Origin of the sequence: Campylobacter sp., from assembly GCF_019423325.1 — a bacterium.
In the GTDB taxonomy this organism is placed as follows: Bacteria; Campylobacterota; Campylobacteria; order Campylobacterales; family Campylobacteraceae; genus Campylobacter_B.
The window spans coordinates 171,766-287,108 of sequence record NZ_JAHZBQ010000001.1 but is presented as its reverse complement, the minus strand read 5'-3'; the positions used below and the strand labels follow the sequence as shown (position 1 = coordinate 287,108).

The window sequence follows — 115,343 nt, the reverse complement described above, 5'->3', positions numbered from 1 at the left end:
GAGCCGGCCCGATCGTAGACGGCATCGGAAGCAATACGGCGCGTAAAGCCTTAAATTTCGGCGCGGAGCCGTTTACCGCCCGTATCCTCCCCTACCTTTTAAATTTTCGTCGTAATCCACCCCGTTCGTCATTCGCCTGCGCGAAGCGTCAAATTCATCGCGCAGCGGGCTTTTGCGCACGTTAAACTGCAGCGGCTCTATGCCTAAAATATCGGCGAGCACGTGAGCCAGATCGTCGCTCATAAAAGGCTCGTCCTTCGCCGCGCCTATGCGCCGCCAAAGCTCCGCATGATCGGCGATAAAGCTTTTTGAAGCGATGAAAAGCAGCGGAATTTCGTAGGTGAATCGGGTATTGATGTTGTACCCGATGAGGCCGTTTTGCTCATAGATATTCTCTCCGTGATCGCTGAGATAGACGATGAGGCTGTCCTCATCCGATGAATTTCATTCACCACGTAGTCGTTATACAGCACGCTGTTATCGCAGCACGCGAGGGCGACCTTTTGCTTTTGCGTAAACGGTAAGGCGATATCGTCGCTTTTAAATTTATCAAATTCCTCGGGATAGCGTTTTTTATAGTCCATATGATTTCCCATGAGATGCACGACGTAGAAATTTCGCTCGCGCTGCGATTTTTTCGCCTCTTTGATGATCGGCAGCAGCGCGCCGTCGTGCGCGACTCGCATGCTATCGAGCTGATCGCTTGTGGAAAGAAAGATGCTTTTTTTCGGCGCGATCGGCGGCACTTTTTGCGCTAAGGGCAAATTTGCCGAAGGCTTCTTGATTGCTGATCCACATCGTGCGAAAGCCGCTCAGCGCGAACATATCGATAATGCTAAGGCTCTCAAACCACGGCCTTTCGCGCTCGCTTTCGTAGTCGCTGAAATTAAGTATCCGCATCAGCGCGGGATTGGTCGCGCCGTAGCACGAAACAGTATCGCTAAATTTAATAAGCAGCCCCCGCCGCTGCAGATCGTTTAGCAAAGGCGTCGTATCTTTGCCGTATCCGTAAAGCGACATATGGCCGCGCTGCAGGCTCTCGCCGATAATCAGCACGACGTTTTTAATCTGCGTTGCGTTAAAATCAAGCGCGGAATTCGCCCGCTTCGCCTCGTCGTAGCCACGCTCGATGCTTTGCAGATCGGCAAGGAAATTTGCATCGCCGAGATAATCTTTTACGACGAACGCGAACTCAAGCGGAGCGTATGTGCCGAGCGTCGCGCGATAACGCTCGCCACCGCTTGCGATTTTGGTCGCCGTAAAAATGCAAAAAATGACCACACAAATCGGATAGATCACGCTAAATGCGGCTCGCAGCCTCGCGCTGCACGAGCTTTTTTTTAAACTTCAGCGCGACAAACGTCGCGGTCGCGAATGCGAGCAAAGAGCAGATCACGCCCGCGCTGAGAAATTGCGCGGCGAATTCCTTACTTTCGTTCGCGTCGGTGTGGATTATCGCATCGAGCGCGACGACGTTAAAAGCGGAGTCGAAAAAAAACGACCAAAAAGAGCGAGATAGCCGCACAAAGCGTATTGATCGCTAGCACAAACAGAGCGGCAAGCCCGAAAAATCTTCTAAAAACGACGAAGCAGAGATGAAAGATGAGCAAATTTATGATCAAAATGCAGCAAAAATCCTCAAAGATCCGCGAAAATATGCGATCTTCCACGCCGTAAAAGTAATACGCCCGCGCCGCGCAAACGATCAAATTAAGCGCGACGACGAGCCAAAATACACCCACCGCGCCGCATAGGCCGAAATAAAATTTCGGCGCGGGCGCAAGCAGAGCCCTCGCTTTATCAAGTAGTAGTTGAACCATTTTTGCTCTTTATTTTTAAATTTACATCTGCCGCATCGCCGGAACCGCTGCGGCGCAGTCTCGCATCCACAAATTGTGCCGCGCTTCAAGTCGGCTCACGCCAACGCAATGAAAACAGGCGGTAAATTTTACGCTTACAAATTGTGTCGCGCCGAAATCTCTACCGCGAAATTGAGCGCGTCTGTTTTTGCGCCGCGATCGGCGAATTTTTGCGCGACACGATGCCGCAAGGCAAATTTTACCTGCCGAAATTTGAATGCGGCGAAATTGATGCGACATTTTCTGTTGCGAAATTTGCCGCACGGCGCGCTTCCTAAACGGCAAAATTCCGTGCCGTGCCGCGTATCAAAAATACGACGCGATTGAGCGCATAAATTTAAATCCGCAAGACGCCGCACCAAAAACAACTGCCGCGCGCAAATCCCACGCACAGACGCACGCTCGCGCAGAATTTACGCGCAAAATGCAAGCCCGCTTTTTGCATCAAATTTATGCAGCGGGTATTTGCGCGAAATTTCGCAGCAGCCCAGAGCGTGCAAATTTCACGCCGAGCAAACGTGCATGTACGAGGCGTTAACGTATCGAAATTTCGCAGCGAATGCGTGAAATTTCTCGGCGCGAGCGCATCACCAAATTTCATCACCAAATTTTCGCCGGCCGAATTACCTTACTCGTAGCCGAAAATTTTAATCCCCGTATCGCTCTGCTCGTAGTGCAGCGCGGGGATCTTTTGCAGTAGATTTTTTAGCTTCGCTAGATCGTTTTTTCGCCCGCCGTCAAAGGCGTGCGGCACCCACACCCACGCAATCTCGTCGTATGCAAACGAACCCACCGTAAAGCTAGCTCGCTTTGAGCCCGTCTCCCATTTGATAGAGTTTTTGATAGCATAGAAGTTTGGATAGAGGATTTTTTTGATGATGAAGCATTTGCAAAATTTAAAATCCGCAAAAAACTCCGCCCACGTCGCATCCTCAGTAAAATAGCCTTTCGCGCGCAGACGCTTTTTCTCTTTGCGCAGCCTGATCGGCTCATAAAATCGCTGCCAAGCCCTTGCGCAGGCATCCATAAACGCAAGCATGCGGGCGAAGTAAATTTTAAAAAGCGCTTTGAAAAGCTCCATCTACTTCTCGATCTGCGATTTTAGCGATTTATCGATTGCGATCTCGCTGGAGCTTATATCGATCGTTTGAAGCGCCTTGTCCTGGAAGATAAATCCAACCTCCTTCGCGCCGAAGCTCTTGGCGATCGCCTCCAGCGTGTCGGTCGCGGATTTGTGAATCTTGCCGCCAAGATCGTTGATGATTTTTAGCGAGAGCTGCTTGACCTCGTCCTTGGCGTCGTCGATAAGGTGGTTTTTATCGCTTTCATCAAAGCTCGCGCCGAATAGCCCATTTAGCGAATCAGGCAGCAAAAACGGCAGCAGCTTGGCGTTTTTCTCGTCATAAATTTTCATATCTTTGATCGAGTATTTGTATTTGCACGGCGGCATCTTGATCTCGTAGCGATCCTCGCCCTGCGGCAGTATCGCAAACTCGGGGCTTAACAGGTCGTAAACGAACTCGATCTCAAACTCGAAGATGATGGCGATCTGCTTTTTCGTCATCAGCGGCGAGACGAGCGAGCCCAGCAGCCCGCTGCCTACGTTTTGCTTGCGTGTGACGATCTCTTTGGAGTAAATTTTAAAAACGCTCAGCTCGCCGATACTTTTAAGCCGCGTGATATCGGTGGCGATCTGCGGCTTGCCAGCCTGCTCGTCGCTTTTGCGCATCTTAAAAAACATAAAAACCAAGATGCAAAATATCACTAAATTTAGAAGAAAAGCAAAATTTTCCAAATTTCATCCTTTAAAATTTTATCGGTATTTTAGCAAAATACAGCGCCGATTTGTAGTGCAATTAAAATTTTACGATTTTTGCGACAAGAAATTTTAAAATCAAAACTTGCGGCGAAGCCGCAAAATAAAAATGCTCGGACGCAGTCCGCACCGCTAGCGTCGCGCGGGTGGGGGTTGGTAAGGGGGCGGGCGTGCCTCGCAACTCTGAGCGCCGCCCCCTTACGAGTATCACGTATAATGCACCCAGACACCAACCTATATCCATAAAATTTTATAGAAACTTACAAAATAACATTTCATCTATAAATTCACAGCTTGCAAAATTTATGCTGTGATTTCTTTCTCTTGGGGCGGGAAGGGAGCCCCGATTGCGAGGTCGCTCCCCTTCCCGCCCCAAGCCCCACCCATCCCCCGACGACGCCTTATAAGGGGCGAGCTACGCTCGCGCTAATTTTACATTGTGGCTTACGCCGCATATTTGGAATTTTAAATTCTACGTAAAATTTAAAATCAAGAGCGCAAAGTGTTTCGGCGCAGCGAGTATAAAGCGGCAAATTAAAATTTAGCGTGGTGAGTCAAAGCCGTAGCGAGCCGCAACCTGTGCGCAAGCGAGTGTAAATTTAGCCGCGCTGTAGCATTGGTGCAAACGCGGAGTAAATTTTACAATCTCGGCTAAATTCAAGAGCAAATTTTGCAAGCGCAGGCAAATTTCACAAGCCCGAGCAAAATTCTACAAAATCTCCCTGAAATCATACCCTGCGTTTTTGAGCGCCCAGGCGATGTCCTCTTGATGAGCCTTGCCCTTGGTCTCAAGCGTGATCGTGATCTGCGCGTCGCCGTATTCGATATTGGTCGAGAAGCGGTCGTAGTCGATCTTGACGATGTTTGCGTTGGCACGGCGCAAAATTTCTGTAAGCCCCGTAAGCGCGCCAGGCTTATCGACGAGCGTGACGTTGATCGTCATCTTGCGATGCGATTTTATGAGACCCTTTTCGATGATGATGTTTAGCATCTGCACGTCGATGTTGCCGCCACTTAGGATAATGCCGATCTTTGCGCCCGCGGGGAATGCAAATTTCGCGTTCATCAGCGCCGCTACGCCTGCCGCGCCCGCGCCCTCGACGATGATTTTTTGCTGCTCGAGCAGATAGAGTATCGCGCTTGCGATCTCCTCGTCATCGACCTGCACGAACTCATCGACGCACTCGATGATCGTGCTAAGCGTGATCTCGCTAGTATCCCGCACGGCGATGCCGTCGGCGATGGTGCGGACCGATTTGGAATTTAGCGGCTTTTTCGCGACGAAGCTATCGTGCATCGCGGGCGCGCCCTTGGCGGCTACGGCGATGATTTTGATGTCGGGATTGATCTGCTTGGCGCAGCTGCAAACCCCCGTCGCAAGCCCGCCGCCACCAACTGGAACGACGATGTATTCAAGATCTGCGACCTCCTCGATCATCTCAAGCGCGATCGTACCCTGACCTGCTTGGACGAACTCGTCGTTGAAGGGATGGACAAACGTCAGATTGTGCTCCTTCGCATATTCCAGCGCAAACGCGTACGCCTCGTCAAAATTATCGCCCTGCAAAATGATCTCCGCGCCCAGAGCCTTCGTGCCGCTTACCTTAAGTAGCGGCGTGGCTTCAGGCATTACGATCACGGCATGCACGCCGAATTTTTGCGCGCTCATCGCTACGCCTTGGGCGTGGTTGCCCGCGCTTGCGGCTATTACTCCATGTGCCCGCTCCTCGTCCGTAAGATGCGCGATTTTATTATAAGCGCCGCGAATCTTATATGCGCCGGTGCGCTGCAAATTCTCGCTTTTGAGATACACTTCCGCGCCGTAAAGCTTGCTGAGCTTCGGTGCCAGAGCAAAGGGCGTTTTATAGACGAAATCGTTTATGGTGCGCTTTGCTTGGATGATTTTGTTTAGATCAACCATCTACTTCCTTTCGTAATTTTAAATTTTGTTATTATACATATTTTAGGCGAAATTTTATCTCTCGACCGGTCGAAATTTTTAAAAATAGCAGCACTTAAAACAGCGCCTTGCCGCGAGTTTGCTCGCCTTTGCCGATGAGCGACGTTTCGGATAAAATCTCAGCCACTAGGCTCCTAACATACGAGGCGCAGCTCAAACTCTCGCCGCAAATCCACGACTTCGGTTTTAAGCTCACCTAACTCCTGCGCCGCAAAAGCACGCCGCATTCGATATGCTCCGTATGCGCGAACTGATCGAAGATCGCAAACCTGCGCACCTCGTGCGTATCGCAAAGCGAGCGTAAATTTTCAAAAAGCGTCTGCGGATTACAGGAGATGTAGATCAAATTTTGAAAATCTTTTATGAAATCAATCACGCTAGGCTCTAGCCCCGCTCGCGGCGGATCGATCAAGACGTGCGAAAAATCGTAGCTGAAAATATCGATCCCCTTTAGCCGCTCAAACTCGCGCCTGCGCGCAAACGCGCTCATCAGCTCATCCGCGCTAAGGCGGACGAATTGCGCGTTACAAACACCGTTAAGCTCGCAGTTTATGCGGGCATTCGCAATCGAGCTTTTTGAAATTTCGCTCGCCAGCACGCGGTTAAATTTAGCCGCAAGCGGGATGGTGAAGTTGCCGTGTCCGCAGTACAGCTCCAGCAGATCGCGCGCAGCGGAGCTTTCTGAGCGCACGGAATGTTTTTCGCAGCTAGAATTTTGCGGGGCAGACTGCTCGTGATTAGAATTTTGCGCAATGAGTTTTTCGCGGGCTGAATTTTGCACGCTTTGCTTTTCGCAATCCAAATTTTGTAAGGCGGAATTTCGCACGTCCAAATCCTTGCGAGCGGAATTTTTATCCGCATAGCTCTCGTCTACGGACGTACAGTTAAATTTCACGGAATTTTCGCCGCTAAATTTTGCAGAAGCGAAATTTGCTTTAACGGAATTTCGGCAAGCGGCGTCAAATTCGGCGGAATTTTCAGAAGCAAAATTTCGATCCGTAGAATTTTGCGCGGCGGACTGCTCGCAGCCGTAATTTTGCGCAGCGGAATTCTCTGCTATGAAATTCTGCGCGGCGCGTACTTCGCTCGTGCCCTCTTTGCCGAAGTCCACGCAACTTCTCGCCCAGGCGATCATCTTTTCGTTCACGCCGCGATTGGGCTGGATGAAGGCGTTTTCGCCGAAACGAAATTTATAAACTCGCCCGTCCACGCAAAGCTCGTCCGTGAGGCTTAGCTCGCCGCTTAAAAGCTTCTGTCCGCGTGCGCGAGCCATAACCCTGATGCCAAGCTTGTCCGCTAGTTCGCAAATCGCCTCCTGTTCGCGCTCGCCCAGGCGCTTGTGATAAAGCAGCGTCGCCAAAATCCCGCTAGCACACGAGATAAACTCGACGCCGAAGAGCTTCTCTTTTAAAGCTTCGCTCCGCCTAAGCATCTCTAGCAGCCGCGGCATTAAATTTGCGATAGGAAGCGCTACCTTGGGGCATTCGTTAATTAAAATTTTCTTGCTACGTGCGCCGCCCATCGTGTAGGCAAGATCAAATGCGCCGTGCCAAATATCGTGCCAGATGCCAAATTCCGCCCTGATGCGGTAATTTTGCGGCTGTGAGGCAAAAAACTCAAACTCGCCATCAAAAAATTCTCTAAGCTTATCGGCGATCAGACGCTTTTTGTATAAAATTTGATCCTCATAGGGCTCGCCGAGCGTGCAGCTACCGCAACTACCGAAGCTTTCGCAATTCATACATCCACTCTTTTACCCACCACGCGCAGTAAAAGAATGATAGCCGCGATACCCAAGATCAGACATCCCCACACGCTAAGCCCAAAGCCCGCAGGCAGATAGCCGCAAACGATACTGATGCCGCAAACGACCAGCGCATAGGTCATCTGCGTGCTTACGTGCTCGATGTGATCGCAGCCTGCGCCCATCGAAGAGAGGATCGTCGTATCCGAAATCGGCGAGCAGTGATCGCCGAAGATCGCCCCCGTAAGCACCGCGCTTACATTTACGCACATAAAAACGTGAAATTCCTCGCCGCTAAGTCCGTATTTTTGCCCCACGGCGTGCGCTAACGGCACGGCTAAAGGCGTGACGATGCCCATAGTACCGAAGCTTGTACCCGTTGAAAAGGAGATAAACGAGCTAAGCACGAAGATCACGATCGCAAGCGCAAAGCGCGGCGTAGCGTCGCTTAGAAGCTCGACTAGGTAGCGCGAAGTGCCAAGCTCTTTGATAACAGAGCTTAGCGACCACGCAAAAAGCAGGATTATGACGGTATTTAGCATACTTTTCCAGCCGCCAACCCAGACCTCGATCGCCTCTTTGACGCCGTAAATTTTTTGCGCGATACCCAAAACGACGGCGATGATCGACGAAAACAGCGCGGATTGAAACAGCACTACCGAGGCGTCCGCCGCGCTAAATGCAGTACGGATCGAAGTAAAGCTAAGAGGAGCTGCCTTGACCGCCTCCAAAGCCTCGCCCTCCAGCGAGCTGTAGCCGTTGAGATAAAATCCGATGACGGAAAGAACGATCATCGCTCCTAGCGGGATTATCGCGTTTAGCTTGCGAAGCGCGACGCCCTCTTTGGGTACAAAAATTTGATCCTCTAAATTTTTAATTTTAAAATCCGCAGCTCCGCTCTTGCCGCCGCGAGATGCGATCTCTGCGCGATACATCGAGCCAAATTCCCTGCTCATCACGGCGGTAGCCACTACGAAAAAGATCATGAAAATGTTATAAAATCTATACGGGATCGTCTCAACGAATACGGTGAAGGCGTTTATGTTTTCTATGCCGATCTGCGAGTAGGCCTCTTTGATCGCCGAAATTTCAACTCCGACCCACGTAGAGATCACCGCGATGCCGGTGATCGGCGCAGCGGTCGCGTCGATGATGAAGGCGAACTTTGCGCGTGAAATTTTAAATTTATCCATAAGCGGCCGCATGATAGGACCCACGATCAGCGCGTTTGCGTAATCGTCGAAAAATATCACGATACCCATGAGCCAGGTGTAAATTTGCCCCAAAACGGGAGTATCTGCGTGCTTGCTAAGCCAGAGCGCAAGCGCCTTCGTGCCGCCGCTTTTGGTCACCAGAGCGATGAGCCCGCCGATACACATAACCTGAAGCAAAATGCCAGCATTCCACGTATCTGCCATCGATTTTACCATGCGTGAGCACAGATCGGTAAAAGCGAAAAGCGCCGAAGCCGTGATGCCGTGATCTACCATACCGACGAGAAAAGTCCCGCTTAGCACGCCCAAAAACAGCGACAAAATCACGTCTTTGGTGATAAAAGCAAGCACGATCGCCGCAACCGGCGGGATAAGCGTCAGCACTCCGTAAAGCTCGCTGTTTCGCACGGCGGGCTCCACGTCCGCAAGCGCCAGCGCGGGCAAAAAAATCGCCGTAAAGATAAGCAAATTTTTTAACATTTTAATCCTTGATGATTGATAAAATTTTAAAATTTAACCTCCGATCGGGGGTTAAATTTTAAAATTCTGCGCGCCTTGCAGCAATTATTCGTATTCGCGCGCTTTCCTTTTACGGCGATTATTGAGCGCCTTAATCGCGCAGCAAACTCTACAATTTTGCTGCGTTTGCAATTTTGCGAACTCATTTTTAAGCAATTTATTGAGTAGCGAAATCTCTACGGTGCAAAATACCGCGCGCGGCGTAATCAAAAGCGTTTTATAAGCGAATTTAAAATTTTACTTAACATAGTAAAAGCCCCAAGTCAAGGTAAAATTCCGCAATACTGCGATGCTTACTTTGTCACAAAAGGATAAATTTTTCGCACAAAATTTGACGAAATCCCACTCTTGATCGCAAGCCAGAATCCCTCGACAAAAATTTTATCGCGCATAAACGCAAAATATCGCCATTTTTAAAGCTCGTATGCGCGTTTACAAAATTTCAGAGCATGCAACCTGCGCAAGCAAAGCGATAAAATTTTAAAGCGTTAAATTCTACCAACTCGCGCTCGAAAAATCCGCTAAATTTATAAAATTTACAAAGCGGCAAAATTCTAAATTTAAAGCTCATAAGGCTTTTGTAACCCAAAAACGCTGCAAACCTAAAACGACGAAGCGGCGAGTGATCCTTTAAATCAAGCCCGCTAATTCTCACGCTCAGGTGCATCTTGCGGATCGCTCGTAAAATCATCGCTTGCTTGCGTAGGACTTAATCCAAGCGAGCGCAAATAGCTCTGCGTAGCTACTTCGCCACCCACAAGCGCGTAGTCTAGCGCATTTAGCCCCGCCTCGTCGACTGCTTTTTCGTTTGCGCCCGATTTTACGAGCAATTCAACGATCTGCTTGGTACTTTTTTGCGCCGCAAACATCAGCAGTGTCTTGCCCGCGCCCGAACGCTCACAGCCGTCGCTACGCTCGCCTAGCGATGCCAAAGCCTGGGCTTCGGCGCTGCCAATCTGACGGACATTTACGCTAGCGTGCGAGTAGATTAGCAACTTTACGAGCTCATAATTTTTTGCTGCGGCGGCGAAAAATATCGGAGTTTGCCCAAGCGAGTTTTTATAGCCAACCAAGGCACCTTTAGAGATCATAAATTTAGCGCTTTGAACATTATTCATCGCGTAAAATAGCGAGTTTTCCTCGCCAGCATTCACCTGCGCGCCTCGCTCGATCAAAGCGCCGCTAAAGCGCTCGTCATATCCTAGCAAAAGTGCCAAATCCAGGGCATTATCAAGCTCGTAAATTGCAAAATCCTTGCTAAAAAGTAGCGCACGAAACTCATCTGCACCTACTCCGCCTTTTAACGCCAGCTCAAGCTCACCGTAATCTCCCGCCTTGCGATCCTTTGCAGCATATGCGATAAATTCCGCTATCACGGCGCTTGTCAGCTCATCGGCGTCGTTTTTGTTAAATTTGGCGGCGAAATAATCTCTTAGCGCCTCCCTGGCTGCCGGGATCTCGCCCATAAAATTGCCATAAGCGATGAAATTTCCAATCTTGCGCTCGGAGTAAAATTCTAAGGCTTCAAGCGATTTTTCACTGATTTGTGCGTAGTTTTTCTCTTTGGCATAGCTCAAAAAGCCCTCGCCATCCATCCCCGCAAATGCCAAGGTTCGCTCAAGCCTTTTTTCGTTCAACAAGGCTTCGTTACCGACACAATCGATATTTTCGTCCCTGATCTCAGAAGCCGCGCTTTTTAAATTTTGCAAAAATTCTGCGCCAGCTAGTGAGCCTTTACAGCCAAAATCGCTTTGCAGCAGCTCTTCGTCCGCAGGCTCCTTACTAAAAAAGCCGCGCGGATCGCTTAGCATCTGCTCACAAGAAGCGCCAAAAAGTGTGCCGCAAAAAACAAACGAACCCATTAGAATTTTTCGCATCGCTACCTCGAATTGCATTTGAAGCGTTATTTTACCTTTAAATTTATTTATTAAAACTTAGTGCGGGTGGTGGAATTTTATGGAATTCCTTTCAGCCTTATAAAATTTTGCGGAATTTTTAAAATTTTACGGCGCGGCGGCGAGCGGCGTTAAATAATGGCAGTTAGAGGCGCAGCAATGAAGGGCACTATATGAGGGCACAGCGATCGGCAGGCTAAAATTTTAAAATTTACGCGCGCCCTAGCGGTAAAATAAAATTTTGCAAGCCGTACAAATCTAGCGTAATTCCGCGCCGGATTAATCGCAAAATAAAATTTTATAAGCGCAACCAGTTCCGCGGAATTCTACACGCATTAGTAGCGAGATAGAATTTGTGAGGTAAATTTCCTTGCATAATGAAAGATTTTACGCGCTCTGCGCGGAGTAAATTAAAATTTCGTCGCGCAAAATTCCGCGCCTAGCGCAAAATCCGTCGCGTTAAAATTTAGCAAATTTCAATCTGATGGAATTTAGCACGACCGTTACGGAGCTAAAGCACATCGCCGCAGCGCCGTACATCGGCTTTAAAAGCACGCCGAGCGCCGGATATAGCGCGCCTGCTGCGATCGGGATGCATACAGCGTTGTAAAACAGCGCCCAGAAGAGGTTTTGCTTGATCGTCCGCATGGCAGCTTTCGATAAGCGGAATAGATACGGCACGCTTGCAAGGTCATTTTTTATAAAAATCACGTCGCCCGCGCCCTTGGCTACGTCGCTGCCGCCGTTCATCGCGACGCCGATACTGGCGGCTTTTAAGCTCGGTGCGTCATTAACGCCGTCGCCCACGAAAAGCACCCGTTTGCCCTCATCGGTCAAGGATTTGATGAACTCATATTTGCCGCTTGGAAGCACTCCGCTTCTTACCTCGTCGATGCCAAGGCTGCGAGCGACAAAATTTGCCGTTTTGGCGTTATCGCCCGTTAGCATGACGGTTTTTACGCCGCTTTTTTGTAGCGTCTGCACGACGCTGCGCGCTTCGGCTCTGATCTCGTCGCTAAATGCGATAAAACCCGCGTACGAGCCGCCTATCGCGCAGTAAACGACGCCGAAGCCCTTGTCTAAAAGCTCCTCCGCTTCTACTTCGATGCCCGCATCTACGCCGCGCTCGCGCAGAAAGCCCGCGCTGCCGCAAAGAATTTCGCCGGTGGGATTTTTAGCGACGATACCTTTTCCCGCGATGCTTTCGAACTCGCCGTTAAGCTTAGAAATTTCGCCGAATTTCAGCTCGGCAAATTTTACGATCGCCTTTGAGATCGGATGTTCGCTAAGCTTTTGGGCACTTGCTAAAGCGTAGAGATCCTGGGCGCTCAGATCGCTGAAGCTTACCGAAATTTCGCCCTTGCTAAGCGTGCCTGTTTTATCAAAAACCGCGACGTCGGCGCCTTTTAAAATTTCTAAAATTTCGGGATTTTTGATTAAAATTCCAGCCTTTGCGGCGTTTGAGATCGCGCAAACGATAGCGATCGGCGTCGCAAGCCCTAGCGCGCACGGGCAGGAGATGATAAGCACGCAGATAGCGGCGGATGCAGCGTATGAAAGCCGCCCGTCAAGCGCCATCCACGCTATAAAGCTAACAAGCGCGATCAAAATCACCGCGGGCACGAAGATATTTGAAATTTTATCGGCAAAGCGCGCGATCGGCATCTTTTTGTTGCCCGCCTCGTTTAGCAGATTTTTAATCTCGGCAAGCAGCGTCTGATGCGAAAATTTCGTCACCTTCACGTAGATGACGCCGTCGGTGCTGACGCAGCCTGCATTTACCTCATCTCCCACGCTTTTATAAACCGCCAAGCTCTCGCCGCTGATGAGCGAAGTGTCGATCTGCGCGCCGCCTTCTACGATAAGCCCGTCGCAAGGGATGCGCGAGCCGTTTTTTACGAGCACTTTATCGCCCGGCTTTAGCGCTTCTGCGCGCACTTCGGCTATCGTGCCGTCGTCTTTGATCAAAAGCGCGGTTTTAGGGCTTAAATCGATTAGACCCTTGATGTAGTCGTTCGCCTTCATCTTGCTGCGCTCTTCAAGGTATTTGCCGAGCGAAATAAAGGCGATTATCATCGAGGCGGACGAGAAATAAAGATTGGTAAATTCGTTCTGCGCGCCGTGCGTATAGACCCACGCCGCGGCCGTTAGCGAATAAGCAAACGCAAAAAAGCTTCCCATCGCCACGAGCACGTTCATATCGAAGCTTCTGTTTTTCAGCGAGCCGTAAGCGTGATAAAAGAAGTTCTTGCCGCAGTAAAATAGGCTCACGCATGCCATCGCCGCGCAAAGTAGCGCCTTTGGAACGAAGCTCAAAAACCCGCTCATCTCCACCGCCATTACCGCCGCGGCTAAAATAAGAGCGAGGATCAGCCTAAATAGCGCCGCTTTGAGGTTGCGCCGCTTTTTGCGCTCCAGATCCTCGTAATCGACGGCGATGTCGTAGCCCAGCTTTTTGATCTTGGCTTTTAGCGTCTCCTCAAGCGCCGGATCAGCAAGTACGAACTCGCCGCTGCCGTTTGCGAAATTTACGTGCGCGTCCTGCACCCCCTCGATCTTGCGAATTACCCGCTCGATCGCATTGGAGCAGTTTACGCAGCTCATCCCGACGATATTTAGAGTGATTTTACTTGACATTGCGTTAGTTTTTAGGCTAGCTTTTCTGCGACGCTAAAGCCCAAATCGTCCATCTCCTCTTTAAATTTAGCCTCGTCGCGCGGATCTAAGCTTAAACTCACCACTCCGCTTGCCACGTCCACCTCGATCTCGCCGAAATCGTCCTTAAGCGCGTTTTTGATCGTCCTCGCGCAATTTTCGCAGTGGATATTTTGCGCCTTAAATTTTACGCTTTGTTTCAAAGCCATGGGTCTCTCCTTCGGATTAAAATTTCAAAACTTATACTACTTTTTAATAAATTTTATTTCAACGCCCGCTCCTGAAATTTAAGGGTTTTTCGTTATAATCACCCGTTTTAAATTTAAGCTTTAAGGAATTTTATGGGACGAGCTTTTGAATACAGACGCGCTTCAAAAGAAGCTAGATGGGGGAAGATGAGCAAACTTTTCCCAAAACTGGGCAAGGCCATAACGATGGCTGCGAAAGAGGGCGGCGAAGATCCGCTGATGAACTCCAAACTGCGCGCCGCGATCGCCACGGCAAAGGCGCAAAATATGCCCAAAGACAACATCGACGCGGCTATCAAGCGCGCTAGCGGCAAGGATAGCGCCGATATCAAAACGATCTTTTACGACGGCAAGGCGCCCCACGGCGCACTTCTCATAATCGAATGCGCCACCGACAACCCGACCCGCACCGTCGCGAACGTAAAGTCGATTTTAAATAAAGCCAAGGGCGAGTTTTTGCCGAGCGGCAGTTTGAAATTTATGTTTTCGCACAAGGCCGTTTTTGAGACCAAGCTACCGAGCCGTGACATCGAGGAGCTGGAGCTTGAGCTCATCGACTTCGGTCTTAGCGAGCTTAAGATCAATGAGTTTGAAAACGACAAGGGAGAGCTCGAAAAGACGCTTCTAATCTACGGCGAATACGAAAGTTTCGGCACTCTAAACGAAAGTATCGAAAAGATAGGGCTTGAGATCATCAGCGCAAGTTTAAAATTCGTCGCCAACGAAAAGCACGAATTTAGCGATGATCAGCTGGGCGACATCGATGCACTGCTCGAGCGGCTAGAGGACGACGACGACGTGCAGGCAGTTTACACCAACATCGCATAGGAGAAAAAAATGGAAAGCTTAAAAATTTACGACATCGACGCGGCGGCTTTGGCGCGCGATAAATACGCAGTTATCAAAACCGAAAAGGGCGATATGAAGCTGGAGCTTTTCGCAGATGAAGCCCCGCAGGCAGTTACGAATTTCGCTAGCCTCGCGCGCAGCGGGTTTTACAAGGGGTTAAATTTTCACCGCGTAATTCCAAATTTCGTAATCCAAGGCGGCTGCCCGCGCGGCACCGGCACGGGAGGTCCGGGCTGGCGCATAAAGTGCGAATGCGACCGCCAAAAGCATAAGCACGTGCGCGGCGCGCTATCGATGGCGCACGCGGGACGCGATACTGGGGGGAGTCAGTTTTTCGTCTGCCACAGCGCGCAGCCGCACCTAGACGGCGTGCACACGGTATTCGGTCGTGTCGTGGATCAGCCTAGCCTAGCGGTTTTGGACGCGATCAGGCAGGGCGATAAGATCATTGACGTCGAGATTAAAGAGAGCCTGCAATCGTGATTAAATTTAAACCGCGGAGCGCCAGACCGTGATAAAGATCGGCACGGACATAACCGCGGTACGCAGGATCGCGGCGCTGCGCGCAAAATACGGCGCGAAATTTCTAAAGCGAATTTTGAAAAAATCCGAGCGCTCCTCGGCACTGCGCGACGAAAGTATCGCGGGCGTCTATGCCGCCAAAGAGGCGCTTAGCAAAGCTCTAGGCACCGGCATCGGCGCAGAGTTCGGCTTCAAAGATGCTAAAATTTACAAAGACGCTCTGGGCGCGCCGCATCTAAAAATACGTAAAAAAATCCGTAAAAAATTTCATATCAAATCCGCAAGCCTTAGCATCACGCATGACGCAAACGTCGCAATCGCCGTAGTCGCACTAAAACTCAATAAGCAGCGCTCAAAGTAACGAAGCGAAGCAGCGCACAGCAGCAAAAATCCTACATAAACTTTATATAAATTTTGCGCGACGGAATTTTTGAGGTTAGGCGCAGGTTTTGTAGAGTAGTATTTCGCGGCGCGGTACGCGATGCGGCAGCAGACTTTGCCTTCTAAATTTTATATTTGCCGACTTAAAATTCTACATTCATGGATGAAATTTTAGAGCACAAAATTTACCGCAACGAAATTTTGGAATTTCACCGCCCCGCAGAATTTTGTTTTAAATTTAAGACTTGAAATTTTATAGCGGCGAGGCGGCATAAACTCAAAAGGTAAAATTTCAGCCAGAATTTAGCGGCAGAAGCATAGACTTTTTATTAAAATTTTACGGCGAAATCACGCTCTGAAATTTTAAACGGATACGAAGTCTGCTCCGCCCAATCTATCGCATCATCAAGGATTAAGCGGAAGTTCATGAGCCAAAAACACGCGCGGCAGTGTCTGTTCGTCGCACCCATCTCAAGCAAGAGCTTTTGCGCTGTACTTATGTCGAATACCGCAGATAGTGCGGCGTTCTCTTTTGCTATGTACGAAAAGACGGAGGCGAGCCCGTGCCGCTGCATTTACCGCTCAGTCTGGCGCTAGCTTGAGCGTACAGATAGGCGGCACACACAGAAGCGAGCGATCAAAATTTACGCGAAGAAATTTAAAGATAAAATTCCGCGGGCCGTAAATTTAGCGCTAAATTTTTAAAATTTCACGGCGGCGCAAATTTTAAAATTCCATACAGGGCGGATTTAAAATTTTAAGCCGCGAACTTCTTGGCGGCTAAATTTAGCCGCCAAGAAGTTCGCAAGTCTCTGCAAAGTGGAATTTTATCACGGCGCGACGCTGCAAAAATTTTCAATTGCTCGTATTTGGGCGGCGGGCTTACGCGGCTTACGTTTTCGCGCGAGGTATAAATTTCAATTCTCTACATTTTGGCTGCTCCGAGACTGCACCCAAAGCCGCCCCATATTTAGAGCCGCGTAAATTTTAATCGCCCGCGCCAAGATACGATTAAATTTAAAACGCAAAGTGCACTCATAGCGCCGGCTTACGTCAAAACGCCTAAAACTACGACTAAAATTCCAAGCCGCGCAACGAAAGGCGGACTAATCCGCCTTTTTCAAATTATCGGCGAGCAAAAACGCAAGCTCTAGCGCCTGATCTGCGTTTAGGCGCGGATCGCACTGTGTTTCGTAGCGCTGTTTTAGCGTCTCTTGCGTCACGTTAAACGAGCCGCCCGTGCACTCGGTGACGTTTTGACCGGTCATCTCAAGATGGATGCCGCCCGCGTGCGTGCCCTCCGCAGCGTGGATCTCAAAAAAGCTCTGAACTTCACTTAAAATTTTAGAAAACTCGCGCGTTTTGTAGCCGTTGGCGGTCTTGACGGTGTTGCCGTGCATCGGATCGATGCTGTATAGGATCGCCCTACCCTCGCGCTTTAGCTCGCGCAAAATTTGCGGCAGCCGCGCGCCGATCTTATCCGCGCCCATGCGGATGATGACGTTTAGCCTGCCTGCTTCGTTTTGCGGATTGAGCTTGTCGCAAAGACGCAAAATTTCATCCGCGGTGCCGCTAGGGCCGATCTTGACGCCGAGAGGGTTTTTGATACCGCTTAAAAAATGCACGTGCGCATCGTCCGCGCCGCGCGTGCGCTCGCCGATCCAAAGCATGTGCGCCGAGCAGTCGTACCAATCGCCGCTGGTGCTGTCGATGCGCGTCAGACACTCCTCGTAGTGCAGCAGCAGCGCTTCGTGCGAGGTGTAAAGCACCGTCTCGGCAAGGCTCGGAGAATTCGCGGCGCTCAGTCCGCACGCCTCCATAAATTTAAGAGTGCGCGAAATTTCATCGCTCAGCTCGTTAAATTTAGCCTCCAGCTCGCCTTTTTTCAAAAAGCCCAAATTCCACTTATGCACCTCGTGCAGGTTCGCAAGACCGCCGCGAGAAAAGGCGCGCAGCAGATTCAGCGTCGAAGCACTTTGATGATACGCCTCGATCATGCGCGCAGGATCCGGCTTGCGCGCCGCTTCGTTAAACTCAAAGCCGTTGATTATGTCGCCGCGGTAGCTAGGCAAGCTCACGCCGCCAACCTCCTCGAAGTCGCTGCTGCGCGGCTTTGCGAACTGCCCTGCGATGCGACCTACCTTGACGACGGGGCAGCCCGCCGCGAAGGTAAGAATAATCGCCATCTGAAGCATTACCTTAAACATATCGCGGATATTATTCGCGCTAAAATCATTAAAGCTCTCAGCGCAATCGCCGCCTTGAAGCAAAAACGACTTGCCCTCGCTAGCGCGCGCAAGCTCGGCTTTTAGGTTGCGAACCTCGCCCGCAAAAATTAACGGCGGCAGCTTGTAAAGGCGCTCTTTAGCGGCCTGCACCGCACTTTCATCCTGATAAATCGGCTGCTGTAAAATTTTATAATCTTTCCACGATGTCCTACTCCAGCTCATAGCCCCTCCTTAAATTTCGTAAATCCCGCGATTATACCCAAATAAGCTTTTATTAACCCAAAAAATCTTAAAATAACGCCTTTAGGCAATTTGGAAGGAATTTTATGGAAGAAAACCGCACGAAAGGGCTAATGCTTGCATTTGCGACATTTTTTATGTGGGGTGTCTTCCCGATATTTTTCAAGCTCATAAAGGACGTGGACGCGGTGCAAATTTTAGCGCATCGCGTCGTTTGGTCCTTCGTGCTGCTGCTCGTTTTTCTCTGCTTTACGCACCGCTTAAAAAACGTCGCGCGGCTTCTTAACACCCCCAAAATCGCTCTCACGCTGCTTTGTACGGGACTACTTATCAGCACGAACTGGGGTATTTATATCTACGCGGTGAATTCCGATCAAATTTTAGCCACGAGTCTCGGATATTTTATAAATCCGCTATTTTCGGTGCTTTTGGGCGCTTTGTTTCTGCACGAACGGCTAAGCGCGGCGGCTAAGCTTTCCCTGCTGCTAGCCTTTGCGGCTATCGGCGTGCAAATTTACGCTCTGGGCAGGCTTCCTATAATCTCGCTCGTGCTACCGCTTAGCTTTGCATTTTACGGGCTCATACGCAAAAAAGTAAGCGTGCCTAGCTTTGAGGGGCTGTTTTGCGAGACGACGCTGATGCTGCTGCCCGCGCTTGCGTTTCTGATCTACTGCGCGCTGAAAGGAAGCGGCGCCTTCGGCTTTAGCACAAGCGGCGCGCTGCTATTTGCAAGCGGGCTAATTACGATTTTACCGCTGCTTACCTTCGCCATAAGCACGCAGTATCTGCCGCTATCTACGATCGGCTTTATGCAATACATCAGCCCCAGCATGAGTATGCTGATCGCGGTGTTTATTTACGGCGAGGAGCTTGAGACTTACAAAATTTTGAGCTTTTCGCTAATTTGGTTCGGGCTCGCGATCGTGGGCCTAGACGGCTTAAGGAGAAAAAATGGCTAATTTCGCTTTGATGTTCGCAGTCGCTCTTGCAGTGGGCGCGCTCGTGTATTTTCAGGTCCAAAAGGCTTCCGCGCGCGCAGACGCCGCAGATCCCGAGCTTAGCTCGCAAAGGTATATGAAATTTTGCGATATTTTAGAGGGCAAACTGCGAGCTCTAAAGCGGCTAGAGCTGCGCGACGAAAGCGCTCGCGAGAGCTATCTAGACGAACTTGAGGCTCTTAGTAAGGAGCTGGTTTACATCAAAACGATGCATCAAAGCAACCTAAACCCCGCCGTGTGGGAAGGCAAGCTATTTGAGTTTCTAAGTAAAACGGACGCGCTTATCGAAAAATACGCTGCAGGCGCAGAGCGCTCGCTGCAAGACTGGCGCAAGCAGCTGGAGATGGAATTTAAAAGCCTATAATTTAAGATATATCGCTACAAATTTAACCTTGTAAAAATTTATCTTCAAGCATATTTATATCAAGAATTTTATTAAATTGTAATATTGTTTTTCATATAATGAAATGGATTTTATCACATGGGGCATACATATGGCTAAAGATATGCATAATAAAGTATGGGATGAAGCAACCTTAACAAAACTTGAAGTATTCAAAGAGTTAGTTTTCGAATGGCTGAATATAGTTTTGAAGGCAATGGAAAAATTTGAAAATAACAAAGAAATATCCATATATGATTTGTGCTGTGGCTGCGGTTATGACCTAGAAAAAAATGAGGGCTCGCCGTTAAAAATAATAAGAACGCTTGTTGCGAGAAAAAAATTTAATAAAAATTTGAAGATAAATATTTATTTTAATGATAAGGATGAAAATAAAATAGATAGGCTTAAAAAAATCATAGAGAATAATAATTTTGATAAAATATTATTGAATAAAAATATTTTTATAAACTATTCATCATGTGATATTTCTAAATATAAAATAAATAAAAAAGCATATTTTAATTTGATATTTTTGGATCAGTACGGTATTGAATATTCGCAAAAAATTGATGAATTTATGAGTAGAGGAACCGACATCCTAATGTTCATATCATCTGCCAATATAAAAAGATTTAAAAATATGGATTCTTTCAAGAAATATTTAGGCAGCAAAATAAGTACAGTTAGTTTTGAAGGAATGACAAACTATGAAACTCATAAAGCGGTGGCTATGTATTTTAAAAAGATGTATCCAAAATACCATATAGGGCATTTTTCATTAGTAAAGGACAATAAAAATACTAATGGACTAATATTTTTTTCCGAACACAGAAAAGGACAGGAGAAATTCCTTGAAGCCGCCTGGAGAGTTGACCCGGAAAATGGCGAAGGTAATAAAAATTTACATAAAGATTTTTATAAACAAAAGGACTCTTTATTTTTTGATGAAAAATTTCCTACTTCAAAAATGGAAAACTATAAACAAGACTTATTAGAATTTTTAAAAGACTATAAAAGCAATACGGAGATTAAAAATTTTAGTTTAGATATGGGTTTTTTAACAAAACATACCAATAAGATACTAAAAGACTTGGAAGCAAATAAAGAAATAGAAAGAATTGGTGGCAAAGAAAAAGCGTTTTACTTAAATGAAAAAGAAGAAAAAATCAAGATAAGGCTTAAGCGATGAAACCGACTAAAATAGAATGGGCCGAAGCCGTGTGGAATCCAACCATTGGATGCAATAAGGTAAGCAGTGGATGCAATAATTGCTATGCGGAAATGATGGCTCGAAGACTTCAGGCTATGGGAAATATGGACTATCAAGACGGTTTTAAATTTAAGATGCTAAAAGAAAGATTGGATGAGCCCAAAAAAAATAAAAAACCAACGCTTTACTTCGTCAATTCTATGAGCGATCTATTTCATGAAAAGATGGAAATTACTTTTTTAGATTCAATAATGGAAACAATAGCTCAAACACCGTATCATCAATATCAAATTTTAACCAAACGACCCCATAGAATGAGAGAATATTTTATAAATAAAAATATTCCTGAAAATGCTTGGCTTGGAACCACGGTAGAATCATATCAAGTTAAAAACAGAATAGATTTCATAAGAGACTTAAATGCTACTATAAAATGGCTATCTTGCGAACCGCTATTAAATGATCTTGGTAAATTAAATTTAGGTGGTATAGATTGGGTAATAGTAGGGGGCGAAAGCGGTATTAACGCTAGAGCAATGAAAGAAGAGTGGGCTATTAATATAAGAAACCAATGCTTTGAACGCGGCGTAGCTTTCTTCTTTAAACAATGGGGTACGTGGGGTAGTGACGGAATTAGAAGAAACAAAAGAACAAACGGCTCTTTATTGGACGGTAAATTTTATAAATATTATCCCGAAACAAAAACAACTCCTTTTTTTTGTTAATTATATAATTAATAATTATTATAAAATGTATTATAGTGAAGACTATAGCATATGGTATAATTATGTAAATGACAAAAATTCACTGTCAAATACAGCTTGCAAACTTCTAGGAACAACGAAGCCGCCTATTGTTAGGCATATAAATTACGCGTATTTACAAAATAAAGTATAATGCATTCCCAAGAAGATAATTGTTTGGCGCTATTTGTAAAGCATTTGACTGCGTAAGAGATAAATTTGAAATTGAAACAAACCTAGGAGGAAATTTATAAGTAAAGAGATCGCAATATTCCGTGCCCTTGCGAAGCAGAGGTAGAAAAATATTTGAGAAAATGGGAGGCGCTCGGTAATTATGTTTTACAAGAAAAAGCCATCGTGGAAATTTTTGCACAGCGTCCTACAAATCAAATGATAGAAGATGTGCTTATAAAGGTCTGTTTATTAAACGATTTTTATAGCACAAACATTTTAGACACATTTAGAGTTGCAAAGCATATCCTAAATTTAGACATTGATAAGCGACTAAAGGCAGGTGATTTAGGTTTAATAAATAATATTGCAATCGTTACGATGAAAAACGGTAAAAGTAGGAATTTTTATTCATTTGCTAGTAAATACTGCTCGCATCATCAAGCAGACGTTTATGCAATCTTTGATTCTTTCGTACAAAAAGATCTTTTATACTTTGCAAAAAAAGATAAATTTTGCGAATTCAAGCGAGATAACCTAAAAAATTATAAGGAATTTAGTCGCATCTTGAGAGAATTCATAAAATTTTATAATCTTAAGCGTTACTCGTTACGCCAAATCGATCAATACTTATGGCTGTTAGGCAAAGAGTATCTATAAATTTAAATGATCTGTAAAATTTTAACCTTAAAGCTCTTAGAACTTCTGGAATTGGAATTTTCTACTATATATTTCTCAGCGCTTGCTATAATAAACGAAGTATTAAAAAAATATTATAAATTTGAGCATCCAACCATAAAGTTAATTTCGAATGACCATAGTCTATAATTTAAAAAAGCTAAATTTAGAAGATAAATTTAAGCGGGAAGAACCCGCTTAAATTTTATTTGCCGCAGCCGCACTTGCCCTGAGCGGCAAGCTTGCGGCGAACATATGCGATTTTGCTTTGAAGCGGAAGGTGCTTAGGGCAGTGGTCTTCGCAGCCTAGCAGCGTCATACAGCCGAATACTCCGTCATCATCGCCGATTAGCTCGTAAAAATCCTCGTCGCTGCGTTTATCCAGCGCATCGATCTGAAAGCGTGCCACGCGGTTGATACCGACGGCGCCGATGTAGTCTTTTCGCATTATTGCTACGCCGCATGCAGCTACGCAGATACCGCACTCGATGCAGCGATCCAGCTCGAAAACCTCCTGCGCGACCTCAGGCTCGACCTTCTCCTCAAGCTTGGAGATATCGGTTTCGTGATCGGTGTGGATCCAACTCTCTACGCGTTTGCTCATCGCGTTCATCCAGTTGCCCGTATCAACGCTGAGGTCTTTTAGCAGCTTGAAAACCGGAAGCGGCATAAGCTCGATCACGCCGTCCGGATAATCCTTAGTAAGCGTACGGCACGCAAGCTGCGGCTTGCCGTTTACGAGCATACCGCAGCTACCGCAGATACCGGCGCGGCAAACGAAGTCGAAGCTTAGCTCGGGATCAAATTTCTCACGAATCACATTAAGCGCGATAAACAGCGTCATTCCGTCGGTCTCTTCGATCTCGTAAGTAGCGAAGTGTGGCTTTGAAATTTTGCTTAACGGATTATACTTAAATGCCTTTATTGTTATTTTTCTACTCATATCCTATACCTGCTCTTTCGTTAGGTGCTTTATATTTTGGCTGCAATTCATAATGCATCAATGCCTCTTGAATTTCATATCTGCCTTTGCCCTCGGCTTGCATTTTCTCGCGAATTTCATCGACCTCTTTTTGGCGCACGGCGCTGTCGGGATGCTCGATAATATTGCCTTTGGCACCGTATCCGCGAAACGCAGGCGGCATCTCCATCTTCATAATATCAAGCGGCTCATAGGTCAAGGTAGGCATCGTATCGCCCTCCTTCCAGCTCGCAAGCGTTCGTTTTAGCCAGTTTAGATCGTCGCGTTTCGGATAATCCTCGCGGAAGTGCGCGCCTCGGCTTTCCGTGCGATCGAGCGCGCCCTTGGCGATACAAAGCGCAAGCTTTAGCATCTTTGGTACGCGATAAGCCTCCTCGAGCTCCGGATTTCCGAAAAGCTCTTTATTGCTTACTTTGACGTCCAAGGACTGCTTATAAAGTTCCTCAAGCTCTTTTACGGCTTTGGCTAATCCCTCGCCGGTGCGGAAGATCGCGCAGTGCTCCCACATCACATCTTTCATCTTGTTTTTGATCTCGAATACGTTAAATTTACCCTCTTTTTCAAGCAGGCTTTTCATGTAGTTTTGCTCTTTATCTACGAATTTTTGTATATCGTGCGTATTGATATCGACGTCGTGTCCTTGGCAATACTCCGCGAAATACTCGCCCACGATCATTCCCGCGACGACGGTTTCGGCGACGGAATTTCCGCCCAAGCGGTTAAAGCCGTGCATATCCCAGCACGCAGCCTCGCCGGCGCTGAAAAGCCCGGCTAGCGTTGGACTCTCGCCCGTAGCTTTTGTTTTGATACCGCCCATCGAGTAGTGCTGCATAGGAAGGATAGGGGCCCAACCTTTACCGCGCTTTCTGCCCTGCTCGTCGGTTATTACCTCGGTATCAGCAGGATCGATGCCGTTGAAAATCTCGCAAATTTCTTGTACGTCGCGTAAATTTTTCTCGATATGCTCGCGTCCAAGGATTGATATGTCGAGCCAAACGTGCTCGCCGTAAGGGCTTTTGACACCCTTGCCTTTTCTTATATGCTCCATTATGCGGCGGCTTACGACGTCGCGGCTAGCAAGCTCCTTTTTCTCGGGCTCATAATCCGGCATAAAGCGATAGCCGTCCACATCGCGCAAAATTCCGCCGTCGCCGCGGCAACCCTCGGTAAGCAAAATTCCGCTCGGAACGATAGGGGTTGGGTGAAACTGCACCGCTTCCATATTTCCAAGCTGCGCGACGCCGGTCTCAAGCGCGATAGCAGCACCTATACCCTCGCAAACGACGGCGTTTGTGGTGTGCTTATATACTCTGCCGTAGCCGCCGGTAGCGATCAGTGTGCCTTTCGAGACGTATGCGATCAGCTCGCCGGTAACCAAATCGCGCACGATTGCGCCATAGCAGCGGTTATTTGCGTGAATTAGCGCGATAGCTTCTTTGCGGTCGTGAATATCGACGTTATGCTTTAGCGCTTCGTTTGCAACGGCAAAAAGCATAGTATGTCCCGTAGCGTCGGCGGTATAGCAGGTTCGCCACTTTTTCGTACCGCCGAAGTCGCGGCTGTGGATAAGTCCGTGAACCTCATCTTTTTCGGTGATCGTGGTTTTTTGAGCGTTGATAATAGCGCTTCGCTCGCCTCTAGTAATCCTGGTCCAAGGAACGCCCCAGCCCGCAAGCTCGCGGATCGCCTTAGGCGCCGTTTGTGCAAACATCCTAGCGACATCTTGATCGCAGCCCCAGTCGCTTCCTTTTACCGTATCGGCAAAGTGCACGTCCTCGTTGTCGCCCTCGCTCATCTTGGAATTTCCAAGCGATGCCTGCATGCCGCCTTGAGCTGCTGCAGAGTGTGAGCGCTTAACAGGGATTAGACTCAAAACGATGGTGCTAAGCCCCTTCTCTCCGGTAGCGATCGCAGCTCTTAAGCCCGCTAAACCGCCGCCAATAACTAAAGAATCGCAATATATTACATTCATCCTAAGCTCCCTATTCTAAACTTAACCATTTGAAATCGGCGATTATCGAAAGCAAGAAAAATGCGCCCCAAACGATAAAAACCGTCTTTTTGATGAGGGCTCTTTTCCTTTGAATTTCCGCCTTCGTGCCGTCTATGCTAATCCATTTCATATAAAGCCTATAAATTCCAATACTAGCGTGAGTTACTACGAAAATCAATAAAACAAAATAAAATAGATGAAGCTGTCCGAAGCGAGCGATAGCAAGATCTGCAGTAATTTTCGGACCAAATACGATCATTAAAATATGAGCCGCCGCAAAGAAAAATAGGAAAAATCCCGTCCAAAACTGAAACCACCAAAGCGTCGTGTCGCAATGCTTCATTCGCATTTTGTGCGCTTTAAACGCCCTGTAAGCGGCGTAGTTAGCCGGAAATTTTCTCATCGCCAAAAACGCGTGAACTACGAAAATCACGAAAATCACGAAAGCGACGATGTTTGTAACGAAATAAATTCCGCCCGGTTCGGCGAAATGTACGACGCCCTCAAACGCGCCCTTACCGATCAGAATCGTGCCGGTAAATATCATATGACACAGCATAAAACAGGCCAAAATCAGCCCGCTGATGCTTTGCGCCACATCTTGCAAAGCCATAATGCGGCTTTTTTTGCCGTCTATGGATCTGCCCGTAAAGCCTTCAATGCGACCTAGCATAGGTTCTCCTTAAAAAAGATGATTATAAATCCCCGCTAAACGAAAATTTACATTTTTGTAAAGAGATTATATTACTTTTTAACTTTAGATTAATTTAATTTCTGCAAATTAGTTTTTTCTTCAAAGACTGCTTTAAGAAAACTGCTATCAAAAACATTACTAAAGATAAAATTTGCCCCATCGATAAATTTAAAAATATAAAACCGAGTCCATCGTCCGGCTGCCTAAAAAATTCTACGAAAAATCTAAACGCCGTGTATAGCATCGCGTACAGACATATCAGCTCGCCGTTAAATTTCTTAAATTTACGGTAGAAAAATAAAATCACGAAAATTACCAGTCCTTCCAAAACCGCTTCGTAAAGCTGACTTGGATGACGCAATGTGCCGCCCACCAAGATACCCCACGGCTCGGTCGTTTCGCGCCCGAAAAGCTCCTGATTTAAAAAATTCCCCACGCGCCCGAAAAAATACCCAAGCGGCACGCTAAGTGCCACGAGATCGAGCAGCGCCCACATATCGGTTTTAAATTTTTTGCAAAACCAAACCGTCGCGATCACGAATCCGACGACTGCGCCGTGATAGCTCATACCACGAATGCCCACGAACTCGCCGTTATGAAAGGGATTAAAAATTTGCCACGGATGGCTGAAATACCACGCCGCCTCGCCCGAATAGATCGCGATATATCCCAGCCGCGCGCCCAAAATGACGCCCACCTCGACCCAGATGAAGTAGCGATCGAGCATCTTATCGCTAAAGTCAAGACCGTCTTTTCGCACGAAATATTTGGCGATAAATAGCGCCGTAAGTAGCGCCAAAACATACATAATGCCGTACCAGTGCACGTTTATGCCAAACGCGCTGAACGCCACGGGATCAAAGTGGGCGTAAATTTCGTTCCAGTAATTCAAATTTATCCTTTGTTTTAAATTTTAAAATTTAACGGCGCGCATCAGACGCTGCGTGACGCACGCTCGGTAAAAGACGCAGGGCGACGCAAGTGCTAGGCGCCAAACCCTAGTTTTCGAACGCTCGATCGCACGCGCGAAACACGTAAGACGCGAATCCTAGCGATAGCGTCAAACGATGCACAGACCACCTCGCATGAAATTTCAAGCGACGACGCCAGATGTGGCGCAAGGCGCCACACGTAAAGCACCGAGCGGCGATACCAGACGACATACGAAACGACACGCAAAGCGGCGCGACGCGGACAAAGCACGCAACACCCTAATGCAGGCGGCGCAAAATGAGAGCGCCGGACGCCTAGCAAAACTCGCAGTGCGCGCAAAACAAACGTCGAACGGCACATGCGCAAAATACCGAATGCTGCGCAGAATTCAAAACGACGCGCGATACGACAAACGCCGACGCACAAAACAGCAAGGCAGCTACTTTGCATCTGCGCAGATAATGCAGATAAAATTCGCCCGTCTCGCTTAGCTTATCGCGCTCGCAGGAGCTGTACCAACTACAGCGCAAGAAATCCCGAAAGCAAGCTTTAAATTCTATCTCTACGCAGCACTCTCCGTGTCGAACACGCAAAAAAATACCGAGCGAGCGAGCATTCTAAATTTTAAATTCCAAGCCCCAGCGTCTCTTTCACCACGCGGCAAAAATCCGCCAAAAACCACCCGAGCGCCTTGTAGTAGCTGCTTTTGGCATTTATCTGCACGTGCGTAGCAAGCGCGGAAAAGCTAGGAATGATAAATTGCGCCAGATATAGCGTCAAAATTTTATGCGATTTCGCGTCCGTGTTTTGCTTAAAGATCATGGCAAGCAGCGCCAGCATATTGGCCGCATGAGCGCTTTTAAGCTCCGCAAAAGGCTTTTTAAAGCGGCATTTTTCATAAAACAGCTCCACTTCGCTTTCGCTAATGAGCTTGAAAAAATCCATCTCAAACGCCCCTTTTAGCGCCTCAAAATCGCGCCCGAGCGCCGCATAGTCCTCGCCTTGCACCTTTTGCCAAAGCTCGTGGCCGTTTTTGTTCTCGATATTTTTATTTACGATGATCCAGTTTTTGCCCAAGCCGCGCAACTTCTGCTCGTCTATCACGCCTTTAAAATTCGTCGCAAAGATTATGCAGATCACCGAGTATAGCTCGCCTAATTTCATCTTTTTCCTTTAAATTTAATCAAATTTCGCTTGCTTTTTTTAGCTTTTCGATGCCGAATTTTTCCCAAATCCTGCTTAAAGATCGATCTAAGTTCTGCTGCTTTTTATCGATCTCGCCAAAGAGCAGCGAGCTGCCCGATTTGCCGCTAAAATTTGAAAGATTTAGCGCTACGTGGATTATCTGCGCGCCTTTTTTCACGTCGCAGAGCCTAAACAGCTCAAGCGCGGTCTCGCTCAGCAAGCTTAGACTAAACGCCCTATCCTGGCTGATCTGGTGCGAAAACTCCTCGCGCGATTTGTAGCGGATCTTTAGATCATACGTCGCGGGCTTTAGGCCTCTGGCGAGCACTTCGCCCGCCAAATGGCGCGCCAAAATTAAAATTTTACGCCGCAGCTCGTCCCGATCGGCGCACGGCGCGAAGCTGCGCCCAAAGCCGATGCTTTTGCGCTCGCGCTTTGAGACGACCTCGCCCTCATCCTCGCCGCTAAGGGCTGCGAAAATTTTCCTGCCGTTTGCGCCCATTTTTTCAAAAATTTCTCTGTGCGCTAGCGCGTCACCGAAGCTTACGATGCCGTATTTGCCGAGCGTTTTTTGCGCCGCTTTGCCGATGCCGGGGAATTTCGCTACCGGCACGACGGATAGCTCGCGCGCGATTTGCGATTTTAAAATTTGGCGCACGCCGAAGGGCTTAGCAAGGCCCGTAGCGAGCTTTGCGATGAGTTTTGCTTCGCTAAGACCGACGCTGCACGGAAGGCTAAAGCGGCGCATAATCTCGCTTTGTAAAAACGCAGCAAAGCCCAGCGCGTCCGCGTCGTAAGCCGTGCCGCGTAAATTTAGAAAAAACTCGTCGATGCTAAATTTTTCGATCTCGGGCGTAAAGTTTAGTAAAAACTCATAAATTTCGCGTGAAGCCTTGCGGTATTCGCCGTGCTGCGCGCGCACCAAAATCAGCTGCGGGCAGAGTCCGAGCGCGATTTTAACGGGCTGAGCCGAGTGCACGCCGTCCGCTCTGGCCTCATAGCTCGCGCTTAAAATCACGCTACCAAGCTCGCTCTTGCCGCCGAAAATCTCCTCGTCGCCGCCTCCGACGACCGCGATCTTTTTGCCCGCAAGCGCGGGATCGGCGAGCCTCGCTACAGAGACGAAGAAGCTGTCCAAATCGATATGAGCTATCAAACTATGTCGATCCCAAAACCGCTAAGCCCCGCGTAGTCTTTAGGCTCGCTCTTGCTTAAAATTTTGATTTTTCTCACGCCCAGATGCGCTAAAATCTGCGCTCCGATGCCAAAGCTCTTAAAATCGGCGCGATTTTGCGCGGATTTTAGCATCAAAAGCACGCCGCCCTCTTTGCGCAAAATGTCCAGATCGCGCATAAAATCGTTAAATTTCGTATCGCTTAGAAATTCCAGATCGCTTGAAATTTTATGAAATTTCACGTTCGTCTGCGCGCTCTTTCCCAGCTCGCCGAAAATATATGCGCGGTGCTCGTTGCCCTCGTGATCGCTCACGTCGTAAAATTTCGCCACTTCGCCGCACAGCAGAGCGCTTTTGGACTCGCTAAATTTAACGAGAGTTTCGTGCTTTAGGCGGTACTGCACGATCTGCGCGACCGAGATCATATTGATGCCGTGCTGCGCGCAGAATTTTTCCAAATCGTCCCTGCGCGCCATATCGCCGTCGTCTTTGACGATCTCGCAGATCACGGCGCTTTGCGAAAGCCCCGCCAAGCGGCACAGATCCGTAGAGCCCTCAGTGTGCCCCGTGCGGGCGAGCACGCCGCCGCTTTTGGCGATGAGCGGGAAGATATGCCCAGGGCGGACGAAATCATCTGCGCGAGCGCCCACGCGCGACATCAGCTCGATCGTCATATTACGCTCATACGCGCTTACGCCCGTCTTGGTGTCCTTCGCGTCGATCGTGACGGTAAATGCGGTCTCGTGACTCGAGGTGTTTTTATCGACCATCAAATTTAAATCTAGCTGCTCCGCTATCTGCGGACTAAGCGCCACGCACAACACTCCGCGAGCGTGCGTGATCGCAAAATTTACTTTTTCCGCGCTGCTAAATGTGCTCGCAAACACTAAATCGCCCTCATTCTCGCGATCGACGTCATCGACCATAACGAGCATTTTGCCGTTTTTCAGATCCTCGATCGCCTGCTCTACGCTAACCATTATCTCTCCTTTAAATTTACGATATTATCTTGCCGTTTTTATCAACGATAGTTTCGCGACCGTCTAGTATGATTTTGACGTAGTCGTCGCTTAAAACTTTCACAAGTTCTACTTCGTCGTAGAACGCTGGCTTTAAAATTTCATTATCCTCATCGTCTAGTAAACCCCATTTGCCGTCTTTTTTGACCTTAACATATCCTTTATAATATATGAATTGATCGTATATATCAGATATGGTATCGCCTAAGACCAATATATCATCATAAATACAAGAAACGATCTCTTTGCCAGTTTTGTCTATTAGACCTAATTTTTCATCTTTTTTGACCCAAGACAAACCTTTGCAAAAGTATGAAGCGCCATCATAAATACAAGGAATGACTTCTTTTCCTGTTTTGTCTATATAGCCCCATCCTTCATCTCTTTTAACTAGAGCTAAGCCTTCTTGAAAATCTGAGATGCCATAACAAGCACAAAAAATAACTTCTTTCCCTGTTTTGTCTATGAAGCCAATTTTATTATCTTTTCCGACAATGGCTAAGCCTTCTTTAAAATCCCCAGCTCCATCATAAATACAAGGAATAACTCCTTTTCCTGTTTTGTCTATGAAGCCAGATTTCTCATCTTTTTTGACCCAAGCTAAGCCTTCTTTAAAATCCCGGAATCCATCATAGATATAAGGAATGACTTCTTTTCCTGTTTTGTCTATTAGACCTAATTTTTCATCTTTTTTGACCCAAGCTAAGCCTTCTTTAAAATCACAAGCTCCATCATAGATATAAGGAATAACTCCTTTTCCTGTTTTGTCTATGAAGCCAGATTTCTCATCTTTTTTGACCCAAGCTAAGCCTTCTTTAAAATCCCAAGCTCCATCATAAATACAAGGAATAGCTTCTTTTCCTGTTTTGTCTATGAAGCCAGATTTCTCATCTTTTTTGACCCAAGCTAAGCCTTCTTTAAAATCCCAAGCTCCATCATAGATATAAGGAATAACTCCTTTGCCGGTTTTGTCTATGAAGCCAAATTTCTTATCTTTTTTGACTGAAGCTAATCCTTCGCTAAAATCCCAAGCTCCATCATAAATACAAGGAATAACTTCTTTGCCAGTTTTATCTATATATCCCCATCTTTCATCTTTTTTGACTAAAGCTAAGCCTTCGAAAAAGTATAAAGCGTTATCATCAATATAAGGAGCAATATATTTGCCAGTTTTATCCTTCAATTGCAATCCACCATATATTTCGACCACCCAATCTAAACCTTCACGAAAGCTCCAAATAATATCATAGATACAAGGGGCAACTTCTTTGCCAGCTTGGTCTATAAAGCCCCATTTTCCATCTTTTTTTACTGCAACTAAAATCATCTCAATCCTCCGTTTTAAATTTTGATTTCTGCGTAAGCCGCTTTTAGTTTTTCAAAAAGCGGGGCGAACGAAACACCGTTTACGCGGACGTTTGCGATCGTCGTGATGAAATTCGTATCGCGCTGCCACCGCGGCACGAGATGATAGTGCACGTGCTCGGCTATGCCCGCACCCGCGGCGGCGCCGAGATTCATACCGATATTTACGCCGTTTGCACCCAGAGTGCGCTTTAAGATCCCCACTCCGGCGCGCACGTAGCGGCTCATCTCCGCCCACGCATCGTCGCTAAGACACTCGATATTATCCGCGTGCTCGTAGGGTATGACCATAAACGCGCCCGGGCTGTAGGGGTAGAGGTTCATCACCCCAAAGCAGTGCTGCGCGCGAAAAAGCACGCCGTTGCGATCATCGAACGCCGCATCCGCCGCCGCGTCGCAAAAGGGACAGCCGCTTCTTTTTTCGGTAAAATACTCGCTTCGCCAAGGGGCGCAAAGATAATCCATCTCTTTTCCTTTCCGAAATTCCAAAATTCTATGAAATTTTAAAATTTGCGTTTCGCAAAATTCTATGAAATTTGGAATTTAAAACTTCTAAATTTCATAGAATTTTAAATTTACGCGGCCCGCGCTTGCTCGAACGACGCGGAGCTATGCACGTGGCAGGGCGCGACATGCTTTGCAATCGCGGAGCACTTCGGCGCAATACGCACTCTGCGGATCGAAGCCCGCGGCGGGCGTTAGTGCGCATTTGGCGGACACTCATCGCGCGGCAAACATAGCGTCTAAAAGTCCGCACCGTAGCCGTTTGCGCGGCGCATTATAATAAAACTTTGACGCAATCACAGGCACGGTACGCGGTGCCAAACCTGCGCCGCAATCACCGTCGCGACACGCGGTAAAATTTAAACGCGGCGCGACCACGGCGTAGCCGTAATACAGCCGAGGCTCAATCGCGTCGTATTGCAGAGTATCGCAGTCCTGCTAAGCCCCTACGCCGTCCGCTTTTGTGATAGCTCGCTTTTTGCGCAGTTATCGTACGCGCAAGCTCCTCTGGATGGCTTGGTCGCGAGCTGTGATTAAATTCACGGCGCCGCACAATCGCCAATACTGGGCTTGGGTAGCACGCTAGGCATGCAAGGCGCTACGGCGGACGCGCAATTCTCGGCGCTTAATGTTACAAGCCCAACCCCACGCGCGAAGCTTCGCAAACTCAAAGCTAAATTTAAGCCCGCGCTTTTGCACCAGCTCGTGATGCGACGGAAAGCTATACAAACGAAAGGCGTAAATTTAAACCTCGCTCCGCAGCCGCTCGCGCAGCGCGTGATAATAAACTCACGACGCCAAAGCACAGCGCGGATACTTACGCAGCGTGCGATATTTGATCGCGTCGCAACCGCTAAATTTAAAGAACTGCTAAATTTTAAAGTCAGCCGAATTTTACGAATTTTAAAAATTTACTGCCTTAAAATTTCGCTCTCTTCGCTAAATTTAACTTCTCGTTCCGATCTGATCTTTCGCGATCAAACAAGCGGGTTTAAATTTAGCCGCCCGCGCCGAGCTTTATCTCGCGCAGTGCCGCGCCGACGTCATTTTGGCGCATAAAATGCTCTCCGATCAAAAACGCATCGACGCCCGCCTCGTGCAAGCTTAAAAGCTGCTCGTGCGAGTGCAGACCGCTTTCGGCGACGATGATCTTGCCGTTTGGAATCAGCGGGATTAGCCGCTCGCTCAGGCTCGTATCGACCTCGAAAGTCTCTAAATTTCGATGGTTGATGCCGATAATATCGGCGCCTGCAAAGACCGCTTTTTTCAGATCGTCCTTATCGTGGATCTCGCACAGCGCCCGAAGCCCCAGCCTGCGGGCAAACTCGAGCAGCTCTTTTAGCTGCTTGCCTTCCAGGGCTTTGGCGATCAGCAGGATAAAATCCGCGCCGTAAACCAGCGCCTCGAGGATCTGATAGCGATCGACGATGAAATCCTTGCGCAAAATGGGCGTATGCGTGTAACGGCGGATCTGCGGGATGAACTCCAAATCGCCTCTGAAATAATGCGGCTCGGTTAGCACCGAAAAGGCGCTGGCGCCCGCATTTTCATACTCCGCAGCAAGGCTTAGCGGCTCAAAATCCTCGCGGATGATCCCCTTGCTCGGGCTTGCCTTTTTGATCTCGGCGATGATGCGAAGCGGGTCCTTCTCATCGCTTCTAAGCGCGCTTATGACGTCACGCGGCTCGTAGGGATTGGCGCTTAGCGAGCGACCGAGCAGATCCTCGGGCAACCTTTCTTTGCGAAGCGCGAGATCCTCGCGAGTGCGTTTTAAAATTTCGCCTAAAATCATCGCTACTGCCTTGGCGTCTGGGTTTTAGAGTCGGTAAGCTCTTTCGACGTAGAATTTTGCTCTGGCATAAAATCCCGCCTCGATACTGAATTTTGTCTTGACGAGGCAGAATTCTGCGCGGCGGAATTTATGGGTGTCGCAAAATTTTCAGACGCCGCGGAATTTGGTGTCTGATTTTGAACTGCGGAATTTGCAGACCCAGCAGAATTTTGCAAAGCGGAGTCTTTTGGCGCCAAATTTTGCGTTGTTGTGGGACTTGGACGCGCGGAATCTAACGCAGAGCTTTCGGGCGCCGTAGATTTTATGGAATCTGGAGCAGGGGTTTTTGTTGCCGGGCTTTGCGGCGCCTGATCTTTCGGCGCGGAGCCTTTTATCGTAGTGGGATTTTGCGATATGGAATTCTGCGGCGCTACGCCTGTGCCTGCGGCGCACGCATCGATCGCCTCTAAATGCTCTTTGCCTTCGGGGGAATTAAAAAATTCTGCGTCTTTGATCTTAGCCATTTCATTTTTAGCCTTGTCGCACTCGCCAAGCTTGTAGTATCCCCAAGCAAGCGAGTCCAAATAATACGGCGAGTCGGGGTCTTTTTGTAGGGCGCGGCGGACGAGCTCGATGCCCTTGCGAACGTCCAAATCGTGATCTATTAGGATGTAGCCGTAGTAGTTTAGATGCACGGGGTCTTTAAGCTGCGGCGCAATATTTTCAAATTTTGCCACTACGCTAGACAGGGTTTTGGCGTCCACATTTTTGCCCGCACTTTCATATTCGTAGATCGCCTCGATCGCCAAAAAGTCGTAATTTTTGGTCTTCATAAACTCATCACGCGCCATTTTAATCGCGGTTTTATAGTCTTTTTTATGCGCGTAGGCATCGATTAAAAGCTCACGCTTGTAGTCGTATTTTTTCAAAAGCTCGATTATTTTATCAAAGTCGTTTGAGTAGTAATAAATCGCTATCATATCGTCTAAGAATTTATTATCCCCTTTGGCTTCATACAGCGCTTCATCGATCTTAGCGACATCTAAATAGCGCTTATTCGCGCGATACACATCAGCTAGCAGCTCGCACGCCATACCCTGGGCGCAGCCGTAGATGCGCCTGTGCGTCTCGATGATGCGGATCGCTCCGTCCGAATCATCGAGTTTATTTAGCAGCACGTCGCATAATCTGATGAGATTTTCGTCAGTTTTGTCTAGCTCATAGGCTTTTTCGAAGTAGGTTTTGGCTAAAGTAAAATTCTCCATCGCATAATATGTCGCCGCTAAGATCGCATAACTTCGTGAAACCGGATCTACGGTGACTAGCTTAAGAGCAGCGGTATTGGCGTTTAGATTATCTTTAATGCCTAAGTAGTAGCCGATCTTTACTCGCAGATACTCAGAGTCTGAGCTTAGGCTCTTTTCGCCGAGCTTTAAATAGCGCGCCGTATTTTTACGATCTTTGATCGCAAAAGCAGTCTTTAGCGCTTCTAGCAGATAAACGGACGAGCCCGTTTTATTGTATGCCTTTTCGTATAAAAACATCGATGCGACGGGATCTTTATGCAGTAGCTCCAAAGCTGTAAGCAAATCAAAATTTAGCTCGGCGTCCTCTTGCGCTCGCATCGCGTGATTTAGCTTTTCTTTGGTTATACTTTTAGCGCTTACGCCACGATTTATCAAGCTCTTTTTAATTGCATCTTTTGCACCGTTTTTTGTGCCAATGCTTGAATTCCGATCAGACGCCTTTTTATCCGTAACGGACTGCTTCGCTGCTGCAGCATTCGTCCCACTCTCCGCACTTAGATACTGCGGCGCTAAAATCATCGCCGCGATTAAAATTCCGCCAAAAACCTTACACCGATACATTCTTCCTCCAATTCTTTAGTATGCGTTTTAAAATATTCCCAAAACGGAAAGCTACGGCACTGCTTCGGACGCAGCTCGTAAATCCCGCAGTTGCGCTGCGCTTCGTCAAAAAACACGCACGCTAAGCCGCCTTCAAAGGGCTTTTCTTTTACGCTAAATTTAGCGCCTATTTTTTGTAAATAAATTTCTTTAAGCCTTGAGGGCGAAATTTTAAATTTTACCGCTAGAGCTACGATCTCGCTCTCATCTATCCAGATATAGCCGCTCTCTCCTGTGCAGCACTTGCCGCCGCAGCGCTCGCACGCGCTCGCATCAAAGCTAAAGCCGAACTCACTCATAATCCACGCTCGTTAGATCTGCGCTTTTATAGATCGCGTGGGCTTGTGCGGTGCGCCTTCCGTGCGCGCTAGCATAGATCGGAAGGACGATCTCACAGGGCGAGCGCGAGTTCTTACGAGCTTGCAAAAGCGCGAGCTTAGCGGGCTTTGAAATGTCAGGATAGACAAAACCAAGCCTCGTTAAATTTAGCCTAAACTCACCCAAAAGCTCGCAAATTTTAGCTAGCTTGCCCGCCTCGTAGCAAAAAATAAGCGTACCGCCAGGCTTGAGATGAGCGTTCGCAGATCGCACAAAATCCCGTAGCCTAAGGCTTGCTGCGCTCTTACTAAGCGCCATGTGAGGCTCTTTGCTAAGCGAAATGCGCTCTCGATAAAAAGGCGGATTTGAGACGATAAAGTCAAAACGCTTCTCGCTTTTAAACCCCGCAAAATCCGCGTGCAAAATCTCGGCAGGCAGATCGTTTTGCAAAGAATTTAGCCTTAAGATTTCTAAATTTCGCTCTTGAATTTCTAGCAAGCTTAAATTAATGCTCTCAAAATCGCGCTTTAGTAAAAGCCCTAAAATTCCACATCCTGCGCCCACATCCAGCACGTCGCCGTATATCGCTCGCGGATTTAGCGCGCCTTTGGGGCTACGCTCATTGCAAGCAGCAAACCCTCCGTCACGCAAGCACTCCGCAGCAAAATCCGCGCGTGCTTTGGCGCCTTCAAATTTGCTCGCGAAATCTTTATCGTGTGTCTTTTGAGATTCTAAAGACTGCGCGATTTGCTCGTCACAAAATTTAAAATTTTCACCGCTTGCAATGTCGGGCTTTAAAGTATGCCAGGCTTCGTCGCTTTGAAAATCAGAATTTTTGCAGCGCTCGCTTTGAAATTTCTCCTGAAATTCCGCTTGAAATTTCATTTTAAATTCCGCCTGGAATTCGGCGCAGCCTTTACCTCCAAAATCGCGATCATCCCCCACGCTATGGTTAGCGGCATACGACTCTTCTTTGCTAAAAGCGCAATCCTCGGTGCAAAATTCCGCCTCACCGCCTGCGTAATCCGCAGCGCAAAACTGCGCATTAAAGTCTCCATCTGTCGCATCTTTAAATTCCACGCCACAGCCCAGCGCCCAAGAGCCATTTTGCGATGCTGCGTCAGCTTTACGCACGCCTGAGTTTCTTATAAAATTCCACAAAAAAATCGTATCGCTCGTGTAGCGATAACCCTTTTTTGGCTGATAAAGCCTCATCTGCGGATATTTTTGATGATGGTATGGGCGTGATTTATCGCCACTACGATCGATCCGCCGCTTCTGCTGATGAGATCTCCGCCCACGTAAAGCCCACTAGTGGCGGTCTGGAGATTTTCATCCACGATCGGCACGCCGTTTTCATCGTAAGCGATGCCGCATTTTTTAAGAAAATCGATCGGGCTCGTGCCGCCGATCGCGTATATCACGCGGTCAAATACGAGCTCGGTGCCATTATCAAATTTTACCAGCACCTTGCCGTTTTCATTCTCAAGAGCCTCTATATCGATACCTAAGCGCAAGATGATGTTGCCGTATTTGGTCTCGCGCATTACGTCGCTTTCGTTCGTCTCGTTTAGGCGGGTAAATTTAGCCTTGCGATAGCAAAGCGTCACGACATTGGTTTTACATAGCGCTATAGCGTATTCCGCAGCTGAGTTACCGCCTCCAACGACTAAAATTTTTTCATTAATCGTGCATTTATCAAGATTGAAATTTACGCGTTGCGTGATCGAAGGCGGAATTTTATAAGCGGGCTTATTGGGCTTGCCCATCCTGCCAATTGCGACGATGACGTTGCGCGCGCGGTATCCAGCCGAGCTAGTCGTGATATAAAACTCATCTGCGTGCTTTTCGATCTTTTCGACTTCACTTTTGAAATTCGTATCGATTTCGTCGCTATCTAAGAGCTCGTCGAAATAATTTAGCACGCTCTCTTTCGTGCCGGTTTCAAACGAAATAGAGCCGCGCGTCTCGCTGTCAAAGCCCTTATATTCTTTATCGACGCGCTTTTTATCTTTGTAAAACTGCCTAATCGTTTGAGAGTGGTTGTCGCCTTTTTCGAGCAGAAGTACATGCGCAAGCCCGTTTCTTTTGGCTTCTACTACGGAAGCGATGCCGCAAGGACCGCCGCCGATCACCGCCAAGTCGTAAACGTCTATCATAAATTTCCTTTAATCTTTTAAATTTCATACGAAATTATAGTAAAAATTCCATTAAAATCAGTGGAATTTCCTAGCAATTTCGCAGCTTAAATTTAAAATTTTAACGCTTTAAGATGCTTGCTTGGCTAAATTTGAAAAGACATAATTTTCTCCGTTTAAATTTTAAATTTCACGGCGCCAATCCGTTTATAAAAGCTCATGCGGCAAAAGCGGCGAATTTAAAATTTTACTTCGCCAAGATGGAATTTTGCGAGCTAAGATAAAGCGGCAAGAGCGGCAAATTTTAAAATTTCACCGCCCAGGCAGGGGTTTTTAGTAGAAGCTTTAAGGCTAGTTAAAATTTAGCGTATATTTTATGCTAAAGTTAAATTCCATATCTTTCTCGACCTTTGGAAAGCTGCCTTTTGTGCGCTCGACTGCGCTTAATGCACCCTCATCAAGCGAATCGACTTTCGAGGAAGACGTAACGCGAAGACCTTTAACATCTCCGCTTGCCGTATAGGTAAAGTGCACGCCTACGACGCCGATTTTACGCATACGTTGCGCATTTTTTGGATAATGCGACTGCGCGTAGCGAGAAATGATGGCAAAAATTTTCTTGCCGACATCGCTATTGCTAGGATCTCCGCGGCTTGTTATAGCGTCGCTACCGCCACCCGCTGCGCTAGAGCCGCCGCCCCCGCCGCTACCCAGCGAAATAGGCTTTGTCGGGTCAAATTTAGCCGTTAAATTCCTATCGCTACTTTGAACTTTATGCTCTTTTTTCGGCTTAGGTTTTTCGACCGGTTTTGGTTTTTCTACCGGCTTTGGCTTAGGCTTTTCGACCGGTTTTGGTTTTTCGACTACAGGCTCTGGTATAGGCTCCGGTTCAGGAATCGGCTCTGGCTCCGGTATTGGCTCTGGCTCAGGCGGAGTTGGTTCCGGTTCGGGCTCGGGCTCGGGCGGAGTGGGCTCGGGCTCAGGATCCGGTTCGGACTGATCGGAAGGAGGCGGGATATTCGGCTCATCCGAGATATCGCCCTGCTTGGCCTCATCCATTATGCTATCGATGGAAAAGGCTATCATATCGGGCATGCTAGGCGGCTTCGGTGCCGACGATAAAAGAACAAAAACACCCACAGCGATGATGCAATGCAGCACCAAAGATACGATGAAACCTACTGCGCTATCTTTATTCATTGCTCTTTTTCGGTCACGATCGCAAATTTTTCATGGCCCGCCTTTTTTAGGACATCCATGATCGAAATGAAAGAGGAAAATTTCGAGTCTTTATCGTTTTTCAATACGACAAGATCGTTTTTATCGAGTGCGGCAATTTTTTTCTCAAGCTCATCCTCGCTTATTGCAATATCGTCTATATAAATTTTAGATTCGCTATCCACTTTGATGGTAACTTTTTTATCCTCTTGCGGATTTTGCGAGCTTGAAGAAGATGGAAGATTTACCTTGATATGCCCCTGCGCAATGAAAGTCGAGACACTAAGCACGATCGCTAACAGCACCAGCATAATGTCGATGAACGGAACGATATTTAGCCCGTCTCGTCTAGGGATGCTCATTTATTTAACCTCATCGTAGCGATTTAGAAGCACATCAACTTTACGGACGAAACCGTTGTAGATGATGAGCGTAGGCACGGCGACGACTAGACCCGTGGCGGTAGCCTTAAGCGCGAGCGATAGACCCTGCATGATAGCCTTGGTATCGATACCGCTTGCGGTACTCATATCAAAAAAGGTAATCATAATGCCGATAACGGTACCCAAAAGACCGATATACGGGGCATTTGAATAAACGATATAAAGCGTCGTTAAATTTCTCGTCAGAGCCTCTTCGTAAAGCGCTTTGCTTTTGTAATTGCTAGCTTTAACCTTCGAATAAAAAAGCATCCTTTCGATAGTAAACCACACGACCAAAAAGCTCATAAATCCGAGGATTGCAAAGATAATGTAATCCACGTAATGCGCCAAAAATTCCATAATGCCCATAAGCTCTCCTTAATAATTTTAAAATTTTATAAATTTAGCAGATCGATTTGCTAAAAAATGAGCGATTTTATCAAAAGTAGATTTAATTTTTACTAAAATTTTGATGAGCGATATTTAAATTATATTTTATCATTTAGCTTTATTTAATGATAACAAAGCATTCGGAGCTAAAATTCTAATGATTTTAAAATCTCTTGATAATTAATATAAAATAAATGATTAATTTTATATTATTCGCCATTTTTTAATCTCATTATCATTTAGGAGTTTCGTATGAAAAAATTTCATCTGGCTTTGTCTTTGTGCGCAGTTCTTTGCTTAAGCGCACAAGCAGACGAGAAATCAAGCGCTACGGACGTATCCAAAAGCAAAGATTCAAATACGCAAAGCCTGGGCGTAATCGAAGTTACTAGCGATTCTAGCACGCCTAGCACCGTGGATGATATCAAAATCAACACCCGCAACGCTACACTCATCAAAGATGTATTTCGCGACATCCCAGGCGTTTATGTGGGCGGCACTAACGGCATGAATCAAAAAATTTATATGCGCGGCGTGAGCGATCGCGGTCTAAATATCACGCGGCGCGAAGCAAAACGGCAATACCTTCCATCACAACGCCGATTTACTAATCGATCCTGATCTTATCAAAGCCGTAGAGGTCGATGTAGGCGCGCGCTCAGTCGTGAACGGCTCGGACGCCTTGGGCGGCTCAGTTGCCTTCAGGACGGTAGACGCTTCTGACATGCTTGAGGACGGTCAGGATATCGGCGCCAAGCTCAAAGTGGACTATACAAGCAATAACGAAGGCTATTCGCAAAGTGCGATGCTCTACGGCAGAGCGTTTGATAGCCTAGATATGCTTGCTGCGTTTAAGCACTACGGATACGGCTTCGGCAAATCGGGCAACGGCAAGCCTACGGGCGGCGACGGCAACGATATAAATTATTTATTAAAAGCGGGCTATAGCTTTTTGGATTTTCATAAAATTTCGCTCTCTACCGAGCATATGCAGTATAAAGGTCTCTATCCGCTGCGACCAGAATTCGGTTCATGGCTAAACGGGCAGCTGGATAACCGCGAATATGAGCGCGATACACACACGATCAAATACACGTATAATCCAAGCGACCTGCTAGAGCTCGACATCACGGGATATTACACCAAGCATCAACGCATCGGATCGACTTCGACGAACGTAAAATGGGGCGTCGAGACCAAAGGCGGCAAAATCGGCGCTAAGAGTAAATTTGAAACGGGCGATCTGGCTCATACGCTGCGCTACGGCTTTGATTACTACCGCTCCGAAAACTACGTCAAGCCCAGCAATCTACGCCCCGAGAAGGTCGATAATTATAGCTTTTATATCGAGGATGCTATGCGCTACGGCGGGCTTACGGTAACTCCTGGCGTGCGCTACGAAAGGCACGAGCTAAAGACTTACAACGGTAGAGGCGCTAATATCTCTAGCTACAAATATAAATTCAACGAAGTAAGCCCTGCTTTAGCGCTTGATTACGAGATCGGCGCGGGATTTGGAGCGTTTGCGAGCTATGCGCGAGTATTTAGAGGACCTGACGTAATGGAGAGTATGATGGCTGCGGGTACTAGTCGCGGCAGACCGCTAAGCTGGATGGCTAACGAAAATTTAAAAGCTACTACGGGTAACGCCTACGAAATAGGCGGTCGCTACAAAAGCGAGCTAGGAGAGAACTCCTCGGTAAGCCTAACTGCGAAGTACTTCAGGACGGAGTATAAAAATCTCATCGTAGATAACAATGCGGCGGGCGGAATCGTCGGCTGCCCGGGAGGCGCAGCAAATACTTTATGCAGGGCTAACGCAGGCGGTGCGGACATTGACGGCGTCGAGCTTTTCGCAAGATTAATATTAGATGATTTGAGCCTTGCTGCGGGCTACACCCACCAGCACGTAGAATATAAAGACCGCGTGCGCAGCGGCTCGGGCTATCTAAGCTCAAACATCATCGGCTACCGCGACTATGGCGATAAATACACCTTCAATGCCGAGTACGCAATCTCTGCGGCAGATCTACTGCTGGGCTATAACTTACTCTTTTTCGACTCCAAAAACGTAGCCTCCGCAGCTAGCGACGAAAAAACCAAGGTGCCTAGCTACGCGGTTCACGATCTATACGTCACCTACGCTCCGGATGGCGGACGATTTAAAGGGCTTGAGATCAACGCGGGCGTTTACAATCTCTTTGATAAAGCCTACGCGTCGCACTCGCAGCGCAGCGCCGATTTCACTGGTGATTCAAACGCTATCGACTGGGAGCCGGGACGAAATTTCAAGCTAAGCGTGGCGTATAAATTTTAAAGCTTACGCGAGATGACGGTACGAAATTTTGCACGCTAAAGCGGCGAAATTTTAAAAATTCAAAGCCCTTGGAATTTCAAAATTCCTAGGGCTTTGAGTCTGGATAATTTTATCTATTGCTAAAAGTTCAATAGCTTTATAAAATTCATATTATTTTTCCTACCATTAACGCAAAGCAAGTAAAATTACAAAATTTTATCATAAAGGATAAATCATGGCTAAAATAGCGTTTATGGATTTGGAATATTATGGCAACACTCCCAATGGCGACATAGATAACGTATTCAAAGTCGGCATCGTAATATCAAGCAGCGCAAATAAACAAGGCTCTACGAAGGAATTTAAATTTGAAAAAGAGGAGGATCGCGATCAAAAAATATGCGAAATTCTAAAATCAAACAATATCGACTGTATATGTGGTCATAATATAGTGGATTTTGACAGGACTAAATTAGACGAAAATCTTTTTAAAAATAGAAAAATCATCGACACGCTATTTCTTTCGATGCTTTTAGAACCTACGTATTTGGATCATAAACTAGAAAAGCTATATAGAAAACTGACGAAATAAATTACGAAAGCGATAGTCTATCGCGATACTCTTTAAATTTAGACGACGATCGAACTAAAACGATTATAAACGATCCCGTATCGGATGCGGAAGAATGCAGAAAATTATTCAAAAAACTTGATGAGAAATTTGACGGACTATCTGAAAATTTAAAGGATGCATTCGTCTATCTGCTAAACGACGACAAACATTTTCAAGGATATTTTAATTATAAAGGCATTAAAAAACCAAACTCGATAAATATATACCTAAGCTTAAAAGACAAAATCGTAAATACCGAAAACGGCGTCGATGCAATCTGCGACGAGGTAAAATTTAATGAATTATTTAAGCAAAATCCTACTGCTTTTGCCTTTGCCTTAGCATTTATATTTTTTAATGATAACTATTCTGCAATCTCATCTATCATACTAAAAAAATATCCGAACGTAATGAGAATTTTAAAAGGCATTCTATTTGATCCACAAAAAATAAAGATCCTGAAATTCTCTAAAAATGTATTCGGCATAGAAAAATTTAAAGAATTTGAAACTATGGACGGTTCGAGTAAGATTTCACAAAAGCAGATCGTCGACTCGGCTCTTAGGGGTAAATCTTTTATAGCCGTATTGCCTACTGGCGCCGGCAAAACTTATACTTTTCAACTCCCCGCACTTATCAAAGCGAAAATCTATAAACCACTTACGATCGTAATATCTCCGCTTAAGGCACTTATGAAAGATCAAGTGGAAAATTTCGAACAAAAGGAAGGATGCTCAAAAAATTTTAAAATTTATGCTAGCAGCGGCGATTTATCATATCTTGAAAAGCAGGTCGTTTTAAAAGGAGTAAGAGACGGCAGTGTCGATATTTTATATATAGCGCCCGAATCACTGCGCTCAGAAATGGTATTTGATGCCATAAGCAGGCGATATATTGATAGGTTCGTCATTGACGAAGCGCATTGTATCTCAACATGGGGACATGATTTTAGGCATGATTACTTTTATATTGCTAAGGCAATAAAAGAACTACAGGAGCGTGATTATCAAGACAAAATAGCCGTATCTTGCTTTACCGCTACCGCTAAACAAGAGGTCATAAGCGAGATCAAAGAATATTTTAAAAAGGAGCTTGATTTAGATCTAAAAGAATTTATCGCTTCGCCGAAAAGGAAAAATTTAAAATATGAAGCCATAAAGATAAACAATGATGACGAAAAAGATACGGAAAAATTTAAATGCTTAGTAAATGAAATAAAAGAGTTAATGAAAAGGAACGGAGGAAATATTGTCCCTACGATAATCTATCTTCCATCTAGTGCAGAAGGCTGCAAAGACCTAAGTGAAAAACTAGGTGAAAAATTTTCAAAATTAAAAATCGAACCTTTTTACGCAAAATTAGACGAAGAAGAAGGCGAAGGTAAAAAGAACAAAATTTTAACAAAATTTAAAGAAGGTAATATCGATATCGTAGTCGCTACCACAGCGTTTGGTATGGGTATAGATAAGGGCGATATAGGAGCCGTAATACACTATATGCTATCTGATTCGCTAGAATCATATATGCAAGAATCGGGCCGGGGTGCAAGAGACGAAAAAAAGACGAAAGAAGCTGATTGCATAATTTTATACGATACTAAAGACTTCGAATATTCTAAAGATATGCTTCTTCGAAACCAAATTACGATACAAAATATCATCAATGTCCTAAAAAAGCTACGCGAGCTATTAGAAGACAAAAAAGATACCGCGGAGATAAAGCTACGAGATCTAATCGAAGCTGCAGAATTTGATGAAAGAGGTACTAAAAAATCAAACTTTGAAATCAAGCAAAACAAAATAAATACTGTCTTAGCCGAACTAGAGAAAGCAGGGTTTATAAGTAGATTAAGAGATGTTTATCATATCACTCAACCGGACGAAACAAAGTATAAGATCGATGAAATAAATGGATTAACAAACGGTGAAAAAGAAAAAGCAAAGCGAATAATAGCCTATATCAGAGAGAGATCGTCGATAGATATGCAAGAGCTACTAGATGTATTCGGTATCGATGGGTCCGAGGATTCATCAAATAATAAGAAAAACTCCATAAAAGGATTCGACAAATTAATGGATAAATTGGAGCAAGAGGGGATTTTATCAAAAGGCTACAACGACATACTAGCCTATATTAAAAAAGAAGCTAAAGATGAACTAAGAAGACTAATAGAGATAGAAAATAAAATTTTAGAATCTATTAAATCAAATAAAAATGAAGAAGTTAATTATTCAGATGAAGATATCAAAATCATAAAAACTTGGGAATATTTAGCAAAGCTTTATGAGAAAGATTTAAGAAACTCTAGCATAAAAATATCTATCAATGAAGAGGAAGAATCCACTCATAAATGTAAGGTAAAATTCCCACCCATATATTCAGAGAATAAATTTGAAGAATCTTTGAAAAGGAGGCAAGAGATCTGTGAATTTATCATAAATTTTATCATTGATATAAAAACTCTACACGATAAGGAAGAGGGGGATGTTATTATTTTTACAGGCGTATTAAAAAAAGAGATAAAAGATAAAATTTCCTTAGATAAAGAACTAAATAAAAAAGGTGTTTTAGATGATAAGTTCTTTGCTCATTATATGTATTTTTTGGATAAAATTTTGGGGGATAAATTTGTTATAAAAAAGTCTAGACTAATTTATTATAGGTCTCTTAAAATAAAGTTAGAAAAGACGGAGGATTATACCGATAAGGATTATGAGCAATTAAGAAAATACTATATCAATAAGGCGTGGAGCTTGTCGTATTATCAACAATACGTCAAAACGCTAGCCATGGATAAATCGAAAGCTCAAAAAATGTCTGATGACTATTTTCTGAGCAAGGCCTATGTGGAATTAAAGCAAAAATTTCCACAGGTCTCACTCGATGAGCTAGATGAAGAGCAAAAGAAAGTTTGCAAAAACGATGCTCAAGTTTTAATCGTCGAAGCGGGCCCTGGTAGCGGAAAGACTACAACCTTGGCATATAAAACCGCGATACTTTGCTTAGAAAAAGGCTACTTACAAAACGAAATTTTAATGCTAACTCATCAAAATGCCGCAACTGACGCATTTAAGAAAAAACTTTATGAGATTATGGGTTTTAATAGCATTGAGGTTTCGACATTCCATGCATACGCCAGAAAAATTTTGAAATTTACGAATTCTGGGCCAAAACAAAATTATAAAGATTATAAAGAACAAATACAAGAAGCTACTAAAATTTTAAAAGATAGCAATAGAGGTTTCACAATACTCCCAAAAGTTCTAATCTTAGATGAATTCCAAGATGTAAACAAAATACTATTTGGCTTTATAAAAGTTATCTATAAAAAAATGATAGAAAAAGATGAAAAAAGCAAAATGATAGCTGTAGGCGATAATTGCCAATGTATAAATGATTTTAAAGATAAAAACGATAAAGCAGATATAAATAATTTTAAAAATCTACGAAAGTTTATAAAAAGTGAAAAGATATTATCGTTTCAAAGGCTTTCATTGTATAAAAATCATAGAAGCATAAAACCCATAGTTGATCTAGCTAATGCCATTAGATCAGAGATCATAGAAAAAAAGGGATATCTAAAAATTAGCGATAAAAATAAAAACATAACAGGCTCGCTTCGTTTAATTCAGTGTGAAAATAGCAACTATATGGAGGATCTAAAAGATAGGCTCAGAGATGATAAAAGCAAAAGCATTGCTATTTTAGTGCCTAGTAATAGAATAGTAGCACTAATCTCTAGTGCATTAATACAAGATAATTTTAAAGTTATACCTAGCCACTCAAGTGATTTTAGTATAAGGCATTTAGATGAAATTCGATATTTCATAGATCAATTGCGTAGCGGAGTTGAATTCGATGAAGCGAAAAAAGATACTAAGGAAAAATATAATAGCGATTATATATTCTATAAGGCAAAAGAAGATGATTCGGATTATTCAAAAATAGGAAGAAGTCTTCCTAGATCTGCTAATTATGATTTAATGATTAAAGTAATAGAAAAATTTGAAAAAGAATATAAAGGTAAGCTAGATTTTGAAAAATATATAAAAACCGTAGGTTTTAATGATTTTAAAGATGCGAACGACAAACAAACAATTCTCGTAACTACAATGCATAAATCAAAAGGGCTTACATTTGATAGTGTATATGTTATAACAACATATAATTATATAAGTAGCGGCGAAAAAAGCTATGGAAAATTTAAAAAATTTCTAGACGATGAAAATTCTAAAGAAAGGATGGATCAAAAATCATTCAAGAAGAAAATAAAATACCTTAAACGAATATTTTATGTGGCGATGACTAGAGCTAAAAGACATCTTTGTATATACGATGAGGCAAATAATTTTGATGATAACAAGAAGAATCTAACGAAATATTTTCAAAAAAGTGATATTTGTCAACTACCGCAACAAAATGATGGCACTATAAATAAAATATATATAACTACGGATTATTGGGATGTTTTTAGCTCTAACTATCTCGAAGAAAAAAAATTTTATGAGAATATCATTAAAACAAAGCCTAGGGCAGGAGAAATTTTTCCTTTTCAAAGCTATTTTGATAATTATAAAAATGGTAATAAAATGGTAGATAAGAATTTTTATATAAATGGTGCTAAAATATCCTGCCTTACTAAGTGTGGATGCCCAAAAATATTTAAATTTGGAAAAGGATATTCTATAACAAGTGCCCAAATTCTATACGTCATTCGCGATGATGAAAGAGAAGTGGACGATCCTAAAAACGTCTATAGAATAATTTGGCAAATTACATTAGAAAAGAAGACCGATTAAGCGGTCCTAAAAAGCTGCTTTCTAGGCGATAGCACTTTAATATTGCTTCAAGTGCCGTCCGTTTACTCTTCATCGTTAAAATTCCGTTTTAAATTCTACTTAAAAGGAGAGCCTTTGTTAAATTCTACTAAAAACGCCATTCGCGGAGCATTTTGGACGAAACCGTTCATAGTTTTAGTGCTGCTTTTGCTGCTGCTAATTCCGCTAAGCTTTATCGATAATCTTACCTACTCGCGCTCCGAAACCAAGCAGCTCGCGCAGGATTCGATCCTCACGCCGGTGGGTGGTGAGCTGCAAATCCAGGGCCTTGCGATCGTAGTGCCCTATGCAGAGGTAATCGAAGCGATAGACAAAAGCAACAACGAGCTCGTAAAAAGGCGCGTAGAGAAAAATTTCATCATCGTGCCTAAAAACTACTCCCTCGCGGCGGAGATCGACCCCACCTATCTAAAGCGCGGGATTTTTCGCGTTCCGATATATAACGGCGACTTTGCGCTTAAGGCGGACTTTGAGGCGATAAACTATACCGAGCTCGGCGTCGATCCTGCGCGGCTAAATTTCGACGAAGCCGTGCTAGTGCTCGGTGTAGGCAATCAAAAATCCTTCACCGCCTCCCCTGTCTTAAGCCTAAACGGCAAGGAGCTTAAGCAATATCACGGCAACACCGAAGCTAAAATTTTCGATCGAAGCCTAATCTATAATCTTCCCACTTCCGCGCTGTCGTCTGATTTTAGCATCAGCGGCACGCTTAAAATTCAAGGCGGCGAGGCACTTCATCTAGCTCCGATCGCGCAAAATAGCCGTTTTGAGATTAGCTCTACTTGGGCATCGCCTAGCTTTGGCGGCGGCTTTATCGCCAAATCGCGCGAGGTAAGCGCTAGCGGTTTTAAAGCTTCGTGGGAAGTTACAGGCTTAGCCGCAGGCATTGCTCCTGCGTGGCTTGCAGATCAAAACGACCGCGTCGCTATGACGAACTGGCGCAGCAACGACGATAGAAATGATGCCGTAAGTATCGGTTTCATCGAGCCCGTGAATAACTACTCGCTGATTAAACGCTGCACGGATTATGCGCTGTTATTCTTAGCGGTGCCGTTTTTGGCGATCTTTTTGTGCGAGGTTTACACTCACGAGCGCATCCATCCGATCCAATACCTATTAATAGGACTTGAGGACGTCGTTTTCTACCTGCTGGTACTTTCGCTCTCCGAGCATATGGGCTTTGCGATCAGCTACGCTATCTCGGCGATCGCGGTAAGTGCCATAGTGTTTTTCTACGCGAGCGCGATTTTTAAAGGCGCGCGCTGGGGCGTTTTCATCACTTGCGTTCAGCTTGTTTCATACGCGATCCTCTACGTCATCTTAAATTCCGAAGACTACGCGCTTCTAATGGGAAGCCTGATGATATTCGCGGTGATTTCGCTCGTTATGTATTTTACGCGCAAGCTCGATTGGTACGACACCGCGATCCCAAGCGGCGAGAAAAAACAGGAACAAGAACCCAAAATTTAGCCTTTAAATTTAGCGCTAAATTTAATCGCAACGGCCTTTGGAGCTTTAAATCCAAAGGCCTTTTTAAATTTACCCGCTAAATTTCGACTGCCAAAATTTCATATATTTAAAATTTTACCCGCCGCGGCAGATACTGCGCGCACGTAGCGGCAAACATGGTGCGGTAGCAGCGCGTTTTAAATTTAATTCCGTTAGCGCACCGAGCTGAATGGCGCATTTTAAAATTTTGCCCCGCGAGCGTGAGTATGTCGCGACAAAGACAAAATTTAAAGCGCGCCGTTTTAAATTTTAAAATTTCATCTGCGCCGCAAAGCCGATTTTTGAGTATAATGAGCGAAAAATTTTAAGGATTTTGTGTGATACTTGCTATTGAGAGCAGTTGCGACGACAGCTCGGTCGCGGTGATGGATGAGCGCAGTTTCGAGCTGAAATTTTACGAAAAAATAAGCCAGGAGGCCGATCACGCCAAATACGGCGGCGTCGTGCCCGAGCTTGCCGCGAGGCTGCATACTGAGGCGCTGCCGCGGATTTTACAGCGCGCAAAACCCTATTTTGGCGAGCTTAGCGCCGTCGCAGCGACCAATACCCCGGGGCTCAGCGTGAGCCTGATCGGCGGCGTGAATATGGCAAAAGCGCTCGCGCTCGCGCTAAATTTGCCGCTCATCGGCGTAAATCATCTTGTAGGCCACGTCTACTCGCTGTTTTTAGGCAGCGAGGCGCGATTTTCGATGGGCGTTTTGCTCGTTAGCGGCGGGCATACGATGGTTTTGGATATCGGCGCTGCGGGAGGTATCGAAATTTTGGCGACCACCGGCGACGACAGCTTCGGCGAGAGCTTCGATAAGGTCGCAAAGATGCTGGGTCTTGGCTATCCGGGTGGCGCGCTCATCGAGGAGCTCGCAAAAAGCGGCGAGCCGAAGTTTGAGCTGCCCGTGCCGCTAAGGGGCGACAGGCGGCTGGAGTATAGCTTTTCGGGGCTTAAAAACGCCGTGCGCGTGCAGATAGAGAAGCTAAAAGAAGCGGGCGAGCTAGACGAGCGGGCGATGCGCGATCTGGCGCGCTGCTTTGAGGATGCGGCGTGTGCGCACATACTCGATAAATTGCAGCGGATCTTTGAGCTGCGCCGCTTTGCGCGCTTCGGCGTCGTGGGCGGAGCGAGCGCAAACCTGCGCCTGCGCGGGCTTTTGACTGATCTGTGCGAGCGGGCGGGCTGCGAGATACTTTTCGCGCCGATGAAATTTTGCTCCGACAATGCCGCTATGATCGCGCGCGCGGCGATAGAAAAGCTGCGTAAAAAGGAGTTCACGGCACCCGCAGAGCTGCAAATCATTCCGCATCTAAATCTACGCTCGGCGTTTGAGTAAAATTTTCAATTAGTTCACTGCCGTCCCTTTTTGTGACGATTGTATTTTTAACGCCATTCTATTTTTCTTTGATTAAATTTTGTATTTCCATGGAGTAGCTATATGATGACTGCATAGTTTCAGTATAGCCATATTCTCCATATGTTTCCAGGCTTTCATTTAAAATTGAAATTACTTCATCAGTTGAAAGTGTTTTTGTATGCATTGGGTTTAAATCTAATAATTGCCAAATTCTATGAAGTCGCTTTGGCTCTACTGTTTTATCAATTTCATAATCAAGAACAACTTCTATAAAATCTCCATTAGAATATAAAATCCAAATAGCTTTTTCAAGCGTATTATGATCATATTCATGGTCTGGAAAATTATAAACTTTCCATAACCAACAGTTTCTTGCTCTGTCAATAGTCCAATCCAGTCTACCGACAAAAATTTTATAATATGGATTATACTTGTAGTAAATTTTGCTCAACCCGTACTTTTCATCATCCTCTTTTGTGATGATTGCATTTTCAAACGCCATTTTATTTTTCTCTCCCATCAACTAAATCTTGTAATTCCATAGTGAAATTTTCAATCTGCCCCCAAGCGCCATCATATCCATATACATTCAAAATTTTATTTAAAAGCATAAGTATTTGATTTTTTGAAAGGGATTTAGTTTCTTTTGGCTTTAATTCTAAAAGCTTCCAAATTCTATGAAATTTTTCTGTATCCGATATATTGTTTTCATAATCAAGCGTAACCTCTATTATCTCTCCTTTATAATATAAAGTCCAAACCGATTTCTTAAGATATGCATGATCGTATTCCGGATCTTGAAAAAATTTAGTTTCCATAAGCCAGCAATCTGCATTTCTATCGACGACCCACGATTTTCCATCGGGTAAAGTTTTATAAACGGGATTAAATTGATAAAACAATTTGCTTAACCCGTACTTCTCATCATCCTCTTTGGTGATGATCGCATTTTCAAACGCCATTTCCTACTCCTTAAAATTTAATTCTAGGATTATACCGCGATATGTTTATACTTGCCTATGCGCTAATAATATAGCGTAGGGATTAAATTTATAATTAATTTTGCCTTGAACCGTGCGCAACGCTCTCGTTAAAATTTTTAAAATTTTAAGGTGCAACTTAAATTTACAGCCGCAGCTCGGCGTACGCCAAAGTGCAAGCCGCCGCCGTATGTTTAAAATCCCGCTATAAACTATGCGACGCTACGTATTCAAAACCCGCGCATATCAGGCGCTGCGATGACACGCCGAGCCGCGCGGGCTCCGTAAATTTAACCGCGACGTACCTAAGCTTCTATCACGTAGGGGATTTTATCTTTCGCGCCGGCGCCCGCGAAGCCTTTAAGTCGTAGCAGGCAGCTGTCGCAAAGCCCGCACGCAGCGTCCTCACGCTCGTAGCAGCTCCACGTAAGCTCTAGCGGCACGCCGATCCCAAGCGCCAGCGATACGATCTGCGCCTTGCTAAGGTGCACGAGCGGGGTTTTGATGCGCGGATGAAAGTCGCGGCTCGTGCCCAGCTCAAGCGCTCGCTCGAACGCGGCGATGAAGCTCGCGCCGCAGTCGGGGTAGCCGCTGCTGTCCTCCTGCACCACGCCGATGAAAATCGCGTCGCAGCGCTCCTTCTCGGCGAGCGCGGCGGCGATGCTCAAAAACACGCCGTTGCGAAACGGCACGTAGGTGCTCGGCAGATCCGAAAACGCGCTCTCGCCGCTTGACGGTGAAATTTTATCGCTTTGACTTTGCGATGAAATTTCACCCTCTGCGCGCTTCGATGAAATTTTATCGCCCTGCTGCGGCTCGGCTCCGCTTTGAGGTAAAATTTCACCTTCTTGAACCAGAATTTTACTGCCTTTCGGCGAAGGCTCATCGTCCCCTAGTGGAATTTCGCAGCCTTGAATTAAAATTTCACCGCTCTGTGTACGGCTGCTCCGCGCCGAATCTACGGCGAGCGGAACGTCCGCGGAGCTCGTCGAGAAATTTGACGCAGCAAAATTTTGCCCGCCAATCTCGGCATCAATAGAATTTGCCGCGATAGAATTTTGCCTGTCTAGTTCGGCGGCGGAATTTGTCTCGATTAAATTTAGCTCTCCAATCTCGGCATTCTTGGAATTTGCCGCGCTGTCAATCTCGGCGCTAGCAGAATTTGTCGCGGCGCAAAGCTCCGTTGCGCCCTTTCTGATCGGTAAAGTGCCGTCCGTAAGGGCGCTTCCGCCGATTTGCGCGATGAAGCGAGCGTCTAAAACGAACCTCTTTGCGACCCCCAAATCGTCGCAAATTTTACCGAAACACTCGCGCTCCTTGCCCATCGTGCGCTGATCGTAGTCAAAGTGCAGCGCCACGATCTCGTAACCTTCGCGCTTCGCGATATAGGCGCAGGTCGCGCTGTCCATGCCACCGCTGATCACGCATAAAGCTCTCATTTTCGTCCTTTTTTTGCTAAAATTATACGAAAATTTTATAAAAGAGGGGTAAAAATGATACTTTGCGAGCAGCCATATCCCGAAATTTTGGACGCTATCGCGGCGGAGCTGGGCGGCGGCGGGAATGTCGAGCTAATTTTCGTGCGCGGCGAGGAGATGCGGCAGCTAAATGCGCAAACGCGCGGCATCGATAAGGCGACCGACGTGCTGAGCTTCCCACTCGATCCTGCGGCGTTTGCAGGCTTCGGCGAGGATTTTAGCGAAGAGAATTCCGCGAATGAAAACAGCGGCGATAAAATTCTAAACACTGCGAATTCCGCTAGTGAAAATACAAGCGCCGCGAATTCTGCGAGCGAAAATTCTAATACTATAAATTCCGAAAATTCCGAGGGCGAAAGTTCTGGCGATGAAAATTTAAAGAATGAGAATTTTGACGGCGGAAATTTCATCCCCGCGCTGCTCGGCTCGGTCGTGATAAATTTAGACCTCGTAGAGCTGAAAGCCGCGCAGCTGGGGCACGGCAGGGACGACGAAACGGCGCTGCTTTTTACGCACGGTCTGCTGCACGTGCTAGGTTACGACCATGAGAGCGACGACGGGCAGATGCGCGCCAAGGAGTGCGAGATCATCGAGAAATTCCGCCTTCCAAAAAGTCTGATCGTACGAACGGAGGAAGACGAGGAGTAGGCGCTGTATATCAAAAAAAAGGGCGAGCAAGGCATGTGCAGCGACCTAAAATTTTAATCAAATTTTAAAAACGCAGATTGGGGAGCAAAAACTGCAAGCCCAAACCCGCAGCGATAAAAGGATTTTTAGGGTAAATCGCCATAATTTCCCAACCAAAATTTCGCATGCTCAAAATTTATCAATCGCAACTGGATGCATTTGTATGATTAACTACTTAATGGTAAATTTTTGTATTTAAATATAAATTTCTACAAACGGATGTTTGCGAAACTTTGTCTTTAAATTTGCTAATTTTAATAAAAACCGCTTTAAGACCGTTTATTAAATTTACGGAATCGATAAAAAGTAGATAATCTTCGCTCTTATATTTTATCGGTCCGAAATAAATCAGGGTATCTCCTGCGATCTTGTTTCGATAATCCTCAAAATCTGCCCTGCTATAATATGAATCGTATGAGGGGCCTTTTATAATTTTACTGCACTCTTGCGGATCTAGAATATACATAAAATTTGCAAAAGACATCTCGTATTGCCGAAAATCTCTATACGTCATAATATACAAAAGCTTATTATCAAATTTATATAACGTAAATCCTCTCCCCGTAAAGCCGTCTCTAATCGTTGTATTCATATCCATATACCAGCAATCGCCCATATTTTTCTTTAAAACGGGGTTATTGTAATCCGTCGTATCAAAAACCAGAGGCTTGATTACGCTTATATTTTTCCATTCGAATAGATCATCGTAAAAGTCGTTGCAGAAGTCTCTTTCTTTTGATAAATGCTCTTCATACTCTTTTTTGAGCGTTGCATTTCTATCTATTTGCCAAAAGCTAACGGTTTTTCCGTTGAAAGTGGTTTCTCCTTCTACCATACCGGAAGGATTGTTTCTTACTACTTTCCTATCATTAGCTTTCCATAAAGCTATTTTTAAATCAAAAGGAATTTCCGTATCGCTTACATCGTTTGCATTCGCAAATAGTACGAATGCGATCATTAAGATGAAAATATGAACCCACATAACCGCCCCTATCGATAAAGCTTCGTATTTACGTATGAATTGCTACAAACAGGCATTTGTAAAATACCGTCTTTAAATTTCCTGATTGTGACGTTGAATAGTTGTCCGCTATCCGTATTGTCAAAATCTATGAAAAGTAGATAGTCTATATCTTTATAACGTATCGGTTCGGCATAAAACAGACGCCGTTTATATATGATATTGCCTGGAATCTCCAAATTTACCCTGCTACGAGGATCTTTTATGATTTTACTACATTCTTGCGGATCTAAAATGTAAGCAAGATTTGCGAAATCATCCGTCTGATATATATAAGGAGTGGTTTTATAAATCATAATATACAAAAGCTTATTATCAAATTTATATAATGTAAATCCGCGCCCGCTAAAGCCGTCTTTAATCGTTTTATTCATATCCATATACCAGCAATCGCCCATATTTTTCTTTAAAACTGGGTTGTTGTAATCCGTCGTATCAAAAACCAGTGGGTTTATTATATTTATATTTTTCCACTCGAACAGATCATCGTAAAAGTCGTTGCAGAAGTCTCTTTCTTTTGATAAATGCTCTTCATATTCTTTTTTGAGCGTTGCATTATCTTCTATCGTAAAAAAATAAAAACTCTTGCCGTTAAAGGTAGTTGCACCCCGAATCATAGGTTCGTGGAGGGCTTTTCTTACAACTTTTTTATCTTGAATTTTCCATAAAATAGGTTCCAGTTGCCATGGCATCGATGGATGCTTTATATCATCCGCTTTTGCGAACGATACGACAAACAAGATCGCTAAAATAAAAGCACGAACTTGCATCCCTCACTCCTTAAAATGAGCTTTTGAAGCTTTAAAAGCGTTTTTTGTTATCGGTCGTATAAGCTTATACAACATAATTACTTAATCAAAGTATAAAATACATTATCGTATCCGCACAAATATGAATTTATGCATATACCTACGATCTATACGGCAGGCTTTCGGTGTTTAAATTAACGATCAATTTTATTCACACTCATGAATGTATGGATCTTTTAGGGTAAATTCGCCAAGATTTCCCAACCAAAATTTTGCATGCCCAAAATTATCAATCGCAAATGTCGCATGGTGTTCGCCGTATACCCTGCGCGATCTGCATTTTTTGCCTTTGTAATCATAGTGATCTGATAGCTTTTTATAAAACTCGATGCTTTCGTTATCAAAGTCGTAGCCCAGCGCGATATCTTGATTTCGCCCGTCGTAAAAATGAATATAGTCGAAATCGAGGTTGTAATAAACTTTGCAATGATCATTATCGCCGTTTATTATAGCATCGCCGCAATATTTTTCTAGCTTTAATTTCTCTTTTTCAAACTCATGCCGTAGCTCAATCTGCTTATACGGGTCTAAATTTTGTGTTTTCTCAGCAAAAAATTCCTCTTCATAACTAAGCGCCTTCTGCAATAAAATAGCCGCATATTCGGCTTTTTTAGAATAAAAATATAGAAAATAAGAGGCGTATAATATAAAGATGAAACCTGCGAAAATCATAAAATTTCTAAGTAGTTTTTTCAAATCGTTGCCTTTATATGCTCTATATCGGTGCAAATAGTTTTGCCTCTTTCAAAAAGAGCGATGACTTATTATATCCCGTTAAGATTAAATCGCATTTGCAATTTGATATTATACTTTGATTTTAATCTGATATAAGAACGACGGGATGTAAAATTTATCGTCGTATCATGTAAATTCTACGAGCAAAATTTATGTGAATAAAATTCGCTTAACTGCGCGCCTAACCAAAACTCACGGAGTCTATATTTGTTCCTGCGGACAAACCCTCAAGCGCGCCGATTTAGAATTTAAATTTCTTAAATTCTATCTTTTCATCGAAAACCGACATCGTGCGCCGCAGCTCGTCTATATCGACATTTAGCACGGCTAAGAAATACTCCCGTAGCTGCACGTATTCATCCTTGTTTGCCATCAAAATATTCATTATATCAACGTTGGCGTTTTCTTTATATAGCACGAGCTGATCGTGAATACCGAAAAATCCGAGGCTGCCATTATGTAGATGCATAAATATCTTAGAGCCGTAAAGCAAGGTAAGTACCATAGTAAAAATGCAGACTATATTTCTAATATTAACACTCACGCTTTCGTCGTCTCCGCCAAACTTAAGCGCGAGTAAAACCCAAACGACGATAACGATCTTAAGGGCTAGTGGCATTTGCTGCTTCCAATTCCATCTGCAATCGAAGCTAACCGCCATCGCACCGATCTTTTGTAGCTCAAAAAATTTCACAATTTCGCCCTTTTTATAATACTCGACGGCGGAGTTCGTCATCACGAAATATGCTTCGCCCTCGCGCCTAGCTGCCTCTATGAGCGGCAAGGGCACTAGGATAAACATTTGCAATACGCCTAGCTCTGGCGGCCCCACCACGATGACGGCAAAAAACAAAAATATTAAAAATACGCAGCACATCGCAGGGAATTGATATTTAACGTAATCGCGATAGAGATGATCCGTTATGATTAATGGGGCTCTGTCATAATCTATGATTATGGTATTATCCTTGCTCGAAAGGCTCGCGCCCTTGTCGGTATACGTTTCTGCGCTATCATCTGCAAGCTCCGAGCCATCTAGTTTTAAATTCAGATCGCAAGCATCAGGCTTATCACTATCTGTCTGCGATCCGCAAGACGCCTTCGCGCGCCTTCTGCGCAAGGCTTCTCTTAGCTCATCTAAATTATCGCTCAAATCGTCTCCTTAAATTTTGCCCGAAATTTTGCCACTCTTTTTTAGCCCGTTCCGCAAACAAACGCTGCAAAAAAGCGTCCGCAATGAATAAAATTTCGCTCGAATTTTAAAAGCTCCGTCTAGCCGAAGTTTACGGGATCCATATCGATTTCGACGAGCAGATGCTCAAGCGCGCGCGCGGCGTTGATTAGCGGCACGTGCGAGCTAGCGCGCAGCAGAATTTCAAAGCGAAATTTCGACGCGATATAGGCGATACCCGCCTTGCCGTAGCCGATGATCTCAAAGCTCTTACTCGCCTTCTCTTTCAAATACTGCGCGGAATTTTCGGCAGCATTTTCGGCCGCTAAATTTATAAAATTTTGCGCAGCGCTCTTTCTTTCAGGCTTTAAATTTACGCTATCCGCGTCCCCGCCGCAAGCTGAAATTTGCGCGGCATTTTTCAAATTTGAGGTGTTTTTTTGATGGTTTAAATTTGCGTCGTCCCTGCACAGATCCGAGCTTTGAAATTTAAAATTTGATATTTGCTTACCGCCCTGCTGCGCAGAATTTTGCAAATTTAAAGCGCTTAAATTTGCTTGCCCCGCATCCAGTCCGTCATGTGATGCAAACGCGCTGCCTCTCGCCTGTTTGCGACGCAAAAGCTCAAGCGCCACGTTCATTATTTCGCTCGCCGCCTTTTCGTTTTTATGCGAGATCAGCACGCGCAAAAGCCGCATATAGGGCGGATAGAGTCCCTCTCGAAACTCCGCCTCGTCGCACAAAAAATCATCGTAGTTTTCGATATAATCCCTAAAAAAGCCGCTCTGGCGCGTCTGTATGACGACCCTGCCCTGCCCCGAGCGGCCCGCGCGGCCCGCCACCTGCATCGCAAGCGCCAGCGTCTTTTCACGCGCCCTAAAATCGGGATAGCTCAGATGCTCGTCGATCCCCATTATCACCGCAAGATCGACGCCGTGGTAATCGTGCCCCTTGCTAAGCATCTGCGTGCCTACTAAAATGTCGATTTTATGGGCGTTAAAGTTATTTAGCAGCGCCTCGAGCTTGCGCTGCGTGGTGATCTCGTCGCGATCAAATTTTGCGATGCGAGCGTTCGGGAAATGCGCCGCAAGCTGTGCCGCAAGCTCGCCCGTGCCGATCTTGCGCGCCTGCATCACCTCGCCGCCGCAGTTTTCGCAAGACGCTCTGTAAAACGTGCTAAAGCCGCAGTAATGGCACTTTAGTGCCGCAGCGTCCGCGTGATAACTCATCCCGACGGCGCAAAACGGACAGCGCACGATCTGCCCGCAGTTTTCGCAAACCATATATTTGTAGTTCGCGCGCGTCGGCAAAAACACGACCGCCTGCTTGCCTGCATCTAAGCTGCGTCCAATCTCGGTTAAAATTTTTGGGCTCAGCCCCGTCTCGCTCTCATCGAAAATAAAGCGCTTGGCGCTGCTAAAGTAGGTGCCGCGCAGGCGGAAGTGCGGCTGCTTCGCGTAGGTGCTAAGCGCGGGCGTCGCAGAACCCAAAACCACGCGGATGCCAAGCTTCTTGCCGACGAAAATCGCGGCGTCGCGGGCATTTAGGCGCGGCGCAGCAGCCGATTTATAGCTGTCGTCGTGCTCCTCATCCACGACGATGAGGCCCAGATCGCTAAAGGGTAAAAATAGTGCCGAGCGGGCACCCGCGATGAGCCTGATCTCGCCTGCGTTAAATTTCGCTAAAATTTCACGCTTTTTCTTGGGCGAAATTTTGGAGTGCCAGACGCCGAGCCGCTCGCCGAAATAGCTCTGTAGCCGCTTCGTCATCTGCGGCGTGAGCGAAATCTCGGGCATCAAAAACAGCGCCTGTTTGCCCGCAGCGAGCGCCTGCGCGATCAGCGCGATATAAATTTCGCTCTTGCCGCTGCCCGTATCGCCGAAAATCAGCGAAGTTTCATTAGCTTCGGCAAATTTACGCGCTTGCTCCTGCGCGGGGGTGAGGTTTGGAATTTTACCTATTTGAAGTGGAGATAGCGGCTGCGAAATGGGGCTTTGCGCGGTAGCGTCTAAATTTTGAATTAGGACAGAATTTTGCGCTGAAGTAGAATTTTGAATCGAAACGGAATTCTCTCCCTCGGCAAAATCCCGCTCTTGGATAGAATTTTGCGTAGTGGCGGAATTTTGTTTGTGTGCCGAACTCGGCGCAGTGGCAAAATTTATGGCGGTCTTCATGGCGGCAGAATTTTGATCCGATGTAAAATTTGGAATTGAAACGAAATTTTGCCCGTCGTCAAACGCTTGGATAGAATTGGCGGTAGAATTGAACGCCAAATTTTGCGAGATAATATTTTGCGCCTGCTTTAAATTTTGCTTTTGCATGGAATTTGGCGCGATGACGGAATTTATGACGGTAACAGAATTTTCTGCGGTAGTAGAATTCCTCCTCAATGTAGAATTTTGAATTGAGGCGGAATTGTGTGTGGCATTAAAATTCCCATCGAGCGTAGAATTTTGTGTGGTGATGGAATCCTGCTCGAAAATAAAATTTTGTTCGAGGGTAGAAGCTTGTTTGCAAGCGGAGACCAACTCACTAACGGGAATTTGCTCGCAAGCGCAATTCCGCTCGGTCGTAGGATCCTCCTGCAAATTCCGCAAATTCTGCGTCGTCTCACTTGAAGGCTCAAAGATCCCGAATGCAACGCCCTTTTCGCAAACATAATAATGCGCTATAAAATTTGCTAGTATAATTTGAAACTGCGTAAATTTAAGCTGCGAAATCTCTAAAATTTTCTTGGTTTTGAAGCTCGGCTTTGAAACCTCGCGCAGGATCACGGCGGATTTGGCGCTCGATTTTATGGGAACGGATACGATTTGATAAGCTGAGATTTTAAAATTTGAACTATAAGTAAGCGGCTTTAGGCTGGCGCCCAAAACCGCAACTTCATAATAAAGCATTTAGCTATTGAGCTAAGGATTGGCAAAGCTCGTCTTTGTGATCGCAGTCAAATGAGCCCACGTTTCTATTCTTGTTTGCGCCAGAAGTAGGTATACTATCTCTTGTCGGATAGTAATCAAAAGTAGTACTCTTACCTGCTACGCTAGCCCTATATGTAGATGTTGCATTGGCATTGCCGTTCGTAACCAAAGTCCAGCCGTTCCTACCGCCATCTTTCATAGGATAGATAGGTTGCTGCAAAACGCCATCAAAAAGAGTGGCATTGTCTGAACCCTCCAAAGCAGGCCATGTAGTCACGCCCCTCATCATATTCTCGCTTCTAACTAGCGAAAGTCCGCTTCTAATAGCAGCGATGTCCCCGCGCATCTTAGCGATCGTAGCATCATCGCGCGTAGCGGCTAATCTAGGCACCGCGATGCCCGCCAAAATACCTAAAACGACGATGACGAAAACAAGCTCTATCATCGTAAAAGCTTTTAAATTTTTCATGTTAAATCCTTTGATTTAAAGTGGGATGATTATAGCCAAATTTAAATAAAATTAATTTTAGTTAAAGAAAAAATCCTGCATTTTAAATGGAATTTTGTGAAATTTCATTAAATTCTGCGATTTTTTGTCCGAATTTTACGGACGTATCAGTCGGGGTTTCAAATTTCAAAAACTCGCTTTGCGCTACGAGCACGATCGTCGAACCCAGCTCAAAATTTCCCAAATGATCGCCCTTTTTAAAGTTTAAATTTTCATATTCGTAAAGCGCCTCAGCTCTACTTGCGCATGCATTCGTCTGTATTCGTGCATCGAAATCAAATCTCATCTTGCCTACGTTTAAGGCGCCCACGAAAACTATCCACAAAATCCCGCCGTTACGCATCTTGCACTTTAAAATCACGCGCTCGTTTTTAGCGTAGAGGTTTGGAATTTTAAGTAAAAATTTCTTCGCCACGCTGTAAAGATCAGCAGGTATGTAAAGCGCCTCCGTCACGCTCAGATCGCACGGCGCGTGATAATGATGATAATCGCGTGGGCTTAGATAGATGTTTGCGTAGCTTAAATTTACGCTCTTTGTATTTTCGCCGTCTTGGGCGCCGATTGCACCCGTTTCTTGGCTCGCACCGCCTTCATCGCTGTAAATTTCAGCTCGCACGCCGCTTGCGGAATAAGTTGCGCCGTTTTCGCCGTCCATGTTTTTTGCTTGCGCAGCGCGAAATTTCATCCCTGCGCCGGCATCTTTTGCGCATCCGGTTCCAACCTCGCCGCTCCCGTTCGTAGCAACGGCCTCGTCATATAAATTTTTAGCCGCTCCGCCGCTTTCACTTGCCGTAAATGTACGCCCCAGCAGCTCGCTAAGGCTGTATTCGCAGCCCTTCACGCTAAAAGCCCGCATATCGGCGCAGCATCCGCTCTCAAAGATCATGCCGTCGCTAGGGCTTATAAAAGCCGTCTCGTCTGTCGCTATCTCGCGCGGGCGCAGCAAGCGGCGAGTAAAAAGAGCGTTTAGGCTCGCGTAGCTTTGCGGCGGATCGAATTCGCTCATATCGATTTTGAAAAATTCCACATATTTGCGGTTGATAAAATTTTGTATAAATTTAGGGAATTTCACCGCGGCGATAACCCCGAAAATCCTCGAAATAAAACTTCTCATCTATGCCTTTCTAAGCTTAAGCAGCGCGATTTCGGCATCCGCAAAGACCCTTATCGGCGGGCCCCAAAACCCTACGCCGCTGCTTACGTAAATTTGCTTCAGCCCGTCGTTATACAGCCCGTAAAGATACTTCTGGCTAAGCAGCACCAAAAGCGTCCATGGGAAAATTTGCCCCGCGTGTGTGTGTCCGCAGATACACAGATCGACCTCGTCGCGCACAAAGTCCACGACGTATTTTGGCTGATGCGCGAGTAAAATTTTAGGCTTATCAGGGTCTGCCTGCGCTAGCGCGGCGCTTAGATCGGGCTGCATATATCCGAAGCGAAAGCCGTTAAGATCGTGCACGCCCATTAAATTTAGCCCCTCAAATTCCACGCTTTCGTTTTGCAGCACCCGCACGCCCGCTTTTTGCATCGCTTTTATAAGTCCGCTTGCGTCGCCGCGGTAATACTCGTGGTTGCCCGTAACGAAAAAGATGGGTTTTTTTATCGCCTCAAGAGGCTGCAAAATATCCCCGAGCTCATCCGAGCGCAGATCAAACATATCGCCCACGATCAGCAGCGCGTCATAATTTAGCGAGTTTATCTGCGCTACAACGCCTTGCAAAAACTCCTTTTTCAAAAACTCGCCCAGATGCACGTCCGAGATGACGGCAAAACTTAGCTCGCGAGCTAAGTTTTTGATTTTTATTTCGCGCTCGGTGATTTTTGGAATTTTTAGTGCATTATAAAGCCCCTTAAAAATATAGCTAAACGCCATTATTACAAAGGTTACGTCTATAAAGGTTTTTAAAAATTTTCGCCTGTTTTGGCTAAATTTAACCACATGCGCAGCGGCGCTTAGCACATCGTAAGCAAGGCAGATAAAAAAGAGCGAAAAGGACGCTGCCATGCAAAATACACATAGCTTATAAAGCAGTTCGTTTTTAAAGCTTCCATTAAGCCCAAAACCCACAAAAAATATTGCATCTAAAATCGCCAAAGCTACGCAAAGCAAGCTCAAAGCGGGGCGAAAGATCACGAAATTTTTATATGGCGTAAAGCGCGCGCTGATCGATCTGTAGATGTAAAGATTAAAAAACAGGAATAAAACCGTGCCGACAATCGGGAAAATATAGGCGCTTTTCAAACTCTAGCCTTGGATATACTCGTCCAGCTTATCTTTATCAAAGCCCGTGATTTCTTGCTTATCGTCTAAAATTAGCGCGCCGCTCTTTTTAAATTTAGTGATGGTGCGCGAAAATGTTTCGGGAGTCACGTTTAGAATTTTGGCTATTCTAGTGTATTTCGTGCTCATAAAAATATCAAAATTCTCGCTGATAAACTTAGCGATTTTGCCGTCGCAGTTAAGCACAACTTGATTATCAAAGACCGCATTTAGCGCTCGGATCTTCTCAGACATCGATTTTAAAAGCTCCAGGCAAATCTTTGGATCGCTCATAAACTCGTTTTTAAATTTTTCATAATCGATCTTTAGCACCTCGCCATTTGTCGAAAACACGCCGCTTGCAGGGTAGCTCGTCTCTTCGAAATTTACCATCTCCGCCACGAGCGAGATGGGGCGGATCTCACGCATATGGATCTCACGCCCCTTTGCAGAGGTTTTATAGATTTTTAAAATTCCTTTTAGCAGGATTAATAGATACTGCGAGCGCTCGCCCTCGAAAAATAAAATTTCGCCCTTTTTGTAGCTTTTATGGATGCTAATCTGCTCCAAACGATTGATTTGCGCTGCGCTTAGAGCTTTGAAATAAGGAATTCTCTCAAGCATCGCCGCGACCTATTTTTTAAGCAGGTCTCTTATCTCGGTAAGAAGTTTAATCTCTTCGCTAGGCTCCGCAGGTGCGGCAGGTTCCGGCGCAGGAGCAGGCTTTTTAAGCTTATTGATCGCCTTGATCGCGCAGAATATACAAAACGCGATGATTATGAAATCGACCGTTACCTGGATAAATGAGCCGTAGTTTATCGTAACGGCCGGGGTCTGCCCCACCGCTTCTTTTAGCACGATCTTAAGATCGGTAAAATTCATACCTCCCGTAAGAAGTCCTAAAACCGGCATCATAATGTCGCTTACGAGCGAGGTTACGATCTTGCCGAAAGCCCCGCCGATGACGACGCCCACCGCCATATCGATGACGTTGCCTTTCATCGCAAATTCTTTGAATTCCTGAATGAAACTCATATTGTCTCCTTAAATAAAATGCGCCGATATTAGCCTATTTTTGCTTTGTTTTTGCTTTTTATTAGGAAGTAAAAAGTATAATCCCAGCTTAAATTTAAACCCAAAGGACCTAAATTGTATCGCTTCGCTCCGTCGCCCACCGGCGATATGCATATCGGAAATTTACGCGCGGCTATTTTTAACTACATCTGCTCGCTGCAAGATAAAAGCGGCTTTATTTTGCGCATCGAAGATACCGACACTGCGCGCAATATCGAAGGCAAAGATCAAGAGATCATCGAAATTTTAAAGCGCTTCGGTATTAAATGGCAAAGCCTGTATTATCAAAGTAAAAATTTAAAATTCCATCAGCAATTCGCTGCCAAGCTGCTCTCTGAGAAAAAGGCGTTTTGCTGTTTTTGCAGCGAGGAGGAGCTTGAGGCGAAAAAGCAAGCCGCTAAGGATGCAGGAGAGGCGTACCGCTACGACGGGCACTGCGAGCATTTAAGCGACGAAGAGGTGCTTGGCTGCGAGAAGCCCTTTACTATCCGCCTTAAAAAGCCCGATCACGCGCTGGAATTTACCGACGCGATCAAGGGGCGTATCGCATTTGAGCCGCAGAACATCGACAGCTTCGTTATCATGCGCGCGGACAAGACGCCAACTTATAACTTCGCCTGCGCCTGCGACGATATGATGCAGGGCGTGAGCTTCGTAATCCGCGGCGAGGATCACGTCTCAAACACCCCGAAGCAAAACTGGATCCGCCAAAGCCTCGGCTACGACGGCGAGATCAAATACGCGCACCTGCCGATCATATTAAATTCCGAAGGCAAAAAGATGAGCAAGCGCGAGGATAGCTCCTCGGTAAAATGGCTACTTCAAAGCGGTTACCTGCCCGAGGCAATCGCGAATTATCTGATCCTGCTGGGCAACAAAACGCCGCGCGAGGTCTTTAGCATGGATGAGGCGGTGGAGTTTTTCGACATCGCTAAAATTTCAAAAAGCCCGGCGAAATTTGACGAGGATAAGCTTGCCTTTATAAACCGCGAGCATATCAAAAGAGCGAGCGAGCAGCGCCTGGCGGAGCTTTTTGAGCTTGAGCCAAAATTTGCGCCTTTGATAAAATTTTACACTCAAGAAGCGAGCCTTATCCCACGTATCAAAGAAAAGATCGCAGCGATCTACGGCGCGAAAGATATCCCACAGGAATGGGCGGCGCAGGCGCAGGCGCTACGAGAAGCGATCTTAAATTTATTAAGCTCAAACGATGCACCAGCAGAATTTAATGATTTCAAAGCGGCGCTTTCGCAGGCTACAAATTTAAAGGGAAAGAGCCTATTTATGCCGCTTAGGTTTTTACTAACCGGCGCGCCGCACGGACCGGAGCTTAGCGAGCTGTATCCGCTGATCCGCGCTGATTTAAAGGAGATACTCGATGCTACTAAATAGCGTATTTTACGGCATTTTAGTGAGTATTCACTACGTGATTCAAGCTTATATGATGCTAATTTTCGTCGCCTGCGTTTTAAGTTTCATCCGTCCAAATCCGTTCGGTAAATTTTATAAAATCGTCCGCGTCATCTCTGCGCTTACCGAGCCTGCTTTTGCGCTGGTGCGTCGCTATCTGCCTACGACTTTCGGCGGCTTTGATCTTTCGCCGTTAGTGATTTTATTTGTTTTAATGTTTTTTGATAATATGATAATTTATATTCTAAATAGGAGCGTTCTTTGAGAGCCATCTGTAAATTTTGCCTTATTTTAACTTTACTGTGCGCCGCAAGTAGCGGTAAAATTTTAAGCTACGAACAGATCAAAGACGAGCCCAAATCCCTAGCCAAGGACTATTATATCTATCGCCTAATAGATGAGACGAAATACAACAAAACGGAGATTAGAGCTTTAAAACAGAGCATCTTTCGCTACAAAGGCAAGCTAAAAGAGAAGCTAGATAGAATTTTCGGCGCCGTTCGCCCGCCTAAGCGTCCGGATCACTGCGCAGGCGTTACCTCCGCCAATATTTTAGATGCAAATTTAACCTGCAAAAAGGCGCGCTCCTATCCAAATTTTATCGCCAAGCTAAGCCCCTCGGTGCGAGAGACGCTCGCTTCACAGCTTGAAAAGCACCAAGACGCGGCAAGTAGAAACGCTGTAAATTTACTGCGCGGATTTAACGACGAAAATCCGAGCGAGTATTTTATGCAAAGCCGCAATGCGCAAAACTACTTTTTATATTACGACTACTTAAAAGGCGCGGGCAAAGACGCTCTGATCGACATCGACGCCGACGCAGCCTTCGTAAGCGAACTAGCTTCGCAAAAAGGCTTCAAAGCGGTTCTCAACGACGCGCTAATTAACCGCAAATACCCGCACTTGCGCCGTTCGCTCACGGGCGTCGATCCGCTAGCCGTAGACAAGGACGTAGCGTTTATGCTCGGCGTAAACGCCGTCATGCAGGGCGACGAAGGGGCTGCGCTTGCATTTTTTAGCCGCGCGGCTGCGAGCTTTGAAAAGCCTCACGATGTGCACAATGCAAAATTTTGGATCTACCTGCTAAATGGAGATCAAAATGTCTTGCGTCAGCTTGCTAGCAGCGATTATTACAGTCTCTACACGCTCTATGCCAAAGAGGTCTTAGGGGATAGGAATTTAAACATAATCATCCCAAATCCCGCTAAAAATTCCATCGAAGGCTACGATATCACCGATCCTTTCGCTTGGGTTCGCACGAAAAATAGCGCTGATCGGATGTCGCGCCCGCAGCTTTTGGAATTTGCCAAAAAATTCGACACCAAGCAAAGCATCGGCGAGTACTCATACATCATGAATAAAGCAAGCGGCGGCAAGGATAACTTCTATCCAACGCCGTTTATGGAATACATCGGCGACGGCGACAACCGCCGCAAGGCGCTAATTTTGGCGCTCGCCCGCCAAGAAAGCCGCTTCGTGCCCGCATCGGTATCTACCTCGTATGCGCTTGGAATGATGCAGTTTATGCCGTTTTTGGCTAACGAGATCGGCAAAAAGCAACTCAAAATCGACGGCTTCGATCAAGACGATATGTTCCGTCCGGAGGTCGCTTACCGCTTCGCTAATATCCACATCGACTGGCTGGAGCGTAAAATTTACAGCCCGGTTTTCATCGCATATGCTTACAACGGCGGGCTCGGGCTCGTCAAAAAGATGCTTCAGCGCGGCGATATGTTTAATAAGGGCAAATTCGAGCCTTGGCTTAGCATGGAGCTCGTGCCGTATGCCGAGAGCAGGGACTACGGTAAAAAGGTGCTCGCAAACTTCATCATCTACTCGCAGATCCTCGATCCGCGCGCAAAAGTCTCGGTGCAACAGGAACTGCAAGATCTGCTGATACCTAGCAAAAGCGACGATTTTAGATAAATTTGCAAAGCGGCGAAATGAAAACAAAGCGAAATCTTATAGTTAAAATTTTAGCCGCTTCGGCTTTTATCTGCGAAATTTGCACGGCGACTCAAAATTTTTCGGCTACCAAAGAGACCGCAAAATCGCTGAAAGAAAATGAAATTTTAATCCTTAAAAGCGATCTTGCTGCTGCCAAAAAACACGGCGGCGCGCTGCAAGAGGTAAATTTAGAGGAGAGGGAGCTTGCAAAAAACGCGCTTAAGCTCCCGTTTGAAATTTACGAGCTGCGCCTTTCTGAGGATCAAAATACACTCTTTGGCTTGGGCGACGATAAAGGCGGCATCGTCTTGATTGATGTTTCCGAGCCGCGCACTCTAAGGCTTGCGGGCATATTTTCTTTTCCGCAGCATGAGTTTGATCCAGCCTACATAGATATCGCACAGAGCAAATACGGCAAAAGTCTATTCGTCGCCGATCCGAATTTCGGAATTTACAAGCTAGATCTTAGCGACCGAAGGGATATTAAAATTTCGGCTCGGCTTGAAGCGCGATTTGTAAATAAAATAGAGCTTTCAAGCGACGGACGCACCCTCTTTGCGAAGGATTTTTTCAGCACCCTTACCGCCTATGACGTAAAAGATGATAAATTTACGCAGCTTGCTTATTTTATCGCTCCTTCCAAAGCAGATAAGCGGGAGTATGATTACGCCTGCGCGCCACATAGATTATCCGAAATAAAGGAGCTCGGCGATCTGAAGCTGCTATCTGAGAATGAGCTTTTGCTGGCAAGCTGGGTGGGATTTTATGTTTTAGATATATCGGATATGGATAGGTACCGCGAAAATGCCCTGCAAAAAAACTCTAATATCTTAAAACAGGTCCGCTATATCGCTCATCCACATTTAGAAATAGATAAAATGACGCTATCCAAAGACGGCAAGCGGGTATTTTCATCAAATTGGAACGAATTTGGGCTATATGATTTGGGCGAAAATAACACGGTTCAATCAAGCGCGTATTGCAGCGGCGCGCACTTAAATAATTTTAAAGTCATAGAGGATCTAAATTTAGCCTACTTGGGCAAAGAAATATCCGAAAAAGGGGAATTTCCAAGCGTGGATCTGATCGATTTTAGCAATAAACTAGACCCCGCCCCGATAAAAAGATATCTCTTTCCGCAGAGCCTAAAGGGCGTAAGCGTCGAGTCTCGCGGCGAATATCTATTCTTTTCCTATTTTACGAAAAACGGATCGTTCATAAGCGGGCTTGATCGTGTTGCGCTAAGCTCCGCCGAAAAATCTGCACGATCTGCGCAGATGCAAAATGAAAATTTAGCCGAAAAAAGCCCTGAAGAAAAAGGCGCTATCTGGGAACTTCCTTACACTAAAAACGGCTTTCGAACCGTTGATAACATAATAAAATCTCCGCAAGGATATCTGCTCCTTGCAAGCGCGGACGACGAATACCAAGTCTCGCTAGTTGCGTTAAACGAGCAGGGAGCGGAGCTTTGGCGCAAAAAATTAAATATGGTATCCGCAGCCAATATGCCAGTAGCCGCGATGGACTCATACGCGCTTTTGGATAATCAAATTTTAGACGCCAAAACAAAAAAGATAATCTACGAATTTCCTATTAAATTTAAAGAAGTAGCGAGCTTCGACGATAAATTTGCCGCGATAGACGAAAACGACGATCTGCGCTTTTACGAGAGAGAAAAACTGCTATGGAAGAAAAAGCTAAATATCGCAAAGAGCAAAAGGCCGTTTGACGGCACCATGACAAGGATAGCCAAAATATCCGAAAGCGAGATCCTGCTCATCATCGAAAAAGATGGATTTTTAAAATTCAACGCTAAGGGCGAGGAGCTTTGGCATAAGAGCGTAAATTTCGCCCGCACGAAGGAAGGCGGCGCCTCGGATGAACTCGTAATGGATCAAGAAGCGCAGCTGTTAAAAGCAAAGGACGGGTCGATATTTCTACTGGCGAAATTCGGCGCAAATATCGCAAAATTAGATGCCTTAGGCAATGAAATTTGGAGAAAGCAAATTTGCGGGGCAGATCGCGGCGTATGCGATCTGCCCGACACGCTAAACGCGACCTATAAATTAGCAAACTACAAAGACGGGCTACTTTTGATCGGCGCAAACGACGCCTCGGAGGATCAGACGATATTTTTAGAGCTTGATTTGGACGGCAATATATTGCGCGAAAACAAGGCAAAATTGCAAGACTTTTGGCTCAAAAGCGCCGTAAGCACGGATGACGGATGCGTTTTAATAGGCGGAGACGCCCATAAAGACGATACGGTCATAATAAAAATTCGATCAACACTACCGCTGGATCAACAAAAAATCAAAAATTTAAACAGATAAACTATCCGCAGATTACCCGCCGCAAAGGCTACGGCAGGTTTAAATTTAGCCTCTTTACAGCTTGTTTGCGGTGATTTAAAATTTCGTAACTTCCGATATGCGAGTCGCCGTTTAAATTTCGGCAAGTTTTAAATTTTAAATCTACGCCTGCCGCCTGCACCGTTTTAGTTAAATTTAACGGCGCGGGACCTGTAAGCGCGAGATGATTTAATCGCGATTTAAATCGTGCGGCTCTGCGAGCACTTTAAAATTTAGCGATCAAATTTGCTATTTAAAAAGCCCTTTAATCTTGCCGAAAAGCAACTTCTCGCCGCGTGCGGAGGTTTCGTCTTTATGATCTTCTGCGGCGGAATTCTCGCTACCGCCTTCTATCATATCGCCGCTGCACGGGACGGAATGCTCGCCGCCTGCTTTCATTGTGCCGCCATCCGCTTCCATTGCACTGCCGCCGCCCGTCGCATTGGCGCTGCGCAAGGTAAAATTCTCTCTGACCATCCTAACGCCTCCGCCTGCCTTATCTCGCTCTATCGCCTCGTCGATCTGCTGCGCAGCGATTTCCGCATAGATCAGCGCGCCCTGAGTATCGCAATTAAAAAGATTTGAAAACGACTCGGACCTATTAAGATCAATCGGATTGGGCTCAACCACCTCGGTAGCCTCAAGTAGTCCCACTTCAAGCTCGCGCGCCAAATTTAGCGCCTTTAAAAACACGGGCAAATTCTGCGCATAAAACTCATCTACGGCGGATTTAACCTCGCCGCCCGCCTCATAATCGCGCAGCAGTTTCCGCACGTTATCGGCATTTAGATACGCGCCGCAGCAGTAATTCTCGACGATCTCGTTGTGAATTTCACCGCTAAATTCCGCTAGAAATTCCGCTGGCAAAACCTCGCGCCAATCGCTTATGTAGGTTTTAAATTTAGAGCTTTGCTCCGCCAAAAAGCTAAACGCCGTGCCGCGCGTGTAAAAATATTCTCTAAAATAGCCCTGCGCCACGGCTATATGAAATCCGTGCGTTTTATTAAAAATCCTCTGCGTACCGTACTGCAGCGCCGAGCGGAAGCCATCCGCGTATTTTTCTACATAAAATTCATCCACCCCCGCTTCGCGCGCGATTTTAGCGATGCTTTCAAAATCTCCCTTCTGCGCGAGCTTTAGCGGCTTAAAATACCACTGTAAAATTTCATCTTTGCCGATCGCGTGGTAGCTTATGTCGTAACCCATCCTCTCTCCTTTAATCTTTCAGATCGATCTGCGGGTGCCAATACATCGACTTTGAAATTTTACGAAATTTCATCGTGGCACCCAGACCATTTGAGGTGCGGTAGCTAAGCACCAGCTCGTCCTTATCGCTCTTAGGCGCGGTGATCTTGTAGCGGCTTGACCACGCGATCTTAAAGAGCTCCTTTTGCAAAAGCGGATCGCCGTCGTGTAGCGGCACTACGTTTGCGTTTACGCCGTTGAGCTGCACCGCGCCGATCTGCACTTCTTTAGGATAGGAGGTGAGCAAAAACACCTCGTCCTCCGCGGCGTTTCTAAGCTCGGGCGCGACGGGATTTAGATAGGTCGCCACTCCCAAATAGCGATCGCCCGCGCGCACCGATTCAAATTTTTGCGTGTAGGCCAGAAACTCGTTTTTAAGCGGATCGTGACGGGGATCGTTTGCGGAGCAGGAGTTTAAAAATATCGCTAGCGCGGCTAAAATAGCGCCCTTTGCCGCAACGCTTAACGAGCCCCTTGCCGCACTGCCTCGCGCGCCGTTAAAATAAAATTTCTTCATCGATCTTCCTTTGAAATTTTAGGCGCATTTTAACGAATTTTGCTTTTTAAAAGGCTAAATTCGCTACAATCTGCTCATCTTAAAAAGCCGGATTTTAAAAATGAAAAGACTTGTTATCGCATTTTCAGGCCCTTCCAACAGCGGCAAAACGACGCTAATTTGTAAGATCGCTAAAATTTTTATCGCTAGCGGGCTGCGGATCGCGATCGTAAAGCACGATCCGGGCGATAAGGCGCGCTTCGACGTAGAGGGCAAGGACAGCGCAAAATTTAGCGAGCTCGGCGCCGAAACCGTCGTGATGAGCCCGACGCGGACGAGCTATTTTTCGCAGCGCTGTATGCAAATTGACGAGGTCGTGCGAATGCTCGGAGAATTTGACATCCTGCTCGTAGAGGGGCTAAAGACGCTGCCGCTGCCGCGCATAAGCCTATTTCGCGACAAAATCGATCCTGCGTATCTGCCATTTTCGGATGCGATCGCTTCAAATTTAAGCGGCGAACAGATGGATAAGTTTTGCCCGGTAAATTTCGACATCAACGACGCTGCGAGCATTAGCAAATGGATCTTAAAAAACGCTAAAAAAATGTAAAGGAAACGAAATGCAAGAGATCGTAAAATCAATCCAAAATATCGCGCTACAAATCGCCGAGGAACTGAAATACGCGGACTTCGGCTACACCGATCATCACAACAGCACGGGCGATACGCAGCTCAAACTCGACGTAAAAAGCGACGCCATAATCGAGGCGGAATTTCGCAAAAATCCGCTCGTACGCGCCCTAATCAGCGAGGAGAAAGATGAAATTTTAACGCTGCGAGAGGATGCGCGCCTAATCGTCGCTTACGATCCGCTCGACGGCTCTAGCTTGGTAGACGTAAATTTCGCCGTGGGCTCGATTTTTGGCATCTACGAAGATGAAATTTCGCCCGCAAACTTAAAGGCGGCGATCTATTGCATCTATGGACCGCGCCTTGAGATGGTTGTTTGCGAGGACGTGCCGAAGCTCTACCGCCTAAATCGCGAGGGCAAATTTAGCTTCGTAAAAGACCTGCGCCTACAGCAAAAAGGCAAACTAAACGCCACGGGTGCGACGCAAAAGGGCTGGAGCGAACCGCACCGAAAGCTCGTGCGCACGCTGTTTGATGAGGGCTACCGCTTGCGATACAGCGGCGCGATGGTAAGCGACCTGCATCAAATTTTATTAAAAGGCGGCGGACTTTTCAGCTACCCCGCTACCAGCGATCATCCGCGCGGCAAGCTTCGCGTAACCTTCGAAGTGCTACCGTTTGCGTTCATCTTCGAGCGCGCGGGAGGCACCACTAGCGACGGCGCGAACGGCTCGCTTTTACAGCTTAAAATTGAAAAAATCCACCAAAGCACCCCTTGCTTTTTCGGCTCGAAGTACGAGATCGCGAAGATGCATGAAATTTACGGCGGGAAAAACTGATGGCTGATACCCAGAGCAGCGCGCCGCGCGACGTTTATGACGAAATTTTAGATAAAAGCTTAGCCGCTCTGCAAGCGTGCCAGGCAGAGCACAATCTCACTAGCTGCTTGGAGTGCGAGAAGCTGCTAGATTGCGCGGTGCGCGATAAGTACGTCAAGGCGGTTTATGAGAGCATGTCGCACGGCGCGACGGGGGATTTTTCGTTTTAAATTTAGCTATTGCGACGCGAAATTTTACGGAGCAGGCTGCTTAAAGCTCTTGCGGCACAATGTTTTCACGAAAATGGCTGCGGCGAAGAATTCGCTCTTTAATGCAGATTTAATCCGGCGGCGCGCAGGTTCTTGCTTTGCAGTGTAAAATTTGCTCCGCTGCGAAACGATAAAATTTACGGCGCGATTTGGCGTCGCAGCGAGATATGCTCTGCGGCGCATCTGTTTTGCGGGCCAGATTTTACGGCGGGCGATAAAATTTAAAATGAAGGTGTAGCCAAATTGCAGGCACGCGGCTAAATTTCAAACGCACATACGGTTAATTCGGCACGCGGCTAATTGAAGCGGACAAACGTTGATCGGGCTCCGCGGTCGGATTTTTAAAATTTGTGGATAAAATTTTAAGACAGGCAGAACGGCGGGATTGTATCCTTCGTTGAGTTTTTAAAATTTACGGATAAAATTTTAAGGCGCGATTTCGCTTCGCAAAATTTTATCTGCGATCGTGAGCCGTTTATAAGCGCGGACGCGCGAAATTACGCAAAGCAAAATTTCGGCGGGCTAAATTTTACCGCCGCGATCTTTAAATTTACGCGACTAAAACTTACCGACTTGCGCGAGCCGCCGTTTGTCGCCAATCTTTTGCTAGTTTAAATTTTGCCTTGCAAAATTTAGCTCGCAAACTTAGCGGCACAAACGAGACGGTAGATTTTGCCTCGCAAAATTCTAGCCGCAAAATTTAAAGTGTAAATTTAAATCGCGATCCATGCGTTAAAATTTAAAAACTAAATTTGAAGTCTAGTAAGCGGGTCCACCGCACGAATGCTCGTATAAATTTCAAGCACATAATGCTCATATTGAAATTTTGCGACTGAGCATGTATGTGAAGCGCTCGTTAAAATTTCAAATCCGAAGCCCATGCAACTACACACGTTAAAAATTTTAGATCCGGGCACGCTACGATGCTCGCGTTAAAATTTTAAAAGCAAGGCGCATTGCGGCGGCGGTTGCGTTAAATTTAAAAATCGATCGGCGATCGCGCGGAATTTCAGGATCGATCTATTCGCGAAGCTGTGCGTCATCGATCTGTTCACAAAGGCGCGCGTCATCGCTCTATCTGCAGCGCCGCGCATTGAAATTTTAGAGCAGATTTGAGGAGTATAAGCAGAGGATGCAGCCATTCGTACAAGGGGTTTTGTTGGGGTTGGGCGTTAGCGTGCCGATTGGCCCGGTAAACGTGCTGATAATGTCCTACGCGCTGCGAAGCTATACCAAGGCGCTGTGCCTGGGCATCGGCGCCATGAGCGCGGATATGCTCTATCTGGCGCTATCGGCGTTTGGTATATCGCAGTTAGCCAAAATCCCGATCGTTTTTGCCTGCATATCGGTATTTGGCGCGTGCTTTTTGCTCTACACGGCGTACGCGACCTGGCATGGCGCGACTCGCTCGGTGCAACCCGCAAGCGTCGAGGCTTGCTCGGGCGCGGTGCTTTACGGCAAAGGCTTTTTGATAAATTTACTAAATCCATACGTCATTATGTTTTGGCTCAGCGTCTCTGCCGGCACTGCGCGAGCAGATTTTGCGCTTGCTCTTGCGGGGCTTGTAAGCGGAATCTTAGCTTGGATCACGCTTTTTCCGCTTGCGATATATCTAGCCCGCAGCAAGCTTCCAAACATTGTAGTGCGGGCATTTGCATATATCTCGGCGTTTATTTTGGTATTTTTTGCACTAAAGCTTTTATACGCTATAATTTTTGCTAAAATTTGAACCAAAGGATGGCTTATGAAACCGATTGAAATTCTAAAAGAGCTCATCAAATTCCGCTCGCTCACACCTAGCGACGACGGAGCTTTCAACTACGTCTCAATGCTGCTGGCGGACTTTAGTGAGGATAGATTCGAGCTAAACGGCGTAACTAACGCGATTTTTACCAAGCGCTTCGGACAGGGTCCGCATCTATGCTTTGCCGGGCACATCGACGTCGTGCCGCCGGGCGAGGGCTGGGCGAGCGATCCGTTTGTGCCGGTGGAAGCGGAGGGCTTTTTATACGGGCGCGGCGCGCAGGATATGAAAAGCGGCATCGCAGCGGCAATCTGCGCGCTAGCGGCGGCACGCGATTTTAATGGCACGCTAAGCCTGCTGCTAACCAGCGATGAGGAGGGTGACGGCATCTATGGCACGCGCGAAATGCTCTCTAAATTACGCGAGCAAGATGCCCTACCCGACTTCGCAATCGTTGCGGAGCCTACATGCGAAGTGCGCTTCGGTGATACCATTAAGATCGGCCGTCGCGGCTCGATTAACGGCGTCCTCACACTCACGGGTATCGGCGGGCACGCAGCCTACCCAGATAAATGCATCAATCCTGTCCACATTTTAGCGCCGGTGCTTGCAAGCCTCGCGGGGCATGATCTGGACGCGGGTAGCGAGGATTTCGCTCCAGCCAAGATAGTCATCACCGACATTCGCGGCGGTTCGCAGGTAGTAAACGTAACACCCAAGGACGTACGCGTGATGTTTAACGTACGCGGCGGCGTAGGGCTGGGGCTAGAGGACGTGCGAGACTATGTACTGGGGTTATTTGAACTGGACGCTAAAGACGTGCTATGCAACGAAAGCGAATCCTGCGGCAAGCTAGAAATGAGCTGCACCGCGCAGCTGCAAGCAGGCGCGTCGCTACACCTCGCGCTAAAAAGCTCCTCAAAGCCTTTTTTAACTCAGCGAAGCTCCAAAATCGTGCAAAAACTAAGCGCTAGCGTGCAGAAGATCTGTGGCGCAGCAGCCGAGCTAAACACCGCAGGCGGCACGAGCGATGCGAGATACTTCGCGGAGTTTGGCGTGGAGACGGCGGAGTTTGGCGTGCGAAACGACACGATCCATCAGATCAATGAACGAGTAGAGATTAGCGACGTCGAAAATTTAGCTAAAATTTTTAGCGATCTGATAGAAAATTTCGGCTAATTTAAGAATTTGGTAAAGATGCGTAGATGTTCTGCGTTCTGCCAAGCTTCGCCAAATTTGCCAGGGTTTTCGCTCGTAGCTGCTTGGCAAATTTTATCTTTGCCGTGCGTCTTACGTAAGAATTTCGCTCTGCCGCGCCGCTTTTGCTAAGAATTTTATCTACAGCACGCTCGCCGCTTTTACAATTACTTTGCTATGCAACGTCGATTTCGCAAGAAGCCTTAGCAAAACGCCACCCACCTCAAAGGCGAGCTTTGACGACGATAATGCTGCCCCTACTAGGATTTTTTATAAAAATGCTGCTTCTGCGAGAATTTCAGCAAATAGCGCGATCTTTGCGCAAAATTCCTCTCGCTCTCTTTGCGTAGAATTTCATCTTCGTCAGGTGACTCTAGCGGCATACTGCTGTACTTTGCCGTCTTCGTGAAAAATTTTATCTTTGACGCGCCCGCTGCTTACGCAAGAAGCTTGGCTAGGACAATGCCGTTTCTGCTGGGATACCGCCCGCTTCGTGGATTTATAGAATTTTATTTAGTCACGTTGCCGCTGAGATAAATTCTGCCCCGCTTACCGCTTCTGCGCGGATTTTAACCATGCCTGACAAGCGCAATTAAAAATTTACTTTGCTTTGATACAGCGGCGTGGAATTTTGCCCATACGGCGTAGCGACACAGAATTTTAACCTCTGCAAAATTCCGCCTCAAAACTTGCTATCCTTTCCTATTTTCACGAAAGGGATTCAAAATTTTGCTGCTTTACGCGCTGCCGCACTAAATGCACGCAAGATGAAAATTTATCGAAGGACTTCAGCGCAGAATTTCGCGAGGCTAAATTTTACTGCTGCGAAAAATTTCAACCACTCATAGCAAATGTCTGCGGCGCGATAAATTTAAAGTTAGGACTTTAAAGCCGGCTTAGCAGGCTTCTTGCCAAATTTTAACTATCTTGGTCGCCGTAAGACGAGAAGTTTACAAAATCGCTTTATGAAATTTCGCAGCGTCGCGCGGTAAAATTTTAAAATAAACGCCTGAGCGGCAAGGCAGAATTTAACGGAATTTTACTTGCCAAATTTGATTAAATTTTCTCTTTCAAAGTTTAGTAGCCACGCTTTGGTCGCTACGCCGCCCGCGCCGCTGTATCCGCCGAGCCCGCCTGCAGCTACGACGCGGTGGCACGGCACGATGATGGGGATTTTGTTTTTGCCATTTGCGCTACCTACTGCTCGGCTTGCGCGCGGTCTGCCGATAGCCGCGGCTAGCTCGCCGTATGTTACGACCTCGCCGTAGGGGATCTCTAAAAGCGCACTCCACACGGACTTTTGAAACTGCGTACCATTTTGGCTCAGTTTAACGCTAAAGCTTTCAAGCTCGCTCCTAAAATAGGCGCCAAGCTCGTCGGTGCAAAGAGCCAAATTCTTTCTTAAATCGCTAAGCTTTAAATCGCGTCCTTTATCATCCACAGCACACACAAAGCCGAATTTAAGCCCTGCGTCGTGCTTTTTAAAGATCTCATCATTGGGCCCGCAGACAGAGCTTTTGACCCAGTCGATACTGCAAATCCCGATCTCATCATCACAAATTTCAAGCATTCCAATGGGCGAATTAAAAAAGGCTTTTTGCATCTCAATCCTTTCAAATTTTTACTAGTTTGATCAAAAAATTTTAAAAAGCGCTTGTTGCGGTGCGAGCTAAAGCTCGAAAACGATGGAATTTCATGCGGTAGCTCAAAATTTTTAAAATTTATACGCAAGGCCCTGCAAAGCCTCTACTCAAACCGCATGATGTTTACTAAAACCCCGTCGAAAACGTCTTGCTTAAAAAGCTTGATCTCGCGCACGATATCTGCATTGTCGTCGTCGATGACGCCGTTTTTGACGAGGCTGTCCTCGATGAGCTTAAAGATAAAGGCGTGATTGCTGACGTCAGAGATACCGCTTTTAAAGCCCATTTCAAGACGCACCGGCACGCCTATGTGCACGCCGCGTAGTTCCTTGGCGATGTAAAGATCAGCGATCGTGCGCACCATCTTTTTCGCCATTTGGTAGCTCGCCGTGGACGACAAAATATCATTAAGACCGAAATTCTCCATCAAAAGCGGAATACGAACGCGCGCCAAAACCCCTTCGCCAGGCTCGCTCGCGCTCTTTTTCAAAAACGAAATTTTAATCCTATGCGCGATGCCTATGAAACGCGGCTTAAGCTCGATGAGCCTAGCTTTAGACGCTTGCGGTAGCGAGATAGGACGCGAAGTGCTTGCAATAGGCAGAGCCTGCGGACGTCCCGGCAGGCGCGCGCGCTCTTTCGCAGGCGCTTTGCGCGTAGGCTTGCCATAGAAATTTACGGGCTTAGTCGCAAAAGTTGATTCGCTCCCAAAAGCAGCAGACGCGGGCTCATCACCAAGCGCCCCCTCCGCCATAGAAGAAGCAAACGTAGAATTCTCACCCGTTAACGCAGACTGCGCAGATTGCTCAAATTCGGGCACAAATTTATTTCCCGCTTGCGGTGGCAAATTTAAAGGGTGCCACTCTTGTGCAGAGATTTTCTGTGCTAAATTTTGCCCATCGGAATTTTTTAGCGCGTAATTTTGCCCTTTTGCCAAAAACGCGGAATTCTCACCAACGCAATTCTCATCTTGAGGCGTAAATTCCGAGGCATTTTCTAAGGCAAAATTTGCGGCGCGGCGGCCAGCGAAATTAGCGCTTTGCCCCTTGGAAAACTCGGAGCCTTGAGACCCACAATCATTTGCGCACTTTATATCAAGCGCAGAATTTGCGAAAGTGGAATTTTTTGATGCAGAGCTTTGCGCCGTAGAATTTTTACTTTGTAAGTCCGTGCCCTGCTCTGCTACAAACGAATTTTCAGCTGCAAAATTCTCCGTTTGCGCCATAAAATTAGAATTTTGCGCCTCAAATGCGGAATCTTTCACGAGCGCAGAGCTTTGCGCGGAAATAAAATTTCGCGATGCAGGAATGAAGCTTTGCCCTTTGGCAGAATTCGCAGACACAGAGCTTTGCGGCATAAAATTTTTACTCCTCGCATTTTCGCTCTCTTCGAAATTAGCAGCAAGCCCCACGCTCATGTCATTCTGCACAGCGTCATTTTGCGAAATTAAATTCTCGCACGACGTATCCCACGCGGTATCTACGCAAAATTCCGCCCGAGCCGCACCATAAAATTCTGCTTGCGAAACATCTTGAAATTCTGCCTGCGAAGTAAAATCTTGCGCGTTATGAGCGCTGCGCGCAGAAAAATCTCGCTCGCCGCGCCTTGCGTTTGTAGTATACGAAGTCTTTGCCAAGCTGTCGCCAGCCTCGGGCGAAACTGCGCTTAAATCTCCTTCGCAAAAGCTACCAAAATCGCAGGCGCCGTCAAACTCAGCATAGCCATAACCATCCGCTGCACGGAGACGATCTGCGCGGGCTTTCTTTTTGGGCGTAGAAGAGAGCGTGAGCCTGCCTGCAAGCTCGCGTCCGCCAGAGTTTAAAATCCCAAAAATTCTAGCTCTAAAGCGCTCGAACTGCTCGCCACTAAGCGAAATTTTGTCGTTTAGGCTCTGCACGCCGAAGTCTGCAGCGGTAAAATTTACGATCGCTCCGTCCCTACTCGCGACGCGCACGCGGCCTTTGACCGAGCCTTTTAGCTTAAAATCGCTGCCTGCGAGAATTTTTTTCATTAATTCCTTCGGATTGTAGGGCATTTTAGCGCTCGCCAAAAACCACTTCGTTAAATTTAGCGACGAAGCTTAGCGGATTGACGCTCACGCCGTTGATCGCGATGCCGAAGTGCAGATGTGGGCCGCTAACTCTACCGCTCTCGCCCGAAAGCGCGATTTCATCGCCTTTGTGAACGTGATCGCCAAGCGCCACTTTGATCTCGCTTAGATGATAGTACTGCGAATAGATACCGCCGCCGTGATCAATCACGACCGAACCGCCGGCGTAGTAGCGGTCTTTGGCGATGACTACGACGCCGTCGTTGGCGGCGCGCACCCCAGTACCTACCGCGGCGCGATAATCGGTGCCGCTGTGATAGCTTTTAAGCTCGCCATTAAAGGTGCGGGCATTGCCGAACGCAGAGGTTATTTTGGAGTTTAAAGGCAGCTCAAACGGCGTAGAAAAAAGATAGCGCGGCGTGGTGATCGCATAGATCGCGTTGGCTTCGTCGAGCTCTTTTTTGATACGCGCGGCGGCTTCTTTAGGTGGTTTAACTTTGCCTGGAGCGACACTTAGAGCCTCTTTTTTATACTCACCCTTTTTCAAAGCAACGATCTGCTCGTGGCTGCCGCTTTGATCTACTATCCGCAGCGCGAAATCTCCCTTAGCACGGTAATTCGCTGCTAAAACGGCGATTTTATCGTTAGAATTTGGAGCCGTGATGAGAGGAATTTGCTTTAAGCCAAAGCTCAACTCGGTCGTGCTTTTATCTAATTTTAAGATAACAACGTCGCCGTTTACTATGTCTAAAGCGAAAATTTTGATCGCCAAAAGTGCAAAAATAGCTAGAAATTTCATAAATTTTCCAAAATTCGTTATTTTCCATCAATTTTTTGTTAAAAATTAGCTAAAACAAATGAAATTGCTGTTATAATAACGAAAATTCAATTTTAAAAGGATTAAATGATGAAAAAGTTTTTGCTTCTAGCATCTGTTGCACTTTGCGGTCTTTTGCACGCGGACGTCGTGGCAAATCAAGAGGTTATAGCGGCGACTAACGTCGTTAGATCTTTCGTAGCGGCTAATAACTTCGGCACCGATGAACGCTATCTGACTAGCGCCAAAGCCGTCGCAATCCTAACCGACGTAAAACGTTTAGCTGCGGGCGCATCGCTACAATACGGCGATGGAATTTTTAGCGTCAAAGGCGAGAACGGCGAGTGGAGTTCGCCGATTTTTATCAAATATAAAGGCTACGGCGTGGGCTTACAGGCGGGCTACGAGACGAGCGACATCGTGATGATCTTTCATACTACGAAGTCATATCAAGACATTTTTACCGGCACAGACACCCTTGAGATCAATGTAGGTGCTGCAGCAGGCGGCGTAGGTAGAAGAACAGGTCGCGCAACCGATCTACCTGATATTTCTGCATGGATGGTAAGCCCGGGCGAGCAAACAGGTGTCTACCTAGGCGTATCGATCGATAACGGCAGAATAACTATTGACGATCAGCTAACTAACGACTTCTATGAGAGAATTTACGACTACGAGGATATTTTAAACGATTCTCCGCGCGCGAATAAATACGCAAAAAGATGGAAGGAAGTGATGAGGAAGTATTTCACAAACGGCGAGAAATACGGCGCTAGCAGCAGTGCAGCGATACCTGTAAATCACGTGCAGAAAAAATATCCTGACGGCAAGCCGATCATCTCAAACCGCTCTCCTAGAACTCATGCTAAGGCTACGCGAAGCAAAAAGGCTAAAAAAGCAAAATAAATTATCGAGCCAAGCCCCGCTTATGGGGCTTCTTGCGTTGAGTTTGTGCAAGAGCGTTTAGATGTGAAATCGAAACGTATAGGTTATTTTTTAAGAAAATTTATTGATTCTTTACTAAAATATTTTATTTAATTTTTATGAGTTATTAGATATATAAGGACCGAATAAAATTTTATGAAATTTAACGAAATTTTTATAAAATTTAATCAGTTTTTTATATTTTTATCACTACAATTATAGTTCTTGTCTCGTTAGCTCAGTTGGTAGAGCATCTGACTCTTAATCAGGCGGCCGTAGGTTCGAATCCTACACGGGACACCATCTATCAAATTTTCCCCCTATTTTTAGTTTTTTGATTTTTTTGAAGGCCCTGTTTTACGGGTTTTTCAAATTTTTTCAAAAAAATTTCAAATGCTAAAAACGCTAGATTATACAGGCGGTTTAAGAGAAACTACTATATATTAAAAAATGTATAGTAGCTCTTAAGCTTGTTAAACTCTTTGGAAGCTTTTATAATTTGTCCTATGAAACTATATGAAATTTTAAAGGATAAACGGTTATGAAAGTTTTTTCTAAAATTAAAGACGATCCGGCTTTTAAAACGAACCCCGATAAAGTGATCAGAAATTTCTCCCTGCCTCATCGCAAAAATACTATGGTAGAAATGATAGATGAGCATATAGCAGTTAGATTTTACCGCTCATTTACTAAAAAGGGAATACAAACAATCCATAGGCACTATCACTATTGCATAGGCGGCAAGCTGATTAAGTCTTTAGGTAATGCAGATGAGATAAGCCTAAGCAAAGCCAAAGAAACTCTTAAAGGTTTAATGATAGATGATTCTGCTAAGCTGATCCCTGCTAAAAATACTCTGGCAAGCGTTTATAGACAGTTTCGCAGACATAACGGTAATGTTGCATTAGCAACCTCTAAAAGACGAGATATGAGCTTTAAGGCTTTAAGGGATATTTGCGACAAAGATATAAACAAGATAAGCAAAAAGGATATTATGCCGATACTGGATTATTATTACGATAATGAGAAGTACGCCTCATTAGAAATTTTATTCAAACTCATTAAAAGACTATTCCGATATGCTCGCATAAGAGATATTTCCAAAAATCCATTATTTGCAGAAGAGGTGTTTAAGGACTTTTATACTATACCTCGTCGTAGCGAATACCCATATATAAAAGATGACTTGGATTTAACCGTACTTATCAAATTTATTATGAACTATCCTCATCAAATAGGTGTTAAGAATGCTTTGATATTCGGACTGCTTACAGGGCTAAGAAGCTCAAATGTAAGAAATTTAACTCATGAGCATTTAAAAATAGGTGATGATGGAGAATACTACTTACTATTCCCGCAAGATGAGAATAAGGTAAAAAGCAATGGAGATGAACATCTAGGACTTCCTAGAGAAGTAGGGCAATGGCTGCAAACATTACATCCTCATCATAGCCACTGCCCGTTATGCTTTGCCAATACGCAAGGAGAGGTACTAAGCGATATGACTCTAGTTAAAGCGCTTAAAACCTATGCTCCCGTAATAGCTAAGAATAGACTAGTTTTTCACTCTTTTAGAAAGATATTAGAAACCTTTGCATATGAAAAAATTCATGAGAACAAGCTGGATCCTTATAGCATTGAACGCACCCTTTTTCATGCACAAAGAGAGATACAAAAGATTTATAACAAAGCTACGAATATTGAGAATACGCGTAGGGTTCTAACATGGTGGCTAGGTTATTTAAAGGGGCTGGGGTTTAAATTTTAAGGGGAGAAAGGGGAAGGCCAAAGGCATTATTCCTACTATGGATAGCGCCTTTAAGTCTATATGCCATGTGTTTTAGAAATTTCCGGATAAGCGGAAAGACGGTGAGATAGGAAGTTGAAACAAAACCTACCACAGTTTGTCATTCTACAGCTTACCGTAATTAGCGTATGAGCCGCCTTATCCTCTTAAAAAAGCACTTACTTTCCCTCCCCTCCCATATATTACTTCATCACTACTCCTTTCCTAAGCGCTCGCCCTCATTTTAGCGTATTGCTTTCTTTTTAAGCACTTGCCTTTTTTGATACTAAAGACGAGTGCTTGCGAGGATAGGGCCACAATAGATTATATAAATTCTGAAGCATTCCCATTCTTTTTTTACCTCTACGCTTTTTGCTAGTAATTTCTTGCATATTGCATATTAGCTTTTATATCTTTTAATGCTCGGTTTACCAGGTTGTGCTCTATTCCTCCATAACCTTCATAGGTTTACCAGGTTCCTTCATTGCTTTTATATCTATCCAAGCTTGTTAAAAACAACAATCTTCTTTTAAAAAAACAGCTCATATCATTTTTTTGTTTTCTAGCTATATTGTTTTCATAAGGTATTTTTTGAAATATCCTTATAACGTTTTTACTAAGGAGAAAGAATGTTTTATATGTTAAAAAAGCCTCTTAGCTTTTTGAAGTAACCTTTAAAGTTTATATATTATGGTTTTTCGATGGGTTACGTTATCGGTAATGTTTTATTGATAAGCTTAAACGCTTGTCAAGCATTCTTAATCTTTAGTTCCCCGCTGGCGGTTTGGGGTAATAAGAAAAATCGCAGAGGTGCGTTATAGCTTCGCACATTAATCTAAAAAGCTTCTGTTTTAACTAAATTCTAAAGATGTAACGTCTTTTTGCCCCTAGAGTTTTTTCCCTAGATAGCCTTCTTATTCGTTTTATTTATTGCCTAAGTGCATTAAATTTGATCAAGGGGACTATCTGAAAAGCCGCGTGGAGGTAGCGCCTCCGTTAAAGGTTACGGGGCTTGTCTCGCTCGTCGCTAGCGGAGCGTTTGCTCGTCTGCTACCGCCGTTGCGATTATTCCTTGTAGGGGGTGTTATTGTATAGATAGAATTTTCTATATCTAAGTGGGTAGGATAAACTTTTATCACAAGGATTATAATCTATGGCTCATGGTCTTATCGATACCTATTTATCTATTGTAAGGATATTCTTGCAATATCATAGGTAGATCGATTTATCATCGGATCAGCCTTTTTATCTCTTTTAAAGGATATTTTGTCATACATAGGCAGCTTAAATTTCTTAACCAAATCAGCATTTTATCCATTGCAGGTATATTTTCTTATAAAAGCCTTTCTGTTAAATTTTAAACTTATCTCTTTTATTCTTTTTAGGAGCATTCTTTGCTAAAGCATTGCTCTTACAAGCAGATAAAGTAACCTCCATCTATACTCTTTATAGATATTTTATGTTAAAACCCTACTTTAAGTATACGCAGCCTTATTTTAATAGGAATTTGAGCATTGACAGGGGTATCAAAGATATTTAGGATATTTAAATCATCTAAGCATCATTAAGCATTAAAAAAGACTTTTAAATGTCGAAAGCACCTATCTAGCCATTCCCTCTTTAATCAAACCTAAGTAATGCCTCTAATCAAGCCAATAATGCCTATAGCCCAACCAAATAATGCCTAGTTATCTCCACTCTTGAATGCCCCATATCTATAGATACCTGAGCTAAAGCTTCTATATGACTCATACCTTCTTTACGCAACTCTTCGTATCTTTCTTGAGCGAAGTTATATCTAAGCCCATGTGTTCCTCTTTTGTCCGCTCCTGCTGCTTTTAGATCTTTTACGTAAGCATTCTTTGGGGCATAGTATCCCGCTTCTTTGGCAAGTCTTAGCTGCCTTATAGTCTTATCGCTTAGCTTTTTAGTACTGTAACATAAGCCGTTCTTACTGCCGAGTATGGTTATGCTATTATCATCGTTGATTTGCCATTTGCTTGAATTGATAGCATCATCCAGTCTTAGTCCTGCTTCCAATTGAAGCTTAGCGGATATATAGTATAATGAGCTTAGTTGCATATTGTTTATGATCTTATATGGATCTTTATAGGCTCTGTTATAATGCCTTTTACGAAGGTTCATACCATTTTTCTTAAATTCTTTCCGGACATCCGTAATATCTTTTCCAGATACGTTTAGCCCTAGCTTACTACAATTATCAAAGCTCTTAGCTAATGCCGATATATAGGTATTAAGTGTTCCTCCGCTTATTTTGTTTGCTTTTAGCAGTAGCCACTCTCTTGCACTACCGGCATTAATGTTTTGCATTATTTTTTGACCGTGTTTGGCTTTAAGAAATTCTATATATTGAGTAGTTACCGCTCTTAAGTTTTGAATGCTTTTAATGCTATGGGCGTATACGCTCTTTGTATGACCATTCTGTCCTTTAAGCTTACTATTGCGTCTTACATTACTTTTAGATATTCCGATACCGTTTGCTTGCTTCATAATCTGAGAGATAATAGCTTTAGCGTTCATTCTGGTGTGTAGAGCCATGATATATACCTTTATCTTTTTAATAGTCTTGCTACGCTTGATTTGCTAGTTTGTATGCCGTAGTTTTTCCATAGGATATCTGCTATTTTTTGATAGCTATGGCCGCTTTTGTGTAGGGATTTTAAGCAATCCTTATAATCTGCTATTTTTGATTTGGTCGGTTTTTTCTTTGGGCCCAGTAGCTTTTTATACTCTTTATTTACTACTTCGCTTAAGGCTCTTTTATCTACTTTCATATCTTTGTAATAGTGCAATATACCGTTAAGTGCATTATCCGCTCTTTTCTTATCGTGCCTTGCTCTACTAATATATGAGATAAAGGTATTTACTAGCCATATAAGCTCATTCTGATTAGCAGTTTCTTGAGCTTTGTCGTTAAAGACCTTTATGCCTTTCTTGACTCTTAAAAGATTTTCGTAATGCATATCTGCTCCTTTGTGATAGATTTTGTGGTAAATTTAAAGATTACCGCTCCTATTATAACGGGAGAATAAAAAAATGCCAGGAAGCTTTGCTGCTTTTCAATAGATTCATTGCTTTTATTAAGCTTTGTTATTCTTTTCGGCAGTTTCATTGTTTTTAGAAGCGTCATTGTGCTTCGTTGTTTTCATAAAGCCTCATTATTTCTATAAAAAGGCTTGGTGATAGAGAATGGTAAAATCTGATATTGCGGATGTTTTAAGAAGCATAAGGAGTAGAGAATTGCGGGGGATAAGACGTTCGTTTTTAGATTGGGTTTTAATGTGGAGGATTTCAGGGTTGGTTTTGAGTGGGATGTTTTGTTGAAGGGGGTGTGTGGGTTGGGATTTGAGGAGCGTAAAGAGTAAAAACGTGTAACTTATAGAATTAACCTCGCTCCTTTTAAGTTCTTTAATGAAGGGCAAAGATTATAAGCGCAAAAACGCATGTAGAGATAGAGATATTTGTAGAATTTTGTCTGTCCTCATGCAAGCATTTTAAATTTATCGTATCAAAATTTAATCATTTGACTAGCTATGGTTTTAAAATATACGACAACTTATGAGGCGGCGTTTTAAATGTGCCACCTCATATAAAATTCTAACATAAAGCGATATACCAGCAAGGGGAATGAAATGCCGGCATAATTATAAGACATAACCCTTAAAAGGTATAATCCTAAATAGCCCTTAGCTCATATAAACTTGCATATCATCCTTGCGAATATCTTTTTGGTTAAATTCCAAAGCCTCCGAGTTATCGGCATAAACGTTTAGCTGCTCGATAATCTTGTTTACGGTATCTTGGCTTAAGAAAGCACTATCTTTCAAAGCCTCTTCTTGGCTGATGCCCGATATAGTGTTTATATCTGCAATGCCGCTAGGGCTAAGAGCCGAATTAAGCTTGGATGTGCTCAAGTCCGTATCATTATAAAATTCTGATACGATGGCTTTTAGCTCACTTTTATCACCGCCGCCTAAAACCATATCCCAGCCTGATTTGGAATTTGAACTATCGCCGGAGCTTTTTGAAAGAGGCGAGATTTGAGCTTTACTATTCATGGCCAAATTAGCATCCATCGCTAATGCGGTAGGCTTGGCATCTCCTATATAGGTTTTGCCGAATGCCTTATAGATATCTTGCGCCTTAATGTTCCAATAGCTATTTATTTGAAATTCCTCTACGATGTTATTCTTATTGCCAAAAAAGCCTTTTACTTCCAAGACGTCTTTATTATTCTCATTAATCGGAGCAGTGCTTATTTTAAGATCCTCTCCAAACATTTGATAATATACATGGTTGCCCTCTTTTTTGAATATTACCTTATCGTAGCCCCCGCTATCTTTTATGCTCTTCAGCCCTCCTTCATAGGAGAAAGTATCATTGCCGCTTCCTCCAATGATAGTATTGTCGCTTGGGGTATCCGGCTTGCCCGGATCATTGGGCTGGGCAGGTTTTTCGTCTCCGATATAGGTTTTGCCGAATGCTTGATAGATATCTGCCGCCTTAATATTCCAGTAGCTATTTATTTGAAATTCCTCTACAATGTTATTTTTATCGTTAAAAAAGCCTTTTACTTCCAATACGTCTTTATTGTTCTCATCGATCGGAGCGGTGCTTATTTTTAAATTTGTACCGTCTGAGCTGTAATATATTTTATTGCCGGGCTTTTTAAAGATCACTTTATCATAGCCCCCGATATCCACTATGCTCTTTAGACCGCCTTCATATTCAAAGGTATTATTTTCACTGCCTCCTACCATAGTGTTTGCATCGCCTATAGGTTTTACTTGCTTGTTGATAAAATCACTTCCTAGAATTTTACCGTCTTTGAACTCTATATTTATATCGTTTACTATATTGCGTTGGTTGATATGATCATACTCTTCGGAAGTAGCGCTATAGCCTTCCACTAAGACGGTATCGTTTGAAACGGTGCTTGATATTAGAAGAGTTTTATTTACTAAATCTAGTTCAAATTTAACATCCTCTTTATTTAAATCTTTAAATTTAATCAAATCCCCATTGTTAATACTCGTTATCGTATCCTTGCCGTCGCCTTTGGAAAAAACGAAAGTATTTTTCCCCCTGATCTCTTCACCGTAACTTCTATAGCCTCCCTTTAGTATGTCATTGCCTCTGCCGCCTTCAAGGATATTTTCTACTCCGTCGCCGCCGGTTAAAGTATCGTTTCCATCTCCGCCCTTGATGATATTATCCATATCGTTATAACCGTATAGCGTATCATCGTCTGCGTCGGTGCCGATAAGCGATAATCTTTTAATCTCTTCAATTCCTAATTCTTCGCCATTGGCAAATTTAAAGGTTTTTACGGCGTTATTTTCATCAGTTTTATTTTGATCGGTAGCATTTCGTAAAGTAATCGAATCGCCGGTAGAATTTTTAAGAGATATAACGATATCTCTATAATTTCGATAATTATCGTTTGGATAGTCGTTTCTAACTCTTTTGGCTATTAAATCCTCCTTACTTATACCTTCGCCAAATTTTAGAGTATCGCTATCTTTGTCGTTGCTATATTTAATGTAATCGTCCGCTATCGTGTCGTTGCCGTCTCCTTTGTTAAAAACAAAAGTATCGTTACCTGCCCCTCCATTTAAAATATCGTCTCCCGTACCGCCGATCAAAGTATCATCGCCCCTATCTCCATAAAGCTCATCGTTTCCGCCGTTGCCCACTATGGTGTTGTTTGCATCGCTATAGCCTCTTATGGTTTCATTTTTATCGGTTCCCACTAAAGATAATGCAATAATATCTTCAAAGCTTAGCTTATCGCCATTAGCAAACTGTAAGGCCTTTTCTCCTGCGTAATAAGGACTTGGTTTATTGTCCCGAATAACGCTTTGTAAAGTTATAGAATCTTTATCGTTGTTTTTAAATTTTATCGTTAGGCAAGTAGGTTCCCGATCTCCTTCCTCTCTTTTGCTCTTGGATATTATAATATCTTCCTTGTTGATACCTTCGCCGAATTTTATAATATCCATTCCGCCTCCGGATTCCTCTATAATATCGGCTCCATCGCCAATATTGAAGACATAGGTATCGTCGCCATCTCCACCATCAAGAATATCGTCTCCTTTGCCGCCGACTATAATATCGTTACCGTCTCCTCCATCTATGGAATCATTTCCCTCCTCACCGTAAAGAACATCGTCTCCGCCAAAACCTTTTATGATGTTATTATCCATATCGTGATAGGCAGATAATTTATCGTTTTGATCGGTGCCGAGAAGAGATAGTCTTTTAATGTCATCAAGTTCTAGCTTATCACCGTTTTCGAATTCGAAATAATCTATGTTACCACCATTCACTGCGGAGCCCCTAACAATAGCATCTTTAAGTATTATAGAATCTGTGTCGTTATTTTTAAATTTAATAGTTATATCTCCATAGTAGCTACCTCTAGTTACTATAAGATCCTCTTTGCTTATACCTTTTCCAAATTTAAGAACATCCGACATATCGCCGTTTTCCTTTATGGTATCGGTTCCGTCACCTTTATTAAAAATATAGGTATCGTTGCCGTTTCCGCCCTCAATAATATCGTTTCCCTTGCCACCGATGAAAGTATTATCTCCCATACCGCCGTGAAGCTCATCTTCACCGTCGCCCCCAATCAAAGTATCGTTTCCGTCTCTACCATAAAGCTTATCATCTCCGCCATTACCTATAAGAGTATTGTTTGAATCTTCAAAGCCCTTTATTGTTTCTCCTTCATTAGTACCCACAAGAGATAATTGCTTGATATCTTCAAAGTTTAATTTTTCTCCATTAGCAAATTTGAAGTTCTCTATGACGCCATTAATTCTGGTTTTATTTTCAGTAAGAACATTTTTTAAAGTTATAGAATCGGCTTCATTATGTTTAAATTTAATGATTATATCTGTTGCATTATTTAAATAAGACCACTTCTGATTTATATTAGTTGAAACAATTAGATCCTCTTTTTGTATGCCTTCGCCGAATTTAAGAGTATCTACCCCATCGTTATCTTCTATTATATCGTTACCGTCCCCTTTATTGAATATGTAAGTATCGTCTCCTGTTCCGCCTTTTAGAATATCATTTCCTGCGCCTCCGATTAAGGTATCGTTACCGCTACCACCCTCGATTAGGTCATTACCGTCTCCGCCGTACATAGTATCATTCCAGCCTTGACCGTAGAGCTTATCGTCTCCGCCTTCTCCCTTGATGATATTATTTGCATGGACATAACCTACAATATTCTCGTTACTGTCGGTACCAATCAAAGATAGCTTTTTGATATCTTCGAAGCCCAGCTTCTCACCATTAGCAAATTCAAAATTTTCTATTATGTTGTTATCTTTATTTTTGTTACTATCGATAACGTTTTGCATAGTAATGGAATCATTTGGGGAATTTTTAAAGAGTATGACTATATCCGAATATTCCTTTCGTTTAGTATAATCATTCATTCTTGCAACTCTTTTGACGATAAGATCCTCTTTGCTTATTCCTTCGCCAAATTTTATAGTATCGGCTCCTCCATTATCGGTTACGGTATCTTTGCCGTCGCCTTTATTGAAGATATAGGTATCATCTCCATATCCGCCGTTTAGGATATCGTCGTCTTTACCGCCGTTTAGGGTATCGTCACCCCTGTCGCCGTAAAGTTTGTCGTTTCCTTTATTGCCATTTATGACATCGTTACCATCTTGCCCGTAAATTTCATCGTCTCCACCCAAAGCATCAAATTCATCGTCCTTATTGCTGAGATAGAATTTGTCGCTTCCTTCGGTTGCTTTTATAGAAGAGCGATTAAGTATGTCTTGGTGGCTTAAAACCGAGCCGTCTTTAAAGACTATATTTTCTATAGCATGTCTGAAGAGCTTATTTTTGATAGTTATAGTATCGTTTGAAATTTTTGAGCTTATAACTATGTCATCAAAAACTTTTTTTATATCTATATCATTCAAAGTAAAATCGTTAAATTTAATAGTATTATTGCCAGTATAATCCTCTACGGTATCATTTCCATCTCCTTTGTTGAAGATGTAGGTATCGTTGCCTGCTCCACCGATAAGCATATCATTTCCAGTTCCTCCTATTAAAATATCATTGTCTTCACCGCCATAAAGCTCGTCATTACCGCTTCCTCCGATGAGAGTATCGTTGCCTTGACCGCCTATAAGTATATCATTGCCTTCTCCCCCATCTATAATATTGCTCTTCCAGTTCCCGTAAATTTTATCATCTCCGCCAAGGGCATTAAATTCATTGTCTTGATCGTCAAGAAAAAATTTATCGTCCTCTTCAGTTGCTTTTATGGAAGAGTTATTTAGAATAGTTTGATAGTCCCAAGACGTGCCATCTTTAAATTTTATAGTATTTATAGTACTTTCACCATTATTATTGTAAAAACGTTGCAAGGTAACGGTATCATTTGAAATTTTAGAATTGATGACCACATCATTAAATATTCTTTTGATATTTATATCATCCGCGCTAAAATCATTAAATTTTATAGTATTAGATCCTTCAATATCGTAAATAACGTCATTGCCATCTCCCTTATTGAATATATAGGTATCGTCCCCACGTCTTCCTTCGAGTTTATCGTCTCCTTTACCTCCGATTAGCGTATCATTGCCGTTATCTCCATAAATAGTATCATTTCCTTCGTTACCGTAAATAACATCATCGCCGTCCCCGCCCCATATTATATCGTTTCCAAGACCCGCATCAAAGGTATCATCCCCATCCGAAAGATAAAGTATGTCGGCTCTATCTGTAGGACTTGGTAATGCAGACTTTAACATATCGTCCAGATTATAAACACTACCGTCTGCAAACGATATGGTTCTTACGGTATTATTATAAGTCATTCCGGAATTTATAGAGTAGAAATTCTCAAGGGTAATACTGTCCCATAACATTCCGGAATCTTCTTTTACTGAAATTACAAGCTTATTGGGATCTCTTTTGAATTTTAGATCTTCTTTTCTTATATTGATCCCAAATTTTAAAGTATCAATTCCGCTTGTATCATAAATAACATCGCTACCGTCACCCTCATTAAATATATAGGTGTCATTGCCTTCTCCTCCATTAAGCCAATCATTACCCTTACCACCATTAATTGATTTGGTGTAATTATTGCCTTTAATATTATCGTTGCCGTTGCCCCCTTCTATAATATGAGGAGTATTTATACCTGCACGAATGACATCATTTCCTTCGGTCCCCATAATTTTTATGTTATCAATATCGCTAAGTTTTAAAATCTCTCCATTTGCGAATTTTATATTTTTTATAGAAATTCTATTGATAATTACACTATCGTGAGGAGTGCTTTTGAATGATATTTTTAAATCAGAGCCAAAATTGATCGCATTAAATTCTAGATCACTTCTAGAAATTCCTTCTCCGAATTGTAAGGTATTGATTCCGCCGGTATCCGCTATAATGTCGTTGCCATCGCCTTTATTAAATATATAAGTATCATTGCCATAACTACCGGTGAGAGTATCGTTGCCTTTGTTACCAACTAAAATATTATTTTCACCGTTATAGCCGTAAATCGTATTATCGGTATCATCTCCGATAAGAGATAACTTTTTAATCTCATCTATATTCATCTTGTCGCCGTTAGCAAATTCAATAACTTGAATATTAGGAGAGATAAGAGTTATGCTATCACTAGCATTATCTTTAAAAGATAAAAGTATATATCCATTGGAATTTTGCGAAATGATTAAATCTTTTTTATCCAATCCAGCGCCTAGTTTGAGAATATTATTACCGCCGTAATCGGTTATAGTATCGACTCCGTCACCCCGATTAAATATATAGGTATCATTGCCATAACTACCGGTGAGAGTATCGTTGCCTTTGTTACCAACTAAAATATTATTTTCACCGTTATAGCCGTAAATCGTATTATCGGTATCATCTCCGATAAGAGATAACTTTTTAATCTCATCTATATTCATCTTGTCGCCGTTAGCAAATTCAATAACTTGAATATTAGGAGAGATAAGAGTTATGCTATCACTAGCATTATCTTTAAAAGATAAAAGTATATATCCATTGGAATTTTGCGAAATGATTAAATCTTTTTTATCCAATCCAGCGCCTAGTTTGAGAATATTATTACCGCCGTAATCGGTTATAGTATCGACTCCGTCACCCCGATTAAATATATAGGTATCATTGCCATAACTACCGGTGAGAGTATCGTTGCCTTTGTTACCAACTAAAATATTATTTTCACCGTTATAGCCGTAAATCGTATTATCGGTATCATCTCCGATAAGAGATAACTTTTTAATCTCATCTATATTCATCTTGTCGCCGTTAGCAAATTCAACAACTTGAATATTAGGAGAGGTAAGAGTTATGCTATCGCTTGCATTATTTTTGAAAGATAAAAGTATATGCCCGTTGGAATTACGAGAAACAATCAGATCTTTTTTATCTAATCCGGCACCTAGTTTGAGAATATTATTACCGCCGTAGTCGATTATAGTATCGGCACCATCGCCTTTATTATAGACATAAGTGTCATCTCCGTAACCGCCATAAAGCATATCGTTACCCTTACCACCGTTAATCGATTTGGTGTAATTATTGCCTCTAATATTATCGTTACCATCACCTCCTTCTATGCTATGAGGAGTATTTATACTTGTATGAATGACATCATTACCTTCGGTACCTATGATTTTTATATTATCGATATCACTAAGTTTTAAAATCTCTCCGCTTGCGAATTTTATGTTTTCAACATTAGCTTGATTGATCGTAATGCTATCGTTAGAATTATTTTTAAATGAAATTTTTAAAGCCGAGCCCGAATTGATTGCATTAAATTCTAAATCACTTCTATAAATTCCTTCGCCGAATTGTATGGTATCGTTACCGGCATTATCTATTATAGTATTGACTCCATCACCTTTATTAAATATATAGGTATCATCGCCGCATCCACCATCGATAGTGTCGTTTCCCGCTCCGCCGTTTAAAGTATCGTCACCGTTTCCGCCATTAAGGGTATCGTCACCTATTCCCCCGATTAATGTATCGTTACCATCATTGCCATAGAGGATATCGTTTCCCTTGTTGCCATTAATCACATCATCTCCATTGCCGCCCCAAATTTCATCGTTACCCAAACCTGCATCAAAGGTATCGTTGCTGTCCGTTAAATAAAGCTTGTCGTCTTTATCGGTAGAGCTTAGTGGAGCAAGCTCAAGAATTTTATTAAAATCATAAACGGTTCCATCGGCAAAAATTATTGTTCTTACGGTATTATTTCCTATTTCGGGATTTACAGAAAAGAAATTTTGGATAGTTATGCTATCGCTACTTGCCCCATCATTGCTTTTGATAGATAGTATAAGCTTATCCAATTCTCTTTTTAAGCTCACATCATTAGGGGCTATGCCTTCTCCGAATTGTATTTTATCATCGCCTACTATATCATAGATAGTATCGTTACCATCGCCTCTAGCAAACATGTATGTATCATCTCCGGCTCCGCCGTTTAGGGCGTCGTTGCCTTTTCCTCCTACTATAAAATTATTCTCAGAGTTTCCATTGATAATATCATTGCTATCTGTTCCGCTAATATAGGTATTAAGGCATATAGATAACAATTTATCATCACTACCGCAAAAATTTAATAGATTTAATTTAAGATTCTCTTGGAATATAGGTTTATATGCGCTAGCTTCTCGAACGATATTCATTAATTTGATAATTTCATCATATTTCCCATCTTTATATAATTGCATAAGCCTAGAATTTAAAGCATCAAATTTATAACTTAATTTGCCATCTTCTCCCAAGCTCATAAGGTCTAAATTTAGATCCATATCGGTATATGCGGTTTGAAGCTCTATGGTCGCATAGACATAACGTTTGAAAGTATCAAATCTTTCTTTAATGATATTAGCGGATATTCTAATATTTGCATCATTGGAGCTTCCATGCCAAGTAAAAGGCTTGCCCGTAAGCTTTTCATAAACATTTACTATCCTGCTATCGATAGAGGTAGTTCTAGAGTTTGGATGCATATCGCTAACTCCTGCCCATTCATAGATCAGCTCGTCAATATGCTTCTTTCTATCTTCGGGACTTAGCATCAGATATAGATTTATTATTGTAGCCAGCTTTTCATTCTTGCCTGCCGCCACTCTTAAAGAGCTTAAATTTCCGCTAGCTATTACTTGAGGCAGGGCCTGGACTTCTGGCGAGAGTTTATTTTGATCTATTATCTCTTCGGTTTTGTTTAAATTTACTTTCATCCATACGTCGTTAGCATCTAAGGTGGAGTCGTCTTTAAGAGTAACTTTAGAGCTTTGTTTTACGGTGTTAGAATTCTCGTCTATCGCTATCTCTTTATAGTTTAGATCGATGCTTTTGATATTATTATCCGCAAGCGAGCTTAGCTCTCCTTCATCGGTAATGCCGTTAGAATTCTTATCCTTCCAAATTTTAAGCTTATTAAATATCTCGTCCTTTTCATCTATTGCGTTATCGCCATTTAGATCATAGGTTTTTAGAGCTTCATATCCGTTGGTCGCTTTTTTGTCTGTGTATCCGTAGATGGTATTTGAAATAGTATGATTTCCGAATAGTTCATTTCCGTTGTCTATTTTACCGTTACCATTTTTATCTAGCGCTAGTAGTCCATCGTCTTTTTCTATCCAAGCGGTAGCTTCCGCAAAGCCATTATTGTCGTGATCGAAATACACCGTATTATCAAGCCTAGTGGAGGTTACGCCGTTTTTATTAAAATCTATTACGATAGGATCGTATGTCTCAGGTAAATCCTCGTTAGGATCGCGGTCGTCATCTTTTATAACGGCATCGGCAAATCTTATCTCTTTGACATTTATATTATCGGAGGATTTCCATACGGTGGCGCCTACTGTAAATTTATAATCCTCATTTGGAGTATCGTTACCTTGCCAGGTATATGTATATTTGGCGCTATTGTCTCCTTCTTTAAATTTTACCAATTCTCCCTCAACATATAATGTTAGATCTTCACCCTTTTCTAAAGCCCTATTCAGAGTAATTGAAAAATCCAAAGAATGTTTGCTCGCATCTCCCTCTGCAGCACTATTATTATGGATAGTCACTATAATATCTTTTTTCTCTAATAAATATATTTCCAACGAGTTTTCTTCTTTACTATAATTTTCTATAGTTATTTCATCTAGCATATCACTTACTATTAATTTATCGTCTTTAAGTCTATATTCTATATAATCCTCAGATACATAGCACTTCCTATCATCATCCCAAACTCCGCCTGTGAGTTTATGTCCTTTAAAATAAACCGAGCCTTTGTGGTCATCATCACGAATGATATCGCGACTAGTAGCCAGATACGTATCATTTCCATATCCACCTATTAATAAATCGCCGCTGCCTTTACCCATTAGCGTATCATCGCCATATCCGCCCAATAAAACATCGTCTTTGTAGTCGCCCGTTAAAAGTCCGCTTGGGGTTACGCCATAAGGGAAAAATGACGACGATAAAGGTCTTGCATAGACTGTTTTGTCGGGCATTGTTACTCTTAGGATACCTTTGTGCAAAGCGTTCATATCAATATCTGATAGCCCGTCGCCCGTTATTTTGTCCCATAAATTTTGTGCTTGTTTACGTAAATCAAATATGCCGCTATCTTTTCCGTCCAACTTATCTAATAAATTTCCTATGTCATACCATAGCGTTATCCAACCGACAACAGGGATAAATTTTGTAATTGCAATAAGCCCAAAATCCACAGCTGCACCCACGACGGTATGACCGAAGCTTTGACCGTCAGCATAATCGTCGGCTATACCAGCGAAACCATTTACTAATCCTACTTTCTTGACATAATCGTCTAGTTCGATTTTTGTGTATCTTTTGCCATTTATTTCTACATATTTTTCTAAGCCGCTAAGAGACATATTGGCACCAGAAAGCGCATCTTTAAATAATTCAGTTAATTGTCTAACCAAATCACTATTTTTTCTAAGTCTTACTTCTGCTTTGTCTAATTCTTGTTTAGCAACTAATTCTCTACTCATGTTTTTCTCCTTTTTAGGTTAAAATTTCTTTTCAACCAAGTTTAAATTTATATGTTTCTTATCAGAAAAATATTTTTGTAAATCTAAATAATCTTGTTTTTTAATGATATAAATCATGTGAAATTTACCTTTTATGTCATGCCAACCAGCAGAACCACCTCTGCTAAATGCGGAACCTAAAACTTCATAATGATAAATTATAAAAGCCGAAAAAAGCGAAAAATCTTTTAATTTTCCGCCCAAAGTCAAGTGAAAAACAAATTTAAACAAACAATTTAAAAGTAAATAAATGACATAATAGGCGATAAGATAATGAACCATTTTTACTAATGCGACCATAAAAAATATAAGTAGATTAAAAACAATAATTCCAATTAGCGATGATGGTGTAAGCAGTCTAAAAGTCCTTACTACAGGTTCTAAATCAACTAAATTTTTAACCCTTTTAACTTCGCCATTTATAATAAATTCGATTGTTTTGTTTGTAAATTTGGTTTCGCATTTGTTTTTGATGATATAATAATAAAATGTAGCTACGATATGCAAAACGCCAACTCCAAAAAAAGCCAATAGAAAAATGTTGTTAATACTTGCAATCCCCGTATAATCAACATAAACCAATAAAACAAGCACTGTTCCGCAATGAGAAAAAAAGAATAAATTTGAAAGAAAGAATTCATAAGGATTTTTAATTACTATCGGTTCTTTATCATAGTCTCTTTGATTGAAATCGCTTAAATTTGCGTTTTCGTTTGAGTTTAAATCCCGTTTTTTAACATTTTTATTCCAGTTTTCAAAATTTTCCAAATTTTATCCTTCCATTTTTTGCTTTTCTCGTCATTGCGGGTAAACTTTGCAAGCGAAGCAATCTGTCGACAGTGAATGTTATAAAAATCTCAGTCCTCTTCTTGCATTTAATTTGATTGCTTTTACGAATTCTATATCCACCTTACTTAAGTAGCTATAAATTCCTCGCGAGTCTTTAGCTGCTTCACTTACTCCCGTCCATTAGTAGATCAGCATCGATAAGAGCAATCTTAGAGCTTTGCTTTACGGTGTTAGAATTCCCGTCTATCGTTATCTCTTTATAGTTTAGATCAATGCTTTTGATATTATTATCCGCAAGCGAGCTTAGCTCTCCTTCGTCGGTAATACCGTTAGAATTCGTACCTTTCCAAATTTTAAGTTTATTAAATATCTCGTCCTTTTCATCTATTAACTTTATCGCCATTTAGATCATAGGCTTTTAGGGCTTCATATCCGTTGATCGCCTTTTATTCGTAAGTAGTATTTGAGATGGTATGATTACCGAATAGCTCATTTCCATTGTCTATTTTACCGGACACTATCCCCCTATCCCTCAAACAGATCAAAATTTTATCTGTAAATTCCCTAAATTTTAAAATAGCTGCCGCTTTTGCGAGATAGGCAATTTAAAATTTTAAAATACGTCGGCGAGAAAGTAAGAGTAAAATTTATCTGTCTTGTAAAAATTTTACGTCGTAGTATTCGCGCAAAAGCGGAAAGCGGCAGTAAATTTTATCGGGTAGCGCCCTTTTTTATGTGCTTAAGCAATACGATTCGCGCTAATAATTTTCCCGCGATACTACATAATCTTGGTCGTCTGCATTAAACTATCACCATTTTTGCGTAGTCTTATTTTACGCAAGCATGCGATGAAATTTCAAAATTTCAAATTTTGCGCCGCGAATTCCTAGTTATTTTCATGCAATTACATTGTTGTGTATATGTATTTTAAATCATAGCAAAATTTAGCTCAGAAGATTCTAATATCTCGATCGAAGCACTGTATTAAATTTAAAATTTATCTCAAAAGAGGCAGCCCCGTCTTAAACTCTATAAACTATCAGCTTGCCCCTTCGCGCGCCAAAACAACTTTGAAGGTTTTTAAAATAATGACGATGTCGTTCCATATCGACCAGTTTTTCATATACCACGCATCCATGCCCGCCCTGGTCGCAAAATCCACATCGCTACGCCCGCTCACCTGCCAAAGCCCAGTAATACCAGGCTTGACGGATAAGATAAGAGAAGCATATTCGCCCATATCCTTGCGCTCGTATTGCGCACACGGGCGAGGGCCTACGATGCTCATTTCACCCTTTAAGACGTTGATCAGCTGCGGAAGCTCATCGAGCGAGCTTTTGCGCAAAAAATCGCCCAGCTTCGTGATGCGCGGATCGTGCTCGTATTTGTGATATTTTTCAAAATACTCCACCTCTTGCGGATTTTGCTTTAGGTACTGAGCTAAAATTTCATCACCGTTCTCTTTCATCGAGCGAAATTTCAGACACCCAAACGGTTTGCCGCCAAATCCCATCCTTTGGTGCGAAAAAAATATGCGCCCCGCGGGCTCTTTTAGCTTCATCATCAGCGCGATTACGCCGAAAATCGGCACCAGCAGAGGAAGCGCTAAGAAAATTAGCGCCAAATCAAGCCCGCGTTTAAGAGCTAAATTTAAAGGGCTTTTCAGAGAATTTCGTATCGCAAAGAGGCTGGTGCGCGAAGCAAAAACGCTGTAAATATCCGTCTGCGTGAAATCATATGAGCGTAACACGGGTGTGAATAAAATTTCTTTGTTCTTTCTGATATTATGCTCGATAAGCTCGTTCAAGGCTTTCGCCCCAAGCCTGCTTCCGCCGATAAACAACACGTCGTAATCGCCGCCAAGAGCTCTAACATATCCTAAATACGCGCTCTCTAAGACGGCGCTCTCAAACTCTTCGCCCTCGCCTAAAATTTTCGCCCTCTTCTGCCATAATCCAAATTTAAAAAGCTTCCTTTTCGTTATGAGCTTAAAAAGCGGCAAAACTACCGCCATAAAGGCAAAGCTTAAAATAAAGCTGGCGCGCGAAAATTCGTAATTGACTTTGATTAGAGCAAGCAGTGCAAGGCTTAGCAAAAGCCCCAAAAAACAGCTTTTTACTAAAATTCTGCTCTCATGCCAAAAATCATACCTTCTCGAATAGATCCCCTGATAGAAAAATAGAAATATCATTATGACATAGGACGGCGCGAAGCCCTGATACCTGCCGATGTCCAGCAGCACGCTATCGCCGTAGAGCAGATTTTTAAGCACCACGGCAAGTCCGAAGCAAAGCCAGATGACGAAAATATCGACCGCCAAGATTATTAAAACGCAGAGTTGCTTTTTCATCCTAACTCCTATTAAAATCATCTTGCAGGCGCACGATATCATCCTCGCCGGTATAGCTGCCTACTTGAGCCTCGATTAGCACGACGGGGATTTTGCCCTCGTTTGCGAGGCGGTGGATCTCGCCCATTCTAATGAACGTCGATTCATTCTCGCGCAGCAAGAAATTTCGCTCGCCCACAGTCACGGTCGCAGTGCCGCTAACGACGATCCAATGCTCGTTGCGATGGTAGTGCTTCTGCAGCGATAGCCGCTTACCGGGCTTAACGACGATACGCTTGATCTTGTAGCCGCGCTCGTCTTCAAGCACCGTGTAGCTGCTCCACGGGCGATGTGTCGTTACGTGTACGCGCGCTAGATCGCTACTACCTAGCCGCTCCACCACCTGCTTTACCTTTTGAGTAGAGCCTTTTTTACATACGAGCAGGGCGTCTTTGGTATCGACGATAGCGAGATCCTCGACGTCTATGGCGGCTATCGTGCGGCCCGAGCCGATGATGAGATTGTTTTTAGAATTTAGAGCGATATTTTGCTCGCTTGCGGTGTTGCCGTTCGCGTCTTTAGGCAGCTCGGCGTCTAAGCCATCAAAGCTTCCCAGATCGCTCCAGCCGATGTCTGCGGGCACGACTTTGGCAAGGCTCGTGCGCTCCATAACTGCGTAATCGATGCTATCTGCGGGGATCTCTTGCATATCGCCTAGTTTAATTCTAATCGGATTTTCTGCGTTAGAATTTTCATGCGCGCGAACGCAGGCTTCGTAAATTTCAGGGCTCTGTGCTTTTAGCTCGCCTAAAAATACGCCAGCTTTAAACATAAACATGCCGCTGTTCCAATAAAAATTCCCCGCCGCTATGTAGCTTTGCGCCGCCGCAAGATCCGGCTTTTCGTGAAATTTTAACACGTCCTCGCCGCTTGCTTCGATATAGCCGTAGCCCGTATTTGCATCCGCAGGCTTGATACCAAACGTCACCAAAAACCCCTGCTCTGCAAGCTCGCGTGCGCGCAAGACGCTGTTTTTATACGCAGCTTCGTCTTTAATAAGATGATCGCTCGGCGTTACAAAAACGATCTCCTCGGCCTTTAGGCTCAAACACGCAAGCGCGATCGCAGGAGCCGTATTTCTGCCGACGGGCTTGAGTAAAAATTTTACGCCGCGCGCACCCAAAGCCTCAAGCTGATCGAGCGCCAAAAAATACTGCTGCTCGTTCGAGACGACGAGCGTGCGCTCGCATAGCGGGGAGTTTCGCTCGTAGCTCATCATGAAAAGCGAGCGATCGTCAAAGAGGCGCACGAACTGCTTCGGCATAAGCGTGCGACTGATGGGCCACAGCCTCGTGCCGCTGCCGCCGCTTAGGATTATATTAGTCATTTAGGCCGTCCTTAAATTCCTCATATTTTTTCTCGACGTAGCTTTTGATCTCGGCCTCAAATCTCTCTTTTGAAAATTTTAGAGCATTTTTTCTGATGGCTATAGGATCAAATTTATCTATATTTATTTCAAATTTATTAATTGCATCTATAAGCTCATGCACATTTTGATTATAAAAATAAACGCCTGTTTGCATGTCTACAATAGTCTCTTTTGCGCCGCCTCTTCCCAAGCAAATCACAGGTGTGCCACAAGCCTGCGCCTCAACTGGTGCTATACCAAAATCTTCTTCTGCCATAAAAACAAAAGCTTTTGCTCTACTCACATAATTGCTGATAGCAATTTTGTCCAAAAAACCTACAAATTCAATATTACTATTAGATAAGTTTTTCAAATACTCTCTTTGGCTACCATCGCCAACTATTATTAGTCTTTTATCTTTTAACACATTAAAGGCCTTCACAATTATATCAAATCTTTTATATGGTTCCAACCTACCAACACTGACATAATACGACTCCTTTTTTGTTTCTAATCCAAAACTATCAATATCAACTGGCGGATAAATTACTACAGAATCTCTCCCATACCTACTCTTAACCCAAGACTGAACAAACTTTGAGTTCGATATTATAAAATCAGGTTTTTTTGATGCCTCTATATCAAATTTTTGCAAATACGGTATTATAAATTTAAATATTCTCTTTATTCCGGTAAAGTATAAATTTCGTTCTTCCCATATATATTTCAAATTTCTAGCTTGAAAATAAGATATATGTAAAGCACCTTGGGATGTTACATATTTTGAAATAGCATGCGAAGAGCTAATTACCAATTTAGTATCTTGTGGCAATTTTATGCTCTTTATAAAATATGGAAACAAAGGTAAAAAATATCTAAATCTCTTACCAAATAAATTTAATAAAGTATGATTGATTTTAGGGATATTTCCATTAAATATTTTATCAAGATCCTCTTTGCACATTATATTCACAAGAGTGTAGCATTCATCAAATTTAAATATTTTATGCAAAGAATTAATGACGCGTTCCGAGCCTGCATATTTATCCAGCCAATCAACAACTAAAATTTTTTTCATATTAATCTCCATTTATCATGTATACTATTTCACAAATAATCAATTTCTTTTTATAATTTACCCATCCACATCCTTTTACTTTCAGCGTATATATAAGCCAATTCACGTCAAAACAATATCACTTTCATCACGTTTTGCTGCAAGCAATTAATTTTATTACAAACCAGAATTCTATTACTCCAAGGCTTAATTTTACAAAATTCACAACCTACAATTGGTATATAAATTATCTGAAACAATTTATTGACCTTTTTTAAAAGTAATCCTAAAAACCATATTGGCAAGCTGTTTGGTTGCAAATATCTTTATACTTCACAACTTATTTACTAAATTTATAATTTTATGTGCCGATTCCTCCCAGCTGAATCGCTTAATATTTTCAAAACCTTTAGCGCGAAGCTCGTTTTGTAAATTTTTATTATCTAAAACCAATTCTATCTTTGCTTCTATGTCATGAATATTTGTTGGATCAAAATACAAAGCACCGCTACCGCAAATCTCCGGCAAACTCGTAGTTCCTGAACACAATACCGGGCAACCACATGCCTGGGCTTCAATCGGTGGAATTCCAAAGCTTTCATATAATGATGGAAAAACAAAAGCGGTCGCATTCTGATAATAAGCCATTAAGATATTTTCATCATTAATTTGTCCAACAAATCTTACGTATTCGTTACTAGCTATATCGCTTGAACGAAATATTTTTTGATCACAGCCGCCCACTATGTATAATAGAATTTTTTTATTTTTACTATTTATATTATTTATAGCTTTAATCAAATTTACTATATTTTTACTCTTAGAAACCGATCCAACATATAAAATATATTCTTCAATATTGTCATTAAAAATATTACTTACTATGTTATTTTTACTTCGAACAATATAACTATTATATACAACATCTATATTGCGATGTAAATTATATATATTTTTATAGTATGATAATATTTCCTGTTTCGTATAATTACTTACCGTAAAAATGAATTTACTATTTTTTATTATCAACGGAATTAGAAATTTATACATATTATGAAATAAAAAAGAATTCCATTCCTTATTTAAAAAAGACAAACTATGTATGACCGTAACTTTATTTTTATAGAATACTGGCGCCATATTGGCTAAATTTAATAACAATGGGTTCTGTCTCTTTACCAAAAACCTTGATAATTCCAATTGCTCCCATAGATATCCTTGTAAATTTCCAATACGAATTACATCTAACTCTTTTGCCACATCTATGTGAATTATATTTTTTGGAGCAATGAATCGAATATTATCTTTCAATATCCTTTTAAGCCACAATGAAATTTCAATTGCGAATCTTTGAACTCCAGTGATATTTTGGGTTAAAAACCTAGCATTGACAAACAGCATATCTTATACCTATAATATAATATTTAATCCACATATATACCGATTCCCTTCAAAAAAAATTTTAAGATACAGAACCAAGAAAGTTTCTGCAAATCATATTCTTTACCATGGCTATATTTTATTGCATTGCAAAACTCGTCTTTTGTATTAACCAAATAAATTATATCACTCATATCTTTAATCTGCTCCCACTCAACACTGACGACTTTTAATCCACAGGCAAGATACTCATACATCTTTAAAGGATTTATACTATTTACTAAATCAGGATAATCCTTAACATTAAAAGGAATTATGCCCACCTGCGAATTATATAAAAACGCAGGGATCTTAGCATATGGAATAGAGCCCAAAATATGGATGTTTTTTAGCTTTTTAAGTAAAGATAGATCTTTTTGCTCCGGACCTATTATAATAAAACTATAATTTGGCAAATTTTTAGCACAGTAATATACTAAATCCACATCAAACCAATCATGTATTGCGCCTACGTAAATTACCCTAGGCTCAGGAATATCTTCAAGCTCCTGCGGCAAAGACCTATCTGCCGCTTTAAAGAAATCAAGATCAATGCCATTTGGTACATATTTCATTTTAGATTTATCTTTTATTTGATCGTATTTTTCCTTTAAATTTTTGGCCGTATAAATGACTGCATCTACCTTATTCGCGATATTTATCTCGGCTTTAAACTGAGTATCAGAAACTGCATTAAAACCTTTTGAATAATCAGCTATCCTTAAAATCGATTTTTTATAAGTTATGGTATCCAGCAAAAAGCCGAACAACGGGCTATCAAACCACAATATATCAACCTCGCCAAAACCCCGCTCTTTTATAAAATTTAGCAAATTCGGGCACGTAAAATTTTGCCAATTATTTAAAACGAAATTCGACGATAGAAATGGCTTGTTTTGAGGAGTAAAAAGGGAGCGCGGAACATAATAAAAAATGCTCCCCGCACTTTCACCTCCTTTTTTATAAATTCTTTCCCGCTCTTTCAGCTCATTGCTATTTGCAAAAATTTTATGTATCGGCGAGATGGGATTTGAGATAAAAAGCACCTCATATCCTAGTTTTTCAAATGCTCTGGCATAATGATGACTGCCGACCTGAAACGGCGAAGTATAGTAATTCGCAACGGCCATTAAAACTTTTTTAGACATTTTTCATCAACTTCCCATATCCATTTGAATATAACTCAAATTTACTATAATAAAATTCCCTATTTGCTATATCAATAATCTCTAGGCTACCCTCTTTTACCTCAAATTTTCTAATTATCTTTACGCCTTTGTATTCTGCGGCGAGACTTATAAAATTTTCTCCAAAATCCGCCACTTCGCATCTGCATTCCGCAAACATTCCAAATAATCCGATCGCTCCTTCGCCCCAACTATTTTGTTCCAAATCGCCTATAATCGGCACGTTGTGGGCCTTGACGCTTCTAAATTCATTTCTCCTGCCGGGGATCGGCGTATAAAGATAGGTGCCGGGATCTCTTGCTATATCCAGCCCGTCTATCCGCAGCTCGTAGCCCAGCTTATCGTTGTGCGTATGTCCGCCGTGACCCTTTTGCCCAAGCGGCGTAGCGCAGATAGCGAGGTAAAATTTGCTGGATTTAAAGATAAAAATTCCACTGTCCGGATAAAATAGATTTTTGATCTCTTGCGAATTTGGAATTTTAAATTCCATCCTTTTTTGATATGGCAGTTCGCTAAATTTTACGCCCGAAGCAACCTGGCTTTTATATGTTTTATCGCCTACTTGCAGCGTGCGCCCTGCAAGAGCTCTCGCAAAACTCCGCTCAAAGCAAATACCATTTTTAAATATCTCATCGTCAAAAATCCCATCCATGCAGCTAATTAGCGTGGAGTGGTTTAAGATATTTTCGTCCCAAAACGGCTCGTCGCCGCCCTCAAAGCCGCTCAAATTTAGATATTTTCGCACGGCTTGTTCGTTGCTCAAGAACTCGCCGTTTGGGCTAAATTTAAAAAACCTACCGCTGTCGTTATCGCCGAATTGCGGTATTTCGCCGTTTGGTTTTGTAATGTCTGCGGTAAACCTGCCGATTTTATACAGCCTGTCCACGAACCACTGCGGCAGCGCGATTTTGCCGTCCGAAATTTTAAATTCCTGCTCGTCCGGCGGCAAGAGTTTCGGCTTTTTGCGCCAAAGCTTTGCGTCGTAATTTTGCAAAGATGAAATTTTTTCGCTTTTTAGACCCAGTATCAGAGCCGCGCTATATGCCATTAGCTCGCCACTTAGGCGGTGATAGCTCGTAGAACTCTCAAAATTTCCGCCGTCTTCGTAAAATTCCTTTTTCATTTCGCAGATTATCTCTTGTACGGCAAACGCCAGCCATGCGTCCATCTCGCCGCTGCCGTCTAGATACGCGCAAGCTTGCAGCAAACCCGCGATGTCGCTTAGATAGTGATTTGACGTAAGATGCGGCGAATACTCCAGATTATTTACGATATGAAGCGCATGCTCGTAGACGCTACTTGAAAAGGTCTGCTTGAAATTTTGATCCAAAATTCCGCCCTCATCCATCTGGCAAAACATATCGTAAGCCGCCAGCATATTGGCGACCCTGATACCCACGTCCATCGTGCAGGTCCAATTTACGCCCATTCGAGGCGGATTATTCTGGATAAAATCTAAAATTTGGTTTTTAAATTCTTTTAAATTTTGCTCTTTTAAGCTCGGATTCGCCATCGCAAAAATAGCAAGCTGCGGCAAGTGCTGAAATCTCGCAAGCTCCCACGGCACCTTTATATCGCTACCGGGCTTATGGGCTATGCGCTGATCTTTGTACCATTTTTTTTCATCCCAGCGAAAGCCGCTTTTAAAATCCTTTTGCCAATCAATCAGCTCGTAGCCCTCTAGCGCGTTTGCGGGCGCTGCGACGTTCATATCGTATTTGTAGCCCTCAAGCCCGAGTGCCGCGCTATCATAGCTATTTTTTACCCAGCCGCTACCGAGCAGATCAAATTTATGCTCAATGTACATTTTAGATAGATATCTTGCAACATCCAGATCTATATTTGATAGGTCGAGCTCTTTTGTGCTTATATAGCTAGTTTTGATGATCGGAATGTTAAAATTTATATGAGTATTTTTATTTATAAAATCAGTGCGACGATTGATAAAGTTATTTAAAAAAACAGTTATTTTATTAAATAGCTTCATCAAAACTATGCGAAATGGAGTAGAATATAGTCGCTTTAGATAATATAACATTATGCTTCCCCTATACGCGGACAGCTTTTGTATTCTTTGATTGCCCTAATAGCCAACCAACTATAAAAAATCAGAGTTAATAGAAATAATAAAACTTCCGATAGTATGTCAAATATTTTAAAGATATAAATTATACTAGGAAAGAATAAAAATAACAAATAATAAAAATACCCTAAAAATAATTTTGGATATATTTTTTTGGAAACTACCATATATACAACGAATCTAAAAAAAGAAATAACCGCTATACAATATATAAAGAAGTAAAAATCAAAATAATATGCACAAAACAAAAGAGAAGATACGCTTAGCGCTCCTACAAATATCTCCAAATAAGAAAAATAATGACTTTTCCCAGAAATCTGGATATTTAATTCAAGAATTCTCGAAATCAATGTGCAATATCCGCTGAATAAAAATATGAATAGGAAGTGCTGATACTCTATATATTTCTCTCCCGCAAATATATATACGACATAATATGAGCCCAAAATAAAAATGCACATCATAAATCCATATCCGTTAAAAATTATATTAAGCATCATCTTATAGATTCCGATAAAATTCTTTTCCTTATAAAATTTAAGGACTCTCTGAGAAAAAACTATATAAAGCGGATCGAACATAATATAAATAGTTGATGCGATTTTCTGGTAAACCGAAAAAATTCCATTAAATTCTCTATTTAAAAAAACTTTATCAATGATAAATTGCGGGCTTAATGATGATAGATATGACCCGACAATACCGGGCGCAATTTTTATGGAAAATAAAAAGGAATTCCTTGTAATATGATAATTTACGCCAAACAGCCAACCTTTAATAAAAAAGCTAAAATAACTAACCAGGGAGACAACTGTGCTAGAAAACAACATAGCATATATTATATCGATCGCACTACCCCCCATATCGTAACTTTTTATAATAAAATAAAATATAATTGTTAAGAGTATCTTACTGATTATAATTATTCCATACTGCATATCCTTTTCTTCCAACCTTTTTTGATACTGTATAAGATATATCAGGCTATCAGAAAATGATAAAATAGACAAAGCAATAAAAATTTTCCAACTCAATAAATTAAAATAATTTATAATACACAATAACAATATACCCATAATCATATGAGAAAGAAATGTAACATTAACGATGCCGCAAAATAATTTATATCTGGATTCTTCTGTAGAATATTCGTAGTAATATCTTGCGTATCCGGATTTAAATTCTAGCGATAGTAAAAAAGATAAAAATACATATATAGTCATGTACAGTCCATATGCACCCATATCATTCATGCTTAAAGTATTAGCAATATATGAAAAAAATAATACAGATAAAATTTTTTCAATCATCAAAAAAATAGTATATAAAGATATCGTCTTAAGAAACCTTTTAAGCATTCTCTACTTTCTTAAAAACATAGAAATACCCCAAGGAATTATTTTTATATTTATTTTTAAACACCTTTAATCTACCTATTAGATCTAGAAGTCTAAAAATTACGTTTATCGGCAAGTAAAATATAGGGCCCAAAAAGGGTTCTATCCTGAGACTACTTAGTGTATTTCGTATAATTGATATAAAACAAAAGCCTACGTTTGCAAAATCTCCGCCATATGTATCATATCTTATAAGTTCTAAATTTACTTCTTTTGCTAGCTTAATCATGGCATTTGGAGCAAATCTAAAAAAATCAAAGGGGGGATTATGTATGCTTGCATTTTGCGCTTCAAGAGCAAAATAATACCCACCATCTTTAAGCACTCTTGAAATTTCATAAAAAGTCTTCTTAATATAAAAAGAATCATCTAAAACAAAAACTGTCATAATTGCATCAAAATTATCATTCTCGCAAGGGATATTTTCAGAGCTACCTATTATATCCGGATTTGCATATTCGCATTCACACACATCAAGACCTACGTAATCAGATTTTTTTAGTAATTTCTTATATGGTTTTTTTCCGCAACCTATATCTAAAATTTTATACTTAGAATCAAAAAAAGAATCTATTGTCGCTATATATTTTATAACGTCTTTTAACAAGAATCTATATCCGGTAATCAAAGAAAAATGTCTGTCAAAATACATCTTTATGTCCCCTATATGTTCCTTCGACCAAATTATTAAAAAGCCATCTATTGTTTTTCATAAAGCCTTCGTAAATTTCTTTAGTCTGTATATTTTGTAAATACCTATGATCCGAGATAAATGTTAGAAACATTTTCCAACTGCCTTTATATTTTATTTCAAATACTCCATCTCCCATATCTAGAATATCGGTATTGTTATAGCTTTCATAATAATTCGCGCATTCGCTAAAAGTAGCATACCAAACATATTTGTTTCTTAGATATCCAAAAAGAAAATCTAAAGAGTTTATGTCATTATAAATATTCGGCATTTGTATCTTACCATCAAATCTCGTTCTAAAAAAATGCTCCGCTATACTTACAGCCTGACCACACTTAATCATATGCTCTAGTCTATATAAATTTAAAAAATATTTTGCTGCGCTTTTTACGGGGTTTTTGCTATAATTAAACATATCTCCCGACAAATTTGACGGCATCTCGATTATATTATAACCATTGTACTTCAGGCTGATATTATTTATAAACGACCTATAGTAAAAAGACCACCATTTAAATCCGCACTCGCACAATCCATCTATCAAATCATCTTTAAATTTATAACCAGGGCTTCTTCCGCCATGTACCTCATATCCAAATCTATCTTTAAATTTAGCTAAATCGCTTTTTATGATATCAAAATACTCTTCTTTGCTATATTGATCAAACTCACAACACCAAGTACTCGGATCTAGTGTAGAATTTATTAGTCCATGATCGTGTCCGTGATAAGCTATTTCATAGCCGCAATCTAATATAAAATTTAAAAATTCCTCAAATTCAACCCTCTCAAAAATATCGTTAATTATAGATTTATCTTTATCCCAGTAAGCTCCTTTGCCAAATGGTAAAAAAAATGTGATTTTTATTTCGGGATATTTTTGAAGTAGGTTTTTATTAAGGTAGCTAAAAATAGATCCGTCGTTTGTTGTGCCATAGCCCGCATCGAAAAATGGGAAAATTTTTTGATGCTCTTTTTTAAAATATCCGTCACACAAATCATCTATTCCCAATAAAATCGGCGATAAGCAATCGTCTTTCCATTTAGCTTTTTTAAGCATCCGTACCCTTTGTTTTTTGATAGTATAAATACATATGGTCAAATATAGATATTTGATTTATTGGGGTATAAAAATCAATAAAATTCATAAACTTACCAAATACCTTTGAGGCGATAGGTATCTTTTTAAATGGATTAAACATACCGCCTGAAGTATATTTTGTTTTTCGCAACACAAATCCTTTCTCGGATATAAATTTATCCAAGAATACCTTGGAATAAAAATTTAAATGCTCCGGCTGGCTAAACATATGCCATCTGAAATTTATTTTATATAGCAATTGAGCCTTAAAACTATGCAGATAAGGAACCATAATCACTAAAACTCCATTTTCTTCTACTAGCTGCGTTAATCTATCTAGTATAGGCACAGGCTCTTTTAAATGTTCCAAAATGGCGTAGCAAGTCACTGCGTCAAATTTTTTATCTTTAAAGTCTATATTTTCTATAAATTCCTCGTAAACGTTTAGTCCTCGTTTTATTGCTACTTCGGCGCTTGATTTTGATAGTTCGATACCGTATTTTTCTATGCCCGTATCAAAGTGCATCAAAAAATCTCCCGTTCTGCAACCAAGATCCAGTACACTATTTATACTCGGTTGTATAGAATGTATAACCCTTTTTTCATTATCCCAGTATCTATCTTTTTTAAAAGTTACATCATACGAGCTTATGTTTTTATCTCCTAGGCTATCATATAGCAACCTAAGATCATAATCGTGCTCGTTTATATCAAAAAAATAGCACTTACAACTATTGCAAAAATACAACGTATAGTCCAAACTGTTGTATATACTTCGCATTTTTTTTAGCGAAGCGACATCGTTTGCTTTGCAAAATTTACATTGCATCTAAAACCCTTTTTGTTTTATCATATAAATCATCCAAATTTCTATTCTTAAATAAAATCGTTCCTGTTGGTCTATCGCATACATCGCTTGCTATCGCAGGACATTTAAAATATAAAGCCTCTCTAATGCTAAGGGCGTCACCATCGGTATTAGTAGGTCTTATCATTAGACTAACCTTTTTAAATATAGGCCAAAGCTCTTTTTGCCCAGTCAGAAAATAAAAACTTTCCTCTAAATTTAACTCTTTTATTCGCAGGCGCATTTTATCTATATACTCCGTATTGACCTTTTCGTTTGCTAGCGCAAAAATAAATCCCAAATTTGGATAGATATTTTTTAGCTTAGCCGTGAGTTCTATACATATATCAAGTCCGTATAGGTCGGTATTTTTATAAAAAGATATTTGAAATGCGTTTGCCGTTATTATCTGCGTCTTACTTCTTATAAAATTGTAAAAAGAATCGGGATAGGTAGCTAAAATTTTATCTTCCTCCTCTAACGGCGGTGGCAAGAAAGCATGCTCGATTATAATGCTTTTTGGAATATGCAAATCTCTACTTTTGTAATCGTCTAAAATATGCTTATTAACCACCACCAAAACATCTATGCAATGAAAAAAGACTCTATAAATCAACGCCTTAAATTTAGAGCTCTCCTCAAACAACCTTGGATTATGGCTAGTAGCAATTAAATCAAAATTTTTAAAAAGTCTAGTAATCATAAGCACAAAAACTATCGTCATACTAAACGAGTGAATATTTACAGCTCGAAATTTTGTTTTGCACAATACCGCAAACAAATCGATATATTTCTTAAAACCTTTCTTGGATACATCAAATACTTGCGAATTATCTAGCGACCTACTCAGTCTATAAATATAAACCGACACTCCGCCAAGAGGAGGCGGATATGGTCCGATTATTAAAATTTTATCGTATTTTTTAAGCCTATCTTGCACTAACGAACTCATATCAAAAACGAAATCTCCGTCGTCTGCACCATATCCCAAAGCTCTATCGGCCAGCTTTTGCCTTTTTTTAGAGCCCCAAATAGCGCCTCAAGCTCTTCGAGCTGTCCCTTTTGACTTACGTTTGTTGAAATTTCTTTTACCCCCACTCCGTATCCTTTAAGGCTTTTATAATCATCTAAAATGATGCTCTTGCCGTCGAAGTGGATCTCCATAAATTCCTTACTTAGCTCCTTACTGCCGTTTGCAAAATACTCGATGTTTGCCACCGAACCATCTTTGTATTTTAAGACGATGGATTTGTTATCCTCGGCGCTATATTTTTCATTGCTCGGCGTGATGGGCTGCGAAAATACGCTCTGTATCTCGCTGCCCGTTAGCGCCGTCATCAGATCTATTATGTGGCACGCTTCGCCCACCATTCTACCGCCGTTTTCGTGCACCCAGTGATCCATCGGTATGTAACCCGCGTTCATCCTATATCTGATTATCATCGGATTTATTCTAGCGCTCGTGTGCTTTTTTATCTCCTGCGCGTAAGCGCTAAATCGTCTGTTAAATCCCACGAATAAAAGGGGCTTGTCGTCTCCCCCTTCGTAAAATTTCTTTATCTTTTCCAGCTCATCTTTGTTTGTCGCAAGCGGCTTTTCTACAAATACGTTTTTGCCTGCCTCAAGCGCCTTTAAAGTAAGCTCTGCGTGGCTATCGTGCCTTGTGGAGATGATCACCAGATCAACGTTTTTGTCATTTAAAATATCGTCTAAATTTGAAGTAGCGTAGTTCGCTCCGTATTGCTGCGCCACCGCCTTTGCCTTATGTCCGCTTCGGTTCATGATCGCGTAAATTTTATATTTACCCGTAAGCTTTGAGATATTAGGCAGGTGCATACCGGTGGCAAATCCGCCGACTCCGACGAATGCGACGTTTATCACATCCCTGTTTACTGGCGCGGAGCTTATGATGATTTTTTTATCGTGATTTAGATAGCTATCAAGCTCGGCTAAATTTGCCTCGCCGTAGTCAAGCAAAACCATAAGCGGCTTATTCTGCGATGTTTGCAGCGACTCAAACGCCTCCGTTACCTGCTCGATAGGGTATTTTGCGTCTATGAGCTTATCCAGCTTTATCAAATTTTCATTTACCAACCTTAGATACTCGCTCATATTTCGATTTTCAGTCCATCTGACGTAGCTAAACGGATAATCAAGCCCCCCCTCTTCGTAGCTCTTATCGTAGCGACCGGGACCATAAGAGGTGGAGATGAGAAAATCGAGCTCCTTTTTATACATATCCTCTCTATTGATCTGCATGCCGGCAACGCCTACGAGCACCACTCTGCCCTTTTTCTTGCACATCTGAAAACTTTGCGATAACGGCTCGCTGCTGCTCGTGGCGGCGGTAAATAGCACGCCGTCGGCGCCGTATCCGCCGCTCCAAGATGAAACGACATCCAGTAAATCGTCTTTTGACGGGTTTATGACGAGCTCGGCGCCATATTCCTTTGCTATCTGCAAGCGCCTATCGTCAAAATCGCTGACCGCAACTCTCACGCCTGAAATTTTAAGCATCTGTACCGCAAGAAGCCCCAAAATCCCAGCTCCCACGACTACGCAGGTCTCGCCCAGCCTTAGATCGATCCGCCTAACGCCCTGCATCGCTATGCCGCCGAGCGTCACGGTGCAAGCTCGCTCAAAGTCCATATCCTGCGGCATTTTCATAACTAAATTTTTAGGCACGTCTACGTATTCTGCGTGGTTTGCAAGCCCTGCACCGGCTGCGGCGACGCGCTCACCGATCTCAAAATTTGAAACGCCCTCCCCGACTGCTATGACGACGCCGCTAAGCGAATAGCCGGTCGGATTTCCGCTATCAAGCTTGCCCTTTACCTTCGCATAGACGCTGGCTATGCCGTCTGATTTCACCATATTGATGACTTTTTTTACGTTCTCCGGCTGCTCCAAAGCCCTTCTGATTAGGCTTTTACCGCTATTTGATACGCCGCTTATCTCGGTGCCCGCCGATATGCAGCTATTTACCACCTTAATAAGAACACATCCCTTTGAAACGCTTGGAGCG

The 115,343-nt window shown here is 43.4% G+C and carries 91 protein-coding genes, 1 tRNA gene and 5 pseudogenes (1 of these 97 running past the window's edge); 28 read left to right on the top strand and 69 right to left on the bottom strand.

The annotated features are described in order from the left end of the window. Nucleotides 1–72: 72 nt before the first annotated feature. The 15 genes and pseudogenes from QZ367_RS01310 to QZ367_RS01240 form a co-directional block, all read right to left on the bottom strand. Complete coding sequence (locus QZ367_RS01310) at nucleotides 73–243, bottom strand: hypothetical protein (protein WP_005872049.1); 171 nt, start codon at nucleotides 241–243, stop codon at nucleotides 73–75. A gap of 15 nt (nucleotides 244–258) precedes the next feature. Further along, a pseudogene (locus tag QZ367_RS01305) lies at nucleotides 259–686 on the bottom strand (sulfatase-like hydrolase/transferase); the annotation flags it as partial. Between the two features lies 1 nt (nucleotide 687). Next, the gene (locus tag QZ367_RS01300; RefSeq protein ID WP_291936249.1) at nucleotides 688–1,281 is read right to left on the bottom strand and encodes a sulfatase-like hydrolase/transferase; all 594 of its coding nucleotides are present in this window, start codon (nucleotides 1,279–1,281) and stop codon (nucleotides 688–690) included. Nucleotides 1,282–1,475: 194 nt separating this feature from the next. After that, the gene (locus QZ367_RS01295; protein WP_291936246.1) at nucleotides 1,476–1,820 is read right to left on the bottom strand and encodes a hypothetical protein; all 345 of its coding nucleotides are present in this window, start codon (nucleotides 1,818–1,820) and stop codon (nucleotides 1,476–1,478) included. A gap of 667 nt (nucleotides 1,821–2,487) precedes the next feature. Next, on the bottom strand, nucleotides 2,488–2,940 hold the full coding sequence (locus QZ367_RS01290; RefSeq protein ID WP_291936242.1) for a hypothetical protein: 453 nt from the start codon (nucleotides 2,938–2,940) through the stop codon (nucleotides 2,488–2,490). Next, nucleotides 2,941–3,654, bottom strand: coding sequence for a DUF4230 domain-containing protein (locus QZ367_RS01285; RefSeq protein ID WP_291936240.1), 714 nt, complete (start codon nucleotides 3,652–3,654; stop codon nucleotides 2,941–2,943). Nucleotides 3,655–4,384: 730 nt separating this feature from the next. Next, nucleotides 4,385–5,596, bottom strand: a complete 1,212-nt coding sequence (gene ilvA / locus QZ367_RS01280; protein WP_291936237.1) for a threonine ammonia-lyase — start codon at nucleotides 5,594–5,596, stop codon at nucleotides 4,385–4,387. Between the two features lie 94 nt (nucleotides 5,597–5,690). After that, on the bottom strand, nucleotides 5,691–5,831 hold the full coding sequence (locus QZ367_RS01275) for a hypothetical protein (protein WP_291936235.1): 141 nt from the start codon (nucleotides 5,829–5,831) through the stop codon (nucleotides 5,691–5,693). After that, nucleotides 5,832–6,314, bottom strand: a pseudogene (locus QZ367_RS01270) (methyltransferase domain-containing protein); the annotation flags it as partial. Nucleotides 6,315–6,767: 453 nt separating this feature from the next. Beyond that, nucleotides 6,768–7,376, bottom strand: a pseudogene (locus QZ367_RS01265) (tRNA (uridine(54)-C5)-methyltransferase TrmA); the annotation flags it as partial. After that, nucleotides 7,373–9,073: a Na+/H+ antiporter NhaC family protein gene (locus tag QZ367_RS01260; RefSeq protein ID WP_291936232.1), complete on the bottom strand. Its 1,701-nt coding sequence runs from the start codon at nucleotides 9,071–9,073 to the stop codon at nucleotides 7,373–7,375. The pseudogene QZ367_RS01265 and the gene QZ367_RS01260, both read right to left, overlap by 4 nt. Nucleotides 9,074–9,554: 481 nt before the next feature. Further along, nucleotides 9,555–9,767: a hypothetical protein gene (locus tag QZ367_RS01255; RefSeq protein WP_291936229.1), complete on the bottom strand. Its 213-nt coding sequence runs from the start codon at nucleotides 9,765–9,767 to the stop codon at nucleotides 9,555–9,557. Further along, nucleotides 9,757–11,007, bottom strand: coding sequence for an ankyrin repeat domain-containing protein (locus QZ367_RS01250; protein ID WP_291936226.1), 1,251 nt, complete (start codon nucleotides 11,005–11,007; stop codon nucleotides 9,757–9,759). The genes QZ367_RS01255 and QZ367_RS01250 overlap by 11 nt, the downstream gene beginning before the upstream one ends. A 459-nt stretch (nucleotides 11,008–11,466) precedes the next feature. Continuing rightward, nucleotides 11,467–13,644, bottom strand: coding sequence for a cation-translocating P-type ATPase (locus QZ367_RS01245; protein WP_291936223.1), 2,178 nt, complete (start codon nucleotides 13,642–13,644; stop codon nucleotides 11,467–11,469). A gap of 11 nt (nucleotides 13,645–13,655) precedes the next feature. Next, nucleotides 13,656–13,871 (bottom strand): heavy-metal-associated domain-containing protein, encoded by a 216-nt coding sequence (locus QZ367_RS01240; RefSeq protein ID WP_040304091.1) that lies wholly within the window; start codon nucleotides 13,869–13,871, stop codon nucleotides 13,656–13,658. A gap of 132 nt (nucleotides 13,872–14,003) precedes the next feature. On the opposite strand from QZ367_RS01240, the gene QZ367_RS01235 reads away from it, so the two are divergent. Genes QZ367_RS01235 through acpS form a run of 3 tightly spaced genes read left to right on the top strand, consistent with a single transcriptional unit; the run spans nucleotide 14,004 to nucleotide 15,642 of the window. Further along, nucleotides 14,004–14,738 (top strand): YebC/PmpR family DNA-binding transcriptional regulator, encoded by a 735-nt coding sequence (locus QZ367_RS01235; RefSeq protein ID WP_291936217.1) that lies wholly within the window; start codon nucleotides 14,004–14,006, stop codon nucleotides 14,736–14,738. A gap of 9 nt (nucleotides 14,739–14,747) precedes the next feature. Next, the gene (locus tag QZ367_RS01230; RefSeq protein WP_291936213.1) at nucleotides 14,748–15,242 is read left to right on the top strand and encodes a peptidylprolyl isomerase; all 495 of its coding nucleotides are present in this window, start codon (nucleotides 14,748–14,750) and stop codon (nucleotides 15,240–15,242) included. 28 nt (nucleotides 15,243–15,270) lie between these two features. Beyond that, entirely contained in the window at nucleotides 15,271–15,642 is a 372-nt protein-coding gene (gene acpS / locus QZ367_RS01225; RefSeq protein ID WP_291936211.1) for a holo-ACP synthase, read from the top strand. 349 nt (nucleotides 15,643–15,991) lie between these two features. Here the strand turns inward: acpS and QZ367_RS01220 are convergent, their stop codons facing one another. Both QZ367_RS01220 and QZ367_RS01215 read right to left on the bottom strand, forming a co-directional pair. After that, nucleotides 15,992–16,237 (bottom strand): hypothetical protein, encoded by a 246-nt coding sequence (locus QZ367_RS01220; protein ID WP_291936209.1) that lies wholly within the window; start codon nucleotides 16,235–16,237, stop codon nucleotides 15,992–15,994. Between the two features lie 531 nt (nucleotides 16,238–16,768). Next, nucleotides 16,769–18,112, bottom strand: coding sequence for a class II 3-deoxy-7-phosphoheptulonate synthase (locus QZ367_RS01215; protein WP_291936207.1), 1,344 nt, complete (start codon nucleotides 18,110–18,112; stop codon nucleotides 16,769–16,771). 104 nt (nucleotides 18,113–18,216) lie between these two features. Here QZ367_RS01215 and rarD point away from each other — a divergent pair, with 104 nt between their 5' ends. The 5 genes from rarD (at nucleotide 18,217) to QZ367_RS01190 (ending at nucleotide 22,297) form a co-directional block, all read left to right on the top strand. Next, nucleotides 18,217–19,089: an EamA family transporter RarD gene (gene rarD / locus QZ367_RS01210; RefSeq protein ID WP_291936205.1), complete on the top strand. Its 873-nt coding sequence runs from the start codon at nucleotides 18,217–18,219 to the stop codon at nucleotides 19,087–19,089. Then, nucleotides 19,082–19,492, top strand: coding sequence for a hypothetical protein (locus QZ367_RS01205; RefSeq protein WP_291936203.1), 411 nt, complete (start codon nucleotides 19,082–19,084; stop codon nucleotides 19,490–19,492). Before rarD ends, QZ367_RS01205 begins: the two co-directional genes overlap by 8 nt. A gap of 130 nt (nucleotides 19,493–19,622) precedes the next feature. Then, nucleotides 19,623–20,702, top strand: a complete 1,080-nt coding sequence (tcmP, locus tag QZ367_RS01200) for a three-Cys-motif partner protein TcmP (protein WP_291936201.1) — start codon at nucleotides 19,623–19,625, stop codon at nucleotides 20,700–20,702. Then, nucleotides 20,699–21,448 (top strand): phage Gp37/Gp68 family protein, encoded by a 750-nt coding sequence (locus tag QZ367_RS01195; RefSeq protein WP_291936199.1) that lies wholly within the window; start codon nucleotides 20,699–20,701, stop codon nucleotides 21,446–21,448. Before tcmP ends, QZ367_RS01195 begins: the two co-directional genes overlap by 4 nt. A gap of 324 nt (nucleotides 21,449–21,772) precedes the next feature. Continuing rightward, the gene (locus QZ367_RS01190) at nucleotides 21,773–22,297 is read left to right on the top strand and encodes a hypothetical protein (RefSeq protein ID WP_291936197.1); all 525 of its coding nucleotides are present in this window, start codon (nucleotides 21,773–21,775) and stop codon (nucleotides 22,295–22,297) included. Between the two features lie 223 nt (nucleotides 22,298–22,520). Here QZ367_RS01190 and QZ367_RS01185 read toward each other — a convergent pair whose 3' ends face one another. From QZ367_RS01185 to lgt, 4 genes are all read right to left on the bottom strand, one after another. Continuing rightward, nucleotides 22,521–23,258, bottom strand: coding sequence for a fumarate reductase iron-sulfur subunit (locus QZ367_RS01185; protein ID WP_291936196.1), 738 nt, complete (start codon nucleotides 23,256–23,258; stop codon nucleotides 22,521–22,523). Further along, nucleotides 23,251–25,269 (bottom strand): fumarate reductase flavoprotein subunit, encoded by a 2,019-nt coding sequence (locus QZ367_RS01180; RefSeq protein ID WP_291936194.1) that lies wholly within the window; start codon nucleotides 25,267–25,269, stop codon nucleotides 23,251–23,253. Before QZ367_RS01180 ends, QZ367_RS01185 begins: the two co-directional genes overlap by 8 nt. A gap of 10 nt (nucleotides 25,270–25,279) precedes the next feature. After that, nucleotides 25,280–25,963: a fumarate reductase cytochrome b subunit gene (locus QZ367_RS01175; protein ID WP_291936192.1), complete on the bottom strand. Its 684-nt coding sequence runs from the start codon at nucleotides 25,961–25,963 to the stop codon at nucleotides 25,280–25,282. A 94-nt stretch (nucleotides 25,964–26,057) separates the two neighbouring features. Then, on the bottom strand, nucleotides 26,058–26,876 hold the full coding sequence (gene lgt, locus QZ367_RS01170) for a prolipoprotein diacylglyceryl transferase (protein WP_291936189.1): 819 nt from the start codon (nucleotides 26,874–26,876) through the stop codon (nucleotides 26,058–26,060). Nucleotides 26,877–27,069: 193 nt separating this feature from the next. On the opposite strand from lgt, the gene QZ367_RS01165 reads away from it, so the two are divergent. Continuing rightward, on the top strand, nucleotides 27,070–27,408 hold the full coding sequence (locus tag QZ367_RS01165; RefSeq protein WP_291936187.1) for a hypothetical protein: 339 nt from the start codon (nucleotides 27,070–27,072) through the stop codon (nucleotides 27,406–27,408). Nucleotides 27,409–27,541: 133 nt separating this feature from the next. On the opposite strand, the gene QZ367_RS01160 is transcribed toward QZ367_RS01165, so the two are convergent. The 13 genes from QZ367_RS01160 to exbB form a co-directional block, all read right to left on the bottom strand. After that, nucleotides 27,542–28,081 (bottom strand): hypothetical protein, encoded by a 540-nt coding sequence (locus tag QZ367_RS01160; protein ID WP_291936185.1) that lies wholly within the window; start codon nucleotides 28,079–28,081, stop codon nucleotides 27,542–27,544. Nucleotides 28,082–28,100: 19 nt separating this feature from the next. Then, nucleotides 28,101–29,258 carry a DNA polymerase IV gene (locus QZ367_RS01155; RefSeq protein ID WP_291936183.1) on the bottom strand — a complete coding sequence of 386 codons (1,158 nt, stop codon included), beginning with the start codon at nucleotides 29,256–29,258 and terminating at the stop codon, nucleotides 28,101–28,103. Next, the gene (locus QZ367_RS01150; protein ID WP_291936181.1) at nucleotides 29,255–30,256 is read right to left on the bottom strand and encodes a bifunctional 3,4-dihydroxy-2-butanone 4-phosphate synthase/GTP cyclohydrolase II; all 1,002 of its coding nucleotides are present in this window, start codon (nucleotides 30,254–30,256) and stop codon (nucleotides 29,255–29,257) included. Before QZ367_RS01150 ends, QZ367_RS01155 begins: the two co-directional genes overlap by 4 nt. Before the next feature lie 16 nt (nucleotides 30,257–30,272). Next, complete coding sequence (locus QZ367_RS01145) at nucleotides 30,273–31,622, bottom strand: WG repeat-containing protein (RefSeq protein WP_291936179.1); 1,350 nt, start codon at nucleotides 31,620–31,622, stop codon at nucleotides 30,273–30,275. A gap of 14 nt (nucleotides 31,623–31,636) precedes the next feature. Continuing rightward, entirely contained in the window at nucleotides 31,637–32,125 is a 489-nt protein-coding gene (locus QZ367_RS01140) for an HIT domain-containing protein (protein ID WP_291936177.1), read from the bottom strand. 1,036 nt (nucleotides 32,126–33,161) lie between these two features. Further along, entirely contained in the window at nucleotides 33,162–33,956 is a 795-nt protein-coding gene (gene trpC / locus QZ367_RS01135; protein ID WP_291936175.1) for an indole-3-glycerol phosphate synthase TrpC, read from the bottom strand. A 2-nt stretch (nucleotides 33,957–33,958) separates the two neighbouring features. Continuing rightward, complete coding sequence (locus QZ367_RS01130; RefSeq protein WP_291936173.1) at nucleotides 33,959–35,803, bottom strand: hypothetical protein; 1,845 nt, start codon at nucleotides 35,801–35,803, stop codon at nucleotides 33,959–33,961. After that, the gene (locus QZ367_RS01125) at nucleotides 35,770–36,141 is read right to left on the bottom strand and encodes a YkgJ family cysteine cluster protein (protein ID WP_291936171.1); all 372 of its coding nucleotides are present in this window, start codon (nucleotides 36,139–36,141) and stop codon (nucleotides 35,770–35,772) included. Before QZ367_RS01125 ends, QZ367_RS01130 begins: the two co-directional genes overlap by 34 nt. Beyond that, on the bottom strand, nucleotides 36,134–37,375 hold the full coding sequence (locus tag QZ367_RS01120) for a methyltransferase (RefSeq protein ID WP_291936169.1): 1,242 nt from the start codon (nucleotides 37,373–37,375) through the stop codon (nucleotides 36,134–36,136). Before QZ367_RS01120 ends, QZ367_RS01125 begins: the two co-directional genes overlap by 8 nt. Continuing rightward, entirely contained in the window at nucleotides 37,372–38,319 is a 948-nt protein-coding gene (locus tag QZ367_RS01115; RefSeq protein ID WP_177389505.1) for an NAD(P)-binding domain-containing protein, read from the bottom strand. Before QZ367_RS01115 ends, QZ367_RS01120 begins: the two co-directional genes overlap by 4 nt. Nucleotides 38,320–38,649: 330 nt before the next feature. Continuing rightward, complete coding sequence (locus QZ367_RS01110; RefSeq protein WP_291936165.1) at nucleotides 38,650–39,498, bottom strand: energy transducer TonB; 849 nt, start codon at nucleotides 39,496–39,498, stop codon at nucleotides 38,650–38,652. Then, nucleotides 39,495–39,878 carry a TonB system transport protein ExbD gene (gene exbD, locus QZ367_RS01105; RefSeq protein ID WP_291936163.1) on the bottom strand — a complete coding sequence of 128 codons (384 nt, stop codon included), beginning with the start codon at nucleotides 39,876–39,878 and terminating at the stop codon, nucleotides 39,495–39,497. Before exbD ends, QZ367_RS01110 begins: the two co-directional genes overlap by 4 nt. Beyond that, complete coding sequence (exbB, locus tag QZ367_RS01100) at nucleotides 39,879–40,298, bottom strand: TonB-system energizer ExbB (RefSeq protein ID WP_291938114.1); 420 nt, start codon at nucleotides 40,296–40,298, stop codon at nucleotides 39,879–39,881. It lies immediately after the preceding gene. A gap of 282 nt (nucleotides 40,299–40,580) precedes the next feature. Here exbB and QZ367_RS01095 point away from each other — a divergent pair, with 282 nt between their 5' ends. The 6 genes from QZ367_RS01095 (at nucleotide 40,581) to tsaD (ending at nucleotide 50,909) form a co-directional block, all read left to right on the top strand. Next, nucleotides 40,581–40,949, top strand: coding sequence for a Plug domain-containing protein (locus tag QZ367_RS01095; protein ID WP_291936161.1), 369 nt, complete (start codon nucleotides 40,581–40,583; stop codon nucleotides 40,947–40,949). A 43-nt stretch (nucleotides 40,950–40,992) separates the two neighbouring features. Then, nucleotides 40,993–42,645, top strand: coding sequence for a TonB-dependent receptor (locus QZ367_RS01090; RefSeq protein WP_291936159.1), 1,653 nt, complete (start codon nucleotides 40,993–40,995; stop codon nucleotides 42,643–42,645). 214 nt (nucleotides 42,646–42,859) lie between these two features. Continuing rightward, the gene (locus QZ367_RS01085; RefSeq protein ID WP_291936157.1) at nucleotides 42,860–43,216 is read left to right on the top strand and encodes a hypothetical protein; all 357 of its coding nucleotides are present in this window, start codon (nucleotides 42,860–42,862) and stop codon (nucleotides 43,214–43,216) included. A 431-nt stretch (nucleotides 43,217–43,647) separates the two neighbouring features. Beyond that, the gene (locus QZ367_RS01080) at nucleotides 43,648–48,036 is read left to right on the top strand and encodes a RecQ family ATP-dependent DNA helicase (RefSeq protein ID WP_291936155.1); all 4,389 of its coding nucleotides are present in this window, start codon (nucleotides 43,648–43,650) and stop codon (nucleotides 48,034–48,036) included. A 114-nt stretch (nucleotides 48,037–48,150) separates the two neighbouring features. Next, a complete protein-coding gene (creD, locus tag QZ367_RS01075; protein WP_291936153.1) occupies nucleotides 48,151–49,545 on the top strand; it encodes a cell envelope integrity protein CreD in 1,395 nt (464 codons plus the stop codon). Between the two features lie 356 nt (nucleotides 49,546–49,901). After that, the gene (gene tsaD / locus QZ367_RS01070) at nucleotides 49,902–50,909 is read left to right on the top strand and encodes a tRNA (adenosine(37)-N6)-threonylcarbamoyltransferase complex transferase subunit TsaD (RefSeq protein ID WP_291936151.1); all 1,008 of its coding nucleotides are present in this window, start codon (nucleotides 49,902–49,904) and stop codon (nucleotides 50,907–50,909) included. Nucleotides 50,910–50,967: 58 nt separating this feature from the next. Here the strand turns inward: tsaD and QZ367_RS01065 are convergent, their stop codons facing one another. The 4 genes and pseudogenes from QZ367_RS01065 to QZ367_RS01050 all read right to left on the bottom strand — a co-directional run. After that, a complete protein-coding gene (locus tag QZ367_RS01065) occupies nucleotides 50,968–51,450 on the bottom strand; it encodes a hypothetical protein (RefSeq protein ID WP_291938112.1) in 483 nt (160 codons plus the stop codon). Next, a complete protein-coding gene (locus QZ367_RS01060; RefSeq protein ID WP_291936149.1) occupies nucleotides 51,434–51,892 on the bottom strand; it encodes a hypothetical protein in 459 nt (152 codons plus the stop codon). Before QZ367_RS01060 ends, QZ367_RS01065 begins: the two co-directional genes overlap by 17 nt. A 323-nt stretch (nucleotides 51,893–52,215) precedes the next feature. Then, nucleotides 52,216–52,623, bottom strand: a pseudogene (locus QZ367_RS01055) (7-cyano-7-deazaguanine synthase); the annotation flags it as partial. Nucleotides 52,624–53,076: 453 nt separating this feature from the next. After that, a pseudogene (locus tag QZ367_RS01050) lies at nucleotides 53,077–53,349 on the bottom strand (7-cyano-7-deazaguanine synthase); the annotation flags it as partial. Nucleotides 53,350–53,403: 54 nt separating this feature from the next. Between QZ367_RS01050 and ybeY the strand changes: the two are divergent. Continuing rightward, nucleotides 53,404–54,036 carry an rRNA maturation RNase YbeY gene (gene ybeY / locus QZ367_RS01045; RefSeq protein WP_291936147.1) on the top strand — a complete coding sequence of 211 codons (633 nt, stop codon included), beginning with the start codon at nucleotides 53,404–53,406 and terminating at the stop codon, nucleotides 54,034–54,036. 214 nt (nucleotides 54,037–54,250) lie between these two features. Here the strand turns inward: ybeY and QZ367_RS01040 are convergent, their stop codons facing one another. From QZ367_RS01040 to mscL, 10 genes are all read right to left on the bottom strand, one after another. Then, on the bottom strand, nucleotides 54,251–55,057 hold the full coding sequence (locus tag QZ367_RS01040) for a hypothetical protein (RefSeq protein ID WP_291936144.1): 807 nt from the start codon (nucleotides 55,055–55,057) through the stop codon (nucleotides 54,251–54,253). 8 nt (nucleotides 55,058–55,065) lie between these two features. Further along, the gene (locus QZ367_RS01035) at nucleotides 55,066–55,866 is read right to left on the bottom strand and encodes a hypothetical protein (protein ID WP_291936142.1); all 801 of its coding nucleotides are present in this window, start codon (nucleotides 55,864–55,866) and stop codon (nucleotides 55,066–55,068) included. A gap of 186 nt (nucleotides 55,867–56,052) precedes the next feature. Continuing rightward, a complete protein-coding gene (locus QZ367_RS01030) occupies nucleotides 56,053–56,601 on the bottom strand; it encodes a hypothetical protein (RefSeq protein ID WP_291936140.1) in 549 nt (182 codons plus the stop codon). 280 nt (nucleotides 56,602–56,881) lie between these two features. Beyond that, nucleotides 56,882–57,793, bottom strand: a complete 912-nt coding sequence (locus QZ367_RS01025; RefSeq protein ID WP_291936138.1) for a hypothetical protein — start codon at nucleotides 57,791–57,793, stop codon at nucleotides 56,882–56,884. Nucleotides 57,794–57,912: 119 nt separating this feature from the next. Continuing rightward, nucleotides 57,913–60,708, bottom strand: coding sequence for a primosomal protein N' (gene priA / locus QZ367_RS01020; protein ID WP_291936134.1), 2,796 nt, complete (start codon nucleotides 60,706–60,708; stop codon nucleotides 57,913–57,915). A 4-nt stretch (nucleotides 60,709–60,712) separates the two neighbouring features. Further along, complete coding sequence (locus tag QZ367_RS01015) at nucleotides 60,713–61,198, bottom strand: prepilin-type N-terminal cleavage/methylation domain-containing protein (protein ID WP_291936131.1); 486 nt, start codon at nucleotides 61,196–61,198, stop codon at nucleotides 60,713–60,715. An 82-nt stretch (nucleotides 61,199–61,280) separates the two neighbouring features. Further along, nucleotides 61,281–62,351, bottom strand: coding sequence for an archaetidylserine decarboxylase (gene asd, locus QZ367_RS01010; RefSeq protein ID WP_367116661.1), 1,071 nt, complete (start codon nucleotides 62,349–62,351; stop codon nucleotides 61,281–61,283). Beyond that, on the bottom strand, nucleotides 62,352–63,479 hold the full coding sequence (locus QZ367_RS01005; protein ID WP_291936128.1) for a metallophosphoesterase: 1,128 nt from the start codon (nucleotides 63,477–63,479) through the stop codon (nucleotides 62,352–62,354). 3 nt (nucleotides 63,480–63,482) lie between these two features. Then, complete coding sequence (locus QZ367_RS01000) at nucleotides 63,483–64,121, bottom strand: Crp/Fnr family transcriptional regulator (RefSeq protein WP_005872181.1); 639 nt, start codon at nucleotides 64,119–64,121, stop codon at nucleotides 63,483–63,485. 9 nt (nucleotides 64,122–64,130) lie between these two features. Beyond that, entirely contained in the window at nucleotides 64,131–64,532 is a 402-nt protein-coding gene (mscL, locus tag QZ367_RS00995) for a large-conductance mechanosensitive channel protein MscL (RefSeq protein WP_005872182.1), read from the bottom strand. A 114-nt stretch (nucleotides 64,533–64,646) separates the two neighbouring features. Between mscL and gltX the strand changes: the two genes are divergently transcribed. Genes gltX through QZ367_RS00975 form a run of 4 tightly spaced genes read left to right on the top strand, consistent with a single transcriptional unit; the run spans nucleotide 64,647 to nucleotide 70,261 of the window. Beyond that, nucleotides 64,647–65,963 (top strand): glutamate--tRNA ligase, encoded by a 1,317-nt coding sequence (gene gltX / locus QZ367_RS00990; RefSeq protein ID WP_291936120.1) that lies wholly within the window; start codon nucleotides 64,647–64,649, stop codon nucleotides 65,961–65,963. After that, nucleotides 65,950–66,246, top strand: a complete 297-nt coding sequence (locus QZ367_RS00985; RefSeq protein WP_005872185.1) for a YggT family protein — start codon at nucleotides 65,950–65,952, stop codon at nucleotides 66,244–66,246. The genes gltX and QZ367_RS00985 overlap by 14 nt, the downstream gene beginning before the upstream one ends. Further along, complete coding sequence (locus QZ367_RS00980) at nucleotides 66,243–67,907, top strand: lytic transglycosylase domain-containing protein (protein ID WP_291936113.1); 1,665 nt, start codon at nucleotides 66,243–66,245, stop codon at nucleotides 67,905–67,907. Before QZ367_RS00985 ends, QZ367_RS00980 begins: the two co-directional genes overlap by 4 nt. 17 nt (nucleotides 67,908–67,924) lie before the next feature. Then, the gene (locus QZ367_RS00975) at nucleotides 67,925–70,261 is read left to right on the top strand and encodes a hypothetical protein (protein WP_291936111.1); all 2,337 of its coding nucleotides are present in this window, start codon (nucleotides 67,925–67,927) and stop codon (nucleotides 70,259–70,261) included. Between the two features lie 267 nt (nucleotides 70,262–70,528). Here QZ367_RS00975 and QZ367_RS00970 read toward each other — a convergent pair whose 3' ends face one another. Together QZ367_RS00970 and QZ367_RS00965 are read right to left on the bottom strand one after the other, a co-directional pair. Continuing rightward, entirely contained in the window at nucleotides 70,529–71,485 is a 957-nt protein-coding gene (locus QZ367_RS00970; RefSeq protein ID WP_291936108.1) for a hypothetical protein, read from the bottom strand. Nucleotides 71,486–71,495: 10 nt separating this feature from the next. Then, nucleotides 71,496–72,041 (bottom strand): hypothetical protein, encoded by a 546-nt coding sequence (locus QZ367_RS00965; protein WP_291936105.1) that lies wholly within the window; start codon nucleotides 72,039–72,041, stop codon nucleotides 71,496–71,498. Between the two features lie 100 nt (nucleotides 72,042–72,141). Here QZ367_RS00965 and mobB point away from each other — a divergent pair, with 100 nt between their 5' ends. The 5 genes from mobB to dapE all read left to right on the top strand — a co-directional run bounded on the left by mobB (nucleotide 72,142) and on the right by dapE (nucleotide 76,660). Then, on the top strand, nucleotides 72,142–72,630 hold the full coding sequence (mobB, locus tag QZ367_RS00960) for a molybdopterin-guanine dinucleotide biosynthesis protein B (protein ID WP_291936102.1): 489 nt from the start codon (nucleotides 72,142–72,144) through the stop codon (nucleotides 72,628–72,630). A 10-nt stretch (nucleotides 72,631–72,640) separates the two neighbouring features. Continuing rightward, nucleotides 72,641–73,489 carry a class 1 fructose-bisphosphatase gene (locus QZ367_RS00955; RefSeq protein WP_291936099.1) on the top strand — a complete coding sequence of 283 codons (849 nt, stop codon included), beginning with the start codon at nucleotides 72,641–72,643 and terminating at the stop codon, nucleotides 73,487–73,489. Beyond that, complete coding sequence (locus QZ367_RS00950; protein WP_291936097.1) at nucleotides 73,489–73,698, top strand: hypothetical protein; 210 nt, start codon at nucleotides 73,489–73,491, stop codon at nucleotides 73,696–73,698. Before QZ367_RS00955 ends, QZ367_RS00950 begins: the two co-directional genes overlap by 1 nt. A gap of 1,171 nt (nucleotides 73,699–74,869) precedes the next feature. Next, nucleotides 74,870–75,466 carry a LysE family transporter gene (locus QZ367_RS00945; RefSeq protein ID WP_291936094.1) on the top strand — a complete coding sequence of 199 codons (597 nt, stop codon included), beginning with the start codon at nucleotides 74,870–74,872 and terminating at the stop codon, nucleotides 75,464–75,466. A gap of 15 nt (nucleotides 75,467–75,481) precedes the next feature. After that, nucleotides 75,482–76,660 carry a succinyl-diaminopimelate desuccinylase gene (gene dapE, locus QZ367_RS00940; RefSeq protein WP_291936089.1) on the top strand — a complete coding sequence of 393 codons (1,179 nt, stop codon included), beginning with the start codon at nucleotides 75,482–75,484 and terminating at the stop codon, nucleotides 76,658–76,660. 1,057 nt (nucleotides 76,661–77,717) lie between these two features. Here dapE and QZ367_RS00935 read toward each other — a convergent pair. The 3 genes from QZ367_RS00935 to QZ367_RS00925 all read right to left on the bottom strand — a co-directional run bounded on the left by QZ367_RS00935 (nucleotide 77,718) and on the right by QZ367_RS00925 (nucleotide 81,170). Then, the gene (locus QZ367_RS00935; protein WP_291936087.1) at nucleotides 77,718–78,281 is read right to left on the bottom strand and encodes a methylated-DNA--[protein]-cysteine S-methyltransferase; all 564 of its coding nucleotides are present in this window, start codon (nucleotides 78,279–78,281) and stop codon (nucleotides 77,718–77,720) included. 143 nt (nucleotides 78,282–78,424) lie between these two features. Beyond that, complete coding sequence (locus QZ367_RS00930) at nucleotides 78,425–80,332, bottom strand: hypothetical protein (RefSeq protein ID WP_291936084.1); 1,908 nt, start codon at nucleotides 80,330–80,332, stop codon at nucleotides 78,425–78,427. A gap of 25 nt (nucleotides 80,333–80,357) precedes the next feature. Beyond that, nucleotides 80,358–81,170, bottom strand: a complete 813-nt coding sequence (locus tag QZ367_RS00925; RefSeq protein ID WP_291936078.1) for a M23 family metallopeptidase — start codon at nucleotides 81,168–81,170, stop codon at nucleotides 80,358–80,360. A 108-nt stretch (nucleotides 81,171–81,278) separates the two neighbouring features. Here QZ367_RS00925 and QZ367_RS00920 point away from each other — a divergent pair, with 108 nt between their 5' ends. The 3 genes from QZ367_RS00920 to QZ367_RS00910 all read left to right on the top strand — a co-directional run bounded on the left by QZ367_RS00920 (nucleotide 81,279) and on the right by QZ367_RS00910 (nucleotide 83,880). Beyond that, nucleotides 81,279–82,094 carry a lipid-binding SYLF domain-containing protein gene (locus QZ367_RS00920; protein ID WP_005872227.1) on the top strand — a complete coding sequence of 272 codons (816 nt, stop codon included), beginning with the start codon at nucleotides 81,279–81,281 and terminating at the stop codon, nucleotides 82,092–82,094. A gap of 245 nt (nucleotides 82,095–82,339) precedes the next feature. After that, nucleotides 82,340–82,415, top strand: a tRNA-Lys gene (locus QZ367_RS00915). 238 nt (nucleotides 82,416–82,653) lie between these two features. Continuing rightward, the gene (locus tag QZ367_RS00910) at nucleotides 82,654–83,880 is read left to right on the top strand and encodes a tyrosine-type recombinase/integrase (RefSeq protein ID WP_291936071.1); all 1,227 of its coding nucleotides are present in this window, start codon (nucleotides 82,654–82,656) and stop codon (nucleotides 83,878–83,880) included. A 1,680-nt stretch (nucleotides 83,881–85,560) separates the two neighbouring features. On the opposite strand, the gene QZ367_RS00905 is transcribed toward QZ367_RS00910, so the two are convergent. The 16 genes from QZ367_RS00905 to QZ367_RS00830 form a co-directional block, all read right to left on the bottom strand. Continuing rightward, on the bottom strand, nucleotides 85,561–86,457 hold the full coding sequence (locus QZ367_RS00905) for a hypothetical protein (protein ID WP_291936068.1): 897 nt from the start codon (nucleotides 86,455–86,457) through the stop codon (nucleotides 85,561–85,563). An 11-nt stretch (nucleotides 86,458–86,468) separates the two neighbouring features. Further along, nucleotides 86,469–86,882: a hypothetical protein gene (locus QZ367_RS00900; RefSeq protein ID WP_291936065.1), complete on the bottom strand. Its 414-nt coding sequence runs from the start codon at nucleotides 86,880–86,882 to the stop codon at nucleotides 86,469–86,471. A 723-nt stretch (nucleotides 86,883–87,605) separates the two neighbouring features. Continuing rightward, nucleotides 87,606–97,988: a calcium-binding protein gene (locus QZ367_RS00895; RefSeq protein WP_291936062.1), complete on the bottom strand. Its 10,383-nt coding sequence runs from the start codon at nucleotides 97,986–97,988 to the stop codon at nucleotides 87,606–87,608. Nucleotides 97,989–98,006: 18 nt separating this feature from the next. Continuing rightward, nucleotides 98,007–98,795, bottom strand: a complete 789-nt coding sequence (locus tag QZ367_RS00890) for a hypothetical protein (RefSeq protein ID WP_291936059.1) — start codon at nucleotides 98,793–98,795, stop codon at nucleotides 98,007–98,009. Nucleotides 98,796–98,979: 184 nt separating this feature from the next. Next, nucleotides 98,980–99,219, bottom strand: a complete 240-nt coding sequence (locus QZ367_RS00885; protein ID WP_291936056.1) for a hypothetical protein — start codon at nucleotides 99,217–99,219, stop codon at nucleotides 98,980–98,982. Nucleotides 99,220–99,855: 636 nt separating this feature from the next. After that, nucleotides 99,856–101,166: a sugar transferase gene (locus QZ367_RS00880; RefSeq protein WP_291936053.1), complete on the bottom strand. Its 1,311-nt coding sequence runs from the start codon at nucleotides 101,164–101,166 to the stop codon at nucleotides 99,856–99,858. A 1-nt stretch (nucleotide 101,167) separates the two neighbouring features. Further along, a complete protein-coding gene (locus QZ367_RS00875) occupies nucleotides 101,168–102,532 on the bottom strand; it encodes a mannose-1-phosphate guanylyltransferase/mannose-6-phosphate isomerase (protein ID WP_291936050.1) in 1,365 nt (454 codons plus the stop codon). Further along, nucleotides 102,525–103,631 (bottom strand): glycosyltransferase, encoded by a 1,107-nt coding sequence (locus QZ367_RS00870; RefSeq protein WP_291936047.1) that lies wholly within the window; start codon nucleotides 103,629–103,631, stop codon nucleotides 102,525–102,527. The genes QZ367_RS00875 and QZ367_RS00870 overlap by 8 nt, the downstream gene beginning before the upstream one ends. A gap of 312 nt (nucleotides 103,632–103,943) precedes the next feature. Beyond that, complete coding sequence (locus QZ367_RS00865) at nucleotides 103,944–105,011, bottom strand: glycosyltransferase family 1 protein (protein WP_291936044.1); 1,068 nt, start codon at nucleotides 105,009–105,011, stop codon at nucleotides 103,944–103,946. 23 nt (nucleotides 105,012–105,034) lie between these two features. Further along, nucleotides 105,035–106,177, bottom strand: coding sequence for a glycosyltransferase (locus tag QZ367_RS00860; RefSeq protein WP_291936042.1), 1,143 nt, complete (start codon nucleotides 106,175–106,177; stop codon nucleotides 105,035–105,037). Further along, a complete protein-coding gene (locus QZ367_RS00855) occupies nucleotides 106,170–108,254 on the bottom strand; it encodes a heparinase II/III family protein (protein ID WP_291936039.1) in 2,085 nt (694 codons plus the stop codon). Before QZ367_RS00855 ends, QZ367_RS00860 begins: the two co-directional genes overlap by 8 nt. 1,395 nt (nucleotides 108,255–109,649) lie before the next feature. Next, complete coding sequence (locus QZ367_RS00850) at nucleotides 109,650–110,348, bottom strand: class I SAM-dependent methyltransferase (protein WP_291936037.1); 699 nt, start codon at nucleotides 110,346–110,348, stop codon at nucleotides 109,650–109,652. Further along, nucleotides 110,338–111,450, bottom strand: a complete 1,113-nt coding sequence (locus QZ367_RS00845) for a hypothetical protein (protein WP_291936034.1) — start codon at nucleotides 111,448–111,450, stop codon at nucleotides 110,338–110,340. The genes QZ367_RS00850 and QZ367_RS00845 overlap by 11 nt, the downstream gene beginning before the upstream one ends. Further along, the gene (locus QZ367_RS00840) at nucleotides 111,443–112,153 is read right to left on the bottom strand and encodes a class I SAM-dependent methyltransferase (RefSeq protein WP_291936032.1); all 711 of its coding nucleotides are present in this window, start codon (nucleotides 112,151–112,153) and stop codon (nucleotides 111,443–111,445) included. The genes QZ367_RS00845 and QZ367_RS00840 overlap by 8 nt, the downstream gene beginning before the upstream one ends. Before the next feature lie 136 nt (nucleotides 112,154–112,289). Then, nucleotides 112,290–113,270 (bottom strand): glycosyltransferase, encoded by a 981-nt coding sequence (locus QZ367_RS00835; RefSeq protein WP_291936029.1) that lies wholly within the window; start codon nucleotides 113,268–113,270, stop codon nucleotides 112,290–112,292. Beyond that, nucleotides 113,267–115,343 carry the 3' portion of a bi-domain-containing oxidoreductase gene (locus tag QZ367_RS00830; protein WP_291936026.1) on the bottom strand. It continues 50 nt past the right edge of the window, so only the last 2,077 of its 2,127 coding nucleotides appear in the window; its start codon lies off the right edge, out of view — the gene reads right to left on this strand; it ends in the stop codon at nucleotides 113,267–113,269. Before QZ367_RS00830 ends, QZ367_RS00835 begins: the two co-directional genes overlap by 4 nt.

Coding starts and splice junctions, on each gene's coding strand:
- QZ367_RS01310 (WP_005872049.1), bottom strand. CDS start 243: ATGAGCGACGATCTGGCTCACGTGCTCGCCGATATTTTAGGCATAGAG.
- QZ367_RS01295 (WP_291936246.1), bottom strand. CDS start 1,820: ATGGTTCAACTACTACTTGATAAAGCGAGGGCTCTGCTTGCGCCCGCG.
- QZ367_RS01290 (WP_291936242.1), bottom strand. CDS start 2,940: ATGGAGCTTTTCAAAGCGCTTTTTAAAATTTACTTCGCCCGCATGCTT.
- ilvA (WP_291936237.1), bottom strand. CDS start 5,596: ATGGTTGATCTAAACAAAATCATCCAAGCAAAGCGCACCATAAACGAT.
- QZ367_RS01260 (WP_291936232.1), bottom strand. CDS start 9,073: ATGTTAAAAAATTTGCTTATCTTTACGGCGATTTTTTTGCCCGCGCTG.
- QZ367_RS01250 (WP_291936226.1), bottom strand. CDS start 11,007: ATGCAATTCGAGGTAGCGATGCGAAAAATTCTAATGGGTTCGTTTGTT.
- QZ367_RS01245 (WP_291936223.1), bottom strand. CDS start 13,644: ATGTCAAGTAAAATCACTCTAAATATCGTCGGGATGAGCTGCGTAAAC.
- QZ367_RS01240 (WP_040304091.1), bottom strand. CDS start 13,871: ATGGCTTTGAAACAAAGCGTAAAATTTAAGGCGCAAAATATCCACTGC.
- QZ367_RS01235 (WP_291936217.1), top strand. CDS start 14,004: ATGGGACGAGCTTTTGAATACAGACGCGCTTCAAAAGAAGCTAGATGG.
- QZ367_RS01230 (WP_291936213.1), top strand. CDS start 14,748: ATGGAAAGCTTAAAAATTTACGACATCGACGCGGCGGCTTTGGCGCGC.
- QZ367_RS01220 (WP_291936209.1), bottom strand. CDS start 16,237: ATGCAGCGGCACGGGCTCGCCTCCGTCTTTTCGTACATAGCAAAAGAG.
- QZ367_RS01215 (WP_291936207.1), bottom strand. CDS start 18,112: ATGAGCTGGAGTAGGACATCGTGGAAAGATTATAAAATTTTACAGCAG.
- rarD (WP_291936205.1), top strand. CDS start 18,217: ATGGAAGAAAACCGCACGAAAGGGCTAATGCTTGCATTTGCGACATTT.
- QZ367_RS01205 (WP_291936203.1), top strand. CDS start 19,082: ATGGCTAATTTCGCTTTGATGTTCGCAGTCGCTCTTGCAGTGGGCGCG.
- tcmP (WP_291936201.1), top strand. CDS start 19,623: ATGGCTAAAGATATGCATAATAAAGTATGGGATGAAGCAACCTTAACA.
- QZ367_RS01195 (WP_291936199.1), top strand. CDS start 20,699: ATGAAACCGACTAAAATAGAATGGGCCGAAGCCGTGTGGAATCCAACC.
- QZ367_RS01185 (WP_291936196.1), bottom strand. CDS start 23,258: ATGAGTAGAAAAATAACAATAAAGGCATTTAAGTATAATCCGTTAAGC.
- QZ367_RS01180 (WP_291936194.1), bottom strand. CDS start 25,269: ATGAATGTAATATATTGCGATTCTTTAGTTATTGGCGGCGGTTTAGCG.
- QZ367_RS01175 (WP_291936192.1), bottom strand. CDS start 25,963: ATGCTAGGTCGCATTGAAGGCTTTACGGGCAGATCCATAGACGGCAAA.
- QZ367_RS01165 (WP_291936187.1), top strand. CDS start 27,070: ATGAAATTTCAAGCGACGACGCCAGATGTGGCGCAAGGCGCCACACGT.
- QZ367_RS01160 (WP_291936185.1), bottom strand. CDS start 28,081: ATGAAATTAGGCGAGCTATACTCGGTGATCTGCATAATCTTTGCGACG.
- QZ367_RS01150 (WP_291936181.1), bottom strand. CDS start 30,256: ATGGTTAGCGTAGAGCAGGCGATCGAGGATCTGAAAAACGGCAAAATG.
- QZ367_RS01145 (WP_291936179.1), bottom strand. CDS start 31,622: ATGATTTTAGTTGCAGTAAAAAAAGATGGAAAATGGGGCTTTATAGAC.
- QZ367_RS01140 (WP_291936177.1), bottom strand. CDS start 32,125: ATGGATTATCTTTGCGCCCCTTGGCGAAGCGAGTATTTTACCGAAAAA.
- trpC (WP_291936175.1), bottom strand. CDS start 33,956: ATGATTTTAGGCGAAATTTTAAAACGCACTCGCGAGGATCTCGCGCTT.
- QZ367_RS01130 (WP_291936173.1), bottom strand. CDS start 35,803: ATGTATCGGTGTAAGGTTTTTGGCGGAATTTTAATCGCGGCGATGATT.
- QZ367_RS01125 (WP_291936171.1), bottom strand. CDS start 36,141: ATGAGTGAGTTCGGCTTTAGCTTTGATGCGAGCGCGTGCGAGCGCTGC.
- QZ367_RS01120 (WP_291936169.1), bottom strand. CDS start 37,375: ATGAGGCTTTATCAGCCAAAAAAGGGTTATCGCTACACGAGCGATACG.
- QZ367_RS01115 (WP_177389505.1), bottom strand. CDS start 38,319: ATGATAGACGTTTACGACTTGGCGGTGATCGGCGGCGGTCCTTGCGGC.
- QZ367_RS01110 (WP_291936165.1), bottom strand. CDS start 39,498: ATGAATAAAGATAGCGCAGTAGGTTTCATCGTATCTTTGGTGCTGCAT.
- exbD (WP_291936163.1), bottom strand. CDS start 39,878: ATGAGCATCCCTAGACGAGACGGGCTAAATATCGTTCCGTTCATCGAC.
- exbB (WP_291938114.1), bottom strand. CDS start 40,298: ATGGAATTTTTGGCGCATTACGTGGATTACATTATCTTTGCAATCCTC.
- QZ367_RS01095 (WP_291936161.1), top strand. CDS start 40,581: ATGAAAAAATTTCATCTGGCTTTGTCTTTGTGCGCAGTTCTTTGCTTA.
- QZ367_RS01085 (WP_291936157.1), top strand. CDS start 42,860: ATGGCTAAAATAGCGTTTATGGATTTGGAATATTATGGCAACACTCCC.
- QZ367_RS01080 (WP_291936155.1), top strand. CDS start 43,648: ATGAGAATTTTAAAAGGCATTCTATTTGATCCACAAAAAATAAAGATC.
- QZ367_RS01065 (WP_291938112.1), bottom strand. CDS start 51,450: ATGGGAGAGAAAAATAAAATGGCGTTTGAAAATGCAATCATCACAAAA.
- QZ367_RS01060 (WP_291936149.1), bottom strand. CDS start 51,892: ATGGCGTTTGAAAATGCGATCATCACCAAAGAGGATGATGAGAAGTAC.
- ybeY (WP_291936147.1), top strand. CDS start 53,404: ATGATACTTTGCGAGCAGCCATATCCCGAAATTTTGGACGCTATCGCG.
- QZ367_RS01040 (WP_291936144.1), bottom strand. CDS start 55,057: ATGTGGGTTCATATTTTCATCTTAATGATCGCATTCGTACTATTTGCG.
- QZ367_RS01035 (WP_291936142.1), bottom strand. CDS start 55,866: ATGCAAGTTCGTGCTTTTATTTTAGCGATCTTGTTTGTCGTATCGTTC.
- priA (WP_291936134.1), bottom strand. CDS start 60,708: ATGCTTTATTATGAAGTTGCGGTTTTGGGCGCCAGCCTAAAGCCGCTT.
- QZ367_RS01015 (WP_291936131.1), bottom strand. CDS start 61,198: ATGAAAAATTTAAAAGCTTTTACGATGATAGAGCTTGTTTTCGTCATC.
- asd (WP_367116661.1), bottom strand. CDS start 62,351: ATGAGAAGTTTTATTTCGAGGATTTTCGGGGTTATCGCCGCGGTGAAA.
- QZ367_RS01000 (WP_005872181.1), bottom strand. CDS start 64,121: ATGCTTGAGAGAATTCCTTATTTCAAAGCTCTAAGCGCAGCGCAAATC.
- mscL (WP_005872182.1), bottom strand. CDS start 64,532: ATGAGTTTCATTCAGGAATTCAAAGAATTTGCGATGAAAGGCAACGTC.
- QZ367_RS00985 (WP_005872185.1), top strand. CDS start 65,950: ATGCTACTAAATAGCGTATTTTACGGCATTTTAGTGAGTATTCACTAC.
- QZ367_RS00975 (WP_291936111.1), top strand. CDS start 67,925: ATGAAAACAAAGCGAAATCTTATAGTTAAAATTTTAGCCGCTTCGGCT.
- QZ367_RS00970 (WP_291936108.1), bottom strand. CDS start 71,485: ATGGGTTACGACATAAGCTACCACGCGATCGGCAAAGATGAAATTTTA.
- QZ367_RS00965 (WP_291936105.1), bottom strand. CDS start 72,041: ATGAAGAAATTTTATTTTAACGGCGCGCGAGGCAGTGCGGCAAGGGGC.
- mobB (WP_291936102.1), top strand. CDS start 72,142: ATGAAAAGACTTGTTATCGCATTTTCAGGCCCTTCCAACAGCGGCAAA.
- QZ367_RS00955 (WP_291936099.1), top strand. CDS start 72,641: ATGCAAGAGATCGTAAAATCAATCCAAAATATCGCGCTACAAATCGCC.
- QZ367_RS00950 (WP_291936097.1), top strand. CDS start 73,489: ATGGCTGATACCCAGAGCAGCGCGCCGCGCGACGTTTATGACGAAATT.
- QZ367_RS00945 (WP_291936094.1), top strand. CDS start 74,870: ATGCAGCCATTCGTACAAGGGGTTTTGTTGGGGTTGGGCGTTAGCGTG.
- dapE (WP_291936089.1), top strand. CDS start 75,482: ATGAAACCGATTGAAATTCTAAAAGAGCTCATCAAATTCCGCTCGCTC.
- QZ367_RS00935 (WP_291936087.1), bottom strand. CDS start 78,281: ATGCAAAAAGCCTTTTTTAATTCGCCCATTGGAATGCTTGAAATTTGT.
- QZ367_RS00930 (WP_291936084.1), bottom strand. CDS start 80,332: ATGAAAAAAATTCTCGCAGGCAGCGATTTTAAGCTAAAAGGCTCGGTC.
- QZ367_RS00925 (WP_291936078.1), bottom strand. CDS start 81,170: ATGAAATTTCTAGCTATTTTTGCACTTTTGGCGATCAAAATTTTCGCT.
- QZ367_RS00920 (WP_005872227.1), top strand. CDS start 81,279: ATGAAAAAGTTTTTGCTTCTAGCATCTGTTGCACTTTGCGGTCTTTTG.
- QZ367_RS00910 (WP_291936071.1), top strand. CDS start 82,654: ATGAAAGTTTTTTCTAAAATTAAAGACGATCCGGCTTTTAAAACGAAC.
- QZ367_RS00905 (WP_291936068.1), bottom strand. CDS start 86,457: ATGGCTCTACACACCAGAATGAACGCTAAAGCTATTATCTCTCAGATT.
- QZ367_RS00900 (WP_291936065.1), bottom strand. CDS start 86,882: ATGCATTACGAAAATCTTTTAAGAGTCAAGAAAGGCATAAAGGTCTTT.
- QZ367_RS00895 (WP_291936062.1), bottom strand. CDS start 97,988: ATGAGTAGAGAATTAGTTGCTAAACAAGAATTAGACAAAGCAGAAGTA.
- QZ367_RS00885 (WP_291936056.1), bottom strand. CDS start 99,219: ATGGCGATAAAGTTAATAGATGAAAAGGACGAGATATTTAATAAACTT.
- QZ367_RS00880 (WP_291936053.1), bottom strand. CDS start 101,166: ATGAAAAAGCAACTCTGCGTTTTAATAATCTTGGCGGTCGATATTTTC.
- QZ367_RS00875 (WP_291936050.1), bottom strand. CDS start 102,532: ATGACTAATATAATCCTAAGCGGCGGCAGCGGCACGAGGCTGTGGCCC.
- QZ367_RS00870 (WP_291936047.1), bottom strand. CDS start 103,631: ATGAAAAAAATTTTAGTTGTTGATTGGCTGGATAAATATGCAGGCTCG.
- QZ367_RS00865 (WP_291936044.1), bottom strand. CDS start 105,011: ATGCTGTTTGTCAATGCTAGGTTTTTAACCCAAAATATCACTGGAGTT.
- QZ367_RS00860 (WP_291936042.1), bottom strand. CDS start 106,177: ATGTCTAAAAAAGTTTTAATGGCCGTTGCGAATTACTATACTTCGCCG.
- QZ367_RS00855 (WP_291936039.1), bottom strand. CDS start 108,254: ATGTTATATTATCTAAAGCGACTATATTCTACTCCATTTCGCATAGTT.
- QZ367_RS00850 (WP_291936037.1), bottom strand. CDS start 110,348: ATGTATTTTGACAGACATTTTTCTTTGATTACCGGATATAGATTCTTG.
- QZ367_RS00845 (WP_291936034.1), bottom strand. CDS start 111,450: ATGCTTAAAAAAGCTAAATGGAAAGACGATTGCTTATCGCCGATTTTA.
- QZ367_RS00835 (WP_291936029.1), bottom strand. CDS start 113,270: ATGAGTTCGTTAGTGCAAGATAGGCTTAAAAAATACGATAAAATTTTA.